Here is a 105,047-nt window from a genome sequence, read left to right on the forward strand (position 1 = left end):
CATTTAGGCTGGACTCGCGGGCAGCTACCGCAACCACCCAGCGGGGCGCGGGGTCAGTCCGGGAGTTCTGCGATCCTCATGCCTCGTTCGTCGTCCGTGCGGCGGGCTTCCGTGCTGCCCAGGCGGATGCCGGTGTGGCGGGTGGGGGGTGGGTCCCATCGGTACGGGTCCGCGGCCTGCCGCGCGTACGCCTCGCCCAGCTCCGCGGCGGCCCTGGCCTCGCGGCCGAGCTCGTGGCCCAGATGCGCGGTGCGCTCCACCCACTCCTGACCGCGGGCGTCCGGCCAGTCCTGGGTGATCTCCTCCGACAGCCGACCCACCTGCCGCCCGATCTCGGCGAGTGCGTCGGCGAGCCCGGTCCACCACCGCCCAGCACCGGACAGGGCATCGGCATCGGCACGTGTCATGCGTGCTCCTCGCCGGAGAGTCCGTCCTGGATCCGGCGCAGGATGCCGGCGACGGCGTCGTCGGCGCTCGTCGCGGCCGAGGCGGCATCGGCGAGTGCGGCACTGAGCTCGGCCAGCTCGCGGACCGCGACGAGCACGGCCGCACCCAACCGCTCGTGCTCAGCCGTCAGAGCCCGGCCGCCCACGGGGCCGGGCCCGAACCGGAGCGCCGCCCGGAGATCCTCGGAGAGGCCCGCTGCGGTGACCGCGTGGGAGCGGAGCTGATCGGGGTGCAGACGCAGCTCGGACGACATGGCCTGATGGTGCAGTACGGAGGCGGTGGAGCGAGGCGGAACGGGCGATTCAGCTCGCCGCGGCGACGACCTCGGCCAGCCGCAGCGCCACGTTGTCCGCCTGCTCGGAGGTGGGCGCCTCGACCATCACCCGCACCAGCTGCTCGGTGCCGGACGGGCGCAGGAGCACGCGACCGGTGGCGCCGAGCTCCGCCTCAGCGGCCTCGACGGCCTCCCGCACAGCGGCTGATCCGGCGACCGCCGCCTTGTCGGCCACCTGCACATTGCGGAGCACCTGAGGCAGCGGCGTGATCACGGACGCCAGCCCGGCGAGAGACGAGCCGGTGGCCGCCATCCGCGCCATCAGCCGCAGTGCGGTGAGCAGGCCGTCGCCGGTGGTGGAGTGCTGCGGGAGCACGACGTGGCCCGACTGCTCGCCGCCGAGGCTGAACCCGCCCGTCCGCAGCTCCTCGAGCACGTACCGGTCGCCGACCTGGGTGGTGAGCACCGCGATACCGGCTTCCTGCATGGCCAGATGCAGGCCCAGGTTGCTCATCACCGTGGCGACCAGGGTCTCGTGGGCGAGTTCGCCTGCCTCCAGCATGGCGAGGGCGAGCACCGCCATGATCTGGTCGCCGTCGACCGCCGCGCCGGTGGCGTCGACGGCCAGGCAACGGTCGGCGTCGCCGTCATGGGCGATGCCGAGATCGGCACCGTGCTCCCGGACGGCCTTCTGGAGCGGCCCGAGATGGGTGGACCCCACCCCGTCGTTGATGTTGAGCCCGTCGGGGTCGGCGTGCATCGCGATGACGTCGGCACCGGCCCTGCGATACGCCTCCGGGGCGACGGCGGACGCGGCCCCGTGCGCACAGTCGACCACGACCCGCAGCCCGGCGAGCGACCCCGGAGTGGCCGCGACCAGGTGGTCGCGGTAGCGCTCGGCGGCATCGACCAGGTCGTGGACCCGGCCGATGCGCGTGCCCGTCGGCCGCTCGTGGCGGATGTCGAGGCCCTCCTCGATCGCACTCTCGAGCACGTCGGGGAGCTTGTGGCCGCCCGCCGCGAAGAGCTTGATGCCGTTGTCCGGCATCGGATTGTGCGATGCGGAGATCATCACGCCGAAGTCGGCACCGAGCGACCCGACCAGGTAGGCGACCGCCGGGGTGGGCAGCACTCCTACCCGCACCGCGTCGGCCCCGGCCGATGTCAGACCGGCGACCACCGCGGCCTCGAGCATCTCCCCGCTCGCCCGCGGGTCCCGCCCGACGACGGCCACCGGACGGTGGGACCGGTCGCGTGCCGCGAGCACGCGAGCGGCGGACGCGGAAAGGGCTACGGCGAGCTCCGGAGTGAGGAGCTCGCCGTTGGCCAGTCCGCGAACGCCGTCGGTGCCGAACAGACGTCGCACTGCGACCGAACGTGCACGGTCGCCAGCAGGCAGATCCAAGATCAGCGCTTGCTGTACTGAGGAGCCTTACGGGCCTTCTTGAGGCCGTACTTCTTGCGCTCGATGACGCGCGGGTCACGGGTGAGGAAGCCGGCCTTCTTGAGCGGCGGGCGGTCCTCGGAGTCGGCCTCGATCAGCGCGCGCGCAATGGCCAGGCGCAGCGCACCGGCCTGGCCCGACGTGCCGCCACCGTGCAGGTTGGCGAAGATGTCGAAGCGCTCGGTCTTCTCGACGGTGACCAGCGGCTCACGGATCAGCTGCTGGTGCAGCTTGTTGGGGAAGTACTCCTCGAGCGTCTTCCCGTTGAGACGGAACGATCCGGTGCCCGGCATGAGCCGGACACGGACGACGGCCTCCTTGCGGCGCCCGACGGTCTGGATCGGCCGGTCGGAGAACACCGCCGGGACCGGAGCCACGTCGATGTCGGCGTCGATGTCGACGTCCGTGTCGGCGTCGTACTCGTCGGCCGCATCGGTGTCGGCGTCGCCGTCGGCGAGGTCGGTGGCGTCGGCTTCGAGCGCGGCCTCCTCGACGGCCTCGATCTCGGCGGCCGCCGTCTCGGCAGCCTCGGTCCCGGGCTCGGGGGTGGTCACGGGCTGTCCCTCTTCGTTCTCTGGGGTGGTCACTGAGCGACCTGGGTGATCTCGAACGCGGCCGGCTGCTGCGCGGCGTGCGGGTGGTCGGGCCCGGCGTACACCTTGAGCTTCTTGCTCATCGCCCGGCCGAGGCGGTTCTTCGGCAGCATGCCCTTGATCGCCTTCTCGACGAGACGGTCGGGGTGCTTCTCGATCATCTCGCCGACCGAGCGCTGCTTGAGACCGCCCGGGAAGCCGCTGTGGCGGTAGACGAACTTGTCCGTCCGCTTGTTGCCCGAGACGGCGATCTTCTCCGCGTTGACGATGATGACGAAGTCACCGGTGTCCATGTGCGGGGCGTACGTCGGCTTGTGCTTGCCACGCAGGAGCGTGGCTGCGTGCGTGGCGAGGCGGCCGAGCACCACGTCCGTGGCATCGATCACGTGCCAGGCGCGGGTGATCTCGCCGGGCTTGGGGCTATACGTGGGCACGGACCTACCTCGTCGCTGTCTTGTGCTCGTCGAGAAACTCGGGAGCTGCCTTCGGTGCGCGGGTGCGGGAGCAAGGCGCCGGGCCCGCGGACGGACCATGCGGGCCGCCGTCAAGCGACCGCGGGTCTTCACCCACCGCACGTCGAAGAACGAGGGTACCCGCCGGTCCGAAGCAGGGTCAAAACGCCCCCTCCAACCGCCGGGTAGCTCGCTCCCGCAGCCGCGGTGACTACCGCCAGCGGGCCGCGTTGGCCCGCTCGACCTGCTGGTAGCTGTCGTTGGCTGTGCCCAGCGCCACCCCGATCTGGGCCAGTACCGAAGCCAGGTCGGCGGCGGCCGTGTCCCACTTGCGTTGCGTGGCCTGGTACTCCGTGGCCGCCTGCCCCTCCCAGGTGGCGACCATGGGCGCCAGGAACCGCTTGAGCTCCTCGAGCTGGCCGGAGATGCGGCCAGCGGTGGCTCCGACGTCCGCCCGCGCCGCCTCCAGCGCCCCGAACGTGACCTTGATCTCAGACATGGCTCCCCTTTCAGCCGAGCGCCGCGCGGATCGCGGACAGCTCGCCGGAGTGCTGCTCCTCCTGCGCGCGGTAGCTCGCGCCCGTGCCCTCGATCGCCTCGCCGATGGTGCGCAAGGCCTCACTCAGAGCCCGGGCGTCGGTGTCCCACCGGGCCATCAACGCGGTGAACGCCGTGGCCGCCTCTCCCCGCCACGCCCCGGCCAGCGGGGCGAGCCTGCTGCGCAACGTGGCCAGGTCGGCCTGCACGGTGTCGTTCACCGTGAACACGTGCCGCCCGGCCCGCTGCATCTCCTCGACGGTGGTACCGAACCCGTCGGCCATGCCGATCACCCCTGTCCCGTGCCTGGTCTGCTTGTCCGGACACCGTCGCAGGGAGCGCGCCCGCGTGGGGCCGAACCGGCGGGATCGTGTGCGGGTGCGAACGCGGGGGCCGGTGGACGGCCCAGGGGCCGGGACGGGCCGCCGGGCTCAGGCTCGTCGCACCGAGGCGACGACCACGTCGCACGCAGCCCGCACCGCGCTGCTGCCGGCTGCCGTGTGCCGGCAGCCGACGCTGAGCTGCGCATCCCCGTCGAGGAGCACGAACCAGTCGACGACGGTCCGGCCGTCCGCCCCGCGCTGGCGGTAGGTCGCCACCTCGCGCCCGGCGAGCGTGGTGGTCGTGTAGTCCCGCAACGCGGACCCGGCCGCCGCCGCCGACTCGAACTCGGCGCGCAGCTCGGCCCGGGCCCGCTCGGGCTCGGCGCCGGTGTCGTAGCCGAGCGGGCTCCGCTCGACCGCGATCAGATCGCTGCCCTCCGGCGCCCCGGCCGGGGTGAGCAGGGTGCGGCGCCGCTCCGGCAACCCGCCGGTGTGCTCCCACCCCGCTGGGACGTCGAGCCGGTAGCCGTACTGCACGAGCACGCCGGCAGGCACCACGGCGGCCGGCGGTCGCGAGGGCAGGAGCACGCCGGCGCCGAGGAGACCCGCGACGAGCACGGCGGCCGCAGCGGCCGAGGAGACGATCCGCAGCAGGCTGCGGGTCCGGACGGGCGGCGGCGGCAGCCTGCGCGCGACCAGGGCCGCACTGCGCTCCGGGCCGCTGCCGGGAGCCGCGAACGGAGCCGCGGCCGTCGACTCGCGGTGCGGAGTCCGCCCGGCATCGGGCACCCGCACCGACCACGGGTGACCGCCGGCGTCGGGCAGCACCAACGCCCCCAGCACCGCGGCGACGTCCGGCCGCGGGGCCACGGCGACTCCCGCGGCGCCGGCGATCCCGGCCTCGTCCACGAGCTCCGCGAGCAGCGGGGTGCGGGCCACCCCACCGACGAGCAGCACCGGGGCGGGTCCGGCCTCCAGCAGCACCTCGCGCAACGCCTCGACCGCGACGGCGAGCTGTCGCGCCAGCAGCGGGCGGACCTCGCTCGCCCTCACCGGTACCGGCTCAGGTGCGCCCGCCTGCACCGACGGCAGCAGCGAGAGCGCCTCACGTACGCGCCGGGCCTCGGCAACGGCCGCGGGGTCGTCCGACGACAGCCCCAGCAGCTCCGCCAGCACCGCGTCCAGCGCGGCGCCGGCCACCGCACGGGACCGGACGGCGAGCACGTTGCCCGAGGCGTCCAGCCGGGTGGCCTCCGCGGCCCCGTGCCCGACGTCGAGCACGGCCACGTCCCCGCACCCGGCTGCGGCGACCGGCACCGGGACCGCACGGACCCGGCAGGCGAGACCGGCGCACCGGCCCACCCAGGACGCCGTACGCGGCGCGGGCCAGCCCGGCGGATGGACCAGCACCAGCTCCTCCGGCCCGGGAGCGAACTCCGCCAGCAGCGACGCCACCGTGACGCCGCGAGCCGGTTTCCGGGCCACCAGCCACGGCTCACCGTCGGCACCCGCCGCTGCCACCCGCGCCGTGGCCGCCCCCAGCTGGACGGCGACCCGGACCGGCGTGCCGCTCACCGTCCTCCCCTGCTGTGTCGCCCGCGGCGGGGGCGCGGGCCGCTCACGGGTCGTCCTCGACGTCCGGCGGCAGCCAGGCGAGCTGGATGCGGCGGGCGCCACGACGCCGGTCGACGAGCGTGGCTCGTCCCGGCGGCAGGGACGCCGGCTTGACCGACTCGACCAGCGCACCCTCGTCGGGGCTGCCGTTCATCACCAGCCCCGGCACGGCCAGCTCACGCAGCCGCCCGAGCAGCGGGTCGAACAGCGCTCGGCCGGCGCCGCCGCAGCGCCGGGCCACGACCAGGTGCAGGCCCACGTCCTTGGCCTGGGCGAGGAACTCCACCAGCGGCACGAGCGGGTGCTGCGCGCCCCCGCCGGGCGCGACGAGGTCGTAGTCGTCGACGAGCACGTACACCTCGGGGCCGGTCCACCAGCTGCGTTCGCGCAGGGCCCGCGGCGTCACGTCGGGGCCGGGGAGCCGCCTGCGCAGCGATGCCGCCACCTCGCGGGCCGCCTCGGCGGTGGCGTCGGCCGTGCTGGCGTAACCGATCAGATGGGTGTCCGGGACGACGCCCAGCAGCGTGCGGCGATGGTCGACGACCACGAGCCGGGCGGCCTCGGGGCCGTGCCGGTCGGTGATCCCGCGCGCGACGAGCCGCAGCAGGTTGGTCTTGCCGCTCTCCGCGTCGGCGAAGCACATCAGGTGCGGGTCCGCGGCGAGGTCGAGCTCCACGCGGCCGAGCCGTTCCTCGTCGACGCCGATCGGGACTCCGGTGGACCCGGGACCGGCCGGCGGCAGCCGGTGGAGGTCGATGCGCTCGGGCAGGAGCCGCACCGGGGGGAGGCCGGCACCGGGCCAGGCTTGCGCGATCACCCCCACCAGCGCGGCCTGGTCGGTGGCGCCGGTGCTCAGCCGGGGAGCCGCGACGACGGCCGGGGCGCCGTCGGGCGCGAGCCCGTGGCCGGGCCGGGCCGGCACCTCGGCGGCCCGGCGGCGGTCCACCTCGGACTCGGCGGGCTCCCCCAGCCGCAGCTCGATGCGGCCGCCGAGCAGGTCCTTGAGCGCCGGACGCAGCTCGCTCCACCGACCGGCCGAGATCGCCAGGTGCAGCCCGTAGGACAGGCCCTGAGCGGCCAGCGGCAGCAGGCGCGCGTCCAGGTCGTCGAAGTCGCCGCGCAGCGTCAGGTACCCGTCGACGACGAGCAGCAGGTCGGTGCTCGGTTCACCGGGGTGCGCGCCTGCCGCCCGGCGGGCCCGGAACTCCTCGACCGAGGCGATCCCGGCCTCGCGGAAGAGCCGTTCACGCCGGGCGAGCACGGCGGTGAGCTCGGCGACGGTGCGCCGGACGAGATCGACCTCCTGGCGCCCGGCGACGGTGCCGACGTGCGGCAGCCCGGCCAGGGACCCGAGCGCCCCGCCACCGAAGTCGAGAACGTGCACGCCGAGCTCGTCCGGGGTGTGGGTGAGGGCGAGGCCCAGCACAGCGGTGGCCAGCGCGGTGGACTTGCCCGCCCGCGGACCGCCCACCACGGCCAGATGCCCGGAACCGCCGGCCAGGTCGATCACGAGAGGGTCGCGCCGCTGCTGGTAGGGCCGGTCGATCAGGCCCACGGGCACCTGGAGCACGCCCGTCCGGGCCGCCGGCGGACCCTGGCCGGGCCCGGCGTCGACCGGGCCGAGCACCTCGTCGAGCGGTGGTGGGGCGTCCAGGGGCGGCAGCCAGACGCGGTGCGCCGGCGGGCCCTGACCCGCCATCGCGGCGATCACGGTGTCGAGGACGGTGGGGCCGTCCACGCCGTCGGTCTCGGTGGCGGTGACCGGCTCCACCGGCGTGACCTCGGGTACGGGGCCGACCCGGAACGGGTACGCGCGGGGCCGGCCGGCCGCGGGCCCGGACCGCGGCGCCGCTGGGGTGCCGGGGCCCGACACGTAGGCGGCGCGGAACCGCACGAGCTCGTCGGTGCCCGTCGCGAGGAAGGCCGAGCCGGGCGCGGACGGCAGCTGGTGGGCGTCGGGCACGCCGAGCACCGCACGGGACTCCGAGGCGGAGAACGTGCGCAGCGCGATCCGGTAGGACAGGTGCGACTCCAGCCCGCGCAGCCGCCCTTCCTCGAGGCGCTGCGAGGCGAGCAGCAGGTGGATCCCGAGCGAGCGCCCGAGCCGTCCGATGGTGACGAGCAGCTCGATCAGCTCGGGTCGTTGGGCGAGCAGCTCGGAGAACTCGTCGACCACGACGAACAGCGCGGGCAGCGGCGGCAGCTCGGCTCCGCCCCGGCGGGCTGCGGCGTAGTCGGCGACGCCCACCAGGTTGCCGGCGGCGCGCAGCAGCTCCTGACGGCGGGTGACCTCACCGGCCAGCGTGTCGGCCATCCGGTCCACCAGCGTCAGCTCGTCGGCGAGATTGGTGATCACGGCCGAGACGTGCGGCAGCCCGGCCAGCCCCAGGAACGTGGCGCCGCCCTTGAAGTCGACCAGCACGAGGTTGAGCTCCGCGGGCGAGTGCGTGGCCGCGAGACCCAGCACGAGGGTGCGCAGCAGCTCGCTCTTGCCCGACCCGGTGGCGCCCACGCAGAGCCCGTGCGGTCCGCTCCCACCCTGCGCGGACTCCTTGAGGTCGAGCACGACCGGGCCACCGCGCTCGTCGACGCCGATCGGGACGCGCAGCCTGTCGGTCTCGGCGCGGATCCAGCGGGCACGCAGCGCGGCGATCCCGGCCGGGCCCGGTTCCAGCCCGAGCAGCGCGGGCAACCCCGGCGCCCGGCGCGGGGCCGCATCACCGCCCGGCGCGGCGCCGCCGGACCGGTAACGGGCCAGCCGTCGCGCGAGTGCTCTGGCCTCGGCCACGCCGAGCCCGTCGGGGTGCCCGATCGGGGCCGCCTGCTCGTCGTCGGGAGCGAGGTCGGTGGGCCGCCGGTCGGTGGAGCCGACGCGGTGCAGCCCGTGCGCACCCACCAGCAGCCGCACGACCGACGGACCCGGTCGCCGTCCCGGCGGCGCGCCCACGCGCAGCACCGTGACCCCGGCGACGCCCGCCCACGGCCCCGGCCCCTCGGCCACCTCGTCGACGACGACGAGCAGGTGCGGCTCACCGGTGCCGGGGCCCGCCGGCCTGCCCGCCAGCTCGGCCACCCACCAGCGGCGGACGTCGTCGGCGTCGCCGGAGACCATCCGCAGCGGGCCGATGGCGTCGCGCCTGCGGGGGTGGGCGACGTGCGGGAGCCACTTGACCCACTCCCATTCGGTGGCGAGCGTGGGCGGCGCGACGACGGCGAGCAGCGCGTCGGCCGGGCTGTGCCAGAGCGCGTACTGGGCCACGAGAGCGCGGGCGAGAGCGCGGGCGGGCCCGAGCCCTTCCGCGGGATCGGCCGGTTCGAGCCACACCGTGGAGCTCGCCCGCAGCGACAGGGCCACCGGCAGGTCGGGCACGACGGCGTGGCCCAGCAGGAACCGGCGCAGCGCGAGCGCCGTGACCGGTTCCAGGCCCTCGACGGGCCCGGTCTGCGGCGCCACCAGCCGGGTGGCCAGCCGCTGCGCGCCCCGCCCGATGCGCAGCTGCCCGAAGTCCGGGTCGGCCGGCCTGCGTTCCCAGAGCCGGCCCGCCGCGAGCACCGCCGGCCACGCCGCCGGGTGCGGGTGCAGCGACTCCAGCACGGCACGCTGCTCGGCCGCGATGCCGCGGACCCGGCCGCGCAGCAGCGACAGGTAGCGCAGGTAGTCGCGGCGGTCCTCGTCGAGGCTCGCCGAGCGGTTGCCGCCCCCACGGCCGGCGCCGGTCATCATCATGGCGAGCGTCGAGATCGCGAACATGCCTCCGAAGAGCCAGGAGGTGGGGTTGCGCGGGCCGAGCACGGCGATGAAGCCGACGGAACCGAGCAGCATGACGACAGGGAGCAGCCGGGCCAGCATCCCCGCGGGAACGATCCGCTCCGGCTCGGGGGGAGGCTCGAGCGTGAGCTCCCCACCGGGCATCCGCGGCGGCACCCGCCGTGGCCGGACGACTCCGACAGTTCCCATCGGCACCCCTCCCCGCCGGTCAACCGGCCCCGAACGAGTTCTGCCGAACGGGCCCGCCCACGGCCCCGGCGCTGCGATGCTAGGCAGCCGACGGGGTCCGCCGGGGCCGTTCCGGAGAAGTCGTCCTGTCGCTCGCGGAGGGAGACACCACGTGCGTGCCGCTGCCGCCGACGCGGCCTACTGCCGGCTCACGGTGCTCGCCCCCCGGGCGAGGGTCGACGTCGCGCTGCCGGCAGACGTGCCGGTCGCCGAGCTGGTGCCGATGGTCCTCGAGCTGGTCGGGGAACCGGTGTTCGGCCTGCGCCCGGTCCCGTGGCGGCTGTCCGGCGCCGCGGGCGGCCCGCTGCCCGCCGAGGCCAGCCTCGGCGAGCTCGGTGTGCTCGACGGCGAGCTGTTGCGGCTCGCCCCCCAGGGCCCGGCTCCGGTTCCGCCGGTCTTCGACGACCCCGTGGACGCGCTGGCGGCCACGGCGGCCACCGCCGCGGCAGGCGATCGCCGGTTCGGCGCGGGTGTGGTGCTGGCCGTGGCCCTCGCCGCGGCGGCGCTGCTCGCGGGCCGGCCCGCAGCGCCCGGGACGCCGTGGACGACGTGGACGGCGGCGGTCGCGGCGCTGGCGGCCGTCGCCGCGGTGGCGCACGCCGCCCGGCTGGCCCGCACCGTCGAGGCGCCCGCCGGGGCGAGCAGGGTCGAGTCCCTCGACGGGGCGGCCCGGCAGCAGGCGGCGAGCACAGCGGCGCTGGCGGCCGTTCCGCTGGCCGCCGCGGCCGGGTGGGCGGCCCTGTCCGCCGCGGGCGGCGCTGCACAGCTGCTGCTGGCCACGGCCGCGGCAGGCATCGCCGCCGCACTCGCCCAGATCGCGCTGCGAGTGGTGGCCCCCGTGCTCGTCGGCATCGTGGTGGCCGCGGTCCCGGTGGGGGTGGCCGCAGTCGTCGTCCTGCGGTTCGGCGTCGCCCCGGCTGCCGCGGCGGCCGCCGTGGGCGCGGTCGCGCTCGCCGTCGGCCCCGTGCTGCCACGGGCCGCGTTGCGCCTCGCCGGGTTGCCCCGGCCGGTCGTGCCGGCCGACGGTGCCGAGCTGGTGGACGCCGACGACGGCCCCGACCTGCTGCCGCCCGCCGAGCTCGCGGAGCGGGCCGACCTGGCACGCGGCTATCTCGCCGGCCTGGTCGGCGGCTGCGCCGTCCTCGCGGCCGCTGCCGCGCTCCCGGTCGCGGCGGCCGGTGGGTGGGCCGGGCCGGCCTTCGCGGCGGTCTCCGTGGCCGTACTCGCCCTGCGGGCCCGCAGCTTCGCCGACCGCGCCCCGGCGCGGGTCCTGCTGGGGAGCGCCGTCACCGCGGGCGTGGGGCTGGCCGTACTGGTCGCCACGCAGGTGGGTCCCGGCGCCCGGCTCGGCGTCGCGGCTGTCCTGCTCGTGGCGGCAGCGGCGGGCTCGCTCGCGCTCGGGCGCACCCGGCCGGCGGGCTCCCCCGTCTCCCGCCGGGCGGTCGACCTGCTGGAAGGCCTGCTCGTCGCCGCCTCGATCCCGCTGGCACTCGCGGCGATGGACCTGTTCAGGCTGGTCCGGGGCCTGTGAGACGGGCGGCATGCGCGGTGGCCACGGCACTCGCGCTCACCGGGCAGGCGGCTCCCGCCATGGCCCACCCGGTGCCGCCCCCGATCGCCGTGCCGCCGCCCGCCGGTGAGCCGCCCGAATCCACTCCCGGCCTGCGCGCGCCCAGCCGCTGCACCCCGCCCGAGGCGGACCCGGAGCCTGCGGCCGACCCCATCGCCACCCGGCTGCGGCTGCCCGAGCTCCACCGGCTGGCCACCGGCCGCGGCCAGCTCGTCGCGGTGATCGACACCGGGGTGTACCCGCACCCGCTGCTCGGCGACCGGGTGCGCGGCGCCGGGGACTACCTCACCGGTGGCGACGGCCTCGACGACTGCGACGGCCACGGCACCGCGGTCGCGGGCCTGCTCGCCGCGGCGGCGGAACCGGGCTCTCGCGGCCGGGCCGCCACGCCCATCGGGATCGCGCCCCGCGCGCGGCTGCTCGCGATCCGCCAGTCGAGCCCGTCGTTCGAGGTCCCCGGGCCGGGCGGCACCACCCGTCCGGCCGGCGACACCCGCACGCTGGCCGAGTCGGTCGTGCTGGCCGTCCGGAAGGGCGCCGACGTGGTCAACATCTCCGAGGCCGTGTGCCTGAGCGCCGCCCAGGCGGCCACGGCGGGCGCCGACCTGCAGGCAGCGCTCTCCTTCGCCGCCCGGTCCGACGTCGTGGTCGTCGCGGCGGCGGGGAACGTGGGTTCGGGCTCGTGCGTCGAGCCCGGCGCGGGCCAGGTGTCGCTCCCCGGCTGGTACGACGACCAGCTGCTCGCGGTGGGGGCCGTCGGCCCGGACGACGCCCCGGCCTCCTTCACGGTGCCCGGACCGTGGGTGGACGTCGCCGCCCCCGGCACCGGGCTGCGCTCGCTGGCCGTCGGCGGCGGCACGACCTCCACCGGCGTCGAGGGCACCAGTTTCGCGGCGCCGTGGGTGTCCGGGCTGGCTGCGCTGGTGCGGGAACGCTATCCGGAGCTCACCGCGAGACAGGTGACCGACCGCATCCTCGCCACGGCCCGCCCGCCGGCCCGCGGCCGTGACGACCGGGTGGGCCACGGTGTGATCGATCCGGTCGCCGCACTCACCGCGGTGCCCGCCGTGCTCCACCCGGCTCCGGAACCGGCAGCCGCGGTGACGGTGGTGGCGGAGCTCCCCGGCACCGCACCGCGGCCGGCGGCGCCGTCGTCGGGCCCACCGGTCGACCTCGTGGCGGCCGGTCTGCTGCTGCTGGCGGGTGCGGCGGCCGCGGTCCTGCTGCGCCGCCGCCCGCGCAGGATGCGCTGAGGGACCCGGCCTGGCTCAGCCGGCCGGCAGCACGTCCACCACCCGGCCCGCGGCAGCGAGGTCCAGGGCCGGTCCGGCCGGCAGCAGGCGCAGTGCCGCCTCCGGAGCGGGCTCGGCGGCGGTGATCCCCAGTGCGGCGGCCGTGGCGTCGTCGGCGACGCCGTAGCCGACGCCGGTGGCGGCCACCAGCCACAACGGGCCGGTGCCCGGCTGGCGTCCCGGCCCGGTGGCCCGCACCGCGCCGCCGGGCCCCACCGCCACGGCGTCCACGTGGGTGCCCGGGCCGTCGGCCTGGGCCAGCGCCACCGGTGGCGCCGCCGTGGGCAGCGGCTCCGCGGCGCCCGTCCACACCGCACCGGACGGCTCCCCGTCCGCCGTCCACGTCCAGCACATGACGGGCGACTCGGCGGGCTCGCGCAGCTGTGGCGCCCCTGCGGGCCAGCCGTCGACCGGCAGGTCGTCGACGAGCGCCGCCGCGGCCAGCTCGGTGGGCCCGATGGGCAGGTCCTGCGCCTGCCCCGCGGCCACCCGCAGCAGCTCGGCCACGACGTCGGGCACTTCCTGCAGGCCGCCGGCCAGCACGGCGAAGTGCCGCGGGGCCCCGCCCACCGGGGTGGTGACCAGTACGTCGCCGATCCGCCCCGGCAGCCCGGCGGGAGCGGTGCCGCCACGACCGGCGACCTCCGGGGTGGCCAGGGCCGCGCCCTCGGGCACCAGTGACACCACGTCGGGTGCGGCGGCGCGGGGGATCCGGCCGGTGAGCCCGAACGCGGCCAGCACCCGGCCGTCACCGGTGTCGACGCGGTGCCGGCGGCCTTCCGTGACCAGCCAGGTGGCGCCGTCGGGTCCGTCGAGCAGCACCCCGTCGCCCGGCGGCATCGGCTCGGGTGCCGCCATGCCGGCCACCACGGTGGTGCCGACGAGGGTGCCGTCGGCCGTGGTCCGGTCGCACACCGCCCACCGGGGTGGGGGTGCCGGACCGCCCGGCTGCACCGCGACCGCCCCCGGGACCGCGGCGGTCGGGGTGCGCGCCGCAGCGGCGAGGGCGGCGTCCGGCACCGCGACGGGGGTGGCGGTGGCCGGGTCGGCGCCGGTGCTGCCGCCCGTGCGCAGCGCCGCCAGCACCAGCCGGGCCGCGGGGAGGTTGGCCACGGGCACGAGCCGGTCGGGCCCGTGCGCCACCACGTACATCGCGCCGGATCCCGCGCCGATCACCACGTCCTGCTGTTTCCAGTCGGGCCTGGGCACCACCACCGAGTACACCGCGGCGCCGCAGAGCCCGAGCAGCCCCAGCACCACTCCGGCCAGCGCCGCGCGGCGCTGTGACCGGATCTGCTCGTGCAGGGGCACCGGGTCACCGCGCACCAGCGCCGCCTCGAGCCGGCGCAGGCCGAACCGGTACGCGTCCACCTGGTCGCGGGTGGCGGGGGCCCGCACGGCGCTCGGTCGCGACACGGTCCGACGCTAGCTCTGCAGGTCACCGCCCCGTGGGCGTTCGGGAGAACTGGGGCCGGCTACGCGACGGAGATCGCGTCCAGCCGCTCCCGCAGGAACGGCGCGGAGACGACCGGCTCGAGGTCCGACCGGCGGCCGATCGGCGGGGTCAGCGGCGTGACCAGCGCGTCGTGGTCCAGCTCGAAGAAGAACACCAGCGAGACGAGCTCCTCGTGCGGGGACTCCGGCTGCGGCGGCAGCACCCGGTGCCGCCCGGAGCGCCAGCGCAGGCCCGTCCAGTGCGCGAGCAGGTCGCCGATGTTGACGGTGAGCGCGGCCGGGTCGTACGGGGCATCGACCCAGCCCGTGCCCTCGATGTCGACCTGCAGACCACCCGCGCCCGGCTCGCGGTCCAGCACCGTGACCGTCCCGAAGTCGGTGTGGGAGCCGATCCGGAACTGGCCGGGGGCGGGCGGGCCGACCTCGGTGAGCGGCGGGTACCGGTTGATGTTGAACGTCCACGTCGGGTGGCAGGCGAGCCTGGTCAACGTCTCCCGGGACAGGCCGAGGGCGTCCGCACACAGCTCCAGCAGCTCGCGCGACACCGCGGTCATCGCGGCCGCGTAGCGGTCCACGGCGTGCCGCAGCTGCGGCACCTCGGGCGGCCACACGTTCGGCGGGAACCACACGTCGTCGACCTCGGGGTCGCCCGTCGGGGTGTCCGGCCCGACGGCGAAGGACTCCTTGAGGTCTGGCGGTGTCTCCGTGCCCTCGACGTTCCCGTTCGCCTCCACCCCCGGGGCGAGCCAGCCGCGGCCACCGATCCGCACCGCATAGCGGGCCTTCACCTCGGCGGGCAGGGCGAAGAAGGCCCGCGCCGCCGCACGCACCTCGGCGCGCAGTGCGGCGTCCACCCCGTGCCCCGTCACCAGCAGGAAGCCGGCCCGTCGCAGTGCCTCGTCGACGGCGGCACCGATACCCGCGGCACCGCCCCGCCACGCCGCCAGATCGACCGTCGGGATCATGAGGGTTCTCCGATGTCCTCGTGCCACAGGTCCGGACGGGCGGCGATGAAGTCGGTCATGAGGTCGACGCAGCGACCGTCGTCGAGCACCGTGACCGAGACGCCGTGCTCGGCGAGCCAGTCGTGGCCGCCGTGGAAGGTGCGGGCCTCTCCGACGAGCACCGCGCCGATCCCGAACTGGCGTACGAGCCCGGAGCAGTACCAGCACGGCGAGAGCGTGGTCACCATGATCGTCGAGCGGTAGTCGCGTTGCCGCCCGGCCGCGCGGAACGCCGCCGTCTCGGCGTGCATGGAGGGGTCGTCGTCCTGGACGCGGCGGTTGTGCCCGCGCCCGAGCAACGTGCCGTCGGCGGCGAACAGCGCCGCCCCGATCGGGATGCCCCCCTCGGCGAGGCCGGCCCTGGCCTCGCCGAGGGCGACGTCGAGCAGCACGGCCGGATCGGTCACCGCCGGGTCGGGCAGGGTGGTCACGGTCTCACTCTGCGGGGCCAGCCGCCCGTCCCGCAAGCGGCGTGAGGCCGGAACAGCAGCGCGTACACCGCGGCCGACAGCGCGATGCCGACGAGGAACGTCACGTCCCCCACGCCGGGGACGAGCCGCGGCACCAGCCCGACGAACAGCACCTGGTTGGAGAACAGCGGGACCGACACCACGATGCCCACGAGGAGGGCGACCACGCCAGCGGGGTTGCGGTGGCCGCGGTCGTAGAGCAGCTCGGTCGGGAGCCTGCCGCGGCGCAGGTACTGGTCGGTGAGCACCACGCCGAGCCACGGCCCGATCCAGTAGACGATGACGAGGAGGAACCCCTCGTAGCTGTGGGCCGCGTCCGGGAGTGCGATCAGCGCGATGAGGAAACCGACCACGCCGAACGCGGCGGCGACCACCGCGCGCGCCCAGCGGAACGGGACGTCCACGCCCATGCTGAGGAAGGCCATCGCGCCCGAGTAGACGTTGAGCACGTTGGCCGCGATCGCGCCCAGGGCGATGGCCAGCAGGGTGAGGCTCGCGAGCGCACCGGGGAGCACGCCGACGAACGCGGTGGCGGGGTTGTCGGACCCCACCCCGGCCGCCGCGGTGGCGCTCACCGACGCCGCGCCCACCACCATGAGCACGGTGGTGGAGCCGAACAGCCCGAGCCCGGCGGCGAGCCCCGTGCGCAGCCGCGAGGACTCGGCAGGCAGGTAGCGGGCGTAGTCGGCCGCGTACGGGCTCCAGCCCGCCGTGTAGCCGAACACGGCGCCGACGGTGAGCAGGAACCCGCCGACCCCGCCGGTGCCGCCACCGGCGGGAACGGCCGACGGATCCGACCGCGCGAGCACGATCACCGCCGCGAACGCGAACACCACCGCGAGCACGGGGAAGGCGAAGCGCTCGAAGACCTGCACCAGGTTGTGCCCGACGAACGCGACGCCGATCTGCACGAGCACGACGACCACGAGCCAGGCCGCCGCCGGCAGTCCGGTGAGCGAGTTCAGGGCGAACGCCGCGCTCACGCTGTTGACCGCGAACCAGCCGAAACCCGACGTGATCGTCATCAGCCCGGAGGGCAGCACGTTGCCCCGGTAACCGAACGCGAGCCTGCCCAGCACCATCTGCGGCACACCCGCGGCGGGACCGCGGGCCGAGAGCACGCCGTGCGCGAGCGCCGCCAGCCCGTTGCCGAGCAGCACCGCGGCCACGGCCTGGGGGAAGGTGAGCCCGAACGCCTGCACGGAGAGGACGCCGACGAACACCGTGGCGAACTCGAGGTTCGGGGAGGTCCAGGTCCAGAAGAGCTGCCGCGGGCGGCCGTGGCGCTCGGCGGCCGGGATCGGCTCGTTCCCGCCCGGCTCCACGGCGATCACGCGCCCGCCGTAGTCACGGTCGACGGAGACCGGCTGTACGGGATCCGCTGTCATGGACGCTCCTCGGATGCGCGCTCTGGCCGGATCAGCGGTGCGGTGGCACCACGGTGAGGCCCAGTGCCTGCAACACGGCCTGCATCTGCTCCACCGCAGTCTTCCCCGGCCGTTCCCGCAGCTGGAGAACCGCGCGCTCCACCTGTTCCGCGGTCACCACCCTCGCTGCCGTCGCATCCGCCACGGCTGTGCCGACGGGTTCCCCCCGTACCGGCAGCGTGATCGTGGCGTGGGAGGAGGTGCCCGCAGCGGGGGCTGCGGCAACCGGGCGCTCGACGGGGTCGGGCAGCCGCGTGGGGGGCGAGGTGAGCACGGCATCTCCGTTCTGATCAGCAGGCACGGGTGTGAAGGGCGCGCCCGGTGTGCCGGACGCGCCCTCTGGATCACGGTACGGGTACGGGTGATTTGTTCCCATTGCGAGGACGGGGGCTCCCCGTGGGAGTTACACAGAGTTGACAGACGAACCATCAAGGGAGGCTGGGCGGGGCCGTCAGTGTGACGGCCGACGAGCGTCAGCGCCAGACCCGGCAAGGAGAGCCGCCGGCGAACATTCCCTGGTCGTCGACCAGTGCCAGGTCGAGCAGTCGGAGACGGGCGGGGTCGGCGATCACCTCGAACCCGGCGATCTTCTCGTCCGCGATCGTGAAGGTGAGGGCGAGGAGCAACCGGCCGTGCGGGGCCACCACGGCTCCGATCCTGCCGTTCACGAGGACCGGCTCGGCCAGCCGAGCGCGTTCTCTCGAGAGGAGACGTGCCTCCTCCGCCACGTCTCGCGCACCCCGGATCTCGGTTGCGACGCCCGACGGAAGGGCGGCGCGTTCGGCCCGGCGGACGACGTCGGGCGCGAGCACCTCCAGCAGCGCGTCGATGTCACCGTCGCGTACGGCCGCGAGGAAGGCCTCGACGACCCTCCGGTGCCGGACCAGCGCGCCGGCGGGCACAGCGTCTGCACCACGAACCTTCCTGCGGGCGCGACCGGCGAGCTTCTTGGCGGCGGCCGGCGAGCGCGCCACGATCGGAGCGATCTCGTCGAACGGCACGGCGAACACGTCGTGCAGGACGACGACGACCCGCTCGGCGGGGGCCAGCCTGTCCAGGACCACCAGCAGCGCGCGGCCTGCCGCGTCGGCCTGCTGTGCCTCGTGGGCGGGATCGGTACCTCCCACGCCGGTCCCGAACGGCTCGGCGCGCTCGGGCAGCCGCGACCCGACGGGGTGCTCCCGCCGCGCCGCGCGGGAGCGCAGCATGTCCAGGCACAGGCGAGCGACGACCGTGGTCAGCCAGCCGGCCAGGTTGTCGACCGCGCCGGTGTCGGAGCGACTGAGCCGCAGCCAGGCTTCCTGCACGGCGTCGTCCGCCTCGCCGAGCGAACCGAGCATCCGGTAGGCGACAGCGCGCAGGTGGCCGCGGTGCGTCTCGAACCGTTGGGCCAGCCGGTCCTGCTCGTCCATGTGTCCCCTCTGCTCCACGGGCTCCGTCATAGGGATGACGAGACGGACGCACCTGATGGGACAGGGAGCTGCAGATGACTTTCCTGCGCGTGGACTCGAGCATCCGCGACGAGGAGTCGGTCAGTCGTGAGCTGACCGACGCCGTGGAGCGAGCCTGGCTGGCGGCTGACCCGGACGCCGAGGTCGTCCACCGCGACCTCGCCGCAGCTCCCGTCCGGCTCGAGACGTGGCAGCTCGCCACCTACGGGGGGTTCCTCCCCCCGGACCTGCGGACCCGGGCCATGCGGGACGCCAGTGCCGCCGCCTGCCGCGCCGCCGACGAGGTGCTCGCCGCCGACGCCATCACCGTCGGCGCCCCGTTGTACAACTTCGGCGTCCCCGCGGCCCTGAAGTCCTGGATCGACCTGCTGATCACCGATCCCCGCTTCGACCCCCGCCACACGCCTCTCGGCCGGTCCCTGGCCGGCGTCCCGCTGAGTCTGGTCATCGCCCGCGGCGGCGGCTACGGCCCGGGATCCCCCCGCGAGGGCTGGGACCACTCCACCCCGTACCTGGAGCGGATCTTCGGTGACGTGTTCGGCGCCGAGGTCACCCTGATCGTCGCCGAGCTCACCGCCGCCGACATCGACCCCGCCATGGCCGCGCTGCGGCCGCTGGCCGCGCGGTCCCGCGCCGATGCACTCGCCCGTGCCGGGGCCGTCGCCGCCGAGCACGCCAGGGCTCACGGCGCGCCGAGCACCCGGCGGCGACGGGTGGCGCTGGCGCGGGCGGCGAGCTCGGCGTCCGGCGGATAGTCGACGGCCACGAGCGTGAGACCGTGGGCGGGGGCGACGGGCACATCGCTCGCGCGCTCGACGCGTGTGAGCAGCTCGGCGGGCCAGTTCGCCGTCCGGCGCCCGCGCCCGACGTCGAGCAGCGCCCCGACCAGGCTGCGCACCATCGAGTGGCAGAAAGCGTCGGCGGACACGGCGGCCTCGACCACCCCGTCCTCGGCGAGGGTCCAGGACAGCTGCTGCAACGCCCGGACCGTGGTGGCTCCCTCCCGGCGCTTGCAGAACGCGGCGAAGTCGTGCTCGCCGAGCAGCAGCTCGGACGCGATCGTCACCGCGGTGAGATCCAGCGGGTGCGGCCAGGACAGGGTGTCCCGCGCCCGCAGGGGCTCCGCGCCGTGGGCGGCGGTGGCCACCCGGTAGCGGTAGTGCCGGCGCAACGCCGAGAACCGCGCGTCGAAGGCCTCGGGCACGGGCGTCACCGCCCGCACCCGGACGTCCGGCGGCAGCAGCCGGGCCAGCCTGCGCACCAGCCAGGCGGCGTCGAGGTCGGCCGGGAGGTCGGCGTGTGCCACCTGCCCGGTGGCGTGCACGCCCGCGTCCGTGCGACCCGCGACGGTCAGCGCCACGGGCTCCCGCAGCACCGTCGACAGCGCCTCGGTCAGCACACCGCACACGGTGCGCCGCCCCGGCTGGATCGCCCACCCGGAGAAGTCGGTGCCGTCGTAGGAGAGGTCGAGCCGGAACCTCCGCGAGTCGCCCGTCTCGCGCCCGCGAGTCGCCCCTTCTCCGGCGTCGAGCCGGCCCGGAACGCCCGCGAGCCCGCCGTCACGGAGGACGGCGGGCTCGACGGGGTGGTGCGGGTGCTGCGGAACTATCAGGACTCCTCGGTGGAGTCGTCCTCACGCTGCGACCGGGGCAGCTCGAACCCGGCGGCCTCGGCGGCCTCCGGGGTGGCGAACCAGACCTCGGGCACAGTGCTGTCGTAGGACGGCGACCCGGGCACGTGGTACAGCTTCGAGTTCTCGTTGCCCTTGATCGGGAACCCCTCCGGGGCCTCCGACGCGTCGTCCAGCGGGGCGTGGCTGCCCTCGCCGTACGGCGCGTCGGCGGTGGAGGTGCTCTCCTCCGCGTCGGTGGCCGTGGCCGTGGTGGTGGCCTCGGTCTCCTCGGCGGTCTCCTCGGCCGGAGCCGCGGCCGGGGTGGCCCGCTGCTGCGAGGACGCGACGCGGCGGGCGCGCTCGGCCTCGTCGGTGACCGTCTTCTGCTGGACCAGCTCGATCACGGCCATGGGGGCGTTGTCGCCCTTGCGCGGCAGCGTCTTGGTGATCCGGGTGTAGCCGCCCTCGCGGTCGGCGAAGAACGGGCCGATGTCGGCGATGAGCCGGTGCACGACCGTCTTGTCGCGGATCACCTTCTGGATCTCGCGACGGTTGTGCAGGTCGCCGCGCTTGGCCTTGGTGATCAGGCGCTCGGCGTAGGGCCGGAGCCGCCGTGCCTTGGCCTCGGTGGTGGTGATCCGGCCGTGCTCGAACAGCGCGGTGGCCAGGTTGGCCAGGATCAGCCGCTGGTGCGCCGGCGACCCGCCGAGACGGGGCCCCTTGGTGGGCTGAGGCATGGCTACAGCTGCTCCGTTTCTGCGTAGTCCTGGCCGTCGTCCCCGAAGGTCTCGGGGTCGAACCCGTCGGAGCCGTACTCGGCGGCCGCGGCCGACGGGTCGAATCCGGGCGGGCTGTCCTTGAGCGCGAGCCCGAGGCCGACGAGCTTCATCTTGACCTCGTCGATGGACTTCGCACCGAAGTTGCGGATGTCGAGCAGGTCGGCCTCACTGCGGCCCACCAGCTCACCCACGGTGTGGATGCCCTCGCGCTTGAGGCAGTTGTACGAGCGGACCGTGAGGTCCAGCTCCTCGATCGGCATCGCGAAGGCCGCGATGGTGTCGGCCTCCTGCGGCGACGGGCCGATCTCGATGCCCTCGGCGTCGACGTTGAGCTCGCGGGCGAGCCCGAACAGCTCGACGAGGGTCTTGCCGGCCGAGGCCAGCGCGTCCCGCGGCGTGATCGAGGGCTTGGTCTCGACGTCGAGCACCAGCTTGTCGAAGTCGGTGCGCTGCTCGACGCGGGTGGCCTCGACCTTGTAGGTCACCTTGAGGACCGGCGAGTAGATCGAGTCGACCGGGATGCGGCCGATCTCGGCGCCGGTGGCCTTGTTCTGCATGGCCGGGACGTAGCCACGACCCCGCTCGACGACGAGCTCCACCTCGAGGCGGCCCTTGTCGTTCAGCGTGGCGATGTGCAGGTCCGGGTTGTGCACGGTGACGCCGGCCGGGGGCACGATGTCGCCTGCCGTGACCGGGCCGGGGCCCTGCTTGCGCAGGTACATCGTGACCGGCTCGTCCTCCTCGGAGCTCACGACGAGCTCCTTGAGGTTGAGGATGATGTCGGTGACGTCCTCCTTCACCCCGGGCACGGTCGTGAACTCGTGCAGCACGCCGTCGATGCGGATGCTGGTGACCGCGGATCCCGGGATGGAGGAGAGCAGGGTGCGCCGGAGCGAGTTGCCCAGCGTGTATCCGAAGCCCGGCTCCAGCGGCTCGATGACGAACCGGGAGCGGGTGTCGACGACCGAGTCCTCGGTCAGGGTGGGGCGCTGAGAGATCAGCATGGGTGGGTGCCTCCTTCAGGCCTGCGGCAACCGCTATTTGATGCCGCAGCAAGCCCCGGCCCCTCCCTACGGGACCGGGGGTGTCGAGCCGCTACTCGCGGACTACTTCGAGTAGAGCTCGACGATCAGCTGCTCGGTGACCTGCGTGTCGATCTGCGCACGCTCGGGCAGCTGGTGGACCAGGATGCGCAGGGTCGAGGGAACGACCTGCAGCCAGCCAGGGATCGGGCGGTCGCCCACGAGCTCCTTGGCGATGATGAACGGGTCGGTGCCCAGCGACTTCGGCTTGACGTCGATGACGTCGTACTGCGAGACGCGGTAGCTGGGGATGTCGACCTTGTGACCGTTGACGATGAAGTGGCCGTGGTTGACCAGCTGCCGCGCCATCCGCCGGGTGCGGGCGAGCCCGGCCCGGTAGACGACGTTGTCGAGACGCGTCTCGAGGATCTGCAGCAGGTTGTCGCCGGTCTTGCCCTGGCGACGGTTGGCCTCTTCGTAGTAGCGCCGGAACTGCTTCTCCAGCACGCCGTAGGCGAAGCGGGCCTTCTGCTTCTCCTGCATCTGCAGGAGGTACTCCGTCTCCTTGATCCGGATCCGGCCGTGCTGGCCGGGCGGGTAGGGACGGCGCTCGAACGCCTGGTCGCCGCCGACGAGGTCGACCTTCAGCCGGCGGGACTTGCGGGTCATGGGTCCGGTGTAACGAGCCATGTCTTGTTACTCCCTTTCCCTAGACCCGGCGCCGCTTGGGCGGCCGGCAGCCGTTGTGCGGCTGCGGGGTGACGTCGGAGATGGTGCCGACCTCGAGGCCGGCTGCCTGCAGCGAACGGATCGCGGTCTCACGCCCGGAGCCGGGGCCCTTGACGAAGACGTCGACCTTCTTCATGCCGTGCTCGGCGGCCTTGCGGGCGCAGTTCTCTGCGGCCATCTGCGCGGCGAACGGCGTGGACTTGCGCGAGCCCTTGAAACCGACGTGGCCTGCGGAGGCCCACGCGATCACGGCACCGGTCGGGTCGGTGATCGACACGATGGTGTTGTTGAAGGTGCTCTTGATGTGCGCGTGTCCGTGCGCGACGTTCTTCTTCTCCTTGCGGCGGACCTTCTTCGGTCCGGACGCGGAGCGGGTGCGGGGCGGCATTACTTCTTACCTGCCTTCTTCTTGCCGGCGACCGTCTTCTTCGGTCCCTTGCGGCCGCGGGCGTTGGTCTTGGTGCGCTGGCCGCGCACCGGCAGGCCCCGGCGGTGCCGGATCCCCTGGTAGCAGCCGATCTCGATCTTGCGACGGATGTCGGCCTGCACCTCGCGGCGCAGATCACCCTCGACGCGGTAGTTGTTCTCGATGTACTCGCGGAGGGCGGTGAGGTCCTCGTCGGTCAGGTCCTTCGACCGCAGGTCGCGGTCGATACCGGTGGCCTCGAGGATCTGGAGGGACCGGGTGCGCCCGATCCCGAAGATGTAGGTGAGCGCGATCTCCATCCGCTTGTCGCGGGGAAGGTCGACGCCGGCAAGACGTGCCATTCGGCGGGGTACTCCTCTGTTCTCATTGAGCCAGGTCTGCCCGACGCCCGTCCCGGACCGTTGTCGTCCGGGCCCCGGCCTGGTTCCGGGGGTGGACCGGGCCCGTGTGGCCCGGCAGGTGCGTCGGGTTCCTCTGTGTTGCCGTGGTGCTCCAGGGGTGACGCCGTCTGCGACGGCGGACACCCGTGATCAGCCCTGGCGCTGCTTGTGGCGCAGGTTCGAGGAGCAGATCACCATGACCCGCCCGTGACGGCGGATCACCTTGCAGTTGTCGCAGATCTTCTTGACGCTCGGCTGGACCTTCACGTCCGTCGCTCTCTCAGTTGTCGGTGCGGTTTCGACGTGACATCACGAGCTCCGTCACTGTCGGTCGTGACGGCGCAGGCTCCGTCACTTGTAGCGGTAGACGATGCGGCCGCGGGTCAGGTCGTACGGCGACAGCTCGACCACAACGCGATCCTCGGGGAGGATCCGGATGTAGTGCTGGCGCATCTTGCCGCTGATGTGGGCAAGAACCCGGTGTCCGTTCTCGAGCTCCACGCGAAACATCGCGTTCGGCAAGGGCTCAACCACCCGGCCCTCGACCTCGATCGCCCCGTCCTTCTTGGCCATATCCTCCGCGTTCCGTGACAGGTGTGCGTACTCTCGGTTCCGTGCATGGGCACGTCGTTGCTCCGGGACCGTGGGGTGCGGGAGGCACGACGGAACCGGCGCCTATGGCGCGCCGAACTCCCAGTGTACGACCGTTGCGGACGGGCCCGCACATGGGGTACGCGCCGCGCCGCCACCGGCACCCGTTCAGGGCTGCCGGCGCCGCTCCCGCAGCCAGGTGGACAGCAGTACCAGCCCCCACGGGCCGACCACCCAGAGCCACCACGGGTACACGAACGACGCGGTGGCGACGCAGCTCATCGCCCAGATCGCGATCGTCGTGACGCTCGCGCCCGCCCAGCCGATCACGGCGCCGTGCCGGTCCCGGTCGAGCAACGCGTCCTGATCCCGGAGGGCAGGTGCCGGGGCGGCCGGAACCACCGTAGGGGGTGACGGCGGGCCGCCCGGGAGGTCGGCGGTGAGCGCGCGGAGATCCCCGTAGGTGCGCGCCGCCAGCGTGGCGGTGATCCGCTCGTCGAACTCCGCGGGATCGAGCCTGCCCTCGGCATGGGCCGCGCGCAGCCGGTCGAGCACGTGCTCACGGTCGGCGTCGCCCGCCCGCATGTTCTCGGGGCGCACGTAGGGCGAGCCGGGCTCTGCCGTCTCCTCCACGGTCCCATGGTGCTCCGCCGGACCCGGTGTGGCCACCGGTCGAGCGGCCCCGGACGGTGCGATCCCGACAAATGACGCGCTCCGGGCACGAGGGCCGGTTATCGTCGCGGTTCCGCCCGTTTCGAGCCGGTGTTGCCCTGAAGTCCGGTTCACGTTGTTCCCTGGAACGGTGATGACCGAACAGCCCGCAGGATCCGCCGCCCCGGCCGGCCGACTGCCCCGCCCACTGCGCCCCTTCCGCCACCGCGAGTACCGCCTGCTGGTGACGTCGATGGCCGCCTCTCTGTTCGCGAGCGGGCTCTGGCTCGTCGCGATCGTCTACCAGGTCATCTCGATGGGAGGCGGCCCGTCCGAGCTGTCCGTCGTCGCTGCCGCGTCGAGCGTCGGGATGCTGGTCAGCGTGCTGATCGGCGGCGTGGCCGCCGACCGGCTGCCCAAGCGGGCCGTCATGATCGGGGTGGAGGTCGTCCGTATCGCCTCGGCAGGCGGGGCAGGCGCGCTCGCGGTCACCGGCGCGCTGCAGCTGTGGCACCTCGCCGCGATCGCGTTCGTCATGGGTGCGGCCGAGGCCTTCTTCTACCCCGCCTACTCGGCGATCCTGCCCACCCTGCTCCCCCCGGAGGAGCTGCTCGCCGCCAACGGCGTGGAGGGCACCCTGCGGCCGATCGCCCAGCAGGCCCTCGGTCCGGCGCTGGCCGGGGTGCTGGTCGGCGCGTTCGTCCCCGGGATGTCGATCCTGGTCGCGGCCGGGATCTACACGCTCGCCCTCGGCGCGCTGCTCGCCATGCGCGTGGCACCGGTCGCCACGAACACGGCGGCGCCCAGCTCCGTGCTCGCCGATCTGGCCGAGGGCTTCCGCTACCTCTTCCGCACCGCCTGGCTCTTCGCCTCGCTGGCCTTCGCCTCGTTCTACGTACTGGTGCTCATCGGCCCGATCGAGGTGCTGCTGCCGTTCGCGGTGCGCGACCAGACCGGCGGCGGTGCGAGCAGCTTCGCGCTCGTCCTGGCCGCGTTCGGGATCGGCGGGGCACTCGGGTCGATCATCGTGTCCTCGTGGCGGCTCCCCCGCCGCTACCTGACGGCGATGATCCTGCTGTGGGGCGCCGGAGCGGCCCCGCTGATGCTGATCGGCATCACGCCGCACCTGTGGGTCATGGCCGCGGCGAGCTTCGCGGTCGGGTTCACCGGCGCGATGGCGATGGTCATCTGGGGCACGCTCCTGCAGCGCCGGGTCCCCCCGCACCTGCTGGGACGCGTGTCCAGCCTGGACTTCTTCGTGTCACTCGCCCTGATGCCGGTGTCGATGGCGCTCGCCGGGCCGGTCGGGGAGTGGCTCGGCGTCCCGATGACGTTCGTGCTCGCCGGTGCGATCCCCGTGTTCCTCGCGGTGGCGGCGATCGTCGGGTGGCGGCTGCCTGCCGACGAGATCGCCCACCCCCTCGACAGCCCGGCGGTCACGGCGTGAACACGCCGCAGGGGGCGTCGCGGACCCGAGCGGCGCAACCGGGGCGGCACAGAACAGCCAGATGTGTCCAAAAGTCGCAAGACGGCGCAGAATCTCCCGCGCGGACGTCGACCGAAAGGAGGACGTCGGCACCTACTGCATCGACAACCGCGGCGATGGCGCCGCGGAGGGCGCGAGGAGAACTGATGGTCGCGATGCTGCGGAGCAGGAGCACCCGGTGCGGCGGGGCGCCCGGGGGAGGTGTCGCATGACGCTCACGGAGGCGCGGTCGCGCATGAACCCCCGCTCGGTGCTGATCTGGACCGTGGTGGCCCTGATCGGCGCCGTGGCCTGGGGCGTGCTGGCACTCTCCCGCGGGGAGGAGATCTCCGCGATCTGGCTGGTGGCGGCCGCGCTGGGGTCCTACGCCATCGCCTACCGGTTCTATGCGCGGTTCATCGTCAAGAAGGTGCTGCAGGTCGACGACAGCCGGGCGACACCCGCCGAGCGGCTGGACAACGGCACCGACTTCCAGCCCATGGACCGCCGGGTGCTGTTCGGTCACCACTTCGCGGCGATCGCCGGGGCGGGCCCGCTGGTCGGGCCCGTGCTCGCGGCTCAGATGGGATACCTGCCCGGCACGATCTGGATCATCGTCGGCGTCATCTTCGCCGGCGCCGTGCAGGACATGGTCACCCTGTTCTTCTCGATGCGCCGCGACGGCAAGAGCCTGGGCCAGATGGCCCGTGACGAGATCGGCCCGATCGGCGGCATCGCGGCACTGATCGCCGTCTTCGCGATCATGATCATCCTGCTCGCCGTGCTCGCGCTGGTCGTGGTCAACGCTCTGGCGAAGTCGCCGTGGGGCACGTTCTCCATCGCCATGACGATCCCGATCGCCCTGTTCATGGGCTACTACATGCGCGTGATCCGGCCGGGGCGGGTGGTCGAGACCAGCCTGATCGGGGTCGCGCTCCTCCTGCTCGCCATCGTCGCGGGCGGCTGGGTGCAGGACTCGAGCTGGGCGGACGCGTTCACCCTCGACCCGCGCACCCTGGTGATCTGCCTGGTGATCTACGGCTTCGCCGCGTCGGTGCTGCCGGTGTGGATGCTGCTCGCGCCGCGCGACTACCTCTCGACGTTCATGAAGATCGGCACGATCGTCCTGCTGGCCCTCGGCGTGCTGATCACCGCGCCGGTGCTGCAGAACCCGGCGGTCACCGAGTTCGCGATCAACGGCAACGGGCCCGTGTTCGCCGGGTCGCTCTTCCCGTTCGTGTTCATCACGATCGCCTGTGGCGCGCTCTCCGGGTTCCACGCTCTCATCGCCTCGGGCACCACGCCCAAGCTGATCCAGAAGGAGTCGCAGGTCCGGCTCATCGGCTACGGCGCGATGCTCATGGAGTCCTTCGTGGCGATCATGGCGCTGATCGCGGCGAGCATCCTCGACCCGGGCCTGTACTACGCGATGAACGCCCCCGCGGGGCTGCTCGGCACCACGGTGGAGTCGGCGTCGCAGGCGGTCAACAACCTCGGCTTCACGATCACGCCGGAGGCGCTCGCGGCGGCTGCCGCGTCCGTGCAGGAGAGCACCCTTGTCGCCAGGACGGGCGGCGCACCCACCCTGGCCGTCGGGATGTCGGAGATCTTCTCCGGCGCGTTCGGCGGCGACGCGCTCAAGGCGTTCTGGTACCACTTCGCGATCATGTTCGAGGCGCTGTTCATCCTCACCACGGTGGACGCGGGCACCCGGGTCGGGCGCTACATGCTCCAGGACACCCTCGGCAACGTGTACAAGCCGATGGCCAACGTGAACTGGAAGCCCGGCATGTGGTTCACCAGCGCCGTGGTCGTGGGCGCGTGGGGCTACTTCCTCTACGCCGGCGTCACCGACCCGCTGGGCGGGATCAACCAGCTCTTCCCGCTGTTCGGCATCGCCAACCAGCTGCTGGCCGCTGTGGCGCTGACGGTCTGCACGACACTGCTGATCAAGAGTGGGCGCGTGAAGTGGGCCTGGGTCACGGGCATCCCGCTGGCGTGGGACGCGGCGGTGACGCTCACGGCGAGCTACCAGAAGGTGTTCTCCCCCGACCCGACGCTGGGGTTCTTCGCGCAGCGGGACAAGTACGCCGCGGCGCTGGAGCAGGGGCAGGTGCTCGCACCGGCCAAGAACCTCGGGGAGATGCAGACGGTCGTCACCAACTCCACGGTCGACGGCGTGCTCGCCGCCCTGTTTGCGATCCTGATCATCATCGTGATCGCCAACGCGCTGGTCGTCTGGTACCGGGCACTGACCTCGTCCGAGCCGCTGCCCAGCACGGAGGCGCCCGCCGTCCCGTCGCAGATCGTGGCGCCGTCGGGGCTCATCCCCACGGCCGACGAGAAGCGCGCACTCGCCGGCACGGGAGACCGGACGTGACCGCCATCGGGAAGGGCGCGATCTGGCAGGGCGTGCGCTGGTACCTGCGCGAGCTCACCGGGGAGTCGCAGTACGAGCGCTACCTCGAGCGGCACGCCCGTGAGCACCCGGGCACGGCCCCGCTGTCGCGGCGGGAGTTCGAACGGCGCCGCATCGACGCCAAGGACGCCACCCCGGGCAGCCGCTGCTGCTGAGAGCAGCCGGCCCCCACTGCAGGAAAGCCACGTTCAGGCAACGTCGTTGCGTGAACGTGGCTTTCCTGCAACCAGGGGCCTCGCGCGGAGCTACAAAGCCTTCAGCTCCTCCGTCACCGCGGCGACGCTCTTCTTCGCGTCGCCGAAGAGCATCGAGGTGTTCTCGGCGTAGAAGAGCGGGTTGTCGATGCCGGCGAAGCCGCTGCTCATCGAGCGCTTCAGCACGATGACCGAGCGGCTCTCGTCGACGTTGAGGATCGGCATCCCGTGGATCGGCGAGCTCGGGTCGGTGCGCGCCGCGGGGTTGGTGACGTCGTTGGCCCCGATCACCAGCGTGACGTCGGTGCGCGAGAACTCGCCGTTGATGTCGTCCATCTCCTTGAGCGCGTCGTAGGAGACGTCGGCCTCGGCGAGCAGCACGTTCATGTGCCCCGGCATCCGGCCCGCCACCGGGTGGATGGCGTACTTGACCTCCACGCCCTTGGCCTCCAGCAGCTTGGCCATGTCCTTCACGGCGTGCTGGGCCTGCGCCACCGCCATCCCGTAGCCGGGCACGACGATCACCTGGGACGCGTACGCCATCTGGATCGCCGCGTCCGCGGCACTGGTGGACTTGACGGTGCGGTCGATGCCGTCGTCCGCACCGGGCAGCGTGGTGGTGCCACCGAACCCGCCGGCGACGATCGCCGGGATAGAGCGGTTCATGGCGGTGGCCATCAGGTTGGTGAGGATGGAACCCGACGCGCCCACGATCATGCCGGCCACGATCATGGCGGTGTTGTTCAGAGCGAGCCCCGCCGCCGCGGCCGACAGCCCGGTCAGGGCGTTGAGCAGCGAGATCACCACCGGCATGTCGGCGCCGCCGATCGGCAGCACCACGAGCACGCCGAGCACGGCCGCGAGCACCAGCAGCCCGATGATCCAGATCTGGGGCGCTCCGCCCATCCCGCCAACCACGGCGCACGCCACGGCGGCCAGCAGCAGGATCCCGTTGACGAACTGCTGCGCCTTGCCCAGGCCGATCGGGCGGCCCGGCAGGATCTCCTGCAGCTTCCCGAACGCGATCAGCGAGCCCCAGAACGAGATCGACCCGACGATGGCCGCGAACATGGACGCCACGACCACGTAGCCGGGCTCGTCGAGGAAGCCGGTGGAGGTGCGGAACTCCGACCAGGCGATCAGTGCCACCGCGCCGCCGCCGACGCCGTTGAACAGCGCCACCATCTGCGGCATCGCGGTCATCTTGACCGTGCGCGCCGACGGCACGCCCAGCGCCGCGCCGATCACGAGGCCGACGATGATCAGCACCCAGTTGTGCCGGACCTCCAGGAGGGTGGCCACCACCGCGATCGTCATACCGACCGCGGCGATCAGGTTGCCACGCACCGCCGTCTTCGGGCCGGTGAGGCCCATCAGGCCGTAGATGAACAGCGCGAACGCGATGATGTACAGAATCGGGACGAGCGTGTCCATCAGTGGCCCTTCCCGTTCGTGGCGACCTTGTCGGCGTCGGGCGCCTGCCGGGCCTCCGGCTTGGCCTTGAACATGCCCAGCATCCGGTCGGTCACCAGGAAGCCACCGATCACGTTGATCATGCCGAACGCGATGGCGATGACCAGCAGGATCTGGTCGATCACCGACGGGTTCTCCAGGTGGCCGAGCACGATCAGGCCGCCCAGCAGCACGATGCCGTGGATCGCGTTGGTGCCCGACATCAGCGGGGTGTGCAACGTGTTGGGCACCTTCGAGATCACGGCGAAGCCGACGAAGCCGGCCAGCACCAGGATCGCGAGGTTCGCCAGCAGTCCGGTCTCCATCACGCATCTCCCCCGTTCACGGTGGCATCAGCCACATCGCGGGTGACGCAGGACTTTGCGAGCACCTCGTCTTTCCAGTCCGGTGCCAGGGCAACCGCACCGTCGTCGTCCTTCAGCATCAGCTCCAGCAACGCGGACACGTTGCGGGAGTACAGCTCCGACGCGTGCTCGGGCATCGTCGCGGGCAGGTTCAGCGGCGACGCGATGGTGACGTCGTGCTTGACGACGGTCTCCCCCGGCTCGGTCAGCTCGCAGTTGCCGCCGCTCTCCCCGGCCAGGTCCACGACGACGCTGCCGGGCCGCATGCCCTGCACCGCCGTGGCCGTGACGAGCGTGGGCGCCTTCCGCCCGGGGACGTTGGCGGTGGTGATCACGATGTCGAACCCGGTGATCGCCTCCTCCAGCCGCTTCTGCTGCTCGGCCCGCTCGTCCTCGGTCAGCTCACGCGCGTAGCCGCCCTCGCCGACCGCCTCGATACCGAGATCCAGCCACTGTGCACCGAGCGACCGCACCTGGTCGGCCACCTCGGGGCGCACGTCGTAGCCGGTGGTCCGCGCGCCCAGGCGCTTCGCCGTGGCGAGCGCCTGCAGCCCCGCGACCCCGACGCCCAGCACCAGCGCCGTGGCCGGCTTCACGGTGCCCGCCGCCGTGGTGAGCATCGGGAAGAACCGGGTGGACTTCTCCGCGGCCAGCAGCACCGCCTTGTAGCCCGCCACGTTCCCCTGCGACGACAGCGCGTCCATCGACTGGGCCCGCGAGATCCGCGGGATCGCCTCCATCGCGAACGCCTGCACGCCGGCGGCCTTCAGCGACGCGATCGTCTCGGCTGCGGTCAGCGGCGCGAGGAACCCGATGAGCGTGGTGCCCGGCCGTAGCCGTCCCACCTCCTCGGCCGTGGGGGGCGCCACCTTCACCACGGCGTCGGCCGACCACGGGTCACCGATCGTCGCTCCGGCCGCGGTGTACAGCTCATCGGGAATCAGCGCGCCCAGGCCGGCACCGGCCTCGACGACGATCTCCACACCCCGCGACCGGAGTTTCTCGACGACCTTCGGCACCAGGGCGACACGGCGCTCACCGGCGGCAGACTCGCGAGGCACCCCCACGGTCGTGCGCCGCGGTACTGTGGATTCTGTATTCACAACACCGGAGCCTAGCCCAGGGATCGGGTAATCAGGAGATACCTGTGACGGGGTACGTACCGATTCGCGTCGATCGACCGATTCAGAGGCCCCGAGCGGTGCCGATAGCACCGGCCCGGCTGCCCCGGGAACACCGAACGTCACCCGTTCGGGGGTGAGGCCGACCGCGGATTCTCCGGCTCGTGAGAGCCCGAGGAGGAGCGACCCGTCCGCCGGCGTCGCCGCCGACCGGCCTTCTCAGAGGCCTGGGTTCAGCTCAGCGGGAGCGTGAGGATGCGTGGCCCGTCGTCGGTGATGGCGACGGTGTGCTCCCAGTGCACGGCCCGGCCCCCGTCGGCGGTGACCACCGTCCAGCCGTCCTCGAGCTCACGGGTCTCCGGGTCGCCTGCCGTCAGCATCGGCTCCACGGCCAACGCCATCCCGGGCACCAGCCGCGGGCCCTGCCCCGGGTCGCCGAAGTTGGGCAGGAACGGATCCATGTGCATCGAGGTGCCGATGCCGTGGCCGCCGTACTCGGCGACGATCCCGTAGTCGACGCCGTCGCGCTTGGCCGCCTGCTCGGAGGCCACCTGGACCGCGTGCGAGATGTCGGAGAGCCGGCCGCCCGGGCGCACGGCGTCGATACCGGCGTACAGCGCGGCCTCACAGGCCGCCGACAGGGCGCGATCCGCGTCGGAGACCGATCCGACCTGGATCGTCACCGCCGCGTCGCCGTGCCAGCCGTCGAGGATGGCGCCGCAGTCCACCGAGACGAGGTCGCCGTCGGCGAGCACCTGCGTGGCCGACGGGATGCCGTGCACGATCTGCTCGTTCACCGAGGCGCAGATCGAGGCGGGGTAGCCGTGGTACCCCAGGAACGAGGGAACCGCACCGGCGTCGCGGATGGTGTGCTCGGCCAGCGCGTCCAGCTCACCGGTGCTGACACCCGGTCGGGCCAGCTCGATGACGGCCGCGAGCGTGCCGGCGACCAGCGCGCCGGCGGCACGCATGGCCTCCAGCTCCCCCGGCGTCTTCAGCTCGATGTCCCGGCCCCGCCAGCGGTCCAGGATCCCCCGGACGCCGCTGCGTCCCCCGCTCATTGCGAACCTCTCATCTGGCGCGGAGCGCCTGGGCAACGCGATCAGTGATCTCCTCGACCGAGCCGACGGCGTCGACGCTCACGAGCCGGTCGCTGTAGTGGTCGAGGAGCGGCGCCGTCTCGTCGCGGTAGACCTGCTGACGGCGGCGGATGATGTCCTCGGTGTCGTCGTCGCGGCCCCGGCCCATGAGCCGGCGCACCAGCTCGTCCTCGGGCACCTGGAACTCCACCACGGCGTCGATCTGCTCGCCCCGCTCCTCCAGGAGCTCGCCGAGCGACGACGCCTGGCTCCGGGTACGGGGGAAGCCGTCGAGGATGAACCCCTTGGCCGCGTCGTCGTGGGTGAGCCGCTCGCGCACCATCGCGACGGTGACCGCATCCGGAACGAGCTCGCCCGCGTCCATGTACCGCTTCGCCTCGCGCCCGAGGTCGGTTTCTTCCTTCAGATTCGCCCGGAAGAGATCACCGGTGGAGATGTGGGGTACGTCCAGCCGCTCGGCGAGACGCACCGCCTGGGTGCCCTTCCCCGCTCCCGGCGGACCAACCAGAACGAGACGCACGCGACCGACCTCCTGAACTCGAACCCCACCACGACAAACCGATCGCCGACGCTAGCGAAGGAACCCGTCGTACCTACGCTGCATGAGCTGGCTCTCGATCTGTTTGACCGTGTCGAGCCCCACTCCGACCATGATCAGCACCGCCGTGCCACCGAACGGGAAGTTCTGGTTCTGGCCGCTGCCGGTGATGCCGAGGAAGAAGTTCGGCAGCACGGCGATGATGCCCAGGTACAACGAACCGGGGAGCGTGATGCGCGAGAGCACGTAGTTCAGGTACTCGGCAGTCGGCCGGCCGGGCCGGATGCCGGGAATGAAGCCACCGAACTTCTTCATCTCGTCGGCCCGCTCTTCGGGGTTGAACGTGATGCCGACGTAGAAGTACGTGAAGAAGATGATGAGAGCGATGTACAGAACGATGTGCACCCAGCTGGACTGGTCCACCAGGTACGTCTGCACGAACTGCTGGAAGCCGCCGCCGGTGCTCCCGGCCAACCGCGAGACGAGGTCGGGGAGGTAGAGCAGCGACGATCCGAAGATCACCGGGATGACACCTGCCTGGTTGACCTTGAGCGGCAGGTACGTGGAGGTGCCGCCGTACATGCGACGGCCGACCATGCGCTTCGCGTACTGCACGGGAATGCGGCGCTGGCCCTGCTCGACGAAGACCACGCTGGCGATGATCGCGAGACCGAAGACGCAGACGCCGATGAAGACCAGTGCGCCGTTGCTCATGATGTTGGCGCCCTCGGCCGGGATCCGGGCCGCGATCGAGGCGAAGATGAGGAGCGACATCCCGTTGCCGACACCACGCTCGGTGACCTGCTCACCGAGCCACATGATGACCGCGGTGCCCGCCGTCATGACGACGACGATGATCGAGAGCTGGTAGACGCTGGAGTCGGGGATGACCGGCAGGGAGCAGTTCGCGAACAGCTGCCCGCGATCGGCCAGTGCCACGATTCCCGTGGCCTGCAGGATGGCCAGCGCAATCGTCAGGTAGCGGGTGTACTGGGTCAGCTTGTTCTGACCCGACTGCCCTTCCTTCTTCAGCTGCTCGAACCGCGGGATGACAACGGTGAGCAGCTGGATGATGATGCTCGCGGTGATGTACGGCATGATGCCGAGCGCGAAGATCGACAGCTGCAGGAGCGCGCCGCCGGAGAACAGGTTGATCAGGGAGTAGACGCCGGAGTTCTCACTGCCCTCGACCTGCCGGATGCATTCCTGCACGTTGGGGTAGGACACCCCGGGCGACGGAATGGTGGCACCGAGGCGGTACACAGCCACGATCCCGAGGGTGAAGAGAATCTTCTTGCGGAGATCCGGCGTGGTCAGTGCCGACCGAAAAGCGCTGAGCACTCGGTGATCCTCCTGTACTGGTGGCCCGCTCCGGCGCGGACCCGCCCGGGCGGACAGCGCCCGCGAGCGTGGCGCGCACCCGGCCTGACGTGGAACCGGGCGGAGACGACTCTAACAGCGGCCGGGTCGCCCCCACGGCGCGGACCGGCGCAATGGCGCCGGTCCGCACCGAACGGGCACCGAACTACAGCTCGGTGACGGTGCCGCCGGCGGCCGTGATCTTGTCGCGGGCGCTACCGGAGAAGGCGTGCGCGCTCACCGTGAGCGTGACACCCTCGATGTCTCCGTTGCCCAGCACCTTGACCGGCTGGTTGCGCCGGACAGCGCCGGCCTCGACCAGCTCGTCCGGGCCCACCGTGCCACCGGAGGGGAACAGCTGGGCGAGGTCGCCCACGTTCACCACCTGGTACTCGACGCGGAAGCGGTTCTTGAACCCCTTGAGCTTGGGCAGCCGCATGTGCAGCGGCATCTGCCCACCCTCGAAACCGACGGGCACGTTCTTGCGGGCCTTGCTGCCCTTGGTGCCCCGGCCTGCGGTCTTGCCCTTGCTGCCCTCACCGCGTCCGACCCGGGTCTTCGCGGTCTTGGACCCGGGAGCCGGGCGCAGGTGGTGGATCTTGATCGTGCTCATCAGGAGCCGACCTCCTCAACCGTCACCAGGTGGCGGACGGTGTGGATCATGCCGCGGATCTGCGGGGTGTCTGCCCGCTCGACCGACTGGCGGATCTTGCGCAGCCCCAGCGACTTGAGCGTGGCACGCTGGTTCGCCTTGACCCCGATGGTGCTGCGCACCTGGGTCACGACGAGCTTGGTGTCACTGGTCGGGGTGCTCTGCGCGGTGGCATCGCTCGACGTCGCAGCCATCACGACCTCGCACCCTGCGCCGCGGCGGCACGCGCACGCAGCATCTGGGCAGGCGCGACGTCCTCGAGCGGCAGACCGCGACGGGCCGCCACCTCCTCCGGGCGCTGGATCATCTTCAACGCGGCGATCGTGGCGTGCACGACGTTGATCGCGTTGTCACTGCCCAGCGACTTGGAGAGGACGTCGTGGATGCCGGCGCACTCCAGGACGGCGCGCACCGGACCACCGGCGATGACACCGGTACCGGGGCTGGCCGGACGCAGCAGCACGACGCCGGCAGCGGCCTCGCCCTGCACGCGGTGCACGATCGTGCCGCCGATGCGGGGGACGCGAAAGAAGTTCTTCTTCGCCTCCTCCACGCCCTTGGCGATCGCGGCCGGCACCTCCTTGGCCTTGCCGTAGCCGACGCCCACCAGGCCGTCGCCGTCGCCGACGATCATCAGCGCGGTGAAGCTGAAGCGCCGACCGCCCTTGACGACCTTGGCCACGCGGTTGATCGTGACCAGTCGCTCGATGTACGGGGTCTTGTCCTGGCCGCCCCCGCCGCGGCCTCCGTCGCGGCGGTCCCGGCGGTCGCCGCTGTTGCTGCGCTCGCCACCGGGCCCGGTGCTAGGGCCCCCGCCGTCACGCCGTGCGCGTCCCGGCATCAGAGGTTTCCTTCCGCTGTGTTGATTGTCCGACCGTGCAAGCAGGTCGTCTGTGTTCCATCCATCAGAACTCGAGCCCGCCTTCGCGAGCGGCGTCGGCCAGGGCCGCGATCCGGCCGTGGTAGCCGTAGCCACCCCGGTCGAACACCACGGTGGTGACACCGGCCTCGCGGGCGCGGGCGGCCACGAGCTCGCCGACCTTGGCCGCGCGGGCCTTCTTGTCGCCGTCGATGGCCCTGACGTCGGCCTCCATCGTCGACGCCGAGGCCAGCGTGTGACCGGCCAGGTCGTCGATGAGCTGCACGACGATGTGCCGTGCGCTCCGGTTGACCGCGAGGCGCGGACGCTCTGCGCTGCCGCTGACCTTCTTGCGCAGCCGGGCGTGCCGACGGGTGCGCGCGGTACGGCGCTTGCTCGACACCTGGGAAGCGGTGCGCTTCCTGGCGTTGGCGGAAATCGTCTCGGCCATGGTCACTTACCCGTCTTTCCGACCTTGCGGCGGATGACCTCGCCGGCGTAGCGCACGCCCTTGCCCTTGTACGGGTCGGGCTTGCGCAACTTGCGGATTTTGGCGCTGACCTCGCCGACCAGCTGCTTGTCGATGCCGGACACGGAGAACCGAGTGGGCGTGTCCACCTTGAAGGTGATGCCCTCCGGCGCCTCGATCGTGATGGGGTGGCTGTACCCGAGCGCGAACTCCAGCGAGGAGCCCTTCAGCGCAACGCGGTAACCGACGCCGTAGATCTCCATCTTCTTCTCGTAGCCGTTGGTGACACCGACGACGAGGTTGTTGACGAGGGTGCGGGACAGGCCGTGCATGGCCTTGTTCCGGCGCTCGTCGTCCGGTCGCTTGACGACGACCGTGCCGGTCTCGTCGCGCTCGATCGTGATCGGCTCGATCACGGTGTGTGACAGGGTGCCCTTGGGCCCCTTGACGGTCACCGTGCGGCCGTCGATGTTCACGTCGACGCCGGACGGAACGGCGATGGGCAGCTTCCCGATGCGGGACATGGTGTTAACCCCTCACCAGACGTAGGCGAGGACTTCTCCGCCCACGCCGTTCTTGTGCGCTTGCCGCTCGGTCTGGAGGCCGTTCGACGTCGAGATGATCGCGACGCCGAGGCCACCCAGGACCCGTGGCAGGTTGGTGGACTTCGCGTAGACCCGCAGCCCGGGCTTGGACACCCGGCGCAGGCCCGCGATGCTGCGCTCACGGTTGCGGCCGTACTTCAGCTCGATGACCAGCGACTTGCCGACCTCGGCGTCCTCGACGGTGTGCGACGCGATGTAGCCCTCCCGCTGGAGGATCTCGGCGATCGACACCTTGAGCTTGGAATGCGGCATGACCACGCGGTCGTGGTACGCCGAGTTGGCGTTGCGCAGACGCGTGAGCATGTCTGCGATCGGATCGGTCATCGTCATAGTGACGTCACTACTTTCCCGCCTGGTTCCCCGGAAGGCCTGTGGCGATTGTGGTGCACTTCGTGCTTGCGACTACTACCAGCTGCTCTTGTGCACGCCCGGCAGCTCGCCGGCGTGCGCCATCTCGCGCACGCAGATGCGGCACAGGCCGAACTTGCGCAGCACGGCACGCGGCCGGCCGCACCTCTGGCAACGGGTGTAGCCACGGACCTTGAACTTGGGCTTGGCCGCCGCCTTGATGATGAGCGCCTTCTTGGCCATCTCACGCCTCCCTGAAGGGGAAGCCGAGCCGGCGAAGCAGCGCCCGGCCTTCCTCGTCGGTCGTGGCCGTTGTGACGACCGTGATGTCCATGCCACGCGGCCGGTCGATCGAGTCGGGGTCGATCTCGTGGAACATCGACTGCTCGTTCAGACCGAACGTGTAATTGCCCCGCCCGTCGAACTGGTTGGGCGACAGGCCGCGGAAGTCGCGGATGCGGGGCAGCGCGATGGTCAGCAGCCGGTCGAGGAACTCCCACATGCGGTCGTTCCGCAGCGTCACCTTCGCCCCGATGGGCATGCCCTCACGCAGCTTGAACTGCGCGATGGACTTGGTGGCCCGGCGGACCTGCGGCTTCTGGCCGGTGATCGTGGCCAGGTCGCGGACCGCGCCGTCGATGAGCTTCGCGTCGCGGGCGGCGTCGCCGACACCCATGTTGACGACGACCTTCACCAGGCCCGGAATCTGCATGACGTTGCCGTAGGAGAACTCCTCGCGGAGCTGACCGGCGATCTCGTCGGAGTAGCGCTGCTTGAGACGCGGTGCCACTCGTTCAGTCGTGGTCATCAGATCTCCTTCCCGGAACGCCGGGAGACGCGGACACGCTTGCCCTCGTCGGTGGTCTTCTTGCCCACCCGCGTCGGCTTGCCGTCACCGTCGACCAGCATCACGTTGGAGACGTGGATCGCCGCCTCCTGGGTGACGATTCCGCCGGACTGCGCGCCACGCTGGTTCTGGCTGATCCGGGTGTGCTTCTTGATCCGGTTCACACCTTCGACCAGCACACGGTCGCGGTCGGGGTAGGCCTGGATGACCTTGCCCTTCGCGCCCTTGTCCTTGCCGGCGATCACCTGCACGGTGTCGCCCTTCTTGATCTTCATGTCAGAGCACCTCCGGCGCGAGGGAGATGATCTTCATGAACCGCTTGTCGCGAAGCTCGCGACCGACGGGTCCGAAGATGCGGGTCCCCCGCGGCTCGCCGTCCGGCTTGATCAGCACGGCGGCGTTCTCGTCGAACCGGATGTAGGAACCGTCCGGCCGGCGCCGCTCCTTCACGGTGCGCACGATGACCGCCTTGACGACGTCACCGCGCTTCACCCCGGCAGCGGGGATCGCGTCCTTCACGGTGGCCACGATGACATCGCCGATTCCGGCGTAGCGCCGACCCGATCCGCCCAGCACCCGGATGCAGAGGATCTCCTTGGCACCGGTGTTGTCGGCGACGCGCAGCCGCGACTCCTGCTGGATCACTTCGCCTTCTCCAGGATCTCGACCAGCCGCCAGCGCTTGGTGGCCGACAGCGGTCGGGTCTCCATCAGCCGGACGCGGTCGCCGACGCCGGCCGTGTTGGCCTCGTCGTGCGCCTTGACCTTGCTCGTCCGGCGGATGACCTTGCCGTACATCGGGTGCTTCACGCGGTCCTCGAGGGACACCACGATCGTCTTGTCCATCTTGTCGGACACGACAAGGCCCTCCCGGACCTTGCGCTCCGCCCGCTCCACCGTCTTCGGCGGCGTCTTGCTTGCGTCACTCATGCCGCGCCCTCGTTGTCGTCACTCGGGGCGGCAGAGAGGCCCAGCTCGCGCTCGCGCATGATCGTGTAGATCCGCGCGATGTCGTGCCGGACGGTACGCAGCCGCCGGTTGTTGTCCAGCTGCCCGGTGGCCATCTGGAAGCGGAGGTTGAACAGCTCCTCCTTGGCCTCCCGCACGCGAAGCGTGAGCTCCTCGTCCGTGAGCTCGCGGAGCTCGGCGGCAGTCGTCGTCGAGGCGGCCATCAGATGTCACCACCCTCACGGGTCACGATCCGGCACTTCATCGGCAGCTTGTGGATCGCGCGGCGCAGGGCCTCGCGAGCGGTCTGCTCGTTGGGGTAGCTCATCTCGAACAGCACGCGGCCGGGCTTCACGTTGGCCACCCACTTCTCCGGCGAACCCTTGCCGGAACCCATGCGGGTCTCGGCCGGCTTCTTGGTGAGCGGGCGGTCCGGGAAGACGTTGATCCAGACCTTGCCACCACGGCGGATGTGCCGGTTGATGGCGATACGAGCCGACTCGATCTGCCGGTTGCTCACGTACGCAGGCTCGAGAGCCTGGATACCGAAGTCACCGAAGGTCACGCTGGTGCCGCCGGAGGCAGCGCCGGTGCGATGCGGCCGGTGCTGCTTGCGGTGCTTCACCTTGCGAGGAATCAGCATGGGTCAGCCCTCCCCACCGGTCTCGGCCGGAGTCTCGACCGTGGCGGTGGCGGTGGAGCCACCCGCCGACTGCTCGGCGGCGGCGCGCCCGGCCTCGGTGCTCGTGCCGGTGGTGCCCGACGCGCCCGAACGGCGGCGCTGCGGGCGCTCCCGGCGGGGAGCGCGATCGGCGCTGGGAGCCGCCGCGGCGACGCCCTCACGACGGCCGCCGACGATGTCACCCTTGTAGATCCACACCTTGACGCCGATGCGCCCGAACGTCGTGCGGGCCTCGAACAGGCCGTAGTCGATGTCGGCGCGCAGCGTGTGCAGCGGGACGCGACCCTCGCGGTAGAACTCCGAGCGCGACATCTCCGCACCGCCGAGGCGGCCGGAGCACTGCACGCGGATGCCCTTGACCTGCGGCGAGCGCATGGCCGACTGGATGGCCTTACGCATCGCGCGCCGGAAGGCGACGCGGTTGCTCAGCTGCTCCGCCACACCCTGGGCGACGAGCTGGGCGTCCGACTCGGCGTTCTTGACCTCGAGGATGTTGAGCTGGACCTGCTTCTTGGTCAGCTTCTCGAGCTGGCCACGAATACGGTCGGCCTCGGCGCCACGGCGACCGATGACGATGCCGGGACGGGCGGTGTGGATGTCCACCCGCACGCGGTCCCGGGTGCGCTCGATCTCGACCTTGGAGATGCCGGCCCGCTCCATGCCCTTGGAGAGCATCTTGCGGATCTCGACGTCCTCCTTGACGTACTCGGCGTACTGCTTGTCGGCGTACCAGCGCGACTTCCAGTCGGTGGTGATACCGAGCCGGAACCCATGCGGGTTGATTTTCTGACCCATCAGCGGGTCCTCCCCTTCGCACCGCGTGCGCCACGGCCGGCCTTCGCCGGCTGCGACTCGACCTCGACGGTGATGTGGCTCGTGCGCTTGCGGATGCGGTACGCACGCCCCTGGGCGCGCGGCCGGATGCGCTTCAGCGTCGGCCCCTCGTCGGCGTAGGCCGCGGCCACCACGAGGGTGTCGCGGTCCAGATCGAGATTGTTCTCAGCGTTGGCAGCAGCGCTTGCGACCACCTTGAACAGCGGCTCGGCGGCGGCCTGCGGCGAGAACCGCAGAATGTCGAGAGCCTCCTGCACCGACCGGTCCTTGATCAGCGCGACGACGCGCCGGACCTTGGTCGGCGACATGTGTACGTACCGCGCCACCGCGCGCGCCCGAACCGGCTCGAGCGCGGTGGCAGGGCTCTGGCTGTCAGCCATGATTTCCTTTCACCCTTCCCTAGTCGCTACTCGAGCCGCTCAGCGCCTGCGCGCCTTGCGGTCGTCCTTGATATGGCCACGGAACGTCCGCGTGGGTGCGAACTCCCCCAGCTTGTGGCCGACCATCGAGTCCGACACGAACACCGGCACGTGCTTGCGACCGTCGTGCACCGCAATCGTGTGGCCGATCATGTCGGGGATGATGGTGGACCGCCGGGACCAGGTCCGGATGACGGTCTTCTTGCCGGCCTCGTTGAGCACGTCCACCTTCTTGAGCAGGTGGTCGTCCACGAACGGGCCCTTCTTCAGGCTGCGCGGCATTGGTTACCTCCCTGCTCAGCGCTTCTTGCCGGTGCGACGGCGACGGACGATCATGGCGTCACTTGCCTTGCGGTGACGGGTGCGGCCCTCGGGCTTACCCGCCGGGTTGACCGGGTGGCGACCACCGGAGGTCTTACCCTCACCACCACCGTGCGGGTGGTCGACCGGGTTCATGGCGACACCGCGGACGGTCGGGCGCTTGCCCTTCCACCGCATGCGGCCTGCCTTGCCCCAGTTGATGTTGGAGTGCTCGGCGTTGCCCACCTCGCCGACGGTGGCGCGGCAGCGCACGTCGACGTTGCGGATCTCGCCGGACGGCATGCGCAGCTGCGCGTAGGGGCCGTCCTTGGCGACGAGCTGCACGCCCGAACCGGCCGAGCGGGCGATCTTCGCGCCACCGCCGGGGCGGAGCTCGATCGCGTGCACCACGGTGCCGGTGGGGATGTTGCGCAGCGGCAGGTTGTTGCCGACCTTGATGTCGGCCCGCGGACCGGCCTCGACCTTGTCGCCCTGCTTGAGCTTCGCCGGCGCGATGATGTAGCGCTTCTCGCCGTCGGCGTAGTGCAGCAGCGCGATCCGGCTGGTGCGGTTGGGGTCGTACTCGATGTGCGCGACCGTGGCCGGCACACCGTCCTTGTCGTTACGCCGGAAGTCGATCAGGCGGTAGGCGCGCTTGTGCCCGCCGCCCTGGTGCCGGGTGGTGACCCGCCCGTGCACGTTGCGGCCGCCCTTGCTGTGCAGCGGCCGGACCAGCGACTTCTCCGGCGTGGACCGGGTGATCTCGGCGAAGTCGGAGACGCTCGAGCCACGACGGCCCGGAGTCGTCGGCTTGTACTTGCGGATGCCCATCGGTCAGCCCCTCAGCTCGCCCGGCCACCGAAGACGTCGATCGAGCGGCTCTCCTCGGAGAGCGTCACGATCGCGCGCTTCGTGTCCTTGCGCTTGCCGTATCCGGTGCGGGAGCGCTTGCGCTTGCCCGGGCGGTTCAGCGTGTTGACGCTGAGCACCCTGACCCCGAACACCTTCTCCACGGCGATCTTGATCTGTGTCTTGTTCGCGTCCGGTCGGACGATGAAGGTGTACTGCCGCTCGTCGAGCAGCCCGTAGCTCTTCTCCGAGACCACCGGCGCGAGCAGGATGTCGCGCGGATCGGGGATCACTTGTCAGCCTCCTTGCGCTGCGACGACGGCTGCTGGAACCCAGCCGCCTCGGCCGCCTCGGCGGAGGCGAACCAGACCTCGGCCTCCGTGCGGGCGTAGAACGAGCTGCCCGGCACGTGGTAGAGCATCGAGTCGGCGTTGCCCTTGACCGGGAAACCCTCCGGCTGCGAGCCGTCGGCCAGCGGAGCGTGGCTCTGCGGTCCGTACGGTGCCTGCTCGTCGATGTCGGCGAGTTCGCTCTCGCGGGCCGAGGCCCGGGCACCGGACGCCCTGGTGGGCACCGCGATGGGACCGGCGAGGAAGGCGTCGAGCGCCTCCTGCGTGAAGACCACGACGTCGTTGACGAGCACGTCGTAGGTGTTCAGCTGGTCGGGCGCGATCACGTGGGCGGTGGGGAGGTTGCGCAGGCTGAGCCAGGTGACCTCGTCCTCACGCCCGACGACCACGAGGGCACGGGTGTCGGCGTCGCCCGCCACTGCGGCCAGCGCGGTGCGCGCCGACTTCGTGGACGGGGTCTCCCCGGTGACCAGGGAGGTGACGACGTGCACCAGGCCGGCGCGGGCCCGGTCGGAGAGCGCGCCGCGCAGTGCGGCCGCCTTCATCTTCTTCGGGGTCTTCTGCGTGTAGTCACGCGGCGTGGGCCCGTGGACGACGCCACCGCCGGCGAACTGCGGGGCACGGGTGGAGCCCTGACGGGCCCGGCCGGTGCCCTTCTGGCGGTACGGCTTCTTGCCGCCGCCGCGGACCTCGCCACGGGTCTTCGTGTCGTGGGTGCCCTGCCGGGCGGCCGCGAGCTGGCCCACCACGACCTGGTGCATCAGCGGCACGTTGGCGGACACGTCGAAGACGTGCGCGGGGAGCTCGACGGTGCCGTCGGCCTTCCCCTCAGGGGTACGGATCTCGACACTGGTCATTACTTCGCACCACCCTTCGCGGCCGACTTGACGACGACGAGGCCGCCGCGGGGACCGGGGACCGCGCCCTTGATCAGCAGCAGGCCGTTGTCGGTGTCGACACGGTGCACCGTGAGGTTCTGCGTGGTGATGCGCGCGTTGCCCATACGGCCGGCCATCCGGACGCCCTTGAAGACGCGGCCCGGGGTGGCGCACCCGCCGATGGAACCCGGCGAGCGGTGCTTGCGCTGGGTGCCGTGGCTGGCGCCGAGGCCCTTGAAGCCGTGGCGCTTCATGACACCCGCGGTGCCCTTGCCCTTGCTGGTGCCCACGACGTCCACCACGGCGCCGGCGTCGAACACTGCCGCCGTGATCTCCTGGCCGACCGTGTACTCGCCTGCATCGGAGGTGCGCAGCTCGACCAGGTGCCGGCGGGGCGTGGTGCCCGCCTTGCTGTAGTGGCCGGTGCGCGGCTTGTTGACCTTGCGTGGGTCGATCGCCCCGTACGCGAGCTGGACGGCCTTGTAGCCGTCGCTCTCAGGGGTGCGGACCTGCGTCACCACGTTCGGGCCCGCCTGGACCACGGTGACCGGGACCACCCGGTTGTTCTCGTCGAAGACCTGGGTCATCCCGAGCTTTGTGCCCAGGATCCCGGTGATCTGCCTCTCGGTCATCTTCTCGGTCAGCCCTACTGAATGTTGACGTCGACGCTGGCCGGCAGGTCGATGCGCATGAGCGCGTCGACCGTCTTGGGCGTCGGGTCGAGGATGTCGATCAGCCGCTTGTGGGTGCGCATCTCGAAGTGCTCGCGCGAGTCCTTGTACTTGTGCGGCGAACGGATGACGCAGTAGATGTTCTTCTCCGTCGGCAGTGGCACCGGCCCGACGACCCGAGCACCCGTGCGCGTGACCGTCTCGACGATCTTGCGCGCGGAGGCGTCGATGGCCTCGTGGTCATAGGCCTTCAGCCTGATGCGGATCTTTTGTCCCGCCATGGTCGTCGGTCGTCCTCTTCTTCCTGCCGCTCATGTACGCGCGCTCCGGGTGGGGCACGCGTGGAGGAGCCCCGCCCTCCGTCGGTTGGGTCTCACCCCACGTGGCTCCGGTCCACGAGGTCGGGCGTGTCGCGCCCTACTCACAGACCAGTTCCCGGATCACCCGCGACCCCCGGGGGGTCGCTGTGCTCGAGGGTCGGCGTCCGGGGCCGGTGCGCACGGAAGTACCTCTCCGCGCGCACCGACGCCCTACGCACAACCCGTCAAGGATGCCACACGCTGGTGCGGCACCCTCGACCGGGGGGTCTTACTTGTTGATCTTGATGACCTGACCGGCGCCGACGGTCCGTCCACCCTCGCGGATGGCGAACTGCAGGCCCTCCTCCATGGCGATCGGCTGGATCAGCGAAACGCTCATGGTGGTGTTGTCGCCCGGCATGACCATCTCGGTGCCGCTGGGCAGCGTCACCACGCCGGTCACGTCGGTGGTGCGGAAGTAGAACTGCGGCCGGTAGTTGTTGAAGAACGGCGTGTGCCGGCCACCCTCGTCCTTGGACAGGATGTAGACCTGGCCCTCGAACTCCGTGTGCGGGGTGATCGAGCCGGGCTTCACGACGACCTGGCCGCGCTCGACGTCCTCGCGCTTGATGCCGCGGAGCAGCAGGCCGACGTTCTCGCCCGCGCGCCCCTCGTCGAGGATCTTGCGGAACATCTCGACGCCCGTGGTGGTGGTCTTGGTCGACTTCTCGCGAATGCCGACGATCTCCACCTCCTCGTTCACCTTGACGATGCCGCGCTCGATGCGGCCCGTGACCACGGTGCCGCGGCCGGTGATCGTGAAGACGTCCTCGACGGGCATGAGGAACGGCTTCTCGATGTCGCGCTCCGGCTCCGGGATGCTCTCGTCCACGGCGTCCATGAGCTCGAGCAGCTTGGCGCCCCACTCGGCGTCGCCCTCGAGCGCCTTCAGCGCCGAGACACGCACGATCGGGAGGTCGTCGCCCGGGTACTCCTGCGACGACAGCAGCTCGCGGACCTCCAGCTCGACGAGCTCGAGGATCTCCTCGTCGTCGACCATGTCGGCCTTGTTGAGCGCCACGACGATGTAGGGCACCCCGACCTGACGGGCGAGCAGCACGTGCTCACGCGTCTGCGGCATGGGGCCGTCGGTGGCCGCGACCACCAGGATGGCGCCGTCCATCTGCGCCGCACCGGTGATCATGTTCTTGATGTAGTCGGCGTGCCCGGGGCAGTCGACGTGCGCGTAGTGGCGCTTCTCGGTCTGGTACTCGACGTGCGCGATCGAGATCGTGATGCCGCGCTGACGCTCCTCGGGAGCCTTGTCGATCTGGTCGAACGCCGAAGCCTCGTTGAGGTTCGGGTACTTGTCGTGCAGAACCTTGGTGATTGCCGCCGTCAGCGTGGTCTTGCCGTGGTCGATGTGACCGATGGTGCCGATGTTGACGTGCGGCTTGGTCCGCTCGAACTTCGCCTTCGCCACTGGGGAATCCTCCTGGACTGGTGTACTTGTCCGCCGTGCTGACGGCAGGTATGTGGGGTGGTGCCGGTACGAGCCGCGGACGGTACCCGTCCGCGGCACGAGCCTCTTACTCGCCCGTGGCCTTGGCGATGATCTCCTTGGCCACGTTGGACGGAACCTCCGCGTAGGAGTCGAAGACCATCGTGTAGTTCGCCCGGCCCTGGGTCCGCGACCGCAGGTCGCCGACGTAACCGAACATCTCGGAGAGCGGCACCAGCGCCTTGACGACGCGGGCGCCCGCCCGCTCCTCCATGGCCTGGATCTGGCCACGGCGAGAGTTGAGGTCGCCGATCACATCGCCCATGTAGTCCTCGGGCGTGGTGACCTCGACGGCCATCATGGGCTCGAGCAGGGCCGGGTCGGCCTTGCGCGCAGCCTCCTTGAGAGCCATCGAGCCGGCGACCTTGAAGGCCATCTCGGACGAGTCGACCTCGTGGTACTGGCCGTCGAGCAGAGTCAGCTTGATACCGGTCAGCGGATAACCGGCAAGGATGCCGTACTGCATGGCGTCCTGGGCACCCGCGTCGACCGACGGGATGTACTCCCGCGGCACGCGACCGCCGCTGACCTTGTTGTCGAACTCGTACAGCGCACCGTCGGCCGTGTCGAGCGGCTCCAGCTTGATGATCACGCGGGCGAACTGGCCCGAGCCACCCGTCTGCTTCTTGTGGGTGTACTCGAACTTGTCCACCGTGCGGCGGATCGTCTCGCGGTAGGCCACCTGCGGCTTACCGATGTTGGCCTCGACCTTGTAGTCGCTCTTCATCCGGTTGACCAGCACCTCGAGGTGCAGCTCGCCCATGCCCGCCAGGATGGTCTGGCCCGAGTCCTGGTCCAGGTGGACCTGGAACGTCGGGTCCTCCTCGGCGAGCTTCTGGATGGCGATACCCAGCTTCTCCTGGTCGGCCTTCGTCTTCGGCTCCACCGCGACCTGGATGACCGGGTCCGGGAAGGTCATCGACTCGAGCACGATCGGCGCCTGCGGGTCGCTGAGCGTCTCGCCCGTGGTCGTGTCCTTCAGGCCGATGACGGCGTAGATGTGCCCGACCAGGGCCTCGTCGACCGGGTTCTCCTTGTTGGCGTGCATCTGGAAGATCTTCCCGATGCGCTCCTTGCGGTCCTTGGTCGAGTTGATGACCTGGGAACCCGCAGCGACCCGACCCGAGTACACCCGGATGTAGGTCAGTTTGCCGAAGAACGGGTGCGCGGCGATCTTGAAGGCCAGAGCCGAGAACGGCTCGTCCTTCGTGGGCTTGCGGCTGGCCGGGGTCTCCCCGTCCTGCAGCGTGCCCTCCACCGGCGGGAGGTCGTACGGCGACGGCAGGTAGTCGATCACCGCGTCGAGCAGGGGCTGGACGCCCTTGTTCTTGAACGCGGAGCCACAGATCACCGGGTAGGCCGCACGGTCGTTCACGATCTTGCGGATGCCGTGCTTGATCTGCTCGACGGTGAAGTCCTCGCCGCCGAGGTAGGCCTCCATCAGGGAGTCGTCGGTCTCGGCGACGGCCTCGACCAGCTGCAGCCGGTACTCGGCCGCCCGCTCGGCCAGATCGGCCGGGATCTCCTCGATCGTGTAGTCCTCGCCGATGGCGACCTCGCCGCGCCAGGTGAGCGCGCGCATCTGGACCAGGTCCACGACACCGATGAAGTCGTTCTCCGAGCCGATCGGCAGCTGCAGCGGCAGCGGCTTCGCGCCCAGACGGTCCTGGATCGTCTGCACGGTGAAGTAGAAGTCCGCGCCGAGCTTGTCCATCTTGTTGACGAAACAGATGCGCGGGACGTCGTACTTGGAGGCCTGTCGCCAGACCTGCTCGGACTGCGGCTCGACCCCTTCCTTGCCGTCGAAGACCGCAACAGCGCCGTCGAGCACCCGCAGGTTCCGCTCCACCTCGACCGTGAAGTCGACGTGACCGGGGGTGTCGATGATGTTGATCTGGTGGTCTTTCCAGAAGCAGGTGGTGGCGGCGGAGGTGATCGTGATGCCGCGCTTCTGCTCCTCCTCCATCCAGTCCATCGTGGCCGCACCGTCGTGCACTTCACCGATCTTGTAGTTGATCCCGGTGTAGTACAGGATCCGCTCGGTGGTAGTGGTCTTGCCGGCGTCGATGTGAGCCATGATGCCGATGTTGCGGACCTTCGTCAGGTCCGTGAGCACGTCCCGTGCCACTGTTAGCTCGCTTCCCTCAGCAGGTTGGCGCGGACGATCGGCCCGTCACCAGCGGTAGTGGGCGAAGGCTCGGTTGGACTCCGCCATCTTGTGCATGTCCTCGCGCCGCTTCACGCTGGCGCCCAGTCCGTTGCTTGCGTCGAGCAGCTCGTTCATCAGCCGGTCGACCATCGTCTTCTCGCGCCGCTGCCCGGCGTAGGACACCAGCCAGCGCAGGCCCAGCGTGGTCTGCCGGACGGCACGGACCTCGATCGGCACCTGGTAGGTGGCGCCACCGACACGGCGGCTGCGCACCTCGAGGGCCGGCTTCACGTTGTCCAGCGCGCGCTTGAGCGTGACCACCGGGTCGGTGCCGGTCTTCTCCCGGGTGCCCTCCAGCGCGGCGTAGACGATGCGCTCGGCCAGCGAGCGCTTGCCGTCCTGGAGGACCTTGTTCACCAGCTGGGTGACCAGCGGCGAGCTGTAGACCGGGTCGGAGACCAGCGGCCGCTTCGGAGCAGGACCCTTACGGGGCATCAGCTCTTCTCCTTCTTCGCGCCGTAGCGGCTGCGGGACTGCTTGCGGTTGCGGACACCCTGGGTGTCGAGCGAACCACGGATGATCTTGTAGCGAACGCCGGGAAGGTCCTTCACCCGGCCACCACGCACCAGCACGATCGAGTGCTCCTGCAGGTTGTGACCCTCACCGGGGATGTAGGCCGTGACCTCGATCTCGCTGCTGAGCCGCACGCGCGCGACCTTGCGCAGCGCGGAGTTCGGCTTCTTGGGCGTCGTGGTGTACACGCGCGTGCACACCCCGCGGCGCTGGGGGCTCCCCTTGAGCGCTGCGGTCTTGGTCTTGCCGACCTTGTCCTGACGGCCCTTGCGGACCAGCTGCTGGATCGTGGGCATGAACCGTCTGCTTCTTCCCGTCGGTGTGCTCTGTCGGTGCTGGTGGTGCGTGCTCGTGCCATTCGCGGGAAGAGGCCGATTCACACCGGCCGCCCACCCCCGAGGTCGGGCGTGTCCCAAGATCGGACGTACTGCTGCCCGGGCACCGAGCGATGAGATCGGGGACCTCACGAGGGGCCGGGGGGCCCACGGACCCGGTGGACCGTTCTCGCACGTCGTGCGGGATCGGCGACCACAGGGCACGCAGATCGGCCCGACCGTGGTCGAGCGCAAGACAACAGAGTACCCGCCCCACAGGAAGGGGGTCAAAACGGGTCCTCGTCGGCGCCCTGCCGGTAGGAGCAGGGTGCCGCAAGGTGACGCGCCCCGCAAGAGGACGCGCCCGCTCGCCGCTGGGAAACCCCCGCTCGCCGCAACCGTGCAGCGGCGGAGATCCCCCCGTACCGGTTAGCACAACGCCCGTGCGCAGCCACTGATTCCCGCGGGGCCGGCACGGCCGGCACGAGCGCGCACGGAATGCCGTGGATGTGAAGCGCGAGCCGCGCCGGGGCTGCGGCACATCCTGCCCGGAGGGCGACCGTGTCGTTCAGAGCGTCGTTCAGAGCCGCAACGGCGTCACCACGTCGTCCGGGTACAGGCTTACGGCTATGACGTCACTGCGTCACAGCCGTCATTGCGTCACAGCCGTCACTGCGTCGTCGGCGTCACCGCGCGCTGAGCGGGCGCAGGTCGGTCCAGTGCTCCTCGACGTAGTCGAGGCACGACCGGCGGTCGGACTCGCCGTGCACCACGCGCCAGCCTTCGGGCACGGCGATGCGGGCGGGCCAGATGGAGTGCTGGTCCTCGTGGTTGACGAGCACCAGGAACGTGCCGTCGGGGTCGTCGAACGGGTTCATGAGCGGCTCCTCAACGGGGATCGGACTCCGGCCGAGACCTACCGTCTGCGGCCTGAACCCTAGGAGCGACCCACCTCGGCATGGAGTCGCTGAAACATGCGACGCAGGGCCGGGCGTTCCCGGCGCCGCCGGGGGCCCGCGGCGCTGATGCCCCGTGCGGCGACGTGCCGCCAGGTCACTCGGGGCGCAGGGTCACGGGAGCCGGCCCGAGCGCTGCGGGAGAAAAGCTCGTCACCGTCTCCGGCACCCGCCAGTCCGGGTCAGCGAACAGGCTGAGGATCTGCTTCAGCGTCAGGTCGGGTGCATGCAGGATCTCGGCCAGCCCATCGAGTTTCGGGGCGAGCTCCTCGGCGTCGACGGTCTCGTCGTCGAGCAGGCCCCACACGTCCCAGAGCACCATCTCGTGCTTGTTCAACGCCGCGAGGTCCTGCACGAGGTTGTGCGTCAGCTGTGGCCAGCTGCGCAGGAACCGCTCCTTGCGGTTCGGCGACACCACGAACCGATCCGGATCCAGCAGGCCGGCGCGGCACTGGGCCCATGCCTCCGGCCCGGCCAGGAACAGCTCCCTCGGCACGTCCAGGACATCGACCGCATCGTGCTCCGCGAACTGCGCGTCGACCAGCCGCCAGCGGGCCTCGTCCCGGTCCCACACCTCGCCGACCACATGATCCATCGCCCACTCCGGCTCCAGGTACATCGAGAACCCGACGCGGGCCCTGGCCGGTATGCCGTGGTGCCGGGCCAGGGCGACCAGCAGGAGGGTGGAGTCGCGGCAGCAGCCCACCACGCGGTCGGTCGGTGCGCGATCACCGCCGAGTGGCGCGGGATCCAGTTCGTGCAGCCGGGCGAGCAGGACGTCGGCATAACGCTCGTCGATCTCGGCAATGCGTCCGGCGGCGAAGCCGTGCTGGGTGATATCGCCCCGGGCCGTGTAGTGGAACACCAGGCCGGAGGCCGCTTCATGGATACCGGGCAAATCGGACCGGACGTCGTCCAGCCACCATGCCATCGCCCGCGGATCGGTGAAGCGACTCTGGGGGGTGTAGAACGTCGCCGCGGTCTCGGTCACCCAGCCGTTCTACGAAATTGGGCGCCGAGTGTCAACCGAGGACTCGGCGATTCGCGTCCGCCCGGCGGTGTGTCGGCCCGGTCCCCGAATCGGCGAACAGATCGCTCGTCCTTATCGGAGCAATTGTTCGGCGCGCGCCCTCGCTTCGATATCCGCGATGACGGCCCGGGCCGACTCCGGGTCCTCGGTCACCGCGGTCGCGGCGAAGATCGGCGTGGACCGGCTCAACCCGCGTACCGCCGTGGGCACTGCCGTGACCCCCTGCGACCACAGTTCCTCGAAGAACGGACGGATGTGTGCCGCATACGAGATGGGACCGTCCTCCGGTCGCACGGGGATGCTGTCGTGGGAATGTGCCACCAGACCTCGGGACTCGCCACCCCGATGAGCCACCAGCGCGATGGGATGCATGGCGCCGCTGCGGCGCGCATTGATTTCGGTGACGTACAGTTCGCGATCGCGGTCGACAATGCAGTCCGCGCACAACCAACCTCGGAAGCCGAGAGCGTGAGCGGCCGTACCGACGGCATTCCCGAGAGCGCAGAGCCGATCCGCGACGTCGGGTGGCACGAAACGCGCACCCACCGAGACCGACAGATAACGCTTCACATCGACGGTCATCGTGCTCAACACGACCGTCTCGACGCCGTCGTCGGCGACCCGGACGTCGACGGCGGGGCAGCCCGCGTCCTCCGCATGCCCGATGTAGGGCTGCACGAACACGGGGAACGTGTGCAGGAAGTGGTCGTGGTAGACGTTGCCCCAGAAGGCGTCCACCTCGTCCCGATGCACGACGATCGACCCGTCACCGCTGATGCCGTGCATGCTCTTCACGATCGCGCGGTCACCGTGGGCGAGCACGGCGCCCAACGCGCCCTCGAGCTCCTCCGGCGTGGTCACCGTGATACCGCCCGGCACCCGGAACCCGGCCACTCTGCCGGCCAGGTCCAGACAGCTCAGCTTGTTGTCCAGGTAGAGGCTCGACCAGTAGTCCTGCTTCGCGGGGCCGTCGAGCTCCACATCGACGCCCCAGGCCTCCACCGCAGCCAGCAGCTGGTACACGCCTGGCGTGGCGCCGAAACACAGGATCCGGGTACGGCGGTCGCCCAGTGCCGCGCGCAACCGCGCCAACGCCGAGTCGTCCGCCAGCAGATCCGCGATCAGCCTGCCCGTGCGAGGCACCGGGCTGACGACCGGCGGCCGCTCCACACCCAGCACCCGGTGAACGTCGGCGAACCAGTCCGCATCGACGCCGCCGGGGAGGACGAGGACCCGGGGCGCGACGCTCCAGAAGACCGCCTGGTCCGACAACATGTCCCCGTTGCCGACGAAGCTCCGCTCCACCTCCTTCCGCGGTCGGGCCGAGAAATTCCGAAGATTAAATTCTGAAACGTTCGGGACAATGAGCTCGACCGAGTCCGACATGCCGTGAAACCCTGCCAGACCGGCTGCCGCCGGAGTAACTGAGCACTCGGGTATGGCCGTTCGTTCGGACTTTCCGTTACCATAGCTTTCCCGCGAGCCATTCGGCCACTATCCTCCGCATCAGGCAATTCCGGTGACGATTCCACAGGACCGCTAAGGAGGACGTGACTTGGATACGGAGTTCGGGCCACCGCTCGACGACATGGCCGTCCTCGGTCGAGACCTGACCAAGCGGTTCGGGGAGTTCACCGCCGTGGACGCGATCAACATCGATGTGTATTCGGGCGAGTGCTTCGGACTCCTCGGACCGAACGGGGCCGGGAAATCCTCAACGATGCGGATGCTGAGCTGCATCTCGCAGCCGACCAGCGGAGCGCTGACCGTACTGGGGACGGACCCCCGCCGGGAGGCGGCCAGAATTCGCGGCAGGCTGGGCATCGTGCACCAGGAGAACAACCTCGACCTGGACATCAAGGTGGTCGAGAACCTGACCACGTACGCCCGGTACTTCGGATTCTCCAGGTCCGAGTGCCGGCGGCGCGCGGCGGAGATGTTGGAGTTCGCCCAGCTCGAGCAGAAGGCCGTGAGCAAGGCTGGGGAACTGTCCGGCGGCATGCAACGGCGGTTGGCGATCGCCCGAGCACTGGTCAACTCCCCCGAGATGGTGTTCCTGGACGAACCGACGACCGGCCTGGACCCACAGATGCGGCATGTGGTGTGGCAGCGCCTGCTCGAGCTCAAGCAGAGGCGCACGACGCTCGTCGTGACCACTCACTACATGGAGGAAGCGGAGCAGCTCTGCGACCGGATCGTCATCATGGATCACGGTCACATCGTCGCCGAGGGCACACCGCAGATGCTCATCAAGGAGAACGTCAGCCAGGAGGTCGTCGAGCTGTGGTTCTCCGAGACTCCGACCGAAGAGACCGCCGCCCCGCTGAAGGGCATCAGTGAGCAGTTCGACGTACTGGCCGACCGCATCGTGCTCTACGTGGCGAACGGCGAGGAAGCGGCGAAAGAGGTACACCGTCGCGGACTGACGCCGGAACGACTGACGATTCGCAGGAGCACGTTGGAGGACGTGTTCCTGCGCCTGACGGGACGGACGCTGGCCGAGTAATCATGGCGAACCCAACGATCACGGTCCTCGAGCGCCACATGCTTCTCTATCAACGGCTGTGGCGGGCGTCCGCATTCTCGCTGTTCATACTTCCGGTCCTGTTCCTCACCAGTATCGGCCTGGGTGTCGGCGGCTACATCCACCAGGTCGACGGGCATGACTATCTGCAGTGGATCACCCCGGGTCTGATTGCCTCGACGGCGTTCCAGACCGGCGCGAACGAATCGACCTACGGCGTGTTGAGCGAGTTCGAGTGGGTGGGCGGGATCAAGGCCATGCGCTCGACGCCGGTGCGCATACAAGACATGATCCGAGGCTGGCTGATCTATGTCCTCATCGCGACCGAACTGGCCGTGGCCGCCTTCCTCATCGTCATCTGGCTGGCCGGCGCGCTGACTCCGGGTCTGGCCATCTCCGCGCCGTTCGTCTGCGGTGCCGTCTCCCTCGCCATCGCGACGCCGACAACCGCCTTCTCGGCGGCGATCAACGACCAGGACTGGTTCCTGGTGCTGGCCCGGTTCGTCATTCTGCCGGCCACGCTGTTCTCCGGCGTGTTGTTCCCGATCAGCCAGCTTCCCGCCTTCATCCAACCGCTCTCGTACCTCTCACCGCTGACCCACGCCGTCGAGCTCATGCGCGACTTCGCCTTCGGGACAGCCACCCCGATGACGGTGGCACTGCATTTCGCCTACCTCCTGGCCTGGATAGTCGCCGGCTGGTTCCTGGCGAACATCACCTATCGCCGGCGCCTCACGGATTGATTCTGGAGCCATGGTCACCACTGACGTCTCGACTCCGGTCCCGACCGCGCCTCGCGTCTCGGCGGCACGCGTCGGCGCCGTACTGGAGTACTTCTTCACCTACAGCTTCCGCACCAGGGAAGCGCTGACGCTGCTCGGCGTCATCTGGTTGACCGCCGTCACCGAACCGGTGCTCTACCTGCTGGCCATGGGCCTCGGGGTCGGCAGCCTCATCGACAGCACGATCCCGGTGGACAGCCATCAGCTGAGCTACATCCAGTTCGTGGCCCCGGCGATGCTGGCGGTGTCCTGCATGTCCGGCGCGATCTCGGCGTCGATATTCAGCTTCTACACCCGGCATCGGCATCTCGGCATGTTCACTATGATCTCGACCGCCGCGGTCAGCCCGGCCGAGGTCGTCGTCGCGGACTGGCTCTGGGAGATCATCCGGGTCACGATGCTCAGCGCGATCTTCGTCGCCGTCATGGTCGTGGCCGGGGTCGTCGGCGTCGGCAACGCCCTCGTCGCGTTCGTGGCGACGATCCTGGTCATCGCCGCCTTCGCGGCCGTGGGCATCGGCCTCAGCACCCTGCTGCGCGGATGGCAGGACTTCGACATCATCACCGTGGCCCAGACCGTGCTCTTCCTGTTCTCGGGCACGTTCTTCCCGATTCAGCAGTACCCGGAGTGGCTGCAGGTGATAGTTCAGCTCAGCCCGCTCTACCAGTCGATCGCACTTCTCCGGGCGCTGACGATCGGCGACTTCGGGATGGCCCTGGTCGTGCCCATCGGTTACCTCCTCCTCATGGTCGTGGCCGGGCTCTTGTTCTCGGTACGGCGGCTGGGCCGGGATCTCGGCAGATGACGCGAAACATATCGAAACCGCTCCCGACAGGAGGACCGATGCTTCCTTTCGTCAGTTCGCTGGACGAGCTGGAGAGCTGCGCCCCGCGGCACGTGCTGCTGCTGTACTCAGGCGGCGTGGACGGCACCTATCTGCTGCAGTGGCTGGCGCGCCGCAACATCGAGGTGTCGGCCCTCCAGGTCCGCTTCGGCGATGCCGGCGAGGTGGATTCCGACGTGGCGAAGTGGCGCGCGGCCAAGTTCGGGGTGAGCCTGCACGCCGTCGACGCCTCCCGCGAATTCTTCACCGATTTCCTGCCCGCGGCGATCCATGCGGATGCCTATTACCAGGGCCAGTTCCCGGTGGGCTCGACCCTGACCCGGCCGCTCATGGCCAAGGTCGCGGTGGATGCTGCCCGGCAGCTCGGCTGCGACGCCGTGGCACACACGGCCACCTACACGCAGAACAGCTCGCTACGGCTCAGCGGCTCGATCGCCGCTCTCGACCGGGACATCGTCATCGCCGCGCCCTTCCTGGGATCACAGGTCCCGCGCGACACCAAGGTGGAGATGCTGCGCGAGGCCGGCATCTCCTTCGAAACGGGAATCTACAGCGTGGACGCGAACCCGTGGGCCCGCGTCATCGAGTCCGGACCGCTGGAGAATCCGGAGAACATCCTCGACGAGACCGTCTTCACGTTGACGCGCGACATCGACGACTGCCCCGATGGTGGCGTGGAGATCGACATCTCCTTCGACCGCGGCCTGCCGTTCGAGATCGATGGTCAACCCACCCCGCTGAGCGATCTGGTGTCGACGCTGAACGTGCTCGGCGGCCTGCACGGCATCGGACGCTTCTCCGGTCTGGAGGACCTCCCGTTCGGCGTGAAGAACCACGAGGTCCGCGAAGCGCCGGCGGCAGCGGTGATCACGACCGCGCACCGCGCGCTGGCCAACGCGGTGTTCGGCATGCGGGAGTTCTCGGTCCGCGCGACGCTCGCTCAGGAATGGACGAACCTGGTCGTGCACGGCGGTTGGTACGGACATCTGGCACAGAGCTTGGCGCAGTGCCTGGCGAAGCTGGACGAACCGTTGACGGGAACGGTCCGGCTGCGCCTGGCCCGGGGCACGATGCAGGTGCTGCGCCTGCGGTCCGAGCACGGGCTCTACTACTCGCGTTTCCGCGAGAACTTCGACCAGTGGATGAGCGAGTACTCCTACGGCCCCTGGTTGACCCACTCCACGATCACCGATGCGGTCCGTAGTGGACGCAATGGGCGGTGAGACCCGGGTCGTCGATCTCAGCCACGTCGTCGTGGCCGGGATGACCACCTATCCGGGGCTGCCGGGGCCGGAGATCACCGACCATCTGTCGCGCGCCGACTCCCGCGGCCGGTACGCGCCGGGCACGGAGTTCCAGATCGGGCGCATCTCGATGGTCGCGAACACCGGGACGTACCTGGACACACCGTTCCATCGGTTCGGCGACGGCGCCGACCTGGCCGGAGTGCCGCTGTCGGGCCTGGTGGATCTGGACGGGGTCGTGATCCGTGCCGAACGCCGGGCTGTCGGCGCGGCGGACCTGTCCCCGTACCGGGCTCTGATCCCCGGCCGCGCGGTTCTCGTGCACACCGGCTGGGACCGGCACTGGGGCACCGTCGAGTACGCCGATCCGGGCCATCCGTATCTCACGGCGGAGGCGACCGAACTGCTCGCCGCACTCCGGCCTGCCGTCGTCGGCATCGACTCGGTGAACATCGATGACATGGCTGACCTGTCCCGGCCGGCGCACACCGGGCTGCTGGCGGCCGCTATCCCGATCATCGAGCACATGACCGGACTCGATCGCCTGCCGGACCGGGACTTCCGGTTTCATGGTGCGCCGATCGCCGTCGCCGGGATGGGGACCTTTCCCATCCGGGCGTATGCACTGGTGGGTCGGCGCGAGTAGCAGCAGTGCCTGCTCGCCCGGCGGACTCAGCCCATGGATGCGTCCGGCGAGCTGCCTGCCGGTGCGGCGGAGAACCGGGCATGGCGGATCGCGGCCGCGACCTCGCGGACGGTGCCGGTGAGCAGCTCCGCCGGCCCCGGCTGGGCACCGAGGGTCTGCAGGCATTCGTCGAACAGGATGAACGCCAGCATGGAGTTGCCCCCGAGCTGGGTGAAGGTGTCCAGCACGCTGACGGGGTCGGTCCCCAGGACCCTGCGATAGATGTCGACAACGGCCGCCTCGAGATCGTCCGCGGGCGGAACGAACCCGTGTTCGCGGTCGGCGCGGTCCTGCCCTGCCGCGACCAGCGCCCGGTTGTCGATCTTGCCGTTGACGTCGGTCAGGATGCGGGGCATCGGCACGAGCTGTTCGGGCCGCATGTGGCCGGGCAGGAACCGGGCCGCGAACCGTTCGATCGCACCGAGGTCGAGGTCGTCGACGGCGGTCCCGGCGGCGGGCACCACGAAGGCGAGCAGCCGGACCGGGGTGTCGTGCGCGATGACCGCGCAGTCGGCGACCGCCGGATGGCTGGCCAGCACCGACTCGATCTCGCCCGGCTCGATGCGCAGCCCCCGGATCTTGATCTGCCGATCGATACGTCCGAGGTGTTCCAGGACGCCGTCCATCCGGTACCGGCACAGATCACCGGTGCGGTACATGCGGGATCCAGGCGGACCGTACGGGTCGGGGACGAACCGCTCCGCGGTCCGGCCCGGTGCTCGCCAGTACGCGTGAGCAACACCGATCTCGCCACCGATGTACGCCTCGCCGGGCATGCCGACCGGCACCGGTTCGAGGTCTTCGTCCAAGATCCGGATCCGGAAGTTGGTGGCCGGGCGGCCGAGCGGCACCGGGGTTCCCGGCTCGTCCGGCAGCGGCATGTCGGTGACGCTGTTCGCCTCGGTGGGCCCGTAGCAGTTGAGCAGCGTGGTGCCGGGCAGGGTGGCGTAGAAGGTGTCCCGGATCCGCGGGGTCACCGGCTCACCGCCGCACAGCGTCCAGCGCAGGCGGGTCCGCTCGGCCGAGATCTGCTCCAGGAACGGGCTCATCACGGTCGGCGGCAGGAAGATGATCGACACCGGGTGGCTCTCGACCAGCCGCGCGAGATGACGCGGGTCCCGGTGCTCGCCGTCCCGGCAGATCACCAGGCACGCGCCGTGGTAGAGCGGCCAGAAGATCTCCCAGATGGAGACGTCGAATGCGGCCGAGGTCTTGAACAGCGCACAGTCGTCGGGCTCGAACGGGTATCTGGCTTGCATGTATGCCAGGTTGGCCAGCGCGCCGGCGGTGGGGTAGGCGACACCTTTCGGACGGCCGGTGGTACCGGAGGTGTACAGAATGTGAAGAAGCCCCGCCGGTGAGGTGGCGACGATCGGATTGGTGGCGGCGCAATCGTCGTGCTCGCGCTCGGCATCGACGAGGTGCCACGAGCCGCCGGGAATTCGGTTCCGGCCGGCCGCATCGGTCAGAATGTGCGTCGGCGCGGTGTCGTCGAGTATGTAGGCCAGGCGGGCGTCGGGCAGTTCGGTATCCAGCGGCACGTAGGTGGCGCCGGTTTTCACCGCCGCGTAGATCGCGACGATCTGATGGATGCCGCGGCGCAGGCAGATGCCGACGCGGGTGCCGGGGCCCACGCCCTGCCGGATCAGGAAGTGCGCCAGCCGGTTCGCACGCGTGTTCAGCTCCCGGTAGCCGACCGCGGTGCCGGACTCGTCCAGCAGCGCGACGGCGTCGGGGGTGCGTTCCGCCTGTTCCTCGAACGGCTCGGCCATCGTGCGGTGCCGGATCTCGGGCCGCTGGTACCGGTTGAGGCCGTGCAGGATCCGCTCGCGCTCGGCCGCGTCGATCAGGGGAAGCGTGGCCATCCGCGCGTCGGGATCACGCGCCAGGCCCGTGAGCAGCTGCACGAACGTCCGCGCCCAGCACAGGGCGGACGGGGCGTCGGCCGAGCTGACCATGCTCTCCGCATACAGGCACGTGCCGTCCTGCGAGACCACGATCGTGACGTCGACGCGCTGGTCGGTGGTCTCCGCCGGAGCAGGCGCCTTCCGCAGCTCACCGGCCCGGCACAACGCCGCACGGAAGCTGCCGTCGAGATCGGCGGGCACCGGTGTGGTGGCCTCGCGGTGTCCCTGGACCACCCGGACCCGGCGGGTGGAACCGAGCCGGGACAGCCGCTGCGCCAGCACCGTCGCACCGATCGACAGCCCGACGAAGTCCTCCGTCCGTGCGGCCACGGCCAGGCGGTGCAACCGGCCGAGCAGGTCCGCCGGGATCGCGACGGGACCGGCGCATTCCGGAGGGGCCGTCACGCCCCCGTCGCCATTCGACTCGAGACGCGGGGCGGCCGGCGCGGCTGGCGGGGCGGATGGCGATGCTGTCGCGGTGGTGGAGTCGGGTGTCATGAACGCTCCAAGGGGCCGGGCTCCTGGTCCTCGAGGGACAAAGCGACGCTTCCAGATTCCTCTTGTCCCTTCGAAATTTCCTGTCCCGCATTCAGTGGACAGCGCGCGGACGACCTGCGCCGCGGCGCCACGTCACCTGATCACGTGACTGCCGTTTCATAATCGCCGGAATTTAACGTCGGCCCCGGCAATTGGCAGCTGCCGCCGCAGTGGGTCCGATCGGGAAGGCGATGCATGGAAACCGTGACGCGATCGGTGGCCGACAGGCCGGAAACTCTGTTCCCCGTCGACCTGATCCGTGCACGGGCCCGAGCCGCCGGGCACCAGGAGGCGCTGGTCGACGAGCGCGAGTCGCTGACCTACGCCGCTCTGATCGACCGGGTCGACGCGTTGGCGGGGCGGCTTCGCGCGGCCGGTGCCGAGCCGCAGCACCCCGTGGCGGTGCTTCTCGAGCGCTCGGCCGACACGGTGATCGCCATGCTGGCGGCGCTCACCGCCGGTGTCGCCTACTGCCCGCTGGACGTCACCGCCCCCGACGCGCGCACGGCGGCGATGGTGGCGCGCCTCGGCTGTCGGGTGGCGGTCGCCGACCCGGCCGGCGCGCAGCGGCTGCCGACCGGAGTCACCGTCGTCGATCCCGCCGGTCCCCCGGAAGCGTTCCAGCCGACGCCGGTGGACCCGGACGCGCTGGCGTACGTGATGCACACCTCGGGATCCACCGGCGTCCCCAAGGCCGTCGGGATGCCCCATCGCGGCCTGTCCCGGCTGATCTCCTGGCAGCTCGCCGGCGGTGAGACCGGGCTGCGGACACTGCAGTTCACCGCGACCTCCTTCGACGTGACGTTCCAGGAGGTGCTGTCCACCCTCGCCGGGGGCGGCTGTCTGGTGGTGGCGTCCGAGCACGTACGCCGCGGTCCCGCCGCGCTGCTGGATGCGATCGTGCGCCACCGGATCCAGCGGTTGTTCCTGCCGTATGTCGCCCTGCAGCTACTGGCCGTCGAGGCCGGCCGCCGAGGGGTGACCCCGGACTCGCTGCGGTGCGTCGTGACGGCAGGCGAGCGGCTGATCGTCACCCCGGCCATCCGCGACCTGTTCGCCGCCATGCCCCACTGCCGGCTGGACAACCACTACGGCCCGACCGAGGCGCACCTGGTCACCAGCCTGACCCTGCCCTCCGACCCGACCGGGTGGCCGGAGATACCGGGCATCGGCACGCCGGTGGGCGGAGTGGTCTGCCGGGTGCTGGACGGGCAGCTGCACGACCTGTCCGACGGAGGCGTCGGCGAGCTGTACGTGGGCGGTACCGGTCTGGCCCAGGGGTACCTGGGTGACCCCGCCCAGACCTCGGAACGGTTCATCGCCAGCCCGTTCGACGCCGGTGAGCGGCTGTACCGCACCGGAGACCTGGTTCGCGTGGCCGCCGACGGCCAGTACGAGTTCCTCGGCCGCGCCGACGAACAGCTCAAGGTCCGCGGCTTCCGCGTCGAGCCGGGCGAGGTGGAGCAGGCCCTTCTGCACCACCCGCAGATCGACGCGGCCACAGTCGATCTGCGCGAGGTCGCCGAAGGCGTGTCGGTCCTGGTCGGCTACGTGCAGAGCCATGGCGCGGTCACGCACCGGGACATCACCGAGCACCTGCGCGGCCTGCTCCCCGCCTACATGGTTCCGGCACGGTACGTGCACGTGGCGGCGCTGCCGCGGACCGCGACGGGCAAGGTCGACCGGCGCGCCCTCGCCGAGCTGGAGCTGCCTGCCGCACCCGAGAACACGCCGGTCGCGGACACGGCCTCGCTCACCGACACCATCACCGACATCTGGGCCCGGGTCCTCGGCCACGACGAGTTCGCCGGGGACGACGACTTCTTCGATGTCGGCGGCGACTCGCTGCTGGCCACCTGGGTGGTGGCCGAGCTCGGGCAGCTGCTGGGCCGGCCGGTCGACCTGTCGCTGCTGCTGGACTACACCACGGTCGACGAGCTGGCCGACGCGCTGGGCTCCACCTCGGCACCGCGACCCCGGCACCAGTCGTCGCAGGTCATCACGCTCCGGCCCGGCCCGTCCGGCCGTGGCGTCTACTTCGTGCATCCGCTCGGCGGCGAGCTGCTGGGCTACCGGGAGCTGGCCCATGCCTCCACCGCGCCCGCCCGGCTGCTCGGGATCGGGTGGACGGGCGACCCGCCGGAGTTCGGCAGCACGCTGACGGAGATCGCGCGGACCCACGTCGAGCAGCTGCGCACCGTCGAACCGGACGGCCCGTACTGGCTGGCCGGCTGGTCGTTCGGTGGCGTCCTGGCCTACGAGATGGCGCAGCAGCTGCGCGCCACCGGGGCCGGTGTGGAGTTCCTCGGCCTGTTCGACGCCAACCCGGTCATCGACCCGATCACCGGGCTGCCGATGGCCGAGACCCCGTTCCTGCACATGCTCGACACCGTGGCGGCCCGGCTGGACGACCCGGCCACGACCGACGCCGAACTGGTCGAGCTGACGTCCGGACCGACCTGGCTCCAGCTGATGGGCGCGCCCATCACGGCGAAGGCGTCGAGCGCGTACCTGCGCAAGGTGCTGGACACCGCGCGGGCATGCATGAACGCGGCGATGCGGTACGAGCCCCGACCGTATCCCGGCCCGGTCCATCTGTTCGATGCCGCCGGAGCCGAGCCGGAACTCCGCGCGACGTTGACCGCCGCCATGCGGCACCTGTGCACCGGTCCGCTGACGGTCATTCCGATCACCGGCGAGCACTCGACTTTCATCAGGGGAGAAAACGTCGCCGAGGCGGCGGCGCGGCTCGACGCTGCGCTGGAACGGGTCGGCGCGGAAGGGAGCACGCAGCATGGATCTTGAGGACAACGCAAAGACATTCGCCGAACAGGGGTACATCGGGCCGTTCACCCTGTTCGAGCCCGACGAGATGACCGCCTTCTGGAAGGAACAGCGCAAGGCGCTGCTCAACCCGGAGGCCAGCGCGCGCAAGGTTTTCGACAACCCGGTGAACTACGACCGGCACCTGGACATCCCCGGCCTGAGCAAGCTCATCACCGAACCGGAGATCGTCCGCCGGATGCAGGAGCTCATCGGCCCGGACATCCTCTGCTGGCGCACCGAGTTCTTCCCGAAGAACCCGGGCGACGCGGGCACCGGCTGGCACCAGGTGGAGACGTACGCGATCGGTGAGACCAGCAAGGGCATGCTCGAGGCCACCGAGCATTCGCCGGGCATCCCGACGGAGCTGACCTGCTGGGTCGCGTTCACCGAGGCGGCGAAGGAGAACGCCTGCATGAAGGTGATCCCCGGTAGCCACCGCAAGTGGCGCTACGACGAGCACGCGCCGATGAAGTGGAACAACGCCGCCAAGAACAACTCGTTCTTCGGCTACAACTACGACGACATCAAGATCGACAAGAACTGGGACCCGGAGCAGGAGGACGTCCGCTACCTGGAGATGCGGCCCGGTCAGTTCTTCATCTTCACCGCGCGCTGCATCCACGGCTCCACCCCCAATGTCAGCCGCCGCCAGCGCATGGGCTTCGCCATCCGCGTGGTGCCCACCCACGTCCGGGTCTACGGCGGCATGACCGAGTTCGACGAGTTCGGCCACCACTTCGAGCTCGACCGGCACGGCTGTGTCCTGGTGGCGGGCGAGGACCGGTACGGGCTGAACCGAATGGCGCACGAGAACGCCTGGGGCGAGCCGTTCACTCCAGTGGGAGAGGGAAGCGTGGTCCGATGAAAACGCAGTACGTGGCAGACATTCCGCTCGACGAGGAGCGGCTGGCGAAGGACCTCGCGCAGGCGGAGTCGTTCCGCTACTCCGAGGCCTACAGCAACTACCTCATCGGCGGCCCGTGGAAGAACGCCATCCTGTGGGCCGCGGGCGGGGACGTCGGTAGCGGACTGGTCACCGAGTACACCTACGACCAGCGGCCGACCTTCACCGAGTACGGAACTCAGCTCCCCTATCTCCAGGAGCTCATCTCGGATCTGGCCGATCTGGACCGGCTGCAGTTCGTCCGGCTGGTCGAGGTCACCGACAGCGTGATCATGCCGCACCGCGACTACCTCGAGTTGACCGACGTGCCCGAGGACGCGAAACCGGCTCACCGGATGCACATTCCGCTCGTCACGCACGACAGCTGCTTCTTCAGCGCGGACAACGTCGTGTACCGGATGCGGACGGGCGAGGTCTGGTTCTTCGACGCGGCGCAGATCCATTCGGTGGTGTCGCTGACCCGCACTCCGCGCATCCATCTGATGCTCGACTTCGCCGATCGGGCGGGCACCGGGCCGCTGGTGAACGTGGCGCAGGCCGAGACCGACGACCGGATCCCGGCCCGGTCCCGGGTGGCGCGGCCACCACTGCCCGACTCGCACCGCGCGCACCTGCTGCAGCTCGCGGACCTGCTGACGATGGACAACTTCGGAGAGATCTTCAGCATCGTCATCAAGACGCATTTCCGCTGGGACGGCGGCGAGGACTTCGCCTGGAACACCATCACCGAGCTCGCCCGCGCCAGCAAGGACCGGGCCGTGTTGCCACACGCCCAGGAACTGATGAGCTACTTCACCCTCGATCGATCCGACAGCAAGGAGTGGTAAGCAGAATGACCACGACGCTAACGGTCGGCGACCGACTCGACGCCAGCCCGGTGTACCAGCGATTCCGCGAGCACCGGTTCTTCGCGGGCGTCGACAACGCCGAGCTCACCAAGGAACAGGCCACCATTCTCATCGAGCAATGGTGGCACCCCCTCCACTACTTCCCGACGTTCCTCGCCCGCTGCGTATCCGTCCTGCCGGATATCGCCGCCAAGAGCGCGATCACGCGGATCCTGAATCAGGAGGCGGGCGGTGGCAAGGCGACCAGGGCCCACGAGGTGATCTACGTCGACTCGATGCGCAAGTGCGGATTCGACGCCGAGCGGGTCACCGGGACCGCGCCGTACCCGGAGACCGCCGCATTGGTCGAGGGATACCGCCGGACCTCGGAGGCGCCGGAGAGCGCGCTCGGATCCATCTTCGCCACCGAGAACACCGACCTGCTCATGGTGTCCAGCATCGGCAAGGCCGTCGAGCACGCCACCGGCGTCACCGACAACGCGTGGGTCACGATCCACGTGCAACAGGAACCCGACCACGTCGACCAGGCCAACCACGCGCTGCTCACCGGGATGACCGCCGAGCAGGAGGACGTCGTTCTGCGCTCGGCCGATGAGATGTGGGAGCTCTGGACGGCGTTCTTCGACCGGCTCGCCACAGAGACCGGCGTCCGCGTCTGATCGAGGTGGGTGTCATGGACGACGTACGGGCCAGCTACCTCCGTTTCCCCGGCTGGACACAGCACTTCTGGACGTGGCAGACGGGCCGGGCGCTGCCGGGGCAGAAACCCCTCATCCGGCATACCTGGGCCACCTACCTGGCCATGACACTCACCGTCTTCCTGGCCGGCCTGACCGTGTCCACGCTCGCCGTGACCTTGATGTTCCCGTGGTGGTACGTCGCGCTGCTGGTCGGCTGGCTGCTCACGGTGCACGGGGAGCGGCTCATGGTCCTGGTCATCGCCCACCAGGCGCTGCACCGGCGGTTCTCGGGCAGCAAGCGATGGGACGCGTTCTGGGGTGAGGTCGTCACGGTGCTGTCGGTGTTCCACACCTTCCGTGACTTCAAGGAGGAGCATTTCGACAACCATCACCGCCGGGAGATCTTCGCCACCGAGGCCGACCCGCCGTTCCAGTCGCTGGAAGCCCTCGGCTTCCGGCCGGGACTGAGCAGGACGACCCTGTGGCGCCGCGCCTGGGTGGTGTTCCTGTCGCCGGCCTTCTACTGGAACGGGTTCGCCGCCCGTCTCGTCAGCAACCTTAAGGGCGGGCCCGTGCGCCTGCTCGCGATCACCGCGTGGATCGGCTGGTGGCTGTCGCTGCCGTTCTGGTTACCGCACGGCTGGCTGGTGCTGCTGCTGGCATTCGTGGTGCCGGTCATTCTGTTCGCCCAGCTCAGTGCACTGCTGGATCGCATGGGCGAGCACGAGTGGCTGGCGCCGCGCGACCCCGACCTGGGTCACCGGTTCTACACCGCGGCCAACACGTCCGCCAGGTTCTGCGGGTCGGCGGTTCCGGCCCGCGGCGACGGCCCGCTGGCGGGGCTGCGGTGGGCGGCGGCCACCCTCTGCTACCACCTGCCCTCGCGGCTGCTGGTCGTGGTCGGGGACCTGCCGAACCACGACTACCACCACCGGTATCCCTCGACACCGGAGTGGACCACGGTCGCCTACGCGCGCCAGCGGGACATCGACACGGGTCCGGAAGGGCCGCCGTACCGGGAGGTCTGGGGCATGGGCGCGGCCATCGATCTGATGTTCCGGAGCCTGTCCACCCGGGAGGAGGACCGCGGGAATGCGCCATCACATCGTTGACACGTTCGCCGACGCGCAGTGCGCGGGCAACCCGGCCGCGGTCGTCCAGGTCCCGGAGTTCCCCGCCGGCACCGAGATGCAGGCGACCGCGCACCGGATCGGGCTGCCGACAACGGCTTTCGTGGTACCGAACCGGGCCGCGGAGTACCGGGTGCGCTGGTTCACCCCGTACAAGGAGATCAACCTGTGCGGGCACGCGACGATCGCCAGCGCGCGGGTGCTGTTGACCGGCAGCGACGTGACCCGGTTGACGTTCGTCTCCGCCAACGGCGTGCTGCACGCGGAGCGGCTCGACGACCTGATCGCCATCGACCTGCCCACCTCGTCACTGACCGAGTGCGCCCCGCCGCCCGGCTTGCTCGACGCGCTCGGCACGGATGCCGTGACCTGCGCGGTGTCGGGCGACGACGTCCTGATCGAGGTCGAGTCGCCCACGACGGTGGGGGCCCTGCGCCCGGACTTCGCGGCGCTGGCCGCCCAGCCCTTTCGCGGCCACATCGTGACCGCGCGCGGCGGCGACGGGGTGGACTTCGTCTCCCGGACCTTCTTCCCGGCCCTCGGGGTGAACGAGGACCAGGTCTGTGTCACCGCGCACTGCAAGCTCATCCCGTACTGGGGGCGGCGGCTGGGCCGGGACCGGCTCACCGCGGTGCAGCTGTCCGAGCGCGGCGGCCGGCTCGAGCTGCGCGACGCGGGCGACCGGGTCCAGGTGCTCGGCACGGCGGTGCTTCGCGACGGGGTCCACGACGACCGCGCACCACAGCTCGAAGGGCTGACCGGGTGACCGCGCACCCGGCCGCGGTCCTGCTGCTGGACCTGGTGGTGATCGCAGGCGCGGCCCGGATACTCGGGCTGCTGGCTCGACGGCTGGGCCAGCCGGCCGTGATCGGCGAGATCCTCGGCGGGATCCTGTTGGGGCCCACCCTGTTCGGGGGTGCGCTGACCCGCACGCTGTTCCCGGCCGAGGTCCAGCCATGGCTGACCATGCTCGCCAACGTCGGCGTCGCCGTCTTCATGTTCCTCGTCGGTGTGGAGCTGGATCGGAACCTGCTGCGCGGCCAGGGCCGCATCGCTTCCGGCGTGGCGCTCTGCGCCATCGTCCTGCCGTTCGCGCTCGGCGGTGTGCTGGCGTTGTACCTGCTCGGCCACCATCCCAGCACCAAGCAGCCGGCATTCGTCCTGTTCCTGGGAACCGCGATGGCGATCACCGCGTTCCCGGTACTGGCCCGGATCCTGACCGACCGGGGGCTGCTCGCGACACCGATCGGCGCGCTGGCGCTGGCCTGCGCGTCCATCGACGACATCCTGGCCTGGTCGCTGCTCGCCGTGGTCACCGCTCTGGCCGGCGCGGCCGCGGGCCTGTGGCAGGTGCTGCTGGTCGTGCCGTACGCCGCGGTTCTCCTGCTCGTGGTTCGGCCGCTGCTGGCCCGGTCGGCCGCGCGGGCGGAGACGGCCGGGTGGACGAGGCGTCCGGTCTCCGGCCGGGTCGGCGCGGCCGGGGTACTGGTCATCGTGGCGGGCGGGCTGTGGCTGTCCGCGGAGGCGACCCAGTGGATGGGTCTGCATCTGATCTTCGGCGCCTTCCTGTTCGGCGTGGCCATGCCACGCGATCACGGTGCGCGGCTGCGCGCGTGGACGCAGCGGTGGGTCGGCCGGACCTGCTCGGTGCTCCTGCTCCCGATCTTCTTCATGGTCGCGGGAACCAGCGTCGACCTGTCGAAGGTCGACGGGAAGGCGCTCCTCGACCTGGGGCTGATCCTGCTCGTCGCGATCGGCGGCAAGGGGCTCGGCGCGTTCGCCGGCGCGCGGCTCAGTGGAGTGCAGCCACGCCACTCGGCCGTACTCGCGATCCTCCTCAACACCCGGGGACTCACCGAGCTCATCGCGTTGACCGTCGGTCTGCAGCTGCACGTGATCGACACCGGGCTCTACTCGCTGATGGTCGTGATGGCACTGGTGACGACCGCCATGACCGGAGTCCTGCTCCGGTTCGTCTACCCCGAGAAGCGGGCCCGCGCCGACATGGGGCCCCGGACCACCATCGCCGAGTCGGAGGCGCTGTCATGACCGTCATCGGGGCGGGCGCCTGGCTCACGCGGAAACCGTCGCCCACAGCGGCCGGGCGGGTCTTCTGTCTCCCCCACGCCGGCTACGGCGCCGCGGTGTTCGGCAGCTGGCCCGAGCGGCTGCGTGGCGTCGAGTTCCTGCCGGTCGAGCTGCCGGGACGGCTGACGCGCTTCACCGAACCGATGCCGGGCTCCTTCGGTGAGCTGGCCCACGACATGATCGACGGCCTCGGGCCCTACTTCGACGTCCCGTTCGCCTTCTTCGGTCACTGCTGGTCGGGGCTGATCGCGTACGACGTGACCGTCCAGCTCGAGGCCGCGGGCGGGGCGTCGCCGACTCATCTGTACGTGTCGTCGCAAGTGGCCCCGCAGGACGGTCCGGCCGGGCGGATGCTGGACATGGACGACGCAGACCTGGCCGCGGAGCTGGAGTCCACGATCCGCAGCCAGGGCAAGGAGCCCCACCGCGAGCTGGTCGCCGTCTACCTCGCGATGTTGCGCGCCGACGTCGAGCTGAACCGGCGCTACGTCGTGCCCGAACCCCGGCGCGTGACCTGCCCGGTCACGGCCATCGGCTGGACCGACGACGACGAGGTCCGACCCGACCGGATGACCGGCTGGTCGGCGTGCGGCGACACCACCTTCGAGCTGTTCGAGGGCCGCCACGAGCGGTTCCTCGACGCGCCGCCGGAACTGCTCGAGACGCTGTGTGCGGGTATCCCCACCCGCGTCTGACCCCGGTCCACCCACGGGTCCGTGCCAGCGCGGCGGGGACCACGGTTGCCGCCGCAGCCATTTCGGGGAGCTGAAGCCCCTATCTTCGGAAGGAGACGAGTCGTGACCGGGAAGGTAGCCGTCGTCGATCGCATCCCGACCTTTCGCGCCGGGTTGGCGGCCGTCCTCGAACAGGGCGGTTTCGAGGTCGCCGAGCCGGAACCTCCCGAGTTCCGGACGTCCTACGACCAGCTCGACGCCGCGGTGGTGACCATCCATGCCGCGGACATGCACACCATCCGCGCGCTGCTCGCGGAGTTCCCGGAACTGATCGTGGTGGCGGTCCTGGTCTCGCCGGCGATCGAGGACTTCTGCGGCGCACTGCGCGCCGGTGCCCACGGCGGGGTGCAGTGGGACTCCACGCCCGACGAGATCCTCGCTGTGGTGCGTGCGGCCCTCGCCGGACAGTCCCTGCTCCCGGCTCCGATCGTCCGGGCACTGGCCGAGTCGTCCGTGGAGCGCCCCGAGGGGGGGACCCTGCGCGAGGACGAGATCCGCTGGCTGCGCGCCATCGCCAGGGGAACGTCGGTCGTGCGCCTCGCCCGCAACGAGGGGTACTCGCAGCGTGAGATCTTCCGCCGGCTCTCCGACCTCTATGCCCGCATGGGCGTGCGCAACCGGCACGAGGCGATCGCACTGGCCAGCCGGTGGGGGTTGCTGATGCCGGCACCCGAGCCGGCGGTGGAGCACCGCACGACGGTGCTCCAGCTGCGCCAGACCAACTAGTGCGGTGGCCGCCGCACTAGCTGTACAGGTGCGACCCGACCGCCGAACGCACTGCCGCACATACGGTCTCGGCGGCCTCCCGGGCGCCCGGCAGGAAGTCCACCATACCGAGAAAGGCGTGGAACAGGCCATCGGCCCGGTAGACCTGTACCGGTACGCCGGCTTCGGCCAGCCGCGACCCGTAGGCTTCGCCCTCGTCCCGAAGCGGGTCGTACTCCGCGGTGAGCACCATCGCGGGCGGCAGATCCGCGAGGTTCTCCGCGCGCAGCGGCGACACGTACGGATGCGCCGCCTCGACGGGCTCGTTCAGATACTGCTGTTCGAACCAGCGCAGGTGCGCTGCCGTCAGGTAGTAGCCCTCCGCGTTGTCCCGGCGTGACGGCAGGTCGGCCAGGAAGTCCACCCACGGGTAGAGCAGCAGCTGGAACGCGACCGGCGGTCCGCCGCTGTCGCGGATCCGCAGGCAGGTCACCGTCGCCAGGTTCGCGCCCGCGCTGTCCCCGGCAGCGACGATCCGCCTCGGATCACCGCCCAGCGACTCCGCATGCCTGTGCGCCCAGGACATCGCGCGGTAGGCGTCCGCGACGGCGGCGGGGTACTTGTGTTCGGGCGAGAGCCGGTAGTCGACGGAGATCACGATCGCCGGGACACCGGCGGCGAGGATCCGGCAGAGGCCGTCATGGGTGTCCAGGCCACACAGGACGAAGCCACCGCCGTGGAAATAGACGATCACCGGATGCGGCCCGGTCTGCGCAGCCGGCCAGTAGATCCGCACCGCGATATCGGGGGGCCCGGCTATCACCCGGTCCTCCACCCGGGGCAGTCGCGGCGCCGGTGGCTGCTTGACCTGGTTCAGCATCCGCCGGGCCGCCGCGGCGTCGGTGACCCCGGCGCCGATATCGGGATAGGACGCCGTCATCAGCTGCAGAACCGCATCAGTCTGTGGATGGAGTGCCACGACCATCTCCTCCGGTCACAGGCCGTCGATGATTCCGAACTTCATGGCCGTGACCACGGCCGTGGTCCGGTTCGGCGAGCCGAGCTTCAGCAGCAGGCTGCCCACCAGACGCTTCACGCCGTGCTCGGAGATCCGGAGCCGGCGCGCGATCTGCTTGTTGCTCAACCCCTCAGCGAGCAGCGCGAGGGTCTCGTTCTCGCGGGCGGTCAGGGACACCGGGCGCAGATTCCCCGATTGGGCTCCGACCCGGCCGAGAAGCTGCCGCGTGAGTACCGTCGGCATCGGGATCTCCCCGCTTCTCATGCGCCGCAACGCATCGTGCAGCGACCGCGCCGACAACTCCTGGCGCAACAGGAACCCGTCCACCGGCAGGTCCGCCAGCGGCCCGGGGTCGGCGGCCTGCGCCTCATCGATGAGCATGAGCACCTTGGGCCGGATCTCGTGACGCCCCAACGCCCGCAGCCGATGCGCTTCGCCAGAGGTCAGAATCAGGACGTCGATCTTGACGGAGCGCAGCAAGCGCTCCACCTCGATCCAGTCCGGGCACTGGTGAATGGCATCCACGGCGGGCAGGCGGCGCAGTACGACCGCCAGTTCCCGGCGCAACACCTCGTTCTCTGCAAGCAACGCGTACACCAATTGTCCGGACACTCCGGCGCGGGCGTACTCGATAGAAACCTCAGTCATCGCAGTCCCCTGTCAACAATTCTCGGCCCCTGGCAGCGAGCAGCGCTGCGGTCGCTGAAAATTAATTTAACAGGCGATGACGGTGCTTGACCGTGCTTATATCCCGGCTGGTCGAGACCTGCTGACGGCATGATGCTGCCGCATCGGCTGTCACGCCCGTGCCAACGGTTCCGCCTCCACCCGGGGCACATCAACCGTACAGATCGACAGGTACCGTAACACCGGGTCGTAATCGACCAGAACCACCCGCTGGCCCGTCCCGGTCCACTGCTCGAGGCCGTCGGCGAGTTCCGACCACACCCCGGTGCAGGGCAGATCTGCAGGCGCCCACCGGATCGGGAAATCCTCGGCGAGTTCGGGGTCGACGCCGATTCCGGCGATCGTCGTCATCGGCGTTCCGGACGCGGCGAGACCCCGCAACTGCTCGGCCGCCAGCCGGCGCACGTCACCGGCCGCCACGTCGGCGACGTTCCGGACCGCCATCGGACCGAGCGCACCGTCGGGTGCCAGCACCACCGCGACCGCCGAATCGCGACCCGGCATCCGCGTGCCCTCCGGCAACCGGTCCTCGGCGCCGTTCCACAGGAAGCTCTGATCCAGAGAGATCACCATCGCCCGGCGGAACGCTGCGTCCCTCGCGTACTCACCGGCGATCCGGATCGCGGTGAACGGCGCGGTGACACCCTGCTCGGACAACGCGAAGGACAAGGGGTTTCCCGCGAGCACGTCCGACAGGTAGCAGGCAGGCCGCGTGGGCCTGGAGTCCGGCGTGGAATGTGCGATGAGCGCGAGGTCGAAGGCTTCGCCCGGCTGCGCCGCCGTGGGCAGGATCGCGGTGACCATATCGGTGAACGAGTTCGGCGCCGCGGCCGTGAAGTACTCCTCGTGAAAGGGCTTCTCGAACTGTCCGGCCAGATCCGCGAAGTAGCTGACGAACTCAGCGCTGTAGGGCTCACCACGGCCGAACAGCCGCCGCTCGATGCGTGCCAGCCGCAAGGTCGGCGTGCCGGCAACCGGGGGCGCGGCGGACGGTGCGGGGTACATGTCGCCTATCCTTTCAGCTGATCGAGGGCATACCCGACGAGTGAACCGACGGTCTCGAAGTGCTGCTGCTCGAGGGTGTCGTCGTCGAACTCGATTCCTGTTTCGTCCTCGATCCGCATCAGCAGTTCCAGCGCGCTCGTCGAGTCGAGCCCCAGATCGTCGAACAGTCGCGTGTCCCACTCCAGCCGGTCGGGCGAGACCTCGACCATGGCGGCAATGGTGGCGACGACCTTGTCGCTGATCGCGGCCTGGTTCACGGCCTGGTTCATCGTTTCAGTTCCTTCGGTTGGCGGAATCGGTCGGACGACTCGGCACCGTCGATCGCCGAGAAGTCGTGCAGATGCTGTTGCCGCAGCAGATCCTCGGCGCGGTCCCGGTCCCGGACCAGATGGGGCCGACCACCATGGACCAGGACCTCCGCCGGGGCGCCGTGGCCGAGGAACAGCACGGGTGAGGCGGTCGGGCCGTAGGCGCCGGATCGCAGCACACCCAGCAGGTCACCGGGCCGTACCGGGGGCAGGGCCACGTCCTTGGCCAGGGTGTCGTTGGGAGTGCACAACGGCCCGGTCACGGTCCAGCGCTCGGTCGGTTCCTCCGCCCGGTCGAGCAGCCGCACCGGGAAGTTCCGCTTCACGAACGAACCGATACCGACCGCGGCCATGTGGTGGTGGGTACCGCCGTCCGTGATCGCGAACTGCTGCCCCAGCGAGGTCTTCACATACCGGACCCGCACCACATACGTGCCGGCGAGCGCGGTGAGGTACCGGCCGAGCTCCATCACGAGCCTGGTCAGGGGACTGGCCGCGGCGAACTCCGCGATGACCGGCTCGAGCCCCGCCGCCAGCACCGAGGGATCGATGTCGCGCTCGCCGTCGAAGTACGCCACTCCGAGGCCACCGCCGATGTCGACCAGCTCCAGCTCGAACTCCAGCCGGGCCGACACCCGTCGAGCCAGCTCGAGTATGCGTCGGGTGTTCTCGATGACGACGTCCTCGGCGAGGATGCGCGTGCCCATGTACACGTGCACGCCCATCAACCGGACACCCGGGAAGCGCTGCGCCACGTTCCCGAGCTCGTCGAGCTGCGCCTCGTCGATGCCGAACTGCCGGGGCTTGCCGCCCATGGTCAGGCCGGAGCCCTTGACGGCGAACGCAGGGTTGATCCTCAGCGCCACGCGCGCGACCGTGCCGCGCAGGCGCGCGAGCTGGTCGATCAGCTCCAGTTCGCCCGGCGACTCGCAGACGATGGCGAAGATGTCCTCGTCCAGGCAGGCGGCCAGCTCGTCGGCGCTCTTGCCCGGGCCGACGAAGACGATGTCCCGCGGCGGAACTCCGGCGCGGATCGCGGTGACGAGCTCCGCCGCGGACGACACCTCCGCCCGCGCGCCCCTGGACCGCAGCAGCGCACACACGGAGACGTTCGGGTTGGCCTTGAGCGAGAAGAAGATCTCCAGCTTCGGATGCAGGAGCCGGCGCAGCCCGTCGTACTGGCCGGCGAGAACATCGCCGTCGTAGACGAACAGGGGTGTGCCGTAGTCCCGCGCCAGCTCCGAGACGGGTATGCCCTGTATCTCGAGCTCGGTCATCCGCCACCGCCTCCCTGCACGGCCGCGAGGCGTGCCGTGATCTCGTCGTCCAGGGCCGTCAGCTCGGCGGCCGACCGGGCCACGACCATTCCGTACAGCCGTCCGTCGAACGACCGCTCGGTCGCGGCGCCCCGCACCGCACCGGCCGCGTTGACCGTGGCGAAGTTGTTGACCAGCAGGCCGTGTCCGGTGTCGCGGTCGAGCAGCACGCCGTCCAGCAGCCTGCGCAGCTCGTCGAAGGCCAGTTCGGTCCGCAGCCGGAGCACGTAGTGCCTGGCGAGCGCGACCTTTCCGGCGCCGGCGAAGGTCGCCTGGACAAGTGCCTGGTAGGTGGACATGTTGTTGCGCGCGTTGATCTCGACCAGCGGGAACAGGCCGCCGTCCGGATCGACCATCGCGTCCACCCCGACCACGCCGAAGTAGCCGTCGTCCGCGAGCCGCTTCCCGATCCGCTCCGCGGCCTCGTGCAGTTCGTCCAGCTGTGCCGGGGTGAGCGAGACCGGGAACCGGTGCCCCTTGTGCACTCCGCCGTCGGTCAACGCCTGCTTGACGAAGTCGAGGTGGACCGCGCCGTCGCGGCCAACCGTGAACTGGTAGTTGAGGTCGGCGTCCTTGGCGACCCACTCCTCCACCACCAGGCCGACCCGCTGCTGTTCGGCGCCGCCCGCCCTGCGGGCGACCATCCGGTGCAGCCGAGCGAGGCGGTCCTCGGTCTCGATCACGGCGATGCCCTTGCCCGAGACCCCGAACGCGTCCTTGACCACGACCTTCCGCTCCCCGGCGAGCAGGGCGCGGGCACCCGCGACGGCCTCGTCCAGCTCTGCCAGGGTGTCGCAGGCCCATCCCGGTGCCTGGCGCAGACCGAGCTCATCGGCCAGGTGCCTGCTGTAGACCTTGCTGTTGACCGCCTTGCAGATCGCCGCGCCGGGTGCGGCCAGCCGCAGGCCGGATCGCTGCGCGAGCTCCTCCTCCAAGGTCGATACCCCGTGCGGGGACAACCAGCAGCCCTCGTCCGCCAGCTGGGCCAGGCGGGCGACCGTCGCGGGATCGGCCAGGGCGTCCTCGGTGACCACGCGGTGCGGGTCCTGGCCGCCGGGGGTGATGATCCGCGGCAGTTCCAGCCCGAGGTCGGCCAGGTAGGCCAGGTAGCCGGCGTCGGGTTCCTGCTTGAGGACCACGTGGTCGGCCTCGGTGGCGAGCAGCAGGGCGAACTCGTCCATCCGGTTGACCACGGCCCGGCCGGCCTCGAAGGCGACGCCGCGCAGCCCGACCTCGCCGATCGCCCACCGGCCCTCGACCTCGAAGTTCCCCAGAAACACCAGGCTCGCGTCCGCCGTACCCACCACGGCCGACTTCAGTCTGGCGTTGAAGTTGTCAGGCAGTACCCGCATGGCCCTCCCTCCCAGAATTCTCGTCAGTGCCGGAAGACCATCGCGGAGAATGTCGCGCCGAGGCCGACCGACACCATCATGTAGTAGTCACCGCGGCGCAGGCGGCCGGTTTCGGACACGGTGCGGTAGTTGATGAAAGGATCTGCACAGAAGCAGTGCCCGACTTCCGGGAGGTTTTCGAGGAAGATCCGGCTCATCGGAAATCCGATACGCTTCGACAGCCGCTTCCACGAATTGTGGTTGACGTGATGCGGAAGTACGAACGTGATGTCGTCCAAGGTGAGGTCCGCTTGCTCCACCGCGGCCAGCATCACCTCGGCGAGGGCTTCGGGATACAGCTGGTCGAACTCCCTGGCCTGTTCGTGGGTCAGCCACGGCGCCTGGTTGAACTGCCCGTGCGTGCGGGTCACGTAGGAGATCACCTCGTCGCGGTCACCGCCCTGGCGAACCAGGATCGCGGCCATCCCCTCGCCCATCACGGCCGTGTCGATGATGAACTGCTGCGAGTAGGCGGTGTAGGCCTTCTCTCCGGTGAAGATCAGCGCCAGGGCGTTCGGGTCGCCGTCGGCGGCGAGGAGCTTGCCGCACACGTCGACGGCGAGCAGGCCGGTCGCACAGGCATGCTGGGTCAGGCAGAACGTGACGGCGTGGTCGAGCCCGAGCGCTCTGCGCACGTCGTGCACCGGATTGCTCGGATAGGGCGCGGAGACGGGCAGGGTGAGTGCCTGCACGACATAGCGCACATCCTTTTCCCGCCCACGCAGCGCCGTCAGTCCCGCGGCGGTCGACAGCATCTGGTCGGCCAGCCGGGCCGTCGGCTCCCGCCGGATGCGGGAGAACCCGTAGAAGCGCTGGAAGAGCCGGATCTGCGATTCGCTGATGTCCAGGCCCGCAAGGGCCTTGTCGATGGGCACGCTCTCCGGCGGCAGATACGTTGCCACGGCCTCCAGGTACGTCATCGCGCGCGCCACCTCTCCATTGTTTCCGCTGACTGGAATATCGCCGAACCCGACGCATTCGGTAAGGATCTAACGATCGCGCTATCGGCCCGATCGAACGGCCATACCTGGACGATCCGCGGCACCGTCGGCCGTCAGGACGACCTTGAACGCCTCCCGGCGGTCGAACAGCTCGTAACCTCGCCGCGCGTCGGAGAGCGGCAACCGGTGCGAGATGAGCCGGGCGGGGTCGACGAGGCCGGACCGGACCAACCGCAGGGCCTCGGCGCGATGCCGGATCGGGTCGCCGACGATGAACCGGACGGTGAGCTCGCGGGTGAAGGCGAGGCCGCTCGGAAAGGGCATGGCCTCCGCGCTGTGCGCACCCACCGCGACAACCGTGGCCCGCGGCCCGGCGCTGCGCAGAGCGGACGCCAGCGCGGCGTCGGTGCCGACGGCCTCGAGCACCACGCCGGCGCCCCATCCGTCGGACGCCTTGTCCAAGCTGTCGCGCAGCTCGCCGGGGGTCACCGCATGCATCCCCAGCGACGCTGCCTGGGCCCGTCTGACCGGATCCGGGTCGGACACGATCACCTCGCCAGCCCCGAGCGCCGATGCGCACATGGCTCCGAGCAACCCGACCGGCCCGGCACCGACCACCCCGACCACATCGCCGGAGCCGATGTCCGCGTCGACCACCGCGGCGTACGCGGTGGTGAGAACATCGCCGGCGAACAGCACCTGCTCGTCGGTCAGGTCGTCCGGCGAACGCGCCAGAACGACATCGGCGAACGGGACGCGGACGTACTCCGCCTGGCCACCGGCGACCGGCGGCCCGACCACGGTGGAGTAGCCGAAGATGCTGGCGTGCTCGCAGTGGTAGTGCCAGCCGCGCGCGCACCTCGCGCACCGCCCGCACGCCACCAGGTACGAGGCGAACACCCGGTCCTCCACGGCGAACGGGACATCCGCGCCGGCCTCCACGACGACGCCCGCGAACTCGTGCCCGAGCACGGTCCCCGGCGCGAAGCCGGGCATCTCCCCCCGGTAGGGGTGGAGGTCCGATCCGCAGATCGCCGTCCGGGTGACCCGGACCACGGCGTCGCGGGGATGCAGCACCCGCGGCACCGGGAGCTCCGCCTCGACCTCCACCCGGCGCGGGCCCTGGAAGACGACGCCCTTCATCGGTCCTCCCGATCCGGAGGCACGTGCACGATCGTCCAGTCCTTGGCCGCCAGTTCGACCCGGACGGTCCCGCCGGACCAGCTGATCTCCGTATCGCTCGGCGTCGCGGCGTGGTTGACGACCACGAAGCGCCGGTCGTCGGCACCGTCGGCGGGCAGGATCTCCACGTCCGGATCAGGACAGTCCGCGACCGGCGCGATCCCTGCGACACCGGCGATGCGCCGGTAGAAGCACTCCCAGGCCGCGGCGGTCAGCCGTTCCGGCCGATCGAGCTGTGCCTCGAACGGCACATTGGTGAACAGGAACCGGCCGTCGCCCACCCGGTTCTGCAGCAGGCACGGCGAACCGTCCGGGTAGCGGCCGATCACCTCCGCGGTGGTGGGTCGCAGCGTGGTGGTCCGCGTCCGCGTCGCCGCCCAGTCGACCGCCCACTCGTCGGAGTCCCAGCGGAATGCCGACTTCCCGTCGCTCGGGGGCGAGTGGTCCACGATCTCCGCGCCCACCAGCGGCTCGCCGGGGAACCCGTGGAGATGGTCGCCCAGCGAGAAGTAGACGGTGGCCCCCCGATCGCACACGGCACGCAGCTTCCGCAGATCGGGGAGCGTGACGTGGGCGACCGACGGACAGACCACGAGGTCGTAGCCGGCCAGGTCGTCGGCGACGATGTCGAAGTCGAGGTGCGCGCGCTTGAGAAGCAGGTAGGAGAAGAACGTCGCCACCGTCGCGACGCCGTTGTCCAGGTAGGACCGGCCCGCGGCGCGAACCCACTGCGGCAGGTACACCGCAACGGACGGCCGCGGCCGCCGCACCGCGAGCTCGGGTGCGGCACCGACGACTCTGCGGTAGTCCCGCATCGCCGGCTTGGCCGAACCGTCGAGCCGATGCAGCCCCGCAAACCGTTCCATCGGGCGATCCGTATAGGGCTCGGCCTCCGAGGCGATGTCCTGCCAGCACCAGACGAGGATCCCGGACGCGCCGTTGCCGATGGCCGAGGCGGCGGACGCCCGCAGGTACGCGGCCGCGGTCGCGTCGTCGACCCCGTAGCTGCCGAGCTCGTCCACGAAGGGGACGCCGTATGCGCAGGCGTACCGCACCAGGAACGATGTCAGGTTGGTCGCCTTGAACGAGAGCGTCGACTCGATCGACCCCGGCGCCCACACCGGGAATCCGTGGACGCCGATCAGGTCGAGTGCCGCACTGTTGTCGGCGCCGAAGGGGGACGGCCCGAGCACACCCGAGGCGTCGTTCGCCTGCATCACGAGAACATCCGGCGCCTCGAGCCGCAGTACGGCGGCCAGCCGGGCCTGCCAGCCGGCGACCTCCGCCAGGGTCGACGCCGCCGCCTCGCCCGGGTCCACGCAGCCGATCTCGTCACCCAGATCGAAGGCCAGCAGGTTGTCGCACCCGCCCACCTCGCGGGCCACCGCCGTGGCGAACTCCTCCTCCAGAGCCAGCATGTCGCCGTCGCGCCACAGGCTTCTGCCCTCCCGCCAGGCAGGATCGATCAGCTGCCCGTTCATCCAGATGGTGAACAGCGAGACCACGCAGGCGAGATCCGCCGCGGCGGCGGTGTCGACGACGTGGCGCAGGCGCCCGAGCATCTCCTTGTCGATACGTCCGGGCTCGGGCTCGAAGTCGCGCCAGAACACGAAGAACCGCACCGTGTTCAGGCCCGCTCCGGCCATCCCGGCGAAGTCCTGAGCGATCGCTTCGGGGTCCCACTCGGTCCAGATCCGGCAGCCCGCTTCGGACGGGTGGTAGTCGACCCCCTGTGCGAGAAAGGGCTGACCGTCCCGGAACAGCCGGCCGCCACGGACGGTGAAGCTCACGACGGCGACCTCTCCGAGGACCGGCTGATGCTCTCGGAGAGGCCGTCCACGACCAGTGCCACGTCGTCGTCGGTCATCAGGGCGTGCAGGGGCAGCGACAGCAGCCGGGGCGCGACCGCTTCGGTGACCGGCAACAGGTGTCGCACCGGGCCGAACCTCTCGCGGTAGAACGTGAAGTGATGGGTGGGCCGGTAGTGCACCGACGTCTGGATGCCTCGTTCCCGCAGCTCCGACCGCACGTCGGTGCGATCGACCCCGTCCGGGACCAGCACCGCCATGAGATGCCGTGCCGAGTCACCGTCGTAGTGCGCGAAGGGGGCGACGACGCCGGGGACGGCGGCGAGGCGCTCCCGATAAGCCGCGGTGAGTGCCCCGCGACGCTCGCGATCGCGAGCGAGCTTCCCGAGCTGGACCCGGCCGATGGCCGACGCGATCTCGGTGGGCCGGTAGTTGAGACCGATGTCCGAGACGTCGTAGTCGGCGTCGCCGCTGCGCAGCCGGTCCCACGTGGAGGAGGAGAGGCAGTGCGACCGGGCGGAGCGGATCCGGTCCAGCAGCGCCGGGTCGCGCGCCACCACCATGCCGCCCTCCCCGGTGGTGAGGTTCTTGGTGGCGAAGAAGCTGAAGCAGCCGAGGTCCCCGATCGTGCCGAGCACGGCGCCTGCGGCCCGCACGACCGGTGCGTGGGCGGCGTCTTCGATCAACGCGACGCCGTACTCGTCGGCGAGCGCGGCGAGCGCCGCCAGATCGGCCGGATACCCGCCGTAGTGCATGGCGACGATGGCCTTCGTCCGCTCGGTGATCAGGCTGCGCACATCGGCGGGATCGATCGTCGGATCGGTTTCCGACCGGATGTCGGCGAACACCGGCGTACCGCCCTGCAGAGCCACCATCGCGGCCGAGGCCACGAAACTGAGCGACGGCACGATCACCTCGTCGCCGGGCCCGATGCCGAGGGCGAGGACCGCCAGATGCAGGGCTGCGGTCCCGCTGCTCACGGCCACCGCGGCCGGACATCCGAGCGCGTCGGCGAACTCGCTCTCGAACGCGCGGGTCTGCGGTCCCGGCGACAACCACCCCGAGCGCAGAACGTCCGACACCGCCTGGATCTCGTCGTCGTCGATGGTGTTGTCCGCGAGGTTGACCCGCCACTCGGGAACCGTCGTCGTCTGTGACATCGAGGTCTTCATGTCAGTAACCGGCCTCCACGCTCTCGGCCACGCGGTCCCAGGTGAAGTTCTGCCGGACCCGGGCCTGCCCGGCCCGCCCCATCGCGGACCGGACCTCGTCGTCGGACAACAGGCGGACGAGTGCCTCGGCGATCTCCGCGGGCCGGGGCGCGACGATCAGGCCGTCGACGCCGTGCTCGACGACGCTGTCCGCTCCCACGAAGTCGCCGCTCACGACCGGTTTCCCGCACGCCCACGCCTCGAGGAAGACCAGCGGGAACACGTCGGCGCTGCTCGGCAGGCACAACACGTCGGCGGCCGCGATCGCGTCGTGCTTGGTCTGCTCGTCCACCGCGCCGAGGTCGACGATCCGGGGGTCCGCGTGGGCGCGGAACGTCTCCGCCGCCGCCGGGTCGGTGTTCGGCCCGAGGAACACGAGGTGCGTATCCGGCAGCGTGCGCCAGACCAACGGCGCGGCCCGGAGCAGCTCGGCGTATCCCTTCGAGGGGATCCGCCGGCCGGCGAACACGACCGTGGGCCCGCGCAACCCCAGCCGACGGCGGAGTCCGGCCGGATCCGGGCAGCCGTGCAGGTCGGGAGCGTGCGGAATCGGGCGGATCCGATCCGGGGCCGCGCCGAGTCCGGACAGCACCCGCGCCTCCGCCGAGGTCAGCACGTAGATGACCCGGGCCTGGCGGCACGCGATGCGCCCCAGCTCCGCGTCGGGCCACAGTTCCGGCGCGGTCGCGGGGGTCAGCGCCAACGGGGCGCCGCCGCGCCGGGCGACATCGAGCGCCATCGCCACGTACTCCGGCTTGGCGAGGTCGTAGGCGTGGACGACATCGGGCTGCCAGTCCCGCGCGAGGTCCCGATCGGACCGGAGGGACCGCACCGCCTCACCGTCCAGATCGGCCGGTGGCTGCGAGTCCGTGAGCGCGGTGACCGAGTGCCCGCGCCGGGCGAGGGACTCGCCCGTCCGCCACGCCATCCGCTCGGCGCCTGCCGGTGCGGACGGATAGCCGCCGAAGGTGATCAGAACCTCGCTCATCGACCGTCCCGATCGGCATCCGTCCGCCGGTGGCGCGAGTACCAGTCGAAGGTCGCGCGCAGGCCGGTATCGAGATCGACCTTCGGCTCGTACCCGATGCGCCGCCGGAGCTCCGACAGCTCCGGAAGTCGGCGGTCGGGTGAGCCTGCGGGCGGGTCGTACACGGCGATCTCGGGCCGTGCCTGCGCCAGGGCCAGTACCCGGTCGGCGAGGTCCCGGATCTTGATCTCCTCACGGTCGTTCCCGATGTTCGCGATGACCGGATCGGCGGTGTCCAGGCGGACGAGGCCGATCGTCGCGTCGACCGCGTCGTCGATGTAGCAGAACGCCCTGGTCTGCGCGTCGCCGTGGATGTCGAACGGGTCGGCGCCGGACAGCGCGCGCTCGATGAACTCGGGAATCACGTGCGAGTAGCCCATCTGCGGGCCGTAGATGTTGTGGTACCGGCCGATCCGGACCCGGAACCGGGAGTCGCACTGCAGGAACAGGGTTTCCGACACGATCTTGCCGAGTGCGTAGGAGCCCCGCGGCGCCCGCGGCTCGGCGAGGACGAACGGCAGGTCCTCCGGGGACGGGAACGGGGCCAGGCCCATCCGCATGGCGCCGTCGGCGACCTCGCTCGTGGAACTGAGGAACAACGTCGCGGGCGAGGTGAGCCGGCACCAGTCGAGGAGATTCAGGGTGGCCAGCACGTTGGTGCGCAGCACATGGCTCGGATTCTCGTTCGCCCGGCGTACGCCGACGACGGCCGCCAGGTGGTAGACGGTGTCGAAGTCGCCGTGCAGCAGCCCGGGCGGGATCGGCCTGGTCAGGTCGTGCTCGACCACGTCGGCCCGGCGCTGCCCCTCGGCGGGCCCGGCATCGGCGCGACCGCGGGAGAAGTCGTCCAGGACGACGACCTCGGCGCCGTCATCCAGCAGGCGGCGGGCCAGGTGCCGGCCGACGAACCCGGCGCCGCCGGTGATCAGAACGCGCTCAGCCACGGCCCAACCTCAGGTAGTCGACATCGGGCATCCCGGAGAGCTCGGAGTCGAGCAGGCCCCACATGTCGAAGACGATCGCCGGCTTGCGCATCCGCGCCCGCACGAACTCGGCGTCCAGCTCCCGGTAGCGCGGGTGGTCGACGAGCAGGATCAGCACGTCGGCGTCGGTCAACCCGTCGGCCAGGCTCGTCGGCTCACAACCCGTCCTCGCGATCCGGCTCGGGTCGACCACGAAATCGTGGCCGGCGAGCACGGCCACCCGGTCCCGCAGTGCCGCCGCCACCTCCACCGAAGCCGCGCCGCGCACGTCATCGGTCTCCGGATGCCCCTTGTAGGCGATGCCGCAGAGGAGGACCTTCGCGTCGGCGGGCGCCCGTCCCTGCGCCGCCAGGGCCTTCAGCACCGCGTCGACGACGTGTCCCGGCACCCGCTCGTTGACCGCGCGCGCCGCCGCCACCATCGGCGGCCGGTACCCCGCCTCGGCGGCCGAGTACATGAGCAGGTACGGATCCTTGATCAGGCAGCTCCCGCCGACGAAGCCGGGCCGGGACAGGTCGGGCCGCGGATAGCGGAGGTTGGCGCCGGCGATCACCTCGTTCGCGTCGATGCCCAGCGCCGACGACATCAGCGCGACCTCGTTGCCGAACCCGTAGATGAGATCGGTGTGCGCGTTGCACACCAGCTTCACCATCTCCGCGGCCTCCAGCGAGGAGACGATCACCTGGTCCGCCGCGACGGGTTTCAGCAGCCGGCAGGTCCGTTCGAGCGACCGGTCGTCGAGCGCGCCGATGATCTGGGGCAGCGACTCGATCTCCCGGAGCGCCTGCCCCTGGATGATCCGCTCCGGACACATGGCGAGCATCGGAGCGTCGACGTGGGCCTGCAGCAGCGGCAGCAGCGTGCGCCGGCAGGTGCCGACGGGCACGGTGCTCCGGACGACGACCAGCGTCTCCGCCGACATGTGCCCCGCGATGTGCTCGGTGGCCGCGACGAGGTGGCGCAGATCGGGCTGCCCGGTGGCCGGGTCGATCGCGGTACCGACGCAGATGACGACCGCGCGCGGCGCCAGGTCGGGCAACCGGTCGGTCACGGTGAAACGTTGCGCCGGCACCGAGTTCAGCAGCTCCGTCAGTCCGGGTTCGACGAACCGGGGCCGGCCCGCCGCGAGGGCGGCGCGCACCTCGGGGTCGACGTCCACGCCGACCACTCGACGGCCGGACCGCGCCAGCGACAGCGCCAGCGGCAGCCCGACGTAGCCGAGGCCGACCACCGCGACGTAGTCGCCCATGGGCTCGGTCATGTCATGCCCTTTCTCGGATGAGCCGCTGGACCGACACCTTCCCGAGCGCGGTCCTCGGCAGTTCGGAAACGACGTGCACGCGGTGCGGCACCTCGTACGGCATCAGCCGCGAGCGGCAGAACCTGAGCAGCTCCGCCACCCCGGTCGAGCCGGTGAGCACGACGGCCGCGTGGATCTCCTGCTCGTCACCCTCGGACTCGGCGCCGTAGACGGCGATCTCGGCGACCTCGCGATGTTCGGCGATCACCCGCTCGATGCGTCGCGGGTTGATCTTCCGGCCGCCGACGTTGACGAAGGTGTTCTTGCGAGCGACGACGAACAGGTGGCCCCGCTCGTCGACGCGGACCAGGTCGCCGGTGTCGTAGAACCCGTCGCCTGCGTCGGGCGCCCCGGAGTCCAGGTAGCCGTCGAACATGGTCGCGGTACGCACGAGGAGCCGGCCTGCGTCGTCGTGGGCCGTCGCATCGTCGGGGGCCATCCGCCAGTCGACGCCGGGTCCGAACCGGCCGACCGAGCCGTCCGGCCAGGGCTCCGTGCGGTCGTAGGTGCACGCGACCAGGCCTGTCTCGGTGCTGCCGTATATCTGGTGGATGCGGATGCCCAGCCGGTGCGCGGCCTTGGCCGCCACCCGCTCCGAGAGCGGCCCGCCCGACGACAGTGCGAGACGCAGGCTGCTCTCCTGGCGCTCGGCGCTGCTCGCCGAGGCGATGAGCTCGTATCCGAGCGGCGTGCTGAGCATGACGGTCGCGCCGTCGCGCAGACCCGCCAGCAGGACCCGGAGGTTGAATCGGGTGAGGGTCAGCAGGCGGGCACCGGAGACGAGCGCTGCCGCGAGCCCGCCGATGAGCCCGAACGAATGCGCGAGCGGAACCGTCACGAAGACGGTGTCGGTGCCGGTCAGTCCGTGGACGTCGCGGTAGATGTGGCCGCCCCGCACCACGTTGGCCACGCTGTGGCGGACGATCCGCTGCTCGCCCGTGGATCCCGAGGTGAGCTGATGGATCATCGACGCGCACCCGCCACGCGCCGGAGCCCCCGACGGGCCCGCGGTGAGGTCACCGAAGTCCAGGTAGGTGAGCCGGCCGGATGCGGTTGTCGCGAGCCCCTCCGGCCCGACCACGCACGAGGGCTCGGCCCGGAAGACCGCCGACTGTTCGTCGGCCAGGTAGGAGTTGGCCGATTCGACCAGCAGCACCTCGCGCGAGGCGATGGCCAGCCCGAGCAGCACGGTGATGCAGGCGATGCTGTTGTCCACGACGAGGACCACCGGTCCGGCACCGGCCGGGAGCCCGCGAGCCCGCCCGGCCACCGCCGACGCGGCGGCGCGCAGTTCCGCCCAGGTCGCCGACTCCCAGCCGGTCGGCGCGCCGGCGCTCACCGCCACTGCGTCCGGGGACCTCTCGGCATGCCGGTTGAGCAGGTCGAGTAGCGAAGGTTCCATGTCAATACCTCCCGATCACGACCGCCAGCGCCTCCGGCGTACCGTCGTCGAACATCGCCAGCACGAGTTCTTCGTGCAGCCGCTCGGCCAGCGCAGAATCGTCCGGGCCGTAGCGGACGACGAGTTCGGACAGGATCTGCATGGCCCGGCCCGAGTCGCCGCCCGCGCCGAAGAAATCGTCGGTCGGGGCCAGCGGAGGGAGCGCCAGAACGTAACCCATGGACTTTCCTATGATCGTGACGAGAGCACTCGTTTCCGGCTCGGTCATTGGACCAGCGAGATGCTCAGTTGTGGTCGTCCGTTCGTTCCCGTCGCCAGCGGCCGGACCGCGGTGTTCGCCCTGTCGAATACTGTCGGCTCGACCCCCTCGCGGGGGAACAGGTAGTAGTCCTGGTTCGCCAGGAACTCTCGTTCGGCATTTCGGTAGGTGGCCGGCGTACCGATGTCGTGCCATTCCTCCCGGAACCCGTAGGCATTGACCCGCTCGCTCTTCTTCAGCAGCGCGTCGATGACGTCGGGCATGTCCACCCGGGCGCCCTCCGGTATGTAGTCCCGGACCGAAGGGTCGGCCACGTACATGCCCGAGCACACGTCGATCGCCAGGGACGGCTTCTCCCACATCGCGTGCACCTGCCGGTCACCGACCTGGAGGACCCCCAGCTCGACGGGCACCTCCCGGCGCTGGAACGCGACGGAGAGCACGCTCCCGCTCTGTTCGTGCATCTGCTGGAAATGCGCGAAGTCCAGCGCCGTCAGGACATCGCCGTTCATGACGACGGCCGGCGAGTCCCAGTCCGGGACGAGCAGCAGGGGCGCCGCGGTCCCGGTCGGCGGATCATCGGTGCAGTAGTCGATCGCCAGCCCCAGGGACCGGCCGTCCCCGAACTCCGCGCGGATCATCTCACCGAGATGAGCGGTACACAATGTCACGCGTTCGAAACCGCAGGCCCGTAGTCTGCGGAGGATGATCTCGAGAATCGAGTACCTGCCCAACCGCATCAGCGGCTTCGGACGATACTTCGTGAACGGCAGCAGGCGCGATCCCTTACCTCCGACCAGAATGACGGCATGCACGCTCTCTCCTGACCCGAAACACGGTTCGCGATGGAAATCTCTACGCACTGTCGAGTATCGGCGAAGATCGAGATTCAGGTAATAATCCGACGGGCGCGCAACCGACCTGGAAATACGGCCATAGCCGGGGTGCGGCTACGTCGGACCACCGGAGTAGCCGCAGGTGCGGCTCACCCGCGTACGCGTGATGTGACCGCCAGGGCCTCGGACAGGAAGGGCGCCAACGCGCTCCGCGTATCAGCGGCGATGTCCTCCGGCGTGCCCTGTGCGACGATCAGACCGCCGTCCGCGCCACCGCCGGGACCGAGGTCGATGACCCAGTCCGCCGAGGCGATCACGTCCACGTTGTGCTCGATCACGACCACGGTGTCGCCGCGGTCGACCAACCGGTGCAACAGACCGATGAGCAGGGTCACGTCGGCGGCGTGCAGCCCGCTGGTGGGCTCGTCCACGATGTACAGGGTGCGTGCAGAGTCCAGGTCGCGCAGCAGTTCACGGGACAGTTTGAGCCGCTGGGCCTCTCCCCCGCTCAACGTCGCGCAGTTCTGCCCGAGGCGGAGACCGCCGAGTCCCACCTCGTCGAGCATGCTCAGCGCCCGCGCGATCCGGGCCCGCTCCCCGAAGAACCCGACGGCCTGCGAGACCTCCAGGTCCAGCACGTCGGCAATGGTCAGACCGTCGACCCGGGCGTCGAGCACGTCGGCGTTGTAGCGCCTGCCGCCGCACACCGAGCAGGGCACGACGACATCGGCCATGAAGTGCATCGGCATCGCCTGCTCACCGGAACCACGACAGGTCCAGCATTGGCCGGCCTCGGCGTTGAACGAGAAGTGCGCTGTTGACCAGCGGCGTTCGCTCGACAGCGGAAGCTGCGCGAAGAGCTGGCGGATCTCGTCGAAGATCCCGATGTATGTCGCCGGTATCGAACGGCTCGAGCGTCCCATGGGATCCTGCGCGGCGCCGATCACCCGGCCGAACACGTGGTGCCCGCGCAGCGTGTCCAGAACGTCACGGCGACCGGGTTCGCCGTTGATCGAGGCGGCCACCTCGGGTTCCAGGATCCCCTTCACCAGCGAGCTCTTGCCGCTCCCGCTCGGTCCGGTGACACAGATCAGCAGGTCAACGGGGATGGACACGTCGACCCCGCGCAGATTGTGCAGGCGGGCGCCGGTGAGAACGATGTCCGCGGACGGGTCGGGCTTGCGCCGTTCGGCACGGCCACCTCCCGGCACGTGCGCGCCCCTCAGGTACCGGGCGGTCGGCGACGACGGATGCGCCATCACCTCCTCCGGCGATCCGGCCGCCACGAGCCGGCCACCCGCGTTGCCGGCTCCCGGGCCGATGTCGATGAGGTGGTCGGCGCAGCGCATCACGTCGGCGTCGTGCTCGACGACGATCACGGTGTTGCCCGCGTCGCGCAGCCGCCGCAGGCTCTCGATCAACCGCCCCGTGTCGCGAGGGTGCAGGCCGACCGACGGTTCGTCCAGCACGTACACGACACCGATCAGGCCGCACCCGAGCTGTCGCGCGATGCGCAGCCGCTGGCCCTCCCCGGCCGACAGCGCGGGCATCTGCCGGTCCAGCGACAGGTAGTCGAGCCCGACCTCGCAGATGTACGACAGCCGTTTCCGCAGTTCCTGGACGATCTCCTCGACCGCCTCGGCGACGACACCGGAAAGCTCCAGTTTCGACACCTGGTCCAGCCAGTGCGGCAGATCGGCGATCGGCCGCGCCATCACCTCGGTGATGTCCAGCCCGTCGAGGCGGACCGCCCGCGCGTCGGCGTTCAGCCGCGAGCCGCCGCACTCCGCGCAGGCCTCGGTGGTCATGAACCGGTCGTAGTTGTGCCTGCGCCCGTCGGCTGCCGCAGACCGGGCGAGCCTGTCGATCTGCGGCAGCAGGCCCGAATCGGTCCGGTCGGGCAGGAAGGTCTCGACCTCGGCGGACACCGGCCGTGCCGTCTCACCGTGGATCACGATGTCGCGCAACGCCGCCGGCAGGTCACACCAGGGTGTGTCGAGCGTGGCGCCGAACAGGGTCAGCAGCTCCGGAAGGTCGCGCACCGGCCAGTAGGTCTTCTTGGGTTGGCGCCGCCGGTCACCGTAGAACGCCAACGCACCCGCCCGGATCGACAGGTCGGGGTCGGCGACCATCTTCGCCGCGGACACCGCGATCCGGGTGCCGAGTCCCTCGCAGTCGCGGCACATGCCGTCGGGTGTGTTCGGGCTGAAGAAGCGGGACGAGACCGCGGTCGCCCTGCGGCCGCACCGCGCACAGAGGTGGCCGGGCGCCAGGTACAGCGGGACCCCGCCGTCCGGTTCGAGCACCAGCACGGCATCGTCACGGGCACGCACGGCCGCGACACCGCGACGGATGTGCTCGGCGTCCCCCGCAGCGCCGTCCAGGCGCACGACATCGAGCGCGTACCGGTGGTCCAGCGGTGACCCACCACCGTCCACCGGCAGCGTCCACCGCGGTACCTGGCCCAGCCGGACGGGCCCGTCCCCCAGCGCGCCGGTCGCCTGGTCGAGCAGCTCGTCGGCGGTACGGGGCACCACGTCCGCTCCGCAGTGGCGGCAGGTGTGCAGGCCCGCCCGCGCGAAGAGCAGGCGCAGGAAATCACCCACCTCGGTGATCGTCCCCACCGTGGAGCGCGGGTTGCGGCCCGGGGCATGCTGTTTGACCGCGATGGTCGGACCGAGTCCGGTGACCGCCTCGACCTTGGGTTTGGGGACCTTGTCGAAGCCACGCCGCATGTACGGCGACAGGCTCTCCTGGTACTGGCGCTGGCCTTCGGCATAGATCGTGCCGAACGCCAGCGAGGACTTGCCGCTCCCGGACACGCCCGTGATCACCGTGATCGCGTTCCGCGGGATCTCGACGGTGATCGACCGCAGGTTGTTCTCCCGGGCACCACTCACCCGGATCGACGGCTGGTCCGTGCTCACGCCACCGCCCCGCGCTCGACGAGCTGGTCGACGATGCCGCGGATCGTCGGCCGCATCAGGAAGCGCACCACTCCCAGTTCGATCCCGAACTCGCGCAGCACCGAGGTCAGCATGGCCGTCACCGCCAGTGAGTCGCCGCCGAGCGCGAAGAAGTTGTCGTCGGGACCCGGTGACTCGCCCTGCAGCACCTGCGACCAGATGCTCCGGATGCGCTTCTCCGCAGCGGAGGCCTCGCCGGAGGCTGCCGGGCCGTCGTCGCGGCGGGTGGTGACCGACGCGGCGATTGCCCCGTGGTCGAGCGTCCCGTGCGCGGTGAGCGGCAGCGTGTCGATGACGTTCACGCGGGCGGGCACCATGTAGGACGGCAGCCGGTACTGCAGTCTCATCCGAACCTCGTCCCCGGGCAGCTCCGCCCCGGGTTGCGGCACCACAGCGGCGAGGATGCGGTCACCCGAGAGGGCGTGCTCGGTCCATGCGACCGCCCCGGACACTCCGTCGATCCCCCGCAGCGTCGATTCGACGTGTGCGAGCTCGACCCGGAAGCCACGTACCCGGACCTCCCGGTCCCCGCGTCCCGCGAACATCAGCTGCCCGTCGCGATCACGGTAGCCGAGGTCTCCGGTGTGGCAGCAGGGCACCTCCCCGTCGGACGGCACTCCCGTCCGGAACGGACCGGTTCGCACCACTTTTCCGTCGGTCAGGTACCCCATGCCGACCGCCGCACCGGCCACCACCAGCTCACCGACCACACCGTCCGGGACCGGTTCGCCCCATTCGTCCACGATGAACACCCGGGTGCCGGCAACCGGTCTGCCGATGGGGACGTCCGCGCCGACCGGCAACGTCGTCACCTCGGCGCAGGTGACGTATCCCGTGGTGTCCGAGCTGCCGTACAGGTTGACCAACCGGCATTCCGGCAGCGCCTCCCGGACCCGGCCCACCAGATCGGCATCGAGCTCCTCGCCGGTGAACGCGCACATCCGCAGCGTGGTCAGCGCCTCGGACACCTCCGGGACCGAGTGGAGCATCGTCCACATCAGCGAGGGCGTCACCAGCAGCCTCGTGCCCCGGTACCGGCGCACCCACTCGGCGGTCGTGCGGGCGTCCGATGCCGCCGTGGCGGGCAGGACGGCGAGGGGGACCCCGGCCAGCAGCGGCGCCAGCGTCTCGGCGATCGCGTCGACCGGGCTCGGAAGAGCGTGCACCACGGCCCGGTCCCCCGGCTCGTGGGGGACGGTGTCCCACGCCCAGAGGCAGCGGTCGAGCAGTCCGCGATGGCTGCCCACCACGATCTCGGGCACGCCGGTGGCGCCGAAGTCGACGACCAACCGTGCCGGCTCGTCGGGCCGGCACCTGACCGGCGCGCCGGTGTACGGCGACGCGGCCGCCACCTCGCCTGCGGAGACCACCACGGGTCCTTGCGGATTCGTCTCTCGCCCACCGATGAGGACCGCGGGCCGGCACGCGCGCATCAGCTGGTCGCGCTGCCAACCGGACCATCCCGCATCGATCATCACCACGACCGCGCCCACCGACCAGGTCGCCAGCATGGCGGCCACGGACAGCGCCGGGTCCGGGACATCGACGGCGACGACGTCCCCCCGGGTCACGCCGCTCGTGACGAGGCAGCCGGTGACCCGATCGCGCAGGTCGCCCAGGTCACGGAAGGTCACCTCGGCCGCCGGTCCGTACAGCGCGACATCGTCCGGTCGGCTGCCGACCACCGTCTCGAACCGGCCGCAGAGGTCGACGTCCGGCGAGCCGGGGACGTCAGCGGCGTCGACCTCCACGAGCTCGGCCCGCGCCGGACGCAGCAGGTCGCGCAGGGTGGTGTCGCCGTCCTCCGGGAGGGCCCGCGCGAGGTGCTCGAATGCGGACGCGAGCTCGGCCACCTCGTCGGCAGTGAGCACCTCGGTGGCGTACTCCCAGCTCAGATGCAGAATGCCGGAGACACGGATGGCCTCGAGCATCAGATCGAACTTGGCCGTACCGGTATGCATCCACAACGGCTCCGCGACACAGTCCGCGAGCATCAGCGGCACGTCGTCGTTGTTCTGCAGGACCATGACGACGTCCACCAGCGGGGTGCGTGCCGGGTCCGGGGCCCGGCGGGTGCGGACCGCGAGCTCCTCGAGCGGCACCCCTTGATGGGTGAACACGTATCGCCACTCCTCGCGCAGCGATGCGATCAGCTCGCCGAACGTGGCGTCGGGGGACGTCTTGGCGCGCACCGGGACGGTGTTGGTGAAGTAGCCGACAGTCGCGTGGTCCTGCGGTCGGCTGCGGCCCGCGACGACCGTGCCGATCAACGCATCCCACTGCCGGGTCCGCTGCGCCAGGCACACATGCAACAGCGCGAGCAGCACGACGAACAGCGAGGTCCGCGACTCCCCGGCCAGCCTGGCCAGCTTGTCCCCGATCTCCGGCGGCAGATCCGTGTACAGGACCTGCCCCTCCAGCGACCGGGTTGGCCGGCGCCTGCGCCCGTTACCGAGTTCGATCCGGTCGGGCAGCGGCAGCAGCCGGGCGGCCCACGCTTCCGCCTGTACCTCCACCTCCGTCGAACTCCGTTGCCACTGCGCGAAATCGCGGTAGTCGACGGATTCTCCGGGCCCGGGGTCGTCGCCGGCGTACAGCGCCGCCAGTTCCCGATAGAAGATGTCCATCGACCAGCCGTCGATCGCGATGTGATGCAGGATCACCTGCAACAGCCATTCCCGCTCGCCCGTGCGCCAGGTGCGCACCCGCAGCAGGCGGCCGCTGGTCAGATCGAACGGCTCCTGGATACCGCGCTCGGCCGCGCCTTCGGCCTCCGACCAGGGTATGACCTCGCGGTGATGCACGACATCGACCGACGGCCGTCCCGGACCGCCTCGCTCGACCGCCGGATGGTCCGGCGCATAGCGCGTCCGCAGCGCCGGATGCCGATCGACAAGGGCCTCCACGGCCCGGTCGAGCGCGGTCAGATCGAGCGTCCCCATTACCCGGAAGGCGCCGACGGAGTGGTAGGTCGAACGGTCCTGCTGATACTGGTGGGCCGTCCAGAGCCGTTCCTCGCCGAAGGACAGTTCCGTCGCCTGCGGATCCTCGAACTCCTCGGCGGCCTCCTGTTCGATGGAATCCAGCAGGATCCGGGCGAGCGCCTCCCCGGTCGTGCCGTCGAGCAGCGCCTCGAGAATGGTGCCGTCCACCGCGGCCGCCGCTTTGAACTCGAACGCGATCCGCCCGGCCGCCTTCAACGCACGCAACGAGTCGCCCCCCAAACGGTGGAAACTCTGCGTCAGGTCCGCGTTGTCGATCCCGAGCACCTCGCCCAGGATCCGTTGCACGGCCTCGGTGACCTCCGAGTCGGTTACCGTGAAGTCAGTCATACTCCGGGCCCACCGTCGTACGTCGGAACACTGCGTCGAGCAGTGCTTGGCAAAGTCGTTGCACGCCAACTCGGTTTCAGCCGCACAAATCCGAGTATCCGAGCACGAGCATGACCGGATAAGCCCCGGGCGAGCGCACGGTCGACCCTGGATGAACGGCTAGGGCCGGTCCCGATCGCAAAGGCAGGGAGTCAGCAGTGCCGACGATCAGGCCGACCGGAGCCATTTCCCGCAGCTTCCGACAACGTCCTGTCCGCGGCGGCTCATGCCGTGATCCTGGCCGCGTCGCGCAGGAGAGCGAAGCGGGTCAGCTCAGCCTTGTTGCCGATACCGAGCTTGGCGCGGATGCGCTTCACGTAGGTGTCGACCGTGTGGGGGCTGATGCGCAACCGGCTCGCGATCTGGCTGTGGGTCAGCCCGTGCGCGATGTGCGTCAGGACCTGGGACTCGCGCGCCGACAGCGTTCGACCCACGAGGTCGCCCGGGGAGGTGCGCTGCGGCGGGACGCCGGCCTCGCCCGCATCCGGCGCGGTGTGCATCGTGCCTGCGCCCGCGACGACCGCGCGGACCGCCCCGACGACGCGGTCGCACGACACGCCCTTCTCGACGACCGCGGACGCACCGTCGACGAGCAACGTCGGCGCGGCGTTGACCACGAGTACGGGGGTGTCCGCCCACCCCGCGGCGACCGAGAACCGGCGGTTCCCCACCTCCAACGTCTCGGCGTCGACGACCATCGCGTCGGCGAAGATCGACGGGTGCCCCCCTTCGGGCCACGTCCCCGCCGCCAGCACGGCGATGCCCGACTGCCGCAGGAGATGGACCAGTCCCATCCGATAGATGGGGCACAGCGCGAACACATCCGCTCGAATCATGCAACGCTCCCTCGAATTGTCTGGACGGCACCGGAAACCTGTCGTGATCGGTACCCCGCGGTCCGAACCCCCATAGGTTGCGACCGGTGCGAGACATCGCCGATCCGTTCGGCCGGATTGCTGATTTCGACGGTCGGAGTGGATGTGGTCCTCCATACGCGGATCAGCGAAAGTGGTGCCTCCCAGATTCTCGAGAGTGTGCTCCAGCAGATCGGGCCAAAAACGATCTTGGGGGCCGAGCCGGCACCGGTGGCCCCGGTCGACCGCACCGACCACCGGCTCAGCCGACAGAACCGGCGCATCGTCCCCAGGACGACGCCCTCCGCGTGATCATCGCCGCCGAAGGGGCTCGTCGCGTGGCGGGCGGGGGCGAGGCCGTGCAAGTCCGGATGGTTCACATCTGTGCCTCGGTCGGCGGAGCGGTCGGCGAATCCGATCACGCACTCACCCTGCTCTACACAGACCTCGCGGTCGCGGTGGAAGCTACCTAATTTGAGAGATCGGACGGTGATCTCCCACACAAATGATTACGCGTGGGTGCTCGTGGTTGCCGTTGTCGCAGGAATCAGGCCGATCGCCCTGGTCGGGATCTTTGCGCTTATTCTTCGGAACTCGGTATTTCACCGGATCATTCGTTTTGTTCGTTCTGCCGGATCCTGGTAGCTCGAACTGATCGCGACCTGGCGCCGACCGGGGGTCCCGGGGACGGGTGGTACAGAAAAGGAAACGGGGCCGGACACCGCCACGGGAGAGCGGTGTCCGGCCCCGTTCGGGACCTGCCTTCGGCATCGGACCCTCCGCCGTCGCGGAGGGCCCGATGCGCCTACCTGTTACCGGTAGTCGCGTCCGAAGTCGTAGTCGTCCAGCGGCACCGCGGCACCGGTGCCCGTGCCGAACACGTCGGGGCTGTAGTAGCCGTCGTCGTAGCTCGGCAGCGCGTAGGCGGCCGCGCGGGCCTCCTCCGTGGGCTGGACCTGGATGTTGCGGTAGCGGTTGATCCCCGTACCTGCCGGGATCAGCTTGCCGATGATCACGTTCTCCTTGAGCCCGACGAGCTTGTCGCGCTTTCCGTTGATCGCGGCATCGGTGAGGATCCGGGTGGTCTCCTGGAACGAGGCCGCGGACAGCCACGACTCCGTGGCCAGCGAGGCCTTCGTGATCCCCATCAGCACCGGGCGACCGGAAGCCGGCTCGCCGCCCTCGGCCACCACCTGGCGGTTCTGCGTCTCGAAGTCCGACCGCTCGGCCAGTGCGCCGGGCAGGAACTCCGTGGAACCGGAGTCGATGATCGTGACCCGGCGCAGCATCTGCCGGACGATCACCTCGATGTGCTTGTCGTGGATGTCCACGCTCTGCGTGCGGTACACCTTCTGCACCTCACGCACCAGGTGCAGCTGCACCTCGCGCGGACCCATGACCCGCAGCACCTCGTGCGGGTCGGCCGTGCCCTCGAGGAGCAGCTGGCCCACGTGCACGTGGTCGCCGTCGGCCAGCGGACGCTCCTGGCCATCGGCATTGGTCATGGCCAGCCACTGCCGCTTCGACAGCTTCTCGTAGATGATCTCCTCGCCGCCGTCGTCGGGCGTGAGGGTGATCTTCCAGAAGCGCTCGCCGTCCTCGATCGAGATCCGGCCGTCGACGTCGGCGATCGGCGCCTTGCCCTTCGGGACGCGAGCCTCGAAGAGCTCCTGCACACGGGGCAGACCGGTCGTGATGTCGTCGCCCGCCACACCACCGGTGTGGAAGGTACGCATCGTCAGCTGGGTGCCGGGCTCACCGATCGACTGCGCCGCGACGATGCCGACGGCCTCGCCGACGTCCACCAGCTTGCCGGTGGCCATCGAACGGCCGTAGCACATGCCGCAGATGCCGGTGGCCGACGTGCAGGTGAGCGGGCTGCGCACCTTGATCGTCTTGACTCCGGCCGCAACCAGCGCGTCGAGCGCGGGGTCGCCGAGGTCGCCACCCTTGGCCACGATGACCTCACCGTCCGGACCGCGCACCTCTTCCGCCGAGCAGCGGGCGTAGATGCTGGTGCGGATGTAACGGTGCGGGATCCGCGTGCCGTCGGCGGTCTCCTCGGTGACCTGCATGGTGACGCTGCGCTCGGTGCCGCAGTCGACCTCGCGGACGATGACGTCCTGCGACACGTCCACCAGACGACGGGTCAGGTAACCCGAGTCGGCCGTGCGCAGCGCCGTGTCCGCCAGACCCTTGCGGGTGCCGTGCGTGGAGATGAAGTACTCCAGCACCGACAGGCCCTCACGGAAGTTGGCCTTGATCGGACGGGGGATGTACTCGCCCTTCGGGTTGGCCACCAGACCACGCATACCGGCGAGCTGCCGGACCTGGGTCATGTTGCCCGCCGCGCCCGACTTCACGATCGTCGGGATCGGGTTGTCCTCGGGGAAGTTCTCCTCCATCGCCCTGGCCACCTCTTCGGAGGCCTGGCTCCAGATCTTGACCATCTCGTCGTTGCGCTCCTGGTGGGACAGGGCGCCCCGCTGGTAGCGCTTGTTGACCTGGTCGGCCTTGATCTCGTAGCCGTCGAGGATCTGCTGCTTGTTGGGCGGCACCACGACGTCGGAGATCGCCATCGTGACCCCGGAGCGCGTGGCCCAGTAGAAGCCCGCGTCCTTGAGCCGGTCGAGGACCTGCGCGACCTCGGTCATCGAGTACCGCTCGGCCAGAGCGTTGATGATCGCGGCCTGGCGCTTCTTCGGCAGCGGCTCGTTGACGAACGGGTAGTCCGGCGGGAGCAGGTCGTTGAACAGCACCCGCCCCAGCGTGGTCTCGGCCAGCCACGGGTCGCCCACGTTCCAGCCGATCGACTCCGCGACGGCGACCGGCGGGGTGACCCCCTGGAGCCGGATCTTGACCGGCGCCTGCAGGTGGAGCACCTTGCGGTCGTAGGCCATGATCGCCTCGGACAGCGACGAGTACACGTTGCCCTCGCCCGGTGCGCCCTCGCGCAGCCGGCTGAGGTGGTACAGACCCGTGACCATGTCCAGACGCGGCATCGCCAGCGGCCGCCCGGAGGCGGGCGACAGGATGTTGTTGCTGGACAGCATCAGGACGCGGGCCTCGGACTGCGCCTCGGCCGACAGCGGCAGGTGCACCGCCATCTGGTCACCGTCGAAGTCGGCGTTGAACGCCTCGCAGACCAGCGGGTGCAGCTGGATGGCCTTGCCCTCCACCAGCTGCGGCTCGAAGGCCTGGATACCGAGACGGTGCAGGGTCGGTGCACGGTTGAGCAGCACCGGGTGCTCGGAGATGACCTCTTCGAGCACGTCCCACACCTGCGAGCGGCCACGCTCGACCATGCGCTTCGCGGACTTGATGTTCTGCGCGTGGTTGAGGTCGACCAGCCGCTTCATGACGAACGGCTTGAACAGCTCCAGCGCCATCTGCTTGGGCAGGCCGCACTGGTGCAGCTTCAGCTGCGGGCCGACCACGATGACCGAACGGCCCGAGTAGTCGACACGCTTGCCGAGCAGGTTCTGGCGGAACCGGCCCTGCTTGCCCTTGAGCAGGTCGGACAGCGACTTGAGCGGGCGGTTGCCCGGTCCGGTGACCGGCCGGCCGCGGCGGCCGTTGTCGAACAGCGCGTCGACGGCCTCCTGCAGCATCCGCTTCTCGTTGTTGACGATGATCTCGGGCGCGCCGAGGTCGATCAGTCGCTTGAGGCGGTTGTTGCGGTTGATGACCCGGCGGTACAGGTCGTTCAGGTCGGACGTGGCGAAGCGGCCACCGTCGAGCTGCACCATCGGGCGCAGGTCCGGCGGGATGACCGGGACGCAGTCGAGCACCATGCCCATCGGGCTGTTGCCCGTGGTCTGGAACGCCGCGACGACCTTGAGGCGCTTGAGGGCGCGGAGCTTCTTCTGCCCCTTGCCGCTGCGGATGGTCTCCCGCAGGTTCTCGGCCTCGGCCGGGATGTCGAAGTTCTGCAGCAGGGTCTGGATCGCCTCGGCGCCCATCGCCCCGGTGAAGTAGTCGCCGTAGCGGTCGTAGAGCTCGCGGTAGAGCCCCTCGTCCGCGATCAGCTGCTGCACGTCGAGCTTCGAGAAGGTGGTCCAGATCTCGTCGAGCCGGTCCAGCTCACGCTGGGCGCGGTCCCGGAGCTGGCGCATCTCGCGCTCGCCACCCTCCTTGACCTTGCGGCGGACGTCGCTCTTGGCGCCCTCCGCCTCCAGCTCGGCCAGGTCGGCCTCGAGCTTCTGGGCCCGCGCCTCCAGGTCGGCGTCGCGGCGCTGCTCGACCCGCTTGCGCTCCACGCTCATCTCGTTCTCGAGCGTGGACAGGTCGGTGTGGCGCAGCTCCTTGTTCACCGAGGTGATGACGTAGGCCGCGAAGTAGATGATCTTCTCGAGGTCCTTGGGCGCCAGGTCGAGCAGGTAGCCCAGGCGGCTCGGCACACCCTTGAAGTACCAGATGTGCGTGACCGGGGCGGCCAGCTCGATGTGGCCCATCCGCTCACGACGCACCTTGGCGCGCGTGACCTCCACGCCGCAGCGCTCGCAGATGATGCCCTTGAAGCGGACGCGCTTGTACTTGCCGCAGTAGCACTCCCAGTCCCGGGTGGGGCCGAAGATCTTCTCGCAGAAGAGCCCGTCCTTCTCCGGCTTCAGGGTGCGGTAGTTGATGGTCTCGGGCTTCTTGACCTCGCCGTGCGACCACTGGCGGATGTCCTCAGCGGTGGCCAGGCCGATGCGCAACTCGTCGAAGAAGTTGACGTCGAGCAAATTCGTGTCCTTCGTTCGTTATTCGGCTCTGGGCGGGTCAGTTGACGACGTCGTCGACGGTCATCGAGTCGGATCCGGGGCGGCTGGACAGGTTGATGCCCAGGTTCGCCGCGGCCCGCTCGAGGTCCTCGTCGTCGGTGTCGCGCATCTCGATCGCCGCACCGTCGCTCGAGAGCACCTCGACGTTCAGGCAGAGCGACTGGAGCTCCTTCAGCAACACCTTGAAGGACTCCGGGATACCCGGCTCCGGGATGTTCTCGCCCTTGACGATCGCCTCGTAGACCTTGACCCGGCCCACCACGTCGTCGGACTTGATGGTGAGCAGTTCCTGCAGCGTGTATGCCGCGCCGTAGGCCTGCATCGCCCAGCACTCCATCTCGCCGAACCGCTGGCCGCCGAACTGGGCCTTACCGCCCAGGGGCTGCTGCGTGATCATCGAGTACGGACCGGTGGAACGGGCGTGGATCTTGTCGTCCACGAGGTGCGCCAGCTTCAGGATGTACATGTAGCCGACGGCGACCGGGAACGGGTACGGCTCCCCGGAACGCCCGTCGAGCAGCTTGGCCTTGCCGTCGGACTTGACCATCCGCTCACCGTCGCGGTTGGGCAACGTGGAACCGAGCAGACCCGTGATCTCGTTCTCCTTGGCGCCGTCGAAGACCGGTGTGGCGGTCTTCGTGCCGGCGGGCACGGAGTAGAGCTCCTCGGGCATCTTGGACGCCCAGTCGGGCGTGCCCTCGATGTCCCAGCCCGACTTGGCGATCCACCCGAGGTGGGTCTCCAGCACCTGGCCGATGTTCATCCGTCGCGGCACACCGTGGGTGTTCAGGATGATGTCGACGGGGGTGCCGTCCTCCATGAACGGCATGTCCTCGGCAGGCAGGATCTTGCCGATGACGCCCTTGTTGCCGTGGCGGCCGGCGAGCTTGTCGCCGTCCTGGATCTTGCGCTTCTGGGCCACGTAGACGCGGACCAGTTCGTTGACCCCGGGGGCCAGCTCGTCCTCGTCGTCGCGGGAGAAGACCCGGATGCCGATGACCTTGCCGTTCTCGCCGTGCGGGACCTTCAGCGACGTGTCGCGCACCTCGCGCGCCTTCTCGCCGAAGATCGCGCGCAGCAGGCGCTCCTCCGGGGTCAGCTCGGTCTCACCCTTCGGCGTGACCTTGCCGACCAGGATGTCGCCCGGCTGCACCTCGGCACCGATGCGGATGATGCCGCGCTCGTCGAGGTCGGCGAGGACCTCCTCGGAGACGTTCGGGATGTCCCGGGTGATCTCCTCGGCGCCCAGCTTGGTGTCGCGGGCGTCGATCTCGTGCTCCTCGATGTGGATCGACGTGAGCACGTCGTCCTGCACCAGGCGCTGCGAGAGGATGATCGCGTCCTCGTAGTTGTGGCCCTCCCACGGCATGATCGCCACGAGCAGGTTCTTGCCCAGGGCCATCTCACCGTTCTCGGTGCACGGCCCGTCGGCGATGACCTGGCCGGCCTCGACGCGGTCGCCCTCGTCGATGATCGGCTTCTGGTTGTTGCACGTGCCCTGGTTGGACCGGCGGAACTTGTTGAGCCGGTACGTGGTGCGCGTGCCGTCGTCGGCCATGACGGTGATGTAGTCGGCGCAGAGCTCCTCGACCACACCGGCCTTGTCGGCGACGAGGACGTCACCGGCGTCGACCGCGGCGCGCAGCTCCATGCCCGTGCCCACCAGCGGCGACTCGCTGCGCAGCAGCGGCACCGCCTGACGCTGCATGTTGGCGCCCATCAGCGCGCGGTTGGCGTCGTCGTGCTCGAGGAACGGGATCAGCGCCGTGGCGACCGACACCATCTGCCGCGGTGAGACGTCGATGTAGTCGACGCCCACCGGGGAGATGTAGTCGACCTCGCCGCCCTTGCGGCGGACGAGGACGCGCTCCTCCTGGAAGTTGCCGTCGTCGTCGAGCGGCGCGTTGGCCTGCGCGATGACGAAGCGGTCCTCCTCGTCGGCGGTGAGGTAGTCGATCTGCTCGGTGACCCGGCCCTCGCTGACCTTGCGGTACGGGGTCTGGATGAAACCGAACGGGTTGACCTGCGCGAACGTGGACAGCGACCCGATCAGGCCGATGTTCGGGCCCTCAGGCGTCTCGATCGGGCACATCCGGCCGTAGTGGCTGGGGTGCACGTCGCGGACCTCGAAGCCCGCGCGCTCACGGGACAGACCACCCGGGCCCAGCGCCGACAGGCGACGCTTGTGCGTGAGGCCGGCCAGCGGGTTGTGCTGGTCCATGAACTGCGACAGCTGCGACGTGCCGAAGAACTCCTTGATCGCCGCCACGACGGGACGGATGTTGATCAGGGTCTGCGGCGTGATCGCCTCGACGTCCTGCGTGGTCATCCGCTCGCGGACGACGCGCTCCATCCGGGACAGGCCGACGCGGACCTGGTTCTGGATCAGCTCGCCGACCGTGCGCAGGCGCCGGTTGCCGAAGTGGTCGATGTCGTCGGTCTCGACGGGGACCTCGATGCCGCCGTTGCCCTCGGCGTCGGCGCCGACCGTCATCGTGGTCTCACCCGCGTGGAGCCGGACGAGGTACTCGATGGTGGTGGCGATGTCCTCCTCGGTCAGCGTGCCGACCGAGTTGTCGAGGGTGAGGCCGAGCTTCTTGTTGGCCTTGTACCGGCCGACCTTGGCGAGGTCGTAGCGCTTGTCCTTGAAGAACAGGTTCTCCAGCAGGGTCTGCGCGCTCTCGCGGGTGGGCGGCTCGCCCGGCCGCAGCTTGCGGTAGATGTCGAGCAGCGCCTCGTCCTGCCCGGCGGTGTGGTCCTTCTCGAGCGTGGCCATGATCGTCTCGGAGAACCCGAAGCGGGCCTGGATCTGCTCGGCCGTCCAGCCCAGCGCCTTCAGCAGCACGGTGACCGGCTGGCGACGCTTGCGGTCGATGCGGACACCGACGGTGTCGCGCTTGTCGACGTCGAACTCCAGCCAGGCACCCCGGCTCGGGATGATCTTGACGGAGTAGACGTCCTTCTCCGTCGTCTTGTCGATGCTGTGATCGAAGTAGACGCCGGGCGACCGGACGAGCTGGGAGACGACGACACGCTCGGTGCCGTTGATGATGAACGTGCCCTTGTCGGTCATCACGGGGAAGTCACCCATGAACACCGTCTGGCTCTTGATCTCGCCGGTGGTGTTGTTGGTGAACTCCGCGGTGACGAACAGCGGCGCACCGTAGGTCATGTCCTTGTCCCGGCACTCCTCGACCGAGGCCTTGACCTCGTCGAAGCGCGGGTCGGAGAAGGACAGCGACATCGAGCCGGAGAAGTCCTCGATCGGGGAGATCTCGGTGAGGATCTCCTCCAGGCCGCCCATCGGGTTCTCGTCGCCGGCATCGATCCGTCGCTGGAACCACGCCTCGTTGCCGACCAGCCACTCGAAGGACTGGATCTGCAGGTCGAGGAGGTCGGGCACCTCGAGGGGCTCGCGGATCTTCGCGAAGGTGACCCGGGTAGGCGCCCCGGGGAAACTCGGGTTGGCCGAGACGGCCGCGGGCACGTGGGTCGCGAGGGGGCTGGTGGCGCGGGACGAAGCCAAGATGCGTCCTTCCGAGAACTGCGCTCTCGTCTGGCGGGCACCGGCTCCATCGCGCTACCGTCTGCTCGTCCGGCCCGGGCGGGAGGTCCGGGTCGAACGTGCTCGCGGATGCAGGATCCGGCGCACGCCGTCTGTTGTCATGGCGCAGCCGCCGACCCAGACGCGCGAGGGCACCGAAGGGATCTCCCGATGGGGGGACTCCGCCTGAGCGCACGCGTGGCTGGACGAGGGCAGCGCAAAGAGGCAGTCTAGCTGCAAATGCAGCGGCTGTCGAGACAGGTCACCGAGACAACCATCGAGACCTAAGAGTGACTTGACCGGCGCACCGCGTCAAGACTCTACGCGGCGGTAAATGGTCCTTTTCGCGGGATGACCGGCAGGAACGTCCCGTGGTAGACGCCACGGCCGCGCGACAGGCCGCTGAGCCAACCGCCCATCGACCGATACTGCCACGTCCGTCGCCCGCACCCGTTCGTGGCCCCGTCCACCCGGCCGGGTGGTCCTTGACACACCGACGTGGCCGCCGAAGGCTCGACGGCGATCAGGTTCGCGTCCTCGACGGCGGCAACGGGTCTCGGCGTCGGCGGCCGCCCGACGAGGAGACAACGATGTCCCACATTCCCTCCATGGCCGACCTGCTCGGCGCCGACACCCCCTCCAACTGGGGCCGCTGGGGCCCGGACGACGAGCTCGGTGCGCTCAACTACCTCGACGCGGCCGAGGTGCTGCGCGGCGTGCGGCACATCCGCACGGGCGAGGTCTTCACCCTGCAGATCCAGATGGGCCGCACGGACGGTCCTGGCGACCCGCTGTGGCCCGGGCGGGAAGGCATCAAGCGGCAGAACGTCCTCGACGAGAGCACGTGGGACGGCGAGGGCGCCCCGCAGTTCCCCGGCGGCCTGCACTACGCGGACGACACGGCTCTGATCTTCCTGCAGGGCTCCACGCAGTACGACGCGCTGGGCCACGTCTGGTACGACGGCAAGCTCTGGAACGGCTACGACGCCCGGTCGACCGTCGGCGGGATGGACAAGGCCTCGGTGCTGCCGATCGCGGAGAAGGGCGTGGTGGGGCGCGGGGTGCTGGTCGACATGGCCCGGCACCGTGGCAAGGACTGGCTGGACAAGGGCGAGACGTTCGACCACGAGGACCTGGAGGCCGCGGCGAAGGCCCAGGGCGTCGAGATCGAGCCGCACGACGTGCTCTGCGTGCGCACCGGCTTCATGAAGTACTGGTACGAGCTCAACGACAAGAAGGAGTTCTACGACGGCTTCAACGAGCCGGGGCTGACCTACTCGCGTGAGCTCGTGGAGTGGTTCAAGGGCCGGGAGATCCCCAACCTCGTCACCGACACGATCGCCAACGAGGTGACCTACGAGCCGGGCACCGGTGTCGCCCTGCCCCTGCACTGCGCGCTGATGCGCAACCTGGGCGTGGCGCTCACCGAGATCGCCTGGCTCGACGACCTGGCCGACGCGTGCGCCGCCGACGGCCGGTGGAGCTTCCTCTACGTCGCCGCCCCGCTGAAGGTCGTCAACGGCACCGGCGCGCCGGTCAACCCGGTGGTGATCCGCTGACATGGGCGGCTACGACGAGCGGCCGTGGCTCGCCCGGTACGACGAGGGCCAGCCGTCCGACATCGAGCCCGAGTTCACCGACGCGCTGGCGATGTTCCGCGCCTCGGCGGAGCGCAACCCCGACGGCGACATCCTCCGCTACTTCGACGGCCGGATCACCCTGCGCGAGCTCGACGAGCTCTCCGACGCGTTCGCGGCCGGCCTGCTCGACGCCGGTTTCTCCGCGGGCGAGCGGGTGGCGCTGTACCTGCAGAACGTGCCCCAGTTCGTCATCGCGCTGGTGGGCACCTGGAAGGCGGGCGGGATCGCCGTCAACATCAACCCGATGAACCGGGCGCGCGAGCTCGACCTGCTGCTGCGCGACTCGGGCGCCACGGTGCTGGTGTGCCTGCAGGGCCTGTACCGCGACGTCGCGGAGTCGGTGGCCGGCGACGCCGGCGTCACCACGGTGATCACCACGTCGGAGCTGGAGTACCAGACGCGGGACGACCCGCGGGTCTTCTCCGGGACGGAACGCATCGACCTGCCCGGCACCGTCGACATGGCCGGGCTCATCGACCGGTTCCGCGGGCACCGTCCACCGCCGGTGTCCTTCTCCCCCGGCGACACCGCCGTCCTGACCTACACCTCCGGCACCACCGGGCCCCCGAAGGGCGCGATGAACACCCACGGCAACGTGGTGTTCAACAGCCAGGCCTACCGGCAGTGGTGCGGCCTCGGCCAGGACGACGTGGTGCTCGGGGTCGCCCCCCTGTTCCACATCACGGGCCTGATCTCGCACGTCACGCTCTCGCTGTTGCTCGGGGCACCGCTGGTGCTGTTCTGCCGCTTCGAGCCCTCGCTCGCGATCGAGACGATCCGCGACGAGCGTCCGACGTTCACCGTCGGGTCGATCACGGTCTTCATCGCACTGATGAACGCGCCCGACGCGGAGCGGGACGCCCTCACGTCCCTCACGAAGATCTGGTCGGGAGGGGCGCCGATCCCGCCGTCCACCGTCACGGCGTTCTCCGCGACCTTCGGGCAGTACATCCACAACATCTACGGGCTGACCGAGACCACCTCCCCGTCGCACGGCGTGCCGCCGGGGGCCGAGGCGCCGGTCGACAAGGCCTCCGGCGCCCTCTCGGTCGGCGTCCCCATCTACAACACCGTGGTGCGCATCGTGGGCGACGACGGCAAGGACGTCCCGCCCGGCGAGATCGGCGAGATCGTCACGACCGGCCCGCAGGTCGTCCCCGGCTACTGGAACAAGCCCGAGGAGACGGCGGCCGCGCTCCCGGGGGGTGCGCTCCACACCGGCGACGTCGGGTACATGGACGACAACGGCTGGTTCTACATCGTCGACCGCAAGAAGGACCAGATCAACGCGGGCGGCTACAAGGTGTGGCCCCGCGAGGTGGAGGACGTGCTGTACGAGCACGAGGCCGTGCGGGAGGCCGCGGTCGTGGGCGTCCCGGACGAGTACCGGGGCGAGACGGTCAAGGCGTTCGTCAGCCTCCGCCCCGGCCGGACCGTGAGCGCGGAGGAGCTCATCGCCTTCGCCAGGGAACGGATGGCGGCCTACAAGTACCCCCGGCAGGTGGAGTTCCTCGACGAGATCCCGAAGACCGTGACGGGCAAGCTGCTGCGCCGGGAGCTGCGCACCCGCGAGCAGGAGTCCTGACACCGACACCCCGCCCCCGCCCGCGACTCGCGCACCCGAACCGGGCGACTCGCGGGCCGGGGT

102 protein-coding genes are annotated in these 105,047 nt (G+C 70.4%); 22 read left to right on the forward strand and 80 right to left on the reverse strand.

Annotated elements, in window-relative coordinates:
* Positions 1-53 precede the first annotated feature (53 nt).
* The 9 genes from HF577_RS03060 to eccCa all read right to left on the reverse strand — a co-directional run bounded on the left by HF577_RS03060 (position 54) and on the right by eccCa (position 9,642).
* Positions 54-407, reverse strand: coding sequence for a hypothetical protein (locus HF577_RS03060; RefSeq protein ID WP_169394172.1), 354 nt, complete (start codon positions 405-407; stop codon positions 54-56).
* The gene (locus tag HF577_RS03065; RefSeq protein WP_169394173.1) at positions 404-700 is read right to left on the reverse strand and encodes a hypothetical protein; all 297 of its coding nucleotides are present in this window, start codon (positions 698-700) and stop codon (positions 404-406) included. Before HF577_RS03065 ends, HF577_RS03060 begins: the two co-directional genes overlap by 4 nt.
* A 49-nt stretch (positions 701-749) precedes the next feature.
* Positions 750-2,087: a phosphoglucosamine mutase gene (gene glmM, locus HF577_RS03070; RefSeq protein WP_169394174.1), complete on the reverse strand. Its 1,338-nt coding sequence runs from the start codon at positions 2,085-2,087 to the stop codon at positions 750-752.
* Between the two features lie 41 nt (positions 2,088-2,128).
* On the reverse strand, positions 2,129-2,719 hold the full coding sequence (gene rpsI, locus HF577_RS39570; protein ID WP_169394175.1) for a 30S ribosomal protein S9: 591 nt from the start codon (positions 2,717-2,719) through the stop codon (positions 2,129-2,131).
* A gap of 29 nt (positions 2,720-2,748) precedes the next feature.
* Entirely contained in the window at positions 2,749-3,192 is a 444-nt protein-coding gene (gene rplM / locus HF577_RS03080; RefSeq protein ID WP_169394176.1) for a 50S ribosomal protein L13, read from the reverse strand.
* Between the two features lie 229 nt (positions 3,193-3,421).
* The gene (locus tag HF577_RS03085) at positions 3,422-3,709 is read right to left on the reverse strand and encodes a WXG100 family type VII secretion target (RefSeq protein WP_169394177.1); all 288 of its coding nucleotides are present in this window, start codon (positions 3,707-3,709) and stop codon (positions 3,422-3,424) included.
* A gap of 10 nt (positions 3,710-3,719) precedes the next feature.
* Positions 3,720-4,031 (reverse strand): WXG100 family type VII secretion target, encoded by a 312-nt coding sequence (locus tag HF577_RS03090; RefSeq protein ID WP_211173726.1) that lies wholly within the window; start codon positions 4,029-4,031, stop codon positions 3,720-3,722.
* Between the two features lie 147 nt (positions 4,032-4,178).
* Complete coding sequence (locus HF577_RS39575; RefSeq protein ID WP_169394178.1) at positions 4,179-5,645, reverse strand: type VII secretion-associated protein; 1,467 nt, start codon at positions 5,643-5,645, stop codon at positions 4,179-4,181.
* A gap of 43 nt (positions 5,646-5,688) precedes the next feature.
* Positions 5,689-9,642, reverse strand: coding sequence for a type VII secretion protein EccCa (gene eccCa / locus HF577_RS03100; protein ID WP_169394179.1), 3,954 nt, complete (start codon positions 9,640-9,642; stop codon positions 5,689-5,691).
* A 151-nt stretch (positions 9,643-9,793) separates the two neighbouring features.
* Between eccCa and eccD the strand changes: the two genes are divergently transcribed.
* Both eccD and mycP read left to right on the forward strand, forming a co-directional pair.
* Complete coding sequence (gene eccD / locus HF577_RS03105; RefSeq protein WP_169394180.1) at positions 9,794-11,212, forward strand: type VII secretion integral membrane protein EccD; 1,419 nt, start codon at positions 9,794-9,796, stop codon at positions 11,210-11,212.
* A 17-nt stretch (positions 11,213-11,229) separates the two neighbouring features.
* The gene (mycP, locus tag HF577_RS03110) at positions 11,230-12,504 is read left to right on the forward strand and encodes a type VII secretion-associated serine protease mycosin (RefSeq protein ID WP_169394181.1); all 1,275 of its coding nucleotides are present in this window, start codon (positions 11,230-11,232) and stop codon (positions 12,502-12,504) included.
* A gap of 15 nt (positions 12,505-12,519) precedes the next feature.
* Here the strand turns inward: mycP and eccB are convergent, their stop codons facing one another.
* The 6 genes from eccB to HF577_RS03140 form a co-directional block, all read right to left on the reverse strand.
* Positions 12,520-13,959, reverse strand: coding sequence for a type VII secretion protein EccB (gene eccB / locus HF577_RS03115; protein ID WP_169394182.1), 1,440 nt, complete (start codon positions 13,957-13,959; stop codon positions 12,520-12,522).
* Between the two features lie 59 nt (positions 13,960-14,018).
* Positions 14,019-14,963: an isopenicillin N synthase family dioxygenase gene (locus HF577_RS03120; RefSeq protein ID WP_169394183.1), complete on the reverse strand. Its 945-nt coding sequence runs from the start codon at positions 14,961-14,963 to the stop codon at positions 14,019-14,021.
* A complete protein-coding gene (locus HF577_RS03125; protein ID WP_312858915.1) occupies positions 14,960-15,433 on the reverse strand; it encodes a nucleoside deaminase in 474 nt (157 codons plus the stop codon). Before HF577_RS03125 ends, HF577_RS03120 begins: the two co-directional genes overlap by 4 nt.
* On the reverse strand, positions 15,430-16,860 hold the full coding sequence (locus tag HF577_RS03130) for a purine-cytosine permease family protein (protein WP_169394184.1): 1,431 nt from the start codon (positions 16,858-16,860) through the stop codon (positions 15,430-15,432). The genes HF577_RS03125 and HF577_RS03130 overlap by 4 nt, the downstream gene beginning before the upstream one ends.
* Before the next feature lie 31 nt (positions 16,861-16,891).
* Positions 16,892-17,173, reverse strand: a complete 282-nt coding sequence (locus HF577_RS03135) for a hypothetical protein (protein ID WP_169394185.1) — start codon at positions 17,171-17,173, stop codon at positions 16,892-16,894.
* Between the two features lie 199 nt (positions 17,174-17,372).
* On the reverse strand, positions 17,373-18,311 hold the full coding sequence (locus HF577_RS03140; protein ID WP_169394263.1) for a sigma-70 family RNA polymerase sigma factor: 939 nt from the start codon (positions 18,309-18,311) through the stop codon (positions 17,373-17,375).
* 74 nt (positions 18,312-18,385) lie between these two features.
* Here HF577_RS03140 and HF577_RS03145 point away from each other — a divergent pair, with 74 nt between their 5' ends.
* Complete coding sequence (locus HF577_RS03145; protein WP_169394186.1) at positions 18,386-19,105, forward strand: FMN-dependent NADH-azoreductase; 720 nt, start codon at positions 18,386-18,388, stop codon at positions 19,103-19,105.
* On the opposite strand, the gene truA is transcribed toward HF577_RS03145, so the two are convergent.
* From truA to HF577_RS03190, 9 genes are all read right to left on the reverse strand, one after another.
* The gene (gene truA / locus HF577_RS03150; protein WP_211173735.1) at positions 19,033-19,962 is read right to left on the reverse strand and encodes a tRNA pseudouridine(38-40) synthase TruA; all 930 of its coding nucleotides are present in this window, start codon (positions 19,960-19,962) and stop codon (positions 19,033-19,035) included. The two genes, HF577_RS03145 and truA, sit on opposite strands and share 73 nt — an antisense overlap.
* Positions 19,959-20,699 carry a 50S ribosomal protein L17, sunset domain variant gene (gene rplQ / locus HF577_RS03155; RefSeq protein WP_169394187.1) on the reverse strand — a complete coding sequence of 247 codons (741 nt, stop codon included), beginning with the start codon at positions 20,697-20,699 and terminating at the stop codon, positions 19,959-19,961. Before rplQ ends, truA begins: the two co-directional genes overlap by 4 nt.
* Positions 20,700-20,701: 2 nt before the next feature.
* Positions 20,702-21,745 (reverse strand): DNA-directed RNA polymerase subunit alpha, encoded by a 1,044-nt coding sequence (locus HF577_RS03160; RefSeq protein ID WP_169394188.1) that lies wholly within the window; start codon positions 21,743-21,745, stop codon positions 20,702-20,704.
* 102 nt (positions 21,746-21,847) lie between these two features.
* On the reverse strand, positions 21,848-22,453 hold the full coding sequence (gene rpsD, locus HF577_RS03165) for a 30S ribosomal protein S4 (protein ID WP_169394189.1): 606 nt from the start codon (positions 22,451-22,453) through the stop codon (positions 21,848-21,850).
* 19 nt (positions 22,454-22,472) lie between these two features.
* Positions 22,473-22,880, reverse strand: coding sequence for a 30S ribosomal protein S11 (rpsK, locus tag HF577_RS03170; protein ID WP_169394190.1), 408 nt, complete (start codon positions 22,878-22,880; stop codon positions 22,473-22,475).
* Entirely contained in the window at positions 22,880-23,260 is a 381-nt protein-coding gene (gene rpsM / locus HF577_RS03175; protein WP_169394191.1) for a 30S ribosomal protein S13, read from the reverse strand. Before rpsM ends, rpsK begins: the two co-directional genes overlap by 1 nt.
* Positions 23,261-23,449: 189 nt before the next feature.
* Positions 23,450-23,566, reverse strand: coding sequence for a 50S ribosomal protein L36 (rpmJ, locus tag HF577_RS03180; RefSeq protein WP_169394192.1), 117 nt, complete (start codon positions 23,564-23,566; stop codon positions 23,450-23,452).
* Between the two features lie 84 nt (positions 23,567-23,650).
* Positions 23,651-23,872, reverse strand: a complete 222-nt coding sequence (infA, locus tag HF577_RS03185) for a translation initiation factor IF-1 (protein WP_028929190.1) — start codon at positions 23,870-23,872, stop codon at positions 23,651-23,653.
* 186 nt (positions 23,873-24,058) lie between these two features.
* Positions 24,059-24,523: a DUF1707 SHOCT-like domain-containing protein gene (locus HF577_RS03190; RefSeq protein ID WP_312858916.1), complete on the reverse strand. Its 465-nt coding sequence runs from the start codon at positions 24,521-24,523 to the stop codon at positions 24,059-24,061.
* Positions 24,524-24,695: 172 nt separating this feature from the next.
* Between HF577_RS03190 and HF577_RS03195 the strand changes: the two genes are divergently transcribed.
* The 3 genes from HF577_RS03195 to HF577_RS03205 all read left to right on the forward strand — a co-directional run bounded on the left by HF577_RS03195 (position 24,696) and on the right by HF577_RS03205 (position 28,580).
* Positions 24,696-25,988 carry an MFS transporter gene (locus HF577_RS03195; protein ID WP_169394193.1) on the forward strand — a complete coding sequence of 431 codons (1,293 nt, stop codon included), beginning with the start codon at positions 24,696-24,698 and terminating at the stop codon, positions 25,986-25,988.
* A 247-nt stretch (positions 25,989-26,235) separates the two neighbouring features.
* On the forward strand, positions 26,236-28,386 hold the full coding sequence (locus HF577_RS03200) for a carbon starvation CstA family protein (RefSeq protein WP_281359644.1): 2,151 nt from the start codon (positions 26,236-26,238) through the stop codon (positions 28,384-28,386).
* On the forward strand, positions 28,383-28,580 hold the full coding sequence (locus tag HF577_RS03205) for a YbdD/YjiX family protein (protein ID WP_169394194.1): 198 nt from the start codon (positions 28,383-28,385) through the stop codon (positions 28,578-28,580). Before HF577_RS03200 ends, HF577_RS03205 begins: the two co-directional genes overlap by 4 nt.
* 90 nt (positions 28,581-28,670) lie before the next feature.
* On the opposite strand, the gene HF577_RS03210 is transcribed toward HF577_RS03205, so the two are convergent.
* The 34 genes from HF577_RS03210 to HF577_RS03375 form a co-directional block, all read right to left on the reverse strand.
* Entirely contained in the window at positions 28,671-30,053 is a 1,383-nt protein-coding gene (locus HF577_RS03210) for an NAD(P)(+) transhydrogenase (Re/Si-specific) subunit beta (protein ID WP_169394195.1), read from the reverse strand.
* Positions 30,053-30,397, reverse strand: a complete 345-nt coding sequence (locus tag HF577_RS03215; protein ID WP_169394196.1) for an NAD(P) transhydrogenase subunit alpha — start codon at positions 30,395-30,397, stop codon at positions 30,053-30,055. Before HF577_RS03215 ends, HF577_RS03210 begins: the two co-directional genes overlap by 1 nt.
* A complete protein-coding gene (locus HF577_RS03220; protein ID WP_312858917.1) occupies positions 30,397-31,497 on the reverse strand; it encodes a Re/Si-specific NAD(P)(+) transhydrogenase subunit alpha in 1,101 nt (366 codons plus the stop codon). Before HF577_RS03220 ends, HF577_RS03215 begins: the two co-directional genes overlap by 1 nt.
* A 293-nt stretch (positions 31,498-31,790) precedes the next feature.
* On the reverse strand, positions 31,791-32,618 hold the full coding sequence (gene map / locus HF577_RS03225; protein WP_169394198.1) for a type I methionyl aminopeptidase: 828 nt from the start codon (positions 32,616-32,618) through the stop codon (positions 31,791-31,793).
* 10 nt (positions 32,619-32,628) lie between these two features.
* Complete coding sequence (locus tag HF577_RS03230; protein WP_169394199.1) at positions 32,629-33,177, reverse strand: adenylate kinase; 549 nt, start codon at positions 33,175-33,177, stop codon at positions 32,629-32,631.
* Positions 33,178-33,228: 51 nt separating this feature from the next.
* Positions 33,229-34,536 (reverse strand): preprotein translocase subunit SecY, encoded by a 1,308-nt coding sequence (gene secY, locus HF577_RS03235; RefSeq protein ID WP_169394200.1) that lies wholly within the window; start codon positions 34,534-34,536, stop codon positions 33,229-33,231.
* Between the two features lie 184 nt (positions 34,537-34,720).
* Positions 34,721-35,167, reverse strand: a complete 447-nt coding sequence (gene rplO / locus HF577_RS03240) for a 50S ribosomal protein L15 (protein ID WP_169394201.1) — start codon at positions 35,165-35,167, stop codon at positions 34,721-34,723.
* Positions 35,167-35,400 (reverse strand): 50S ribosomal protein L30, encoded by a 234-nt coding sequence (rpmD, locus tag HF577_RS03245; RefSeq protein ID WP_169394202.1) that lies wholly within the window; start codon positions 35,398-35,400, stop codon positions 35,167-35,169. The genes rplO and rpmD overlap by 1 nt, the downstream gene beginning before the upstream one ends.
* A complete protein-coding gene (rpsE, locus tag HF577_RS03250; protein WP_169394203.1) occupies positions 35,400-36,047 on the reverse strand; it encodes a 30S ribosomal protein S5 in 648 nt (215 codons plus the stop codon). Before rpsE ends, rpmD begins: the two co-directional genes overlap by 1 nt.
* 64 nt (positions 36,048-36,111) lie before the next feature.
* Complete coding sequence (gene rplR / locus HF577_RS03255) at positions 36,112-36,516, reverse strand: 50S ribosomal protein L18 (RefSeq protein ID WP_169394204.1); 405 nt, start codon at positions 36,514-36,516, stop codon at positions 36,112-36,114.
* A 2-nt stretch (positions 36,517-36,518) separates the two neighbouring features.
* Positions 36,519-37,058 carry a 50S ribosomal protein L6 gene (gene rplF, locus HF577_RS03260; RefSeq protein ID WP_169394205.1) on the reverse strand — a complete coding sequence of 180 codons (540 nt, stop codon included), beginning with the start codon at positions 37,056-37,058 and terminating at the stop codon, positions 36,519-36,521.
* A 12-nt stretch (positions 37,059-37,070) separates the two neighbouring features.
* Entirely contained in the window at positions 37,071-37,469 is a 399-nt protein-coding gene (gene rpsH, locus HF577_RS03265) for a 30S ribosomal protein S8 (protein WP_169394206.1), read from the reverse strand.
* A gap of 75 nt (positions 37,470-37,544) precedes the next feature.
* On the reverse strand, positions 37,545-37,730 hold the full coding sequence (locus HF577_RS03270; RefSeq protein ID WP_169394207.1) for a type Z 30S ribosomal protein S14: 186 nt from the start codon (positions 37,728-37,730) through the stop codon (positions 37,545-37,547).
* 1 nt (position 37,731) lies between these two features.
* Positions 37,732-38,295, reverse strand: coding sequence for a 50S ribosomal protein L5 (rplE, locus tag HF577_RS03275; protein ID WP_169394208.1), 564 nt, complete (start codon positions 38,293-38,295; stop codon positions 37,732-37,734).
* Positions 38,295-38,609 carry a 50S ribosomal protein L24 gene (gene rplX, locus HF577_RS03280; protein WP_169394209.1) on the reverse strand — a complete coding sequence of 105 codons (315 nt, stop codon included), beginning with the start codon at positions 38,607-38,609 and terminating at the stop codon, positions 38,295-38,297. Before rplX ends, rplE begins: the two co-directional genes overlap by 1 nt.
* 1 nt (position 38,610) lies before the next feature.
* On the reverse strand, positions 38,611-38,979 hold the full coding sequence (gene rplN, locus HF577_RS03285) for a 50S ribosomal protein L14 (protein ID WP_169394210.1): 369 nt from the start codon (positions 38,977-38,979) through the stop codon (positions 38,611-38,613).
* Positions 38,976-39,263 (reverse strand): 30S ribosomal protein S17, encoded by a 288-nt coding sequence (rpsQ, locus tag HF577_RS03290; RefSeq protein ID WP_169394211.1) that lies wholly within the window; start codon positions 39,261-39,263, stop codon positions 38,976-38,978. The genes rplN and rpsQ overlap by 4 nt, the downstream gene beginning before the upstream one ends.
* Positions 39,260-39,505 (reverse strand): 50S ribosomal protein L29, encoded by a 246-nt coding sequence (gene rpmC / locus HF577_RS03295; RefSeq protein ID WP_169394212.1) that lies wholly within the window; start codon positions 39,503-39,505, stop codon positions 39,260-39,262. Before rpmC ends, rpsQ begins: the two co-directional genes overlap by 4 nt.
* Positions 39,505-39,924, reverse strand: a complete 420-nt coding sequence (gene rplP / locus HF577_RS03300; RefSeq protein ID WP_169394213.1) for a 50S ribosomal protein L16 — start codon at positions 39,922-39,924, stop codon at positions 39,505-39,507. The genes rpmC and rplP overlap by 1 nt, the downstream gene beginning before the upstream one ends.
* A gap of 3 nt (positions 39,925-39,927) precedes the next feature.
* On the reverse strand, positions 39,928-40,758 hold the full coding sequence (gene rpsC, locus HF577_RS03305; RefSeq protein WP_169394214.1) for a 30S ribosomal protein S3: 831 nt from the start codon (positions 40,756-40,758) through the stop codon (positions 39,928-39,930).
* Positions 40,758-41,177 carry a 50S ribosomal protein L22 gene (gene rplV / locus HF577_RS03310; protein WP_169394215.1) on the reverse strand — a complete coding sequence of 140 codons (420 nt, stop codon included), beginning with the start codon at positions 41,175-41,177 and terminating at the stop codon, positions 40,758-40,760. Before rplV ends, rpsC begins: the two co-directional genes overlap by 1 nt.
* Before the next feature lie 39 nt (positions 41,178-41,216).
* Positions 41,217-41,498: a 30S ribosomal protein S19 gene (gene rpsS, locus HF577_RS03315; RefSeq protein WP_169394216.1), complete on the reverse strand. Its 282-nt coding sequence runs from the start codon at positions 41,496-41,498 to the stop codon at positions 41,217-41,219.
* A gap of 15 nt (positions 41,499-41,513) precedes the next feature.
* On the reverse strand, positions 41,514-42,347 hold the full coding sequence (gene rplB, locus HF577_RS03320; protein WP_169394217.1) for a 50S ribosomal protein L2: 834 nt from the start codon (positions 42,345-42,347) through the stop codon (positions 41,514-41,516).
* Positions 42,348-42,358: 11 nt separating this feature from the next.
* Positions 42,359-42,658 (reverse strand): 50S ribosomal protein L23, encoded by a 300-nt coding sequence (gene rplW, locus HF577_RS03325; protein ID WP_169394218.1) that lies wholly within the window; start codon positions 42,656-42,658, stop codon positions 42,359-42,361.
* On the reverse strand, positions 42,655-43,572 hold the full coding sequence (gene rplD / locus HF577_RS03330) for a 50S ribosomal protein L4, sunset domain variant (protein WP_169394219.1): 918 nt from the start codon (positions 43,570-43,572) through the stop codon (positions 42,655-42,657). The genes rplW and rplD overlap by 4 nt, the downstream gene beginning before the upstream one ends.
* A complete protein-coding gene (gene rplC / locus HF577_RS03335) occupies positions 43,572-44,225 on the reverse strand; it encodes a 50S ribosomal protein L3 (protein WP_169394220.1) in 654 nt (217 codons plus the stop codon). Before rplC ends, rplD begins: the two co-directional genes overlap by 1 nt.
* Positions 44,226-44,239: 14 nt before the next feature.
* Positions 44,240-44,545 carry a 30S ribosomal protein S10 gene (rpsJ, locus tag HF577_RS03340; protein ID WP_040804197.1) on the reverse strand — a complete coding sequence of 102 codons (306 nt, stop codon included), beginning with the start codon at positions 44,543-44,545 and terminating at the stop codon, positions 44,240-44,242.
* A gap of 307 nt (positions 44,546-44,852) precedes the next feature.
* Positions 44,853-46,046: an elongation factor Tu gene (gene tuf / locus HF577_RS03345; RefSeq protein ID WP_169394221.1), complete on the reverse strand. Its 1,194-nt coding sequence runs from the start codon at positions 46,044-46,046 to the stop codon at positions 44,853-44,855.
* A 106-nt stretch (positions 46,047-46,152) separates the two neighbouring features.
* The gene (gene fusA / locus HF577_RS03350) at positions 46,153-48,252 is read right to left on the reverse strand and encodes an elongation factor G (protein WP_169394222.1); all 2,100 of its coding nucleotides are present in this window, start codon (positions 48,250-48,252) and stop codon (positions 46,153-46,155) included.
* A 45-nt stretch (positions 48,253-48,297) separates the two neighbouring features.
* Positions 48,298-48,768: a 30S ribosomal protein S7 gene (rpsG, locus tag HF577_RS03355; RefSeq protein ID WP_169394223.1), complete on the reverse strand. Its 471-nt coding sequence runs from the start codon at positions 48,766-48,768 to the stop codon at positions 48,298-48,300.
* The gene (gene rpsL / locus HF577_RS03360; protein ID WP_094926672.1) at positions 48,768-49,142 is read right to left on the reverse strand and encodes a 30S ribosomal protein S12; all 375 of its coding nucleotides are present in this window, start codon (positions 49,140-49,142) and stop codon (positions 48,768-48,770) included. Before rpsL ends, rpsG begins: the two co-directional genes overlap by 1 nt.
* A gap of 704 nt (positions 49,143-49,846) precedes the next feature.
* Positions 49,847-50,038 carry an MbtH family protein gene (locus HF577_RS03365; protein WP_169394224.1) on the reverse strand — a complete coding sequence of 64 codons (192 nt, stop codon included), beginning with the start codon at positions 50,036-50,038 and terminating at the stop codon, positions 49,847-49,849.
* Positions 50,039-50,213: 175 nt separating this feature from the next.
* Entirely contained in the window at positions 50,214-51,107 is an 894-nt protein-coding gene (locus HF577_RS03370; protein ID WP_312858918.1) for a transglutaminase-like domain-containing protein, read from the reverse strand.
* A gap of 111 nt (positions 51,108-51,218) precedes the next feature.
* Positions 51,219-52,532: a preATP grasp domain-containing protein gene (locus HF577_RS03375; RefSeq protein ID WP_169394225.1), complete on the reverse strand. Its 1,314-nt coding sequence runs from the start codon at positions 52,530-52,532 to the stop codon at positions 51,219-51,221.
* 202 nt (positions 52,533-52,734) lie between these two features.
* Here HF577_RS03375 and HF577_RS03380 point away from each other — a divergent pair, with 202 nt between their 5' ends.
* From HF577_RS03380 to HF577_RS03400, 5 genes are read left to right on the forward strand one after another with little or no spacing between them, the layout of a single operon-like run.
* The gene (locus HF577_RS03380; RefSeq protein WP_169394268.1) at positions 52,735-53,652 is read left to right on the forward strand and encodes an ABC transporter ATP-binding protein; all 918 of its coding nucleotides are present in this window, start codon (positions 52,735-52,737) and stop codon (positions 53,650-53,652) included.
* Positions 53,653-53,654: 2 nt separating this feature from the next.
* On the forward strand, positions 53,655-54,413 hold the full coding sequence (locus HF577_RS03385; RefSeq protein WP_169394226.1) for an ABC transporter permease: 759 nt from the start codon (positions 53,655-53,657) through the stop codon (positions 54,411-54,413).
* A gap of 10 nt (positions 54,414-54,423) precedes the next feature.
* On the forward strand, positions 54,424-55,257 hold the full coding sequence (locus HF577_RS03390; RefSeq protein WP_169394227.1) for an ABC transporter permease: 834 nt from the start codon (positions 54,424-54,426) through the stop codon (positions 55,255-55,257).
* 38 nt (positions 55,258-55,295) lie between these two features.
* Entirely contained in the window at positions 55,296-56,519 is a 1,224-nt protein-coding gene (locus tag HF577_RS03395; RefSeq protein WP_169394228.1) for an argininosuccinate synthase domain-containing protein, read from the forward strand.
* Positions 56,509-57,186 carry a cyclase family protein gene (locus HF577_RS03400; protein WP_211173727.1) on the forward strand — a complete coding sequence of 226 codons (678 nt, stop codon included), beginning with the start codon at positions 56,509-56,511 and terminating at the stop codon, positions 57,184-57,186. Before HF577_RS03395 ends, HF577_RS03400 begins: the two co-directional genes overlap by 11 nt.
* 26 nt (positions 57,187-57,212) lie before the next feature.
* Here HF577_RS03400 and HF577_RS03405 read toward each other — a convergent pair whose 3' ends face one another.
* Positions 57,213-59,537 carry a non-ribosomal peptide synthetase gene (locus HF577_RS03405; protein ID WP_169394230.1) on the reverse strand — a complete coding sequence of 775 codons (2,325 nt, stop codon included), beginning with the start codon at positions 59,535-59,537 and terminating at the stop codon, positions 57,213-57,215.
* Between the two features lie 336 nt (positions 59,538-59,873).
* Here HF577_RS03405 and HF577_RS03410 point away from each other — a divergent pair, with 336 nt between their 5' ends.
* The 9 genes from HF577_RS03410 to HF577_RS03450 all read left to right on the forward strand — a co-directional run bounded on the left by HF577_RS03410 (position 59,874) and on the right by HF577_RS03450 (position 69,605).
* Positions 59,874-62,474 (forward strand): amino acid adenylation domain-containing protein, encoded by a 2,601-nt coding sequence (locus HF577_RS03410; RefSeq protein ID WP_211173728.1) that lies wholly within the window; start codon positions 59,874-59,876, stop codon positions 62,472-62,474.
* Positions 62,464-63,360: a chlorinating enzyme gene (locus HF577_RS03415; protein WP_169394232.1), complete on the forward strand. Its 897-nt coding sequence runs from the start codon at positions 62,464-62,466 to the stop codon at positions 63,358-63,360. Before HF577_RS03410 ends, HF577_RS03415 begins: the two co-directional genes overlap by 11 nt.
* A gap of 11 nt (positions 63,361-63,371) precedes the next feature.
* Positions 63,372-64,226: an aspartyl/asparaginyl beta-hydroxylase domain-containing protein gene (locus tag HF577_RS03420; protein WP_211173729.1), complete on the forward strand. Its 855-nt coding sequence runs from the start codon at positions 63,372-63,374 to the stop codon at positions 64,224-64,226.
* Positions 64,227-64,231: 5 nt separating this feature from the next.
* Positions 64,232-64,906: a TenA family transcriptional regulator gene (locus HF577_RS03425; protein WP_169394234.1), complete on the forward strand. Its 675-nt coding sequence runs from the start codon at positions 64,232-64,234 to the stop codon at positions 64,904-64,906.
* Positions 64,907-64,920: 14 nt separating this feature from the next.
* Positions 64,921-66,039, forward strand: a complete 1,119-nt coding sequence (locus tag HF577_RS03430; RefSeq protein ID WP_169394235.1) for a fatty acid desaturase — start codon at positions 64,921-64,923, stop codon at positions 66,037-66,039.
* Positions 66,020-66,823 carry a PhzF family phenazine biosynthesis protein gene (locus tag HF577_RS03435; protein ID WP_169394236.1) on the forward strand — a complete coding sequence of 268 codons (804 nt, stop codon included), beginning with the start codon at positions 66,020-66,022 and terminating at the stop codon, positions 66,821-66,823. Before HF577_RS03430 ends, HF577_RS03435 begins: the two co-directional genes overlap by 20 nt.
* Positions 66,820-68,106 carry a cation:proton antiporter gene (locus HF577_RS03440; protein WP_169394237.1) on the forward strand — a complete coding sequence of 429 codons (1,287 nt, stop codon included), beginning with the start codon at positions 66,820-66,822 and terminating at the stop codon, positions 68,104-68,106. Before HF577_RS03435 ends, HF577_RS03440 begins: the two co-directional genes overlap by 4 nt.
* Positions 68,103-68,840 carry a thioesterase II family protein gene (locus HF577_RS03445; RefSeq protein WP_169394238.1) on the forward strand — a complete coding sequence of 246 codons (738 nt, stop codon included), beginning with the start codon at positions 68,103-68,105 and terminating at the stop codon, positions 68,838-68,840. The genes HF577_RS03440 and HF577_RS03445 overlap by 4 nt, the downstream gene beginning before the upstream one ends.
* Before the next feature lie 102 nt (positions 68,841-68,942).
* Positions 68,943-69,605, forward strand: a complete 663-nt coding sequence (locus HF577_RS03450) for a response regulator transcription factor (RefSeq protein ID WP_169394239.1) — start codon at positions 68,943-68,945, stop codon at positions 69,603-69,605.
* A gap of 16 nt (positions 69,606-69,621) precedes the next feature.
* On the opposite strand, the gene HF577_RS03455 is transcribed toward HF577_RS03450, so the two are convergent.
* The 21 genes from HF577_RS03455 to rpoB all read right to left on the reverse strand — a co-directional run bounded on the left by HF577_RS03455 (position 69,622) and on the right by rpoB (position 101,741).
* On the reverse strand, positions 69,622-70,563 hold the full coding sequence (locus tag HF577_RS03455; RefSeq protein WP_312858919.1) for an alpha/beta hydrolase: 942 nt from the start codon (positions 70,561-70,563) through the stop codon (positions 69,622-69,624).
* 15 nt (positions 70,564-70,578) lie between these two features.
* Entirely contained in the window at positions 70,579-71,250 is a 672-nt protein-coding gene (locus HF577_RS03460) for a response regulator transcription factor (protein WP_169394241.1), read from the reverse strand.
* A 150-nt stretch (positions 71,251-71,400) separates the two neighbouring features.
* On the reverse strand, positions 71,401-72,294 hold the full coding sequence (locus HF577_RS03465; RefSeq protein WP_211173730.1) for a hypothetical protein: 894 nt from the start codon (positions 72,292-72,294) through the stop codon (positions 71,401-71,403).
* 5 nt (positions 72,295-72,299) lie between these two features.
* Positions 72,300-72,563 (reverse strand): acyl carrier protein, encoded by a 264-nt coding sequence (locus tag HF577_RS03470; protein WP_169394243.1) that lies wholly within the window; start codon positions 72,561-72,563, stop codon positions 72,300-72,302.
* Positions 72,560-73,879, reverse strand: a complete 1,320-nt coding sequence (locus HF577_RS03475) for a type III PLP-dependent enzyme (protein ID WP_169394244.1) — start codon at positions 73,877-73,879, stop codon at positions 72,560-72,562. Before HF577_RS03475 ends, HF577_RS03470 begins: the two co-directional genes overlap by 4 nt.
* On the reverse strand, positions 73,876-75,270 hold the full coding sequence (locus HF577_RS03480; RefSeq protein WP_169394245.1) for a preATP grasp domain-containing protein: 1,395 nt from the start codon (positions 75,268-75,270) through the stop codon (positions 73,876-73,878). Before HF577_RS03480 ends, HF577_RS03475 begins: the two co-directional genes overlap by 4 nt.
* A 23-nt stretch (positions 75,271-75,293) precedes the next feature.
* On the reverse strand, positions 75,294-76,229 hold the full coding sequence (locus HF577_RS03485; RefSeq protein ID WP_169394246.1) for a 3-oxoacyl-[acyl-carrier-protein] synthase III C-terminal domain-containing protein: 936 nt from the start codon (positions 76,227-76,229) through the stop codon (positions 75,294-75,296).
* Positions 76,230-76,310: 81 nt separating this feature from the next.
* Entirely contained in the window at positions 76,311-77,393 is a 1,083-nt protein-coding gene (locus HF577_RS03490; RefSeq protein WP_169394247.1) for an alcohol dehydrogenase catalytic domain-containing protein, read from the reverse strand.
* Entirely contained in the window at positions 77,390-79,222 is a 1,833-nt protein-coding gene (locus HF577_RS03495) for a beta-galactosidase trimerization domain-containing protein (protein WP_169394248.1), read from the reverse strand. The genes HF577_RS03490 and HF577_RS03495 overlap by 4 nt, the downstream gene beginning before the upstream one ends.
* Positions 79,219-80,400, reverse strand: coding sequence for a DegT/DnrJ/EryC1/StrS family aminotransferase (locus HF577_RS03500; RefSeq protein ID WP_169394249.1), 1,182 nt, complete (start codon positions 80,398-80,400; stop codon positions 79,219-79,221). The genes HF577_RS03495 and HF577_RS03500 overlap by 4 nt, the downstream gene beginning before the upstream one ends.
* Before the next feature lie 13 nt (positions 80,401-80,413).
* Positions 80,414-81,439, reverse strand: coding sequence for a glycosyltransferase family 4 protein (locus HF577_RS03505; protein ID WP_169394250.1), 1,026 nt, complete (start codon positions 81,437-81,439; stop codon positions 80,414-80,416).
* Entirely contained in the window at positions 81,436-82,422 is a 987-nt protein-coding gene (locus HF577_RS03510) for an NAD-dependent epimerase/dehydratase family protein (RefSeq protein WP_169394251.1), read from the reverse strand. The genes HF577_RS03505 and HF577_RS03510 overlap by 4 nt, the downstream gene beginning before the upstream one ends.
* Positions 82,415-83,722 carry a nucleotide sugar dehydrogenase gene (locus tag HF577_RS03515; protein ID WP_169394252.1) on the reverse strand — a complete coding sequence of 436 codons (1,308 nt, stop codon included), beginning with the start codon at positions 83,720-83,722 and terminating at the stop codon, positions 82,415-82,417. Before HF577_RS03515 ends, HF577_RS03510 begins: the two co-directional genes overlap by 8 nt.
* Position 83,723: 1 nt before the next feature.
* On the reverse strand, positions 83,724-85,163 hold the full coding sequence (locus HF577_RS03520; RefSeq protein WP_169394253.1) for a class I adenylate-forming enzyme family protein: 1,440 nt from the start codon (positions 85,161-85,163) through the stop codon (positions 83,724-83,726).
* Position 85,164: 1 nt separating this feature from the next.
* Positions 85,165-85,431 carry an acyl carrier protein gene (locus HF577_RS03525; protein WP_169394254.1) on the reverse strand — a complete coding sequence of 89 codons (267 nt, stop codon included), beginning with the start codon at positions 85,429-85,431 and terminating at the stop codon, positions 85,165-85,167.
* Entirely contained in the window at positions 85,428-86,285 is an 858-nt protein-coding gene (locus tag HF577_RS03530) for a sugar phosphate nucleotidyltransferase (protein WP_312858920.1), read from the reverse strand. The genes HF577_RS03525 and HF577_RS03530 overlap by 4 nt, the downstream gene beginning before the upstream one ends.
* Positions 86,286-86,407: 122 nt before the next feature.
* Positions 86,408-89,185, reverse strand: a complete 2,778-nt coding sequence (uvrA, locus tag HF577_RS03535; RefSeq protein ID WP_211173731.1) for an excinuclease ABC subunit UvrA — start codon at positions 89,183-89,185, stop codon at positions 86,408-86,410.
* The gene (locus HF577_RS03540) at positions 89,182-92,556 is read right to left on the reverse strand and encodes a non-ribosomal peptide synthetase (RefSeq protein WP_169394256.1); all 3,375 of its coding nucleotides are present in this window, start codon (positions 92,554-92,556) and stop codon (positions 89,182-89,184) included. The genes uvrA and HF577_RS03540 overlap by 4 nt, the downstream gene beginning before the upstream one ends.
* Positions 92,557-92,819: 263 nt before the next feature.
* The gene (locus HF577_RS03545; RefSeq protein ID WP_169394257.1) at positions 92,820-93,431 is read right to left on the reverse strand and encodes a response regulator transcription factor; all 612 of its coding nucleotides are present in this window, start codon (positions 93,429-93,431) and stop codon (positions 92,820-92,822) included.
* An 830-nt stretch (positions 93,432-94,261) separates the two neighbouring features.
* The gene (locus HF577_RS03550) at positions 94,262-98,176 is read right to left on the reverse strand and encodes a DNA-directed RNA polymerase subunit beta' (RefSeq protein WP_169394258.1); all 3,915 of its coding nucleotides are present in this window, start codon (positions 98,174-98,176) and stop codon (positions 94,262-94,264) included.
* Between the two features lie 37 nt (positions 98,177-98,213).
* The gene (gene rpoB / locus HF577_RS03555) at positions 98,214-101,741 is read right to left on the reverse strand and encodes a DNA-directed RNA polymerase subunit beta (protein ID WP_211173732.1); all 3,528 of its coding nucleotides are present in this window, start codon (positions 101,739-101,741) and stop codon (positions 98,214-98,216) included.
* Positions 101,742-102,349: 608 nt separating this feature from the next.
* Between rpoB and HF577_RS03560 the strand changes: the two genes are divergently transcribed.
* A complete protein-coding gene (locus tag HF577_RS03560; protein ID WP_169394259.1) occupies positions 102,350-103,318 on the forward strand; it encodes a cyclase family protein in 969 nt (322 codons plus the stop codon).
* Position 103,319: 1 nt separating this feature from the next.
* Positions 103,320-104,984: a long-chain-fatty-acid--CoA ligase gene (locus tag HF577_RS03565; protein WP_169394260.1), complete on the forward strand. Its 1,665-nt coding sequence runs from the start codon at positions 103,320-103,322 to the stop codon at positions 104,982-104,984.
* Positions 104,985-105,047 lie beyond the last annotated feature (63 nt).

Source organism: Pseudonocardia xinjiangensis (assembly GCF_012911925.1).
Classification (GTDB): domain Bacteria; phylum Actinomycetota; class Actinomycetes; order Mycobacteriales; family Pseudonocardiaceae; genus Pseudonocardia; species Pseudonocardia xinjiangensis.

What these genes read in the sequence shown, in the direction of transcription:
- HF577_RS03060 (WP_169394172.1), bottom strand. Translation starts at nt 407, where the DNA reads ATGACACGTGCCGATGCCGATGCCCTGTCCGGTGCTGGGCGGTGGTGG.
- HF577_RS03065 (WP_169394173.1), bottom strand. Translation starts at nt 700, where the DNA reads ATGTCGTCCGAGCTGCGTCTGCACCCCGATCAGCTCCGCTCCCACGCG.
- HF577_RS03085 (WP_169394177.1), bottom strand. Translation starts at nt 3,709, where the DNA reads ATGTCTGAGATCAAGGTCACGTTCGGGGCGCTGGAGGCGGCGCGGGCG.
- HF577_RS03090 (WP_211173726.1), bottom strand. Translation starts at nt 4,031, where the DNA reads ATGGCCGACGGGTTCGGTACCACCGTCGAGGAGATGCAGCGGGCCGGG.
- eccCa (WP_169394179.1), bottom strand. Translation starts at nt 9,642, where the DNA reads ATGGGAACTGTCGGAGTCGTCCGGCCACGGCGGGTGCCGCCGCGGATG.
- HF577_RS03120 (WP_169394183.1), bottom strand. Translation starts at nt 14,963, where the DNA reads ATGATCCCGACGGTCGATCTGGCGGCGTGGCGGGGCGGTGCCGCGGGT.
- HF577_RS03130 (WP_169394184.1), bottom strand. Translation starts at nt 16,860, where the DNA reads ATGACAGCGGATCCCGTACAGCCGGTCTCCGTCGACCGTGACTACGGC.
- HF577_RS03140 (WP_169394263.1), bottom strand. Translation starts at nt 18,311, where the DNA reads ATGGACGAGCAGGACCGGCTGGCCCAACGGTTCGAGACGCACCGCGGC.
- HF577_RS03145 (WP_169394186.1), top strand. Translation starts at nt 18,386, where the DNA reads ATGACTTTCCTGCGCGTGGACTCGAGCATCCGCGACGAGGAGTCGGTC.
- rplQ (WP_169394187.1), bottom strand. Translation starts at nt 20,699, where the DNA reads ATGCCTCAGCCCACCAAGGGGCCCCGTCTCGGCGGGTCGCCGGCGCAC.
- HF577_RS03160 (WP_169394188.1), bottom strand. Translation starts at nt 21,745, where the DNA reads ATGCTGATCTCTCAGCGCCCCACCCTGACCGAGGACTCGGTCGTCGAC.
- rpsD (WP_169394189.1), bottom strand. Translation starts at nt 22,453, where the DNA reads ATGGCTCGTTACACCGGACCCATGACCCGCAAGTCCCGCCGGCTGAAG.
- rpsK (WP_169394190.1), bottom strand. Translation starts at nt 22,880, where the DNA reads ATGCCGCCCCGCACCCGCTCCGCGTCCGGACCGAAGAAGGTCCGCCGC.
- rpsM (WP_169394191.1), bottom strand. Translation starts at nt 23,260, where the DNA reads ATGGCACGTCTTGCCGGCGTCGACCTTCCCCGCGACAAGCGGATGGAG.
- infA (WP_028929190.1), bottom strand. Translation starts at nt 23,872, where the DNA reads ATGGCCAAGAAGGACGGGGCGATCGAGGTCGAGGGCCGGGTGGTTGAG.
- HF577_RS03195 (WP_169394193.1), top strand. Translation starts at nt 24,696, where the DNA reads ATGACCGAACAGCCCGCAGGATCCGCCGCCCCGGCCGGCCGACTGCCC.
- HF577_RS03200 (WP_281359644.1), top strand. Translation starts at nt 26,236, where the DNA reads ATGACGCTCACGGAGGCGCGGTCGCGCATGAACCCCCGCTCGGTGCTG.
- HF577_RS03210 (WP_169394195.1), bottom strand. Translation starts at nt 30,053, where the DNA reads ATGGACACGCTCGTCCCGATTCTGTACATCATCGCGTTCGCGCTGTTC.
- HF577_RS03215 (WP_169394196.1), bottom strand. Translation starts at nt 30,397, where the DNA reads ATGGAGACCGGACTGCTGGCGAACCTCGCGATCCTGGTGCTGGCCGGC.
- map (WP_169394198.1), bottom strand. Translation starts at nt 32,618, where the DNA reads ATGAGCGGGGGACGCAGCGGCGTCCGGGGGATCCTGGACCGCTGGCGG.
- rplO (WP_169394201.1), bottom strand. Translation starts at nt 35,167, where the DNA reads ATGAGCACGATCAAGATCCACCACCTGCGCCCGGCTCCCGGGTCCAAG.
- rpmD (WP_169394202.1), bottom strand. Translation starts at nt 35,400, where the DNA reads ATGGCTGCGACGTCGAGCGATGCCACCGCGCAGAGCACCCCGACCAGT.
- rpsE (WP_169394203.1), bottom strand. Translation starts at nt 36,047, where the DNA reads ATGCCGGGACGCGCACGGCGTGACGGCGGGGGCCCTAGCACCGGGCCC.
- rplR (WP_169394204.1), bottom strand. Translation starts at nt 36,516, where the DNA reads ATGGCCGAGACGATTTCCGCCAACGCCAGGAAGCGCACCGCTTCCCAG.
- rplF (WP_169394205.1), bottom strand. Translation starts at nt 37,058, where the DNA reads ATGTCCCGCATCGGGAAGCTGCCCATCGCCGTTCCGTCCGGCGTCGAC.
- rpsH (WP_169394206.1), bottom strand. Translation starts at nt 37,469, where the DNA reads ATGACGATGACCGATCCGATCGCAGACATGCTCACGCGTCTGCGCAAC.
- HF577_RS03270 (WP_169394207.1), bottom strand. Translation starts at nt 37,730, where the DNA reads ATGGCCAAGAAGGCGCTCATCATCAAGGCGGCGGCCAAGCCCAAGTTC.
- rplE (WP_169394208.1), bottom strand. Translation starts at nt 38,295, where the DNA reads ATGACCACGACTGAACGAGTGGCACCGCGTCTCAAGCAGCGCTACTCC.
- rplX (WP_169394209.1), bottom strand. Translation starts at nt 38,609, where the DNA reads ATGAAGATCAAGAAGGGCGACACCGTGCAGGTGATCGCCGGCAAGGAC.
- rpsQ (WP_169394211.1), bottom strand. Translation starts at nt 39,263, where the DNA reads ATGAGTGACGCAAGCAAGACGCCGCCGAAGACGGTGGAGCGGGCGGAG.
- rpmC (WP_169394212.1), bottom strand. Translation starts at nt 39,505, where the DNA reads ATGGCCGCCTCGACGACGACTGCCGCCGAGCTCCGCGAGCTCACGGAC.
- rplP (WP_169394213.1), bottom strand. Translation starts at nt 39,924, where the DNA reads ATGCTGATTCCTCGCAAGGTGAAGCACCGCAAGCAGCACCGGCCGCAT.
- rpsC (WP_169394214.1), bottom strand. Translation starts at nt 40,758, where the DNA reads ATGGGTCAGAAAATCAACCCGCATGGGTTCCGGCTCGGTATCACCACC.
- rplV (WP_169394215.1), bottom strand. Translation starts at nt 41,177, where the DNA reads ATGGCTGACAGCCAGAGCCCTGCCACCGCGCTCGAGCCGGTTCGGGCG.
- rpsS (WP_169394216.1), bottom strand. Translation starts at nt 41,498, where the DNA reads ATGCCGCGCAGCCTGAAGAAGGGCCCGTTCGTGGACGACCACCTGCTC.
- rplB (WP_169394217.1), bottom strand. Translation starts at nt 42,347, where the DNA reads ATGGGCATCCGCAAGTACAAGCCGACGACTCCGGGCCGTCGTGGCTCG.
- rplD (WP_169394219.1), bottom strand. Translation starts at nt 43,572, where the DNA reads ATGACCAGTGTCGAGATCCGTACCCCTGAGGGGAAGGCCGACGGCACC.
- rplC (WP_169394220.1), bottom strand. Translation starts at nt 44,225, where the DNA reads ATGACCGAGAGGCAGATCACCGGGATCCTGGGCACAAAGCTCGGGATG.
- rpsJ (WP_040804197.1), bottom strand. Translation starts at nt 44,545, where the DNA reads ATGGCGGGACAAAAGATCCGCATCAGGCTGAAGGCCTATGACCACGAG.
- rpsG (WP_169394223.1), bottom strand. Translation starts at nt 48,768, where the DNA reads ATGCCCCGTAAGGGTCCTGCTCCGAAGCGGCCGCTGGTCTCCGACCCG.
- rpsL (WP_094926672.1), bottom strand. Translation starts at nt 49,142, where the DNA reads ATGCCCACGATCCAGCAGCTGGTCCGCAAGGGCCGTCAGGACAAGGTC.
- HF577_RS03365 (WP_169394224.1), bottom strand. Translation starts at nt 50,038, where the DNA reads ATGAACCCGTTCGACGACCCCGACGGCACGTTCCTGGTGCTCGTCAAC.
- HF577_RS03375 (WP_169394225.1), bottom strand. Translation starts at nt 52,532, where the DNA reads ATGTCGGACTCGGTCGAGCTCATTGTCCCGAACGTTTCAGAATTTAAT.
- HF577_RS03380 (WP_169394268.1), top strand. Translation starts at nt 52,735, where the DNA reads ATGGCCGTCCTCGGTCGAGACCTGACCAAGCGGTTCGGGGAGTTCACC.
- HF577_RS03385 (WP_169394226.1), top strand. Translation starts at nt 53,655, where the DNA reads ATGGCGAACCCAACGATCACGGTCCTCGAGCGCCACATGCTTCTCTAT.
- HF577_RS03390 (WP_169394227.1), top strand. Translation starts at nt 54,424, where the DNA reads ATGGTCACCACTGACGTCTCGACTCCGGTCCCGACCGCGCCTCGCGTC.
- HF577_RS03395 (WP_169394228.1), top strand. Translation starts at nt 55,296, where the DNA reads ATGCTTCCTTTCGTCAGTTCGCTGGACGAGCTGGAGAGCTGCGCCCCG.
- HF577_RS03400 (WP_211173727.1), top strand. Translation starts at nt 56,509, where the DNA reads ATGGGCGGTGAGACCCGGGTCGTCGATCTCAGCCACGTCGTCGTGGCC.
- HF577_RS03415 (WP_169394232.1), top strand. Translation starts at nt 62,464, where the DNA reads ATGGATCTTGAGGACAACGCAAAGACATTCGCCGAACAGGGGTACATC.
- HF577_RS03425 (WP_169394234.1), top strand. Translation starts at nt 64,232, where the DNA reads ATGACCACGACGCTAACGGTCGGCGACCGACTCGACGCCAGCCCGGTG.
- HF577_RS03430 (WP_169394235.1), top strand. Translation starts at nt 64,921, where the DNA reads ATGGACGACGTACGGGCCAGCTACCTCCGTTTCCCCGGCTGGACACAG.
- HF577_RS03435 (WP_169394236.1), top strand. Translation starts at nt 66,020, where the DNA reads ATGCGCCATCACATCGTTGACACGTTCGCCGACGCGCAGTGCGCGGGC.
- HF577_RS03445 (WP_169394238.1), top strand. Translation starts at nt 68,103, where the DNA reads ATGACCGTCATCGGGGCGGGCGCCTGGCTCACGCGGAAACCGTCGCCC.
- HF577_RS03460 (WP_169394241.1), bottom strand. Translation starts at nt 71,250, where the DNA reads ATGACTGAGGTTTCTATCGAGTACGCCCGCGCCGGAGTGTCCGGACAA.
- HF577_RS03465 (WP_211173730.1), bottom strand. Translation starts at nt 72,294, where the DNA reads ATGTACCCCGCACCGTCCGCCGCGCCCCCGGTTGCCGGCACGCCGACC.
- HF577_RS03470 (WP_169394243.1), bottom strand. Translation starts at nt 72,563, where the DNA reads ATGAACCAGGCCGTGAACCAGGCCGCGATCAGCGACAAGGTCGTCGCC.
- HF577_RS03475 (WP_169394244.1), bottom strand. Translation starts at nt 73,879, where the DNA reads ATGACCGAGCTCGAGATACAGGGCATACCCGTCTCGGAGCTGGCGCGG.
- HF577_RS03480 (WP_169394245.1), bottom strand. Translation starts at nt 75,270, where the DNA reads ATGCGGGTACTGCCTGACAACTTCAACGCCAGACTGAAGTCGGCCGTG.
- HF577_RS03485 (WP_169394246.1), bottom strand. Translation starts at nt 76,229, where the DNA reads ATGACGTACCTGGAGGCCGTGGCAACGTATCTGCCGCCGGAGAGCGTG.
- HF577_RS03490 (WP_169394247.1), bottom strand. Translation starts at nt 77,393, where the DNA reads ATGAAGGGCGTCGTCTTCCAGGGCCCGCGCCGGGTGGAGGTCGAGGCG.
- HF577_RS03500 (WP_169394249.1), bottom strand. Translation starts at nt 80,400, where the DNA reads ATGTCACAGACGACGACGGTTCCCGAGTGGCGGGTCAACCTCGCGGAC.
- HF577_RS03505 (WP_169394250.1), bottom strand. Translation starts at nt 81,439, where the DNA reads ATGAGCGAGGTTCTGATCACCTTCGGCGGCTATCCGTCCGCACCGGCA.
- HF577_RS03515 (WP_169394252.1), bottom strand. Translation starts at nt 83,722, where the DNA reads ATGACCGAGCCCATGGGCGACTACGTCGCGGTGGTCGGCCTCGGCTAC.
- HF577_RS03520 (WP_169394253.1), bottom strand. Translation starts at nt 85,163, where the DNA reads ATGGAACCTTCGCTACTCGACCTGCTCAACCGGCATGCCGAGAGGTCC.
- HF577_RS03525 (WP_169394254.1), bottom strand. Translation starts at nt 85,431, where the DNA reads ATGACCGAGCCGGAAACGAGTGCTCTCGTCACGATCATAGGAAAGTCC.
- HF577_RS03540 (WP_169394256.1), bottom strand. Translation starts at nt 92,556, where the DNA reads ATGACTGACTTCACGGTAACCGACTCGGAGGTCACCGAGGCCGTGCAA.
- HF577_RS03545 (WP_169394257.1), bottom strand. Translation starts at nt 93,431, where the DNA reads ATGATTCGAGCGGATGTGTTCGCGCTGTGCCCCATCTATCGGATGGGA.
- HF577_RS03560 (WP_169394259.1), top strand. Translation starts at nt 102,350, where the DNA reads ATGTCCCACATTCCCTCCATGGCCGACCTGCTCGGCGCCGACACCCCC.
- HF577_RS03565 (WP_169394260.1), top strand. Translation starts at nt 103,320, where the DNA reads ATGGGCGGCTACGACGAGCGGCCGTGGCTCGCCCGGTACGACGAGGGC.